Annotated in this window: 84 protein-coding genes, 2 pseudogenes and 2 riboswitches (1 of these 88 cut by a window edge); of the genes and pseudogenes, 74 read left to right on the top strand and 12 right to left on the bottom strand. The window is 41.1% G+C overall.

Annotation, left to right across the window (positions count from 1 at the left end):
- The 4 genes and pseudogenes from eno to BMZ99_RS04830 all read left to right on the top strand — a co-directional run.
- Positions 1 to 265, top strand: a pseudogene (gene eno / locus BMZ99_RS04845) (phosphopyruvate hydratase); the annotation flags it as partial.
- 302 nt (positions 266 to 567) lie between these two features.
- Complete coding sequence (gene secG, locus BMZ99_RS04840) at positions 568 to 801, top strand: preprotein translocase subunit SecG (protein WP_090933481.1); 234 nt, start codon at positions 568 to 570, stop codon at positions 799 to 801.
- 143 nt (positions 802 to 944) lie between these two features.
- The gene (locus BMZ99_RS04835; RefSeq protein WP_090933479.1) at positions 945 to 2,945 is read left to right on the top strand and encodes a sodium-translocating pyrophosphatase; all 2,001 of its coding nucleotides are present in this window, start codon (positions 945 to 947) and stop codon (positions 2,943 to 2,945) included.
- Positions 2,946 to 3,451: 506 nt separating this feature from the next.
- A complete protein-coding gene (locus BMZ99_RS04830) occupies positions 3,452 to 4,807 on the top strand; it encodes a TrpB-like pyridoxal phosphate-dependent enzyme (protein WP_090933477.1) in 1,356 nt (451 codons plus the stop codon).
- 107 nt (positions 4,808 to 4,914) lie between these two features.
- On the opposite strand, the gene BMZ99_RS04825 is transcribed toward BMZ99_RS04830, so the two are convergent.
- Entirely contained in the window at positions 4,915 to 5,475 is a 561-nt protein-coding gene (locus tag BMZ99_RS04825) for a beta-class carbonic anhydrase (RefSeq protein WP_090933498.1), read from the bottom strand.
- 341 nt (positions 5,476 to 5,816) lie between these two features.
- Between BMZ99_RS04825 and BMZ99_RS04820 the strand changes: the two genes are divergently transcribed.
- The 12 genes from BMZ99_RS04820 to BMZ99_RS04765 all read left to right on the top strand — a co-directional run bounded on the left by BMZ99_RS04820 (position 5,817) and on the right by BMZ99_RS04765 (position 20,093).
- Positions 5,817 to 6,566, top strand: a complete 750-nt coding sequence (locus BMZ99_RS04820; protein ID WP_139214739.1) for an alpha/beta hydrolase — start codon at positions 5,817 to 5,819, stop codon at positions 6,564 to 6,566.
- A 55-nt stretch (positions 6,567 to 6,621) separates the two neighbouring features.
- Positions 6,622 to 7,023: a PaaI family thioesterase gene (locus tag BMZ99_RS04815; RefSeq protein ID WP_090933475.1), complete on the top strand. Its 402-nt coding sequence runs from the start codon at positions 6,622 to 6,624 to the stop codon at positions 7,021 to 7,023.
- On the top strand, positions 7,020 to 9,344 hold the full coding sequence (rnr, locus tag BMZ99_RS04810) for a ribonuclease R (RefSeq protein ID WP_090933473.1): 2,325 nt from the start codon (positions 7,020 to 7,022) through the stop codon (positions 9,342 to 9,344). The genes BMZ99_RS04815 and rnr overlap by 4 nt, the downstream gene beginning before the upstream one ends.
- A 29-nt stretch (positions 9,345 to 9,373) precedes the next feature.
- Positions 9,374 to 9,847: an SsrA-binding protein SmpB gene (smpB, locus tag BMZ99_RS04805; RefSeq protein ID WP_007941618.1), complete on the top strand. Its 474-nt coding sequence runs from the start codon at positions 9,374 to 9,376 to the stop codon at positions 9,845 to 9,847.
- Between the two features lie 117 nt (positions 9,848 to 9,964).
- Positions 9,965 to 11,920 (top strand): sigma 54-interacting transcriptional regulator, encoded by a 1,956-nt coding sequence (locus BMZ99_RS04800; protein ID WP_090933471.1) that lies wholly within the window; start codon positions 9,965 to 9,967, stop codon positions 11,918 to 11,920.
- A 234-nt stretch (positions 11,921 to 12,154) separates the two neighbouring features.
- Complete coding sequence (locus BMZ99_RS04795) at positions 12,155 to 13,348, top strand: CaiB/BaiF CoA transferase family protein (RefSeq protein WP_090933469.1); 1,194 nt, start codon at positions 12,155 to 12,157, stop codon at positions 13,346 to 13,348.
- 16 nt (positions 13,349 to 13,364) lie between these two features.
- Complete coding sequence (locus BMZ99_RS04790; protein ID WP_090933467.1) at positions 13,365 to 14,273, top strand: hydroxymethylglutaryl-CoA lyase; 909 nt, start codon at positions 13,365 to 13,367, stop codon at positions 14,271 to 14,273.
- A 37-nt stretch (positions 14,274 to 14,310) separates the two neighbouring features.
- On the top strand, positions 14,311 to 15,669 hold the full coding sequence (locus BMZ99_RS04785) for an MFS transporter (RefSeq protein WP_090933465.1): 1,359 nt from the start codon (positions 14,311 to 14,313) through the stop codon (positions 15,667 to 15,669).
- A 72-nt stretch (positions 15,670 to 15,741) separates the two neighbouring features.
- Positions 15,742 to 17,787, top strand: coding sequence for a methyl-accepting chemotaxis protein (locus BMZ99_RS04780; protein WP_090933463.1), 2,046 nt, complete (start codon positions 15,742 to 15,744; stop codon positions 17,785 to 17,787).
- Between the two features lie 245 nt (positions 17,788 to 18,032).
- A complete protein-coding gene (locus BMZ99_RS04775; protein ID WP_090933461.1) occupies positions 18,033 to 18,794 on the top strand; it encodes a sulfite exporter TauE/SafE family protein in 762 nt (253 codons plus the stop codon).
- Positions 18,795 to 19,248: 454 nt separating this feature from the next.
- A complete protein-coding gene (locus tag BMZ99_RS04770) occupies positions 19,249 to 19,626 on the top strand; it encodes a hypothetical protein (protein WP_245754822.1) in 378 nt (125 codons plus the stop codon).
- 146 nt (positions 19,627 to 19,772) lie between these two features.
- Entirely contained in the window at positions 19,773 to 20,093 is a 321-nt protein-coding gene (locus BMZ99_RS04765; protein WP_139214738.1) for a hypothetical protein, read from the top strand.
- A 268-nt stretch (positions 20,094 to 20,361) separates the two neighbouring features.
- Here BMZ99_RS04765 and BMZ99_RS04760 read toward each other — a convergent pair whose 3' ends face one another.
- A complete protein-coding gene (locus BMZ99_RS04760; protein ID WP_090933457.1) occupies positions 20,362 to 21,858 on the bottom strand; it encodes an IMP dehydrogenase in 1,497 nt (498 codons plus the stop codon).
- 154 nt (positions 21,859 to 22,012) lie between these two features.
- On the opposite strand from BMZ99_RS04760, the gene BMZ99_RS04755 reads away from it, so the two are divergent.
- The 13 genes and pseudogenes from BMZ99_RS04755 (at position 22,013) to BMZ99_RS04695 (ending at position 36,116) form a co-directional block, all read left to right on the top strand.
- Positions 22,013 to 23,908, top strand: coding sequence for a sigma-54-dependent Fis family transcriptional regulator (locus BMZ99_RS04755; protein WP_090933456.1), 1,896 nt, complete (start codon positions 22,013 to 22,015; stop codon positions 23,906 to 23,908).
- A gap of 214 nt (positions 23,909 to 24,122) precedes the next feature.
- Positions 24,123 to 25,649, top strand: coding sequence for a tagaturonate reductase (locus BMZ99_RS04750; protein WP_090933454.1), 1,527 nt, complete (start codon positions 24,123 to 24,125; stop codon positions 25,647 to 25,649).
- Between the two features lie 5 nt (positions 25,650 to 25,654).
- Positions 25,655 to 27,136: a UxaA family hydrolase gene (locus tag BMZ99_RS04745; RefSeq protein WP_090933452.1), complete on the top strand. Its 1,482-nt coding sequence runs from the start codon at positions 25,655 to 25,657 to the stop codon at positions 27,134 to 27,136.
- A gap of 35 nt (positions 27,137 to 27,171) precedes the next feature.
- The gene (locus tag BMZ99_RS04740) at positions 27,172 to 28,194 is read left to right on the top strand and encodes a zinc-binding alcohol dehydrogenase family protein (RefSeq protein WP_090933450.1); all 1,023 of its coding nucleotides are present in this window, start codon (positions 27,172 to 27,174) and stop codon (positions 28,192 to 28,194) included.
- A 143-nt stretch (positions 28,195 to 28,337) separates the two neighbouring features.
- The gene (locus BMZ99_RS04735; protein WP_090933448.1) at positions 28,338 to 29,657 is read left to right on the top strand and encodes an MFS transporter; all 1,320 of its coding nucleotides are present in this window, start codon (positions 28,338 to 28,340) and stop codon (positions 29,655 to 29,657) included.
- Positions 29,658 to 29,766: 109 nt separating this feature from the next.
- Positions 29,767 to 31,044 (top strand): nickel pincer cofactor-dependent isomerase, group 22, encoded by a 1,278-nt coding sequence (locus BMZ99_RS04730; protein WP_090933446.1) that lies wholly within the window; start codon positions 29,767 to 29,769, stop codon positions 31,042 to 31,044.
- A 65-nt stretch (positions 31,045 to 31,109) separates the two neighbouring features.
- Positions 31,110 to 32,054, top strand: coding sequence for a sugar kinase (locus BMZ99_RS04725; protein ID WP_090933444.1), 945 nt, complete (start codon positions 31,110 to 31,112; stop codon positions 32,052 to 32,054).
- A 14-nt stretch (positions 32,055 to 32,068) separates the two neighbouring features.
- Positions 32,069 to 32,710, top strand: coding sequence for a bifunctional 2-keto-4-hydroxyglutarate aldolase/2-keto-3-deoxy-6-phosphogluconate aldolase (locus BMZ99_RS04720; RefSeq protein WP_090933496.1), 642 nt, complete (start codon positions 32,069 to 32,071; stop codon positions 32,708 to 32,710).
- Positions 32,711 to 32,923: 213 nt separating this feature from the next.
- On the top strand, positions 32,924 to 33,433 hold the full coding sequence (locus tag BMZ99_RS04715; protein ID WP_090933442.1) for a DUF6803 family protein: 510 nt from the start codon (positions 32,924 to 32,926) through the stop codon (positions 33,431 to 33,433).
- 223 nt (positions 33,434 to 33,656) lie between these two features.
- Positions 33,657 to 34,333 (top strand): annotated as a pseudogene (locus BMZ99_RS04710) (response regulator transcription factor).
- Positions 34,293 to 35,435 carry a sensor histidine kinase gene (locus tag BMZ99_RS04705; RefSeq protein ID WP_245754821.1) on the top strand — a complete coding sequence of 381 codons (1,143 nt, stop codon included), beginning with the start codon at positions 34,293 to 34,295 and terminating at the stop codon, positions 35,433 to 35,435. The pseudogene BMZ99_RS04710 and the gene BMZ99_RS04705 overlap by 41 nt, the downstream one beginning before the upstream one ends.
- A gap of 75 nt (positions 35,436 to 35,510) precedes the next feature.
- Positions 35,511 to 35,753: an SHOCT domain-containing protein gene (locus tag BMZ99_RS04700; protein ID WP_090933438.1), complete on the top strand. Its 243-nt coding sequence runs from the start codon at positions 35,511 to 35,513 to the stop codon at positions 35,751 to 35,753.
- A gap of 84 nt (positions 35,754 to 35,837) precedes the next feature.
- Entirely contained in the window at positions 35,838 to 36,116 is a 279-nt protein-coding gene (locus BMZ99_RS04695) for a DUF2680 domain-containing protein (protein ID WP_090933436.1), read from the top strand.
- A gap of 130 nt (positions 36,117 to 36,246) precedes the next feature.
- Here BMZ99_RS04695 and BMZ99_RS04690 read toward each other — a convergent pair whose 3' ends face one another.
- A complete protein-coding gene (locus BMZ99_RS04690; RefSeq protein WP_090933434.1) occupies positions 36,247 to 36,516 on the bottom strand; it encodes a hypothetical protein in 270 nt (89 codons plus the stop codon).
- Positions 36,517 to 37,498: 982 nt separating this feature from the next.
- Between BMZ99_RS04690 and BMZ99_RS04685 the strand changes: the two genes are divergently transcribed.
- From BMZ99_RS04685 to BMZ99_RS04660, 6 genes are all read left to right on the top strand, one after another.
- The gene (locus tag BMZ99_RS04685) at positions 37,499 to 37,681 is read left to right on the top strand and encodes a hypothetical protein (protein ID WP_245754823.1); all 183 of its coding nucleotides are present in this window, start codon (positions 37,499 to 37,501) and stop codon (positions 37,679 to 37,681) included.
- Positions 37,682 to 37,998: 317 nt separating this feature from the next.
- Complete coding sequence (locus BMZ99_RS04680; RefSeq protein ID WP_090933430.1) at positions 37,999 to 39,297, top strand: TolC family protein; 1,299 nt, start codon at positions 37,999 to 38,001, stop codon at positions 39,295 to 39,297.
- 29 nt (positions 39,298 to 39,326) lie between these two features.
- Positions 39,327 to 40,595, top strand: coding sequence for an efflux RND transporter periplasmic adaptor subunit (locus BMZ99_RS04675; protein ID WP_090933428.1), 1,269 nt, complete (start codon positions 39,327 to 39,329; stop codon positions 40,593 to 40,595).
- A gap of 11 nt (positions 40,596 to 40,606) precedes the next feature.
- A complete protein-coding gene (locus BMZ99_RS04670) occupies positions 40,607 to 43,768 on the top strand; it encodes an efflux RND transporter permease subunit (RefSeq protein ID WP_090933426.1) in 3,162 nt (1,053 codons plus the stop codon).
- A gap of 30 nt (positions 43,769 to 43,798) precedes the next feature.
- Positions 43,799 to 44,260 carry a hypothetical protein gene (locus tag BMZ99_RS04665; RefSeq protein ID WP_090933424.1) on the top strand — a complete coding sequence of 154 codons (462 nt, stop codon included), beginning with the start codon at positions 43,799 to 43,801 and terminating at the stop codon, positions 44,258 to 44,260.
- 27 nt (positions 44,261 to 44,287) lie between these two features.
- Positions 44,288 to 44,851, top strand: coding sequence for a C40 family peptidase (locus BMZ99_RS04660; protein ID WP_090933421.1), 564 nt, complete (start codon positions 44,288 to 44,290; stop codon positions 44,849 to 44,851).
- A gap of 257 nt (positions 44,852 to 45,108) precedes the next feature.
- On the opposite strand, the gene BMZ99_RS04655 is transcribed toward BMZ99_RS04660, so the two are convergent.
- Positions 45,109 to 45,774 carry a hypothetical protein gene (locus BMZ99_RS04655; protein ID WP_245754820.1) on the bottom strand — a complete coding sequence of 222 codons (666 nt, stop codon included), beginning with the start codon at positions 45,772 to 45,774 and terminating at the stop codon, positions 45,109 to 45,111.
- Between the two features lie 431 nt (positions 45,775 to 46,205).
- Here BMZ99_RS04655 and BMZ99_RS04650 point away from each other — a divergent pair, with 431 nt between their 5' ends.
- A complete protein-coding gene (locus tag BMZ99_RS04650) occupies positions 46,206 to 46,484 on the top strand; it encodes a hypothetical protein (protein ID WP_090933417.1) in 279 nt (92 codons plus the stop codon).
- Positions 46,485 to 46,567: 83 nt separating this feature from the next.
- Here the strand turns inward: BMZ99_RS04650 and rnk are convergent, their stop codons facing one another.
- Entirely contained in the window at positions 46,568 to 46,963 is a 396-nt protein-coding gene (gene rnk, locus BMZ99_RS04645; protein WP_456107083.1) for a nucleoside diphosphate kinase regulator, read from the bottom strand.
- Positions 46,964 to 47,298: 335 nt separating this feature from the next.
- On the opposite strand from rnk, the gene BMZ99_RS04640 reads away from it, so the two are divergent.
- The gene (locus tag BMZ99_RS04640; RefSeq protein ID WP_090933413.1) at positions 47,299 to 47,637 is read left to right on the top strand and encodes a DUF5665 domain-containing protein; all 339 of its coding nucleotides are present in this window, start codon (positions 47,299 to 47,301) and stop codon (positions 47,635 to 47,637) included.
- 36 nt (positions 47,638 to 47,673) lie between these two features.
- Here the strand turns inward: BMZ99_RS04640 and BMZ99_RS04635 are convergent, their stop codons facing one another.
- A complete protein-coding gene (locus BMZ99_RS04635) occupies positions 47,674 to 49,701 on the bottom strand; it encodes a sigma-54 interaction domain-containing protein (protein WP_090933411.1) in 2,028 nt (675 codons plus the stop codon).
- Positions 49,702 to 50,296: 595 nt separating this feature from the next.
- Here BMZ99_RS04635 and BMZ99_RS04630 point away from each other — a divergent pair.
- From BMZ99_RS04630 to BMZ99_RS04585, 10 genes are all read left to right on the top strand, one after another.
- On the top strand, positions 50,297 to 52,264 hold the full coding sequence (locus BMZ99_RS04630; protein WP_090933409.1) for an OPT family oligopeptide transporter: 1,968 nt from the start codon (positions 50,297 to 50,299) through the stop codon (positions 52,262 to 52,264).
- Positions 52,265 to 52,455: 191 nt separating this feature from the next.
- Complete coding sequence (locus BMZ99_RS04625) at positions 52,456 to 53,190, top strand: gamma-glutamyl-gamma-aminobutyrate hydrolase family protein (protein WP_245754818.1); 735 nt, start codon at positions 52,456 to 52,458, stop codon at positions 53,188 to 53,190.
- Positions 53,191 to 53,215: 25 nt separating this feature from the next.
- On the top strand, positions 53,216 to 54,268 hold the full coding sequence (locus BMZ99_RS04620) for an asparaginase (RefSeq protein ID WP_322787900.1): 1,053 nt from the start codon (positions 53,216 to 53,218) through the stop codon (positions 54,266 to 54,268).
- A 397-nt stretch (positions 54,269 to 54,665) separates the two neighbouring features.
- A complete protein-coding gene (locus BMZ99_RS04615) occupies positions 54,666 to 55,889 on the top strand; it encodes an EAL and HDOD domain-containing protein (protein WP_090933405.1) in 1,224 nt (407 codons plus the stop codon).
- A 47-nt stretch (positions 55,890 to 55,936) separates the two neighbouring features.
- Complete coding sequence (locus BMZ99_RS04605; RefSeq protein WP_245754817.1) at positions 55,937 to 57,397, top strand: sensor domain-containing diguanylate cyclase; 1,461 nt, start codon at positions 55,937 to 55,939, stop codon at positions 57,395 to 57,397.
- 156 nt (positions 57,398 to 57,553) lie between these two features.
- Positions 57,554 to 58,099, top strand: coding sequence for a V4R domain-containing protein (locus BMZ99_RS04600; protein ID WP_245754816.1), 546 nt, complete (start codon positions 57,554 to 57,556; stop codon positions 58,097 to 58,099).
- Positions 58,100 to 58,145: 46 nt separating this feature from the next.
- On the top strand, positions 58,146 to 59,744 hold the full coding sequence (locus BMZ99_RS04595) for a PAS domain S-box protein (RefSeq protein ID WP_245754815.1): 1,599 nt from the start codon (positions 58,146 to 58,148) through the stop codon (positions 59,742 to 59,744).
- Positions 59,745 to 59,880: 136 nt separating this feature from the next.
- A riboswitch (cyclic di-GMP riboswitch) is annotated at positions 59,881 to 59,966 on the top strand.
- Between the two features lie 117 nt (positions 59,967 to 60,083).
- Positions 60,084 to 60,215: a hypothetical protein gene (locus BMZ99_RS27335; protein WP_281246745.1), complete on the top strand. Its 132-nt coding sequence runs from the start codon at positions 60,084 to 60,086 to the stop codon at positions 60,213 to 60,215.
- Positions 60,216 to 60,499: 284 nt separating this feature from the next.
- A complete protein-coding gene (locus tag BMZ99_RS04590; RefSeq protein WP_090933401.1) occupies positions 60,500 to 60,970 on the top strand; it encodes an Lrp/AsnC family transcriptional regulator in 471 nt (156 codons plus the stop codon).
- An 18-nt stretch (positions 60,971 to 60,988) separates the two neighbouring features.
- On the top strand, positions 60,989 to 61,606 hold the full coding sequence (locus BMZ99_RS04585; protein WP_090933399.1) for a LysE family translocator: 618 nt from the start codon (positions 60,989 to 60,991) through the stop codon (positions 61,604 to 61,606).
- A 56-nt stretch (positions 61,607 to 61,662) separates the two neighbouring features.
- On the opposite strand, the gene BMZ99_RS04580 is transcribed toward BMZ99_RS04585, so the two are convergent.
- A complete protein-coding gene (locus tag BMZ99_RS04580; RefSeq protein WP_090933397.1) occupies positions 61,663 to 62,541 on the bottom strand; it encodes a LysR family transcriptional regulator in 879 nt (292 codons plus the stop codon).
- A 315-nt stretch (positions 62,542 to 62,856) separates the two neighbouring features.
- Between BMZ99_RS04580 and BMZ99_RS04575 the strand changes: the two genes are divergently transcribed.
- The 8 genes from BMZ99_RS04575 to BMZ99_RS04540 all read left to right on the top strand — a co-directional run bounded on the left by BMZ99_RS04575 (position 62,857) and on the right by BMZ99_RS04540 (position 72,640).
- Positions 62,857 to 63,738 carry a fumarylacetoacetate hydrolase family protein gene (locus BMZ99_RS04575; RefSeq protein ID WP_090933395.1) on the top strand — a complete coding sequence of 294 codons (882 nt, stop codon included), beginning with the start codon at positions 62,857 to 62,859 and terminating at the stop codon, positions 63,736 to 63,738.
- A 242-nt stretch (positions 63,739 to 63,980) separates the two neighbouring features.
- Positions 63,981 to 64,895, top strand: coding sequence for a branched-chain amino acid transaminase (locus BMZ99_RS04570; protein ID WP_090933393.1), 915 nt, complete (start codon positions 63,981 to 63,983; stop codon positions 64,893 to 64,895).
- A gap of 192 nt (positions 64,896 to 65,087) precedes the next feature.
- A riboswitch (cyclic di-GMP riboswitch) is annotated at positions 65,088 to 65,170 on the top strand.
- A gap of 170 nt (positions 65,171 to 65,340) precedes the next feature.
- Positions 65,341 to 67,092 carry an EAL domain-containing protein gene (locus BMZ99_RS04565; RefSeq protein ID WP_245754814.1) on the top strand — a complete coding sequence of 584 codons (1,752 nt, stop codon included), beginning with the start codon at positions 65,341 to 65,343 and terminating at the stop codon, positions 67,090 to 67,092.
- A gap of 516 nt (positions 67,093 to 67,608) precedes the next feature.
- Positions 67,609 to 68,073 (top strand): (2Fe-2S)-binding protein, encoded by a 465-nt coding sequence (locus BMZ99_RS04560; RefSeq protein WP_090933388.1) that lies wholly within the window; start codon positions 67,609 to 67,611, stop codon positions 68,071 to 68,073.
- 13 nt (positions 68,074 to 68,086) lie between these two features.
- Entirely contained in the window at positions 68,087 to 70,342 is a 2,256-nt protein-coding gene (locus BMZ99_RS04555) for a xanthine dehydrogenase family protein molybdopterin-binding subunit (RefSeq protein ID WP_090933386.1), read from the top strand.
- A 19-nt stretch (positions 70,343 to 70,361) separates the two neighbouring features.
- A complete protein-coding gene (locus tag BMZ99_RS04550; RefSeq protein WP_090933384.1) occupies positions 70,362 to 71,033 on the top strand; it encodes an HD domain-containing protein in 672 nt (223 codons plus the stop codon).
- Positions 71,030 to 71,890 carry an FAD binding domain-containing protein gene (locus tag BMZ99_RS04545; RefSeq protein WP_090933382.1) on the top strand — a complete coding sequence of 287 codons (861 nt, stop codon included), beginning with the start codon at positions 71,030 to 71,032 and terminating at the stop codon, positions 71,888 to 71,890. Before BMZ99_RS04550 ends, BMZ99_RS04545 begins: the two co-directional genes overlap by 4 nt.
- A 117-nt stretch (positions 71,891 to 72,007) precedes the next feature.
- Complete coding sequence (locus BMZ99_RS04540; RefSeq protein ID WP_090933381.1) at positions 72,008 to 72,640, top strand: nucleotidyltransferase family protein; 633 nt, start codon at positions 72,008 to 72,010, stop codon at positions 72,638 to 72,640.
- Between the two features lie 72 nt (positions 72,641 to 72,712).
- On the opposite strand, the gene BMZ99_RS04535 is transcribed toward BMZ99_RS04540, so the two are convergent.
- Positions 72,713 to 73,609, bottom strand: coding sequence for a LysR family transcriptional regulator (locus BMZ99_RS04535; protein ID WP_090933379.1), 897 nt, complete (start codon positions 73,607 to 73,609; stop codon positions 72,713 to 72,715).
- A gap of 234 nt (positions 73,610 to 73,843) precedes the next feature.
- On the opposite strand from BMZ99_RS04535, the gene BMZ99_RS04530 reads away from it, so the two are divergent.
- From BMZ99_RS04530 to lpdA, 19 genes are all read left to right on the top strand, one after another.
- A complete protein-coding gene (locus BMZ99_RS04530; protein WP_090933377.1) occupies positions 73,844 to 75,001 on the top strand; it encodes an amidohydrolase family protein in 1,158 nt (385 codons plus the stop codon).
- A gap of 21 nt (positions 75,002 to 75,022) precedes the next feature.
- Positions 75,023 to 75,604, top strand: a complete 582-nt coding sequence (locus BMZ99_RS04525; protein ID WP_090933490.1) for an amino acid synthesis family protein — start codon at positions 75,023 to 75,025, stop codon at positions 75,602 to 75,604.
- Positions 75,605 to 75,681: 77 nt separating this feature from the next.
- Positions 75,682 to 77,040, top strand: a complete 1,359-nt coding sequence (locus BMZ99_RS04520) for an MFS transporter (RefSeq protein WP_217645049.1) — start codon at positions 75,682 to 75,684, stop codon at positions 77,038 to 77,040.
- Positions 77,041 to 77,108: 68 nt separating this feature from the next.
- Entirely contained in the window at positions 77,109 to 78,515 is a 1,407-nt protein-coding gene (locus BMZ99_RS04515; protein ID WP_090933375.1) for an SLC13 family permease, read from the top strand.
- A gap of 42 nt (positions 78,516 to 78,557) precedes the next feature.
- On the top strand, positions 78,558 to 79,448 hold the full coding sequence (locus tag BMZ99_RS04510) for an NAD(P)-dependent oxidoreductase (protein ID WP_217645048.1): 891 nt from the start codon (positions 78,558 to 78,560) through the stop codon (positions 79,446 to 79,448).
- Positions 79,448 to 80,218, top strand: coding sequence for an XdhC family protein (locus tag BMZ99_RS04505; protein WP_090933371.1), 771 nt, complete (start codon positions 79,448 to 79,450; stop codon positions 80,216 to 80,218). The genes BMZ99_RS04510 and BMZ99_RS04505 overlap by 1 nt, the downstream gene beginning before the upstream one ends.
- Positions 80,211 to 80,543 carry an XdhC family protein gene (locus BMZ99_RS04500; RefSeq protein ID WP_090933368.1) on the top strand — a complete coding sequence of 111 codons (333 nt, stop codon included), beginning with the start codon at positions 80,211 to 80,213 and terminating at the stop codon, positions 80,541 to 80,543. Before BMZ99_RS04505 ends, BMZ99_RS04500 begins: the two co-directional genes overlap by 8 nt.
- A gap of 139 nt (positions 80,544 to 80,682) precedes the next feature.
- Positions 80,683 to 82,191 (top strand): DUF362 domain-containing protein, encoded by a 1,509-nt coding sequence (locus tag BMZ99_RS04495; RefSeq protein WP_090933366.1) that lies wholly within the window; start codon positions 80,683 to 80,685, stop codon positions 82,189 to 82,191.
- The gene (locus BMZ99_RS04490; protein WP_090933363.1) at positions 82,185 to 83,033 is read left to right on the top strand and encodes an FAD:protein FMN transferase; all 849 of its coding nucleotides are present in this window, start codon (positions 82,185 to 82,187) and stop codon (positions 83,031 to 83,033) included. Before BMZ99_RS04495 ends, BMZ99_RS04490 begins: the two co-directional genes overlap by 7 nt.
- Before the next feature lie 29 nt (positions 83,034 to 83,062).
- Complete coding sequence (locus BMZ99_RS04485) at positions 83,063 to 84,391, top strand: MFS transporter (RefSeq protein ID WP_090933362.1); 1,329 nt, start codon at positions 83,063 to 83,065, stop codon at positions 84,389 to 84,391.
- Positions 84,392 to 84,409: 18 nt separating this feature from the next.
- Entirely contained in the window at positions 84,410 to 85,249 is an 840-nt protein-coding gene (locus BMZ99_RS27330) for a methyl-accepting chemotaxis protein (protein WP_090933359.1), read from the top strand.
- Between the two features lie 816 nt (positions 85,250 to 86,065).
- Positions 86,066 to 88,066 carry a sigma-54-dependent Fis family transcriptional regulator gene (locus BMZ99_RS04475; RefSeq protein ID WP_090933357.1) on the top strand — a complete coding sequence of 667 codons (2,001 nt, stop codon included), beginning with the start codon at positions 86,066 to 86,068 and terminating at the stop codon, positions 88,064 to 88,066.
- Positions 88,067 to 88,422: 356 nt separating this feature from the next.
- Complete coding sequence (locus BMZ99_RS04470) at positions 88,423 to 89,388, top strand: thiamine pyrophosphate-dependent dehydrogenase E1 component subunit alpha (protein ID WP_090933353.1); 966 nt, start codon at positions 88,423 to 88,425, stop codon at positions 89,386 to 89,388.
- Positions 89,389 to 89,500: 112 nt separating this feature from the next.
- On the top strand, positions 89,501 to 90,469 hold the full coding sequence (locus tag BMZ99_RS04465) for an alpha-ketoacid dehydrogenase subunit beta (RefSeq protein ID WP_090933351.1): 969 nt from the start codon (positions 89,501 to 89,503) through the stop codon (positions 90,467 to 90,469).
- A gap of 188 nt (positions 90,470 to 90,657) precedes the next feature.
- The gene (locus BMZ99_RS04460; RefSeq protein ID WP_090933350.1) at positions 90,658 to 91,881 is read left to right on the top strand and encodes a dihydrolipoamide acetyltransferase family protein; all 1,224 of its coding nucleotides are present in this window, start codon (positions 90,658 to 90,660) and stop codon (positions 91,879 to 91,881) included.
- 13 nt (positions 91,882 to 91,894) lie between these two features.
- Complete coding sequence (gene lipB / locus BMZ99_RS04455; RefSeq protein WP_090933349.1) at positions 91,895 to 92,614, top strand: lipoyl(octanoyl) transferase LipB; 720 nt, start codon at positions 91,895 to 91,897, stop codon at positions 92,612 to 92,614.
- Positions 92,577 to 93,455 (top strand): lipoyl synthase, encoded by an 879-nt coding sequence (gene lipA / locus BMZ99_RS04450; RefSeq protein ID WP_090933347.1) that lies wholly within the window; start codon positions 92,577 to 92,579, stop codon positions 93,453 to 93,455. The genes lipB and lipA overlap by 38 nt, the downstream gene beginning before the upstream one ends.
- A gap of 6 nt (positions 93,456 to 93,461) precedes the next feature.
- Positions 93,462 to 93,767 carry a DUF6506 family protein gene (locus BMZ99_RS04445; RefSeq protein ID WP_090933345.1) on the top strand — a complete coding sequence of 102 codons (306 nt, stop codon included), beginning with the start codon at positions 93,462 to 93,464 and terminating at the stop codon, positions 93,765 to 93,767.
- 35 nt (positions 93,768 to 93,802) lie between these two features.
- Positions 93,803 to 95,203 (top strand): dihydrolipoyl dehydrogenase, encoded by a 1,401-nt coding sequence (gene lpdA / locus BMZ99_RS04440; RefSeq protein WP_090933343.1) that lies wholly within the window; start codon positions 93,803 to 93,805, stop codon positions 95,201 to 95,203.
- Between the two features lie 353 nt (positions 95,204 to 95,556).
- Here lpdA and BMZ99_RS04435 read toward each other — a convergent pair whose 3' ends face one another.
- The 4 genes from BMZ99_RS04435 to BMZ99_RS04420 all read right to left on the bottom strand — a co-directional run.
- Positions 95,557 to 97,245, bottom strand: coding sequence for a methyl-accepting chemotaxis protein (locus tag BMZ99_RS04435; protein WP_090933341.1), 1,689 nt, complete (start codon positions 97,243 to 97,245; stop codon positions 95,557 to 95,559).
- Positions 97,246 to 97,530: 285 nt separating this feature from the next.
- The gene (locus BMZ99_RS04430) at positions 97,531 to 98,418 is read right to left on the bottom strand and encodes a LysR family transcriptional regulator (protein ID WP_090933339.1); all 888 of its coding nucleotides are present in this window, start codon (positions 98,416 to 98,418) and stop codon (positions 97,531 to 97,533) included.
- Positions 98,419 to 98,715: 297 nt separating this feature from the next.
- Positions 98,716 to 99,189 (bottom strand): hypothetical protein, encoded by a 474-nt coding sequence (locus BMZ99_RS04425; protein WP_090933337.1) that lies wholly within the window; start codon positions 99,187 to 99,189, stop codon positions 98,716 to 98,718.
- 87 nt (positions 99,190 to 99,276) lie between these two features.
- Positions 99,277 to 100,110: the 3' portion of a sensor histidine kinase gene (locus tag BMZ99_RS04420; RefSeq protein WP_090933335.1), read on the bottom strand. Its footprint extends 696 nt past the window's final position; 834 of the gene's 1,530 nt are visible here — the last part of the coding sequence; its start codon lies off the right edge, out of view; the stop codon is at positions 99,277 to 99,279.

Raw genomic sequence — 100,110 nt, 5'->3', positions numbered from 1 at the left:
AATCGGTTCCCTAACCGAAACATTTGATACGATTGAAATGGCAAAACGCGCAGGCTATACTTGCGTAATTTCTCATCGTTCCGGTGAAACAGAAGATTCCACGATTGCGGATATTGCAGTAGCAGTAAATGCTGGTCAAATTAAAACAGGCGCACCTACCCGTTCAGACCGTGTTGCCAAATACAATCAATTGCTTCGTATTGAAGAAGAATTGAGTACGATTTCCCAGTACAAAGGCCGTAAAGTATTCTATAATTTAAAGTAATCGTTATTAAAAAATAAACACCGAACAGTCAGCAGCCTGCACTGCTGTCTGTTCGGTGCTTTTGTATTTACGATAGAAATCATATGATGGGTAGGAAATTTTTTTGGTAAAAAAAGCAAATACGTTTCAAAATGTTTTGTTATGTGGTATAGGCAAGGCGATTTTTGTCTATAATGGGAGAAGTAGCAGTAAATGTATTCAAAATACTGGAGATTTAAATAATAAGTGGTTAAAACATTGTCAATTTGATTTTGAGTATGTTACAATAAAATTACTAGACGTGTTAGGGGGTTATAATTACATTGGTTACATTTTTAATGATTTTAGAAGCCATTGTGTGTATCGCATTGATTGCTGTTGTTGTGTTGCAGTCAGGTAAAGGGGGAGGACTAGCAGGTTCAATCGGCGGCGGAGCTGATAGTGTGCTCGGAGGCGGCCAGAAAAAAGGATTGGATGCAGCCTTATCCAAAATTACCATGTTCCTTGGAGGGGTATTTGCTGTTATCACTTTAATCTTAGTAAAACTGATGCACTAAACATTTAGACAAGACTAGATATGCGACAATTTATAAAACAAGTAATGCAGTACAATTAGAGTATGTAGAAGCATATGTCCAACCATTTAGCACCGGACCTTAGTGACGAAGAAATTTGTTTAATATAGGGAGGATTTGTTATAATGGACTTATTGTATATTGCTCCACTGGCCGGAATAGTAGCATTACTATTTGCGGCATATTTTATGAATAGCGTGCTTAGTGAAAGTTCTGGTAATGAAAGAATGAAGGAGTTGTCCCAAGCTATTTTCGAAGGGGCAATGGCCTATCTCAATCGACAGTATAAGACGCTAATACCTTTTACTGTCATTATTTTTGCCGTTTTGTTTTTTGTTGATGGTTATAAATTAGCTATATCCTTTTTAGTAGGAGCTGTATTTTCAGCAGTTGCCGGTTATGTAGGAATGACTTCAACAACCAAGGCCAACGCAAGGACCACAGAAGCTGCTCGACATAGTCTCAATAAAGCATTGAGCGTTTCATTTAGAGCAGGAGCAGTAATGGGTCTGTCTGTTGTAGGTCTTGGTTTATTAGGCGTATCAGTACTTTACATAATTTTCGGCGATCCTGTGGTGATCAATAGCTTTGCTTTTGGTGCCAGTGCTATTGCATTCTTTGCTCGTATTGGCGGTGGTATTTTTACCAAAGCAGCAGATGTAGGAGCGGATTTAGTGGGTAAAGTGGAAGCCGGTATTCCAGAAGATGATCCTCGAAATCCTGCTGTTATTGCTGATAATGTAGGCGACAATGTAGGTGATACAGCAGGTATGGGAGCCGATTTATTTGAATCCTATGGTGCTACAGCAATTGCTGCTATGTTAATCGGAAACACCTTATATGGTGTGAATGGAGTATTATTTCCTTTATTAATTGGTGCAGCTGGTATCTTTGGTGCTATTGTTAGTATATTTTTAGTGCGGACAGGCGAGGATGGAGATCCTCAGGCAGCTCTGAATCGCGGGCTATGGAGCACCAATTTCCTGACAGCAATTATGGCTTATGTTCTATCTACTATGATCTTTGGTGACAAAGGTTTTGGTATATTTATCGCTATTGTAGCAGGCTTAGTAGTCAATGTACTGGTGGGGATGATTACCGAATATTATACTTCCAGTGCCAAAGCACCGACGCAGCATATTGCTGATGCTTGCCAGACAGGGGCTGCAACGAATATTATTGCAGGTATTGCCACTGGTCTTAGGAGTACTGGTCTTCCTATGATTGTATTTTCTGCAGCAATTTGGGTAGCTTTTAATCAGGCTGGGATTTATGGCATCGCAATGGCGGCTATGGGAATGTTGTGCACGGCAGGTATGGTTGTTGCTGTAGATTCTTTTGGTCCAGTTGCTGATAATGCAGGCGGTATTGCTGAAATGGCAGAACTGGGACCAGAGGTGCGCAAAACGACTGATAAACTTGATGCTGTAGGTAATACTACCGCTGCTATTGCTAAAGGCTTTGCTATTGGTTCGGCGGCCTTAACGGCACTGGCTCTTTTCACGGCTTTTGGTGAAGAGGTTGCTAAGAATCCTAAATTATCCGGATTATTGGTAAATGGTCATTTGGTTATCAATTTAACAGAACCTACTGTTATCATTGGGCTTTTCCTTGGTGCAACTCTACCTTTCTTAGTGTGTGCAATGACTATGGAAGCAGTAGGGAAGGCAGCATTTGAGATGATCGAAGAGGTTCGTCGTCAGTTTAGAGAAATCCCCGGAATTATGGAGGGCACTGGCCGTCCTGATTATGCGGCTTGTGTGGATATTAGTACAAAAGCTGCTCTTCGTGAGATGCTCCTTCCAGGTGTTTTTGCAGTAGGAATGCCGTTAGTAGTTGGTTTTCTTATGGGAGCTAAAGCGCTTGCTGGTTTTTTAGCTGGAGCAACAGCAACTGGAGTGTTGTTGGCATTGTTTATGTCTAATGCTGGTGGTGCATGGGATAATGCCAAAAAATATATTGAAACAGGGAAATATGGGGGGAAGGGCACGCCGGCCCATGCTGCTGCTGTTATTGGTGACACGGTAGGCGACCCCTTTAAGGATACCTCCGGACCGGCTATGAATCCGCTAATTAAAGTAGCAGGCACGATATCGTTAATTATTGCGCCCTTATTATTATCATAGATTGCAAGGTCATTCATTCTAAAGGATGAATGACCTTTTTCACGTAATGCAAAACATAAAATCTGCTATTACTATGCGAATGCCAAGATATCTGCCTGATTTTTAAAGATTTTGCAGAACTAATGTGCTATTTATCGGAAAGTATATTGACAGGGAAATAATGTCTTTGCTATAATGACGTTGAATTACAAAAAAACATTTTCGATGAGTAGGGATAGTACATATAGCAAGAGGTTTACAGCGAGCCAATGACAGTGGGAGTTTGGCAATGCTCGGCATATGGAATGGGCCTAGGAGATACAGTCCGATCCTTTTTAGGGGTAGACGCTGTCGGAAGTTTCCACCGTTAGCAGGAAATGAGTATACAAGATACATTTTGTATCGGAGTACTATGAAATGTGGCTGTGTATACAGCTAGGGTGGTATAGCGAAATAACCTTTCGTCCTAATATGGGACGAAAGGTTTTTTTAGTTGTAAATTTATTAAAGGAAAAGGGGATACGTAGATGAATGAAACCAGAAAGCATATTTTAGCGGAAAGTGAAATTCCCAGACAGTGGTATAATATTCAGGCGGATATGCCTAATAAATTAGCGCCATCATTACATCCTGGTACAAAGCAGCCTATTACTGCCGAAGATTTGTCATCCATTTTTCCATTAGAATTGATTAAGCAAGAAGTAAGCCAAGAACGGTGGATTGACATTCCGGATGAAGTCATGGAAAAATATCGTATCTGGCGTCCGACTCCTTTAATACGTGCCGTTGCTTTGGAGAGAGCCTTAGATACACCTGCAAAAATCTATTACAAATATGAAGGGACCAGTCCCGCTGGCAGCCACAAAGTAAATACTGCTATACCTCAAGCATATTACAATAAAATAGCTGGAATTAAAAATCTGACAACAGAGACCGGTGCTGGCCAATGGGGAAGCTCATTAAGCTTAGCTTGCAGTTTTTATGACATGGCGTGTACTGTCTACATGGTGAAGGTCAGCTATCAGCAAAAACCGTACAGACGCTCTTTTATGCAAATCTATGGAGCAGACGTAATTCCCAGCCCATCAGAGAAGACAGAAGCTGGGAGAAATTTGTTAGCAATTGATCCAAATTCCAATGGCAGTCTAGGGATTGCCATATCAGAAGCCGTAGAAGTCGCCATGTCTAATCGTGACACCAATTATGCCCTTGGAAGTGTGATGAATCATGTCATATTGCATCAGACCATTATTGGGTTGGAAGTAAAAAAGCAATTAGAGAAAATCGGAGATTATCCTGATGTAGTAGTAGGTGCCTGTGGTGGGGGGAGTAATTTTTCTGGGATTGCGTTTCCTTTTTTACAAGATAAATTTATGGGTACAAAGGTGAGGGCTGTGGCTGTGGAGCCTACAGCTTGCCCTACACTAACTCGCGGCGTTTTTGCTTATGACTATGGTGATTTAGGAAAACTTACTCCTCTCAGCAAAATGTATACCTTGGGAAGTAGTTTTATGCCATCGGGTATTCATGCTGGCGGACTGCGTTATCATGGTGAATCACCATTGGTGAGTCAGCTTTACCATGATGGTTTTATAGAGGCGCAAGCTTTTAATCAGCGAGAAACTTTTGAAGCTGCCATTTTATTTTCCAAGACAGAGGGGATTGTACCTGCACCAGAAGCAGCGCATGCTATTCGAGGTGCTATCGTTGAAGCTCTTAAAGCAAAAGAGTCAGGTGAAAGTAAGACGATATTATTTTGTTTATCTGGACATGGTCATTTTGACATGGGAGCTTATGATCAATACTTGGCTGGCAATCTGGTAGATGTGCGCTGCGACGAGGAAGAAATTCAGCGAAACATCGCTAAGCTGCCACAGATATAAAATCAGAAGGCATAAAAGGTAAGGTCGCAGATTCAGATGGATCTGTGACCTTACCTTTTATGAAGGAAGCTAATCTTGAGCTACCTTGAGCCGATTATAGTTGTTATTTAATAGCCGTTTACAACAACCTCTAATTCTCCAGTATGTGGATTAAACATGAGTCCGTGAATCGGTACGTCTTTGGGAATGAGGGGATTTTTTCGGATTTTGTCAACGACTTCTTTTACATTATTAATCGGATTATGAAAATGGTCCAGCCAATCTTCCAATTCCTTTTCGACCATTTTGATCGCATCAGGCGATATTCCTCGCTTGATCATTTTTTCAGTCAGACTCTGAGATGTTGTGTGAGATACCCCGCAGTCTAGGTGGCCTATGACTAGCACTTCTTTTACATCCAATTCAAAAATACCAACAATTAGACTACGGATTGTGGCTTCGAAAGGACCAGTAACAGAGTTGCCTGCATTCTTTATTACTTTAGCTTCACCACGCTTGATTCCCATTGCTGGTTCTAAAAAGTCTACCAGTCTAGTATCCATACAGGTAAAAATAGCTAATTGGCGTTTAGGCATTTTGCTGGGCTCAGAAAAAAAGTGCACAAACTGATCTGATAAATTCTTAGTAAAAGCTTGATTTGCAACTAATACTTGCTCTAAAACCTGCATCATGATTCCTTCCTTCTCTAAAAATACTTGTCGTATATTTATATGTTAACTCAATTTAAATTATTATTGCAAAAATAAATGGCAATAATAAAAACACCAGCTATATGTATCTGCATTTTATATAAGATATTATGAAGAATATAACGATTTTTCACTTCGACGAGGAGGTATTTTTATCCTGCTGTAATGGGAATACGCCGAATAATCCGACTATAAGGAAACGAAAAATATTTAATCTTATAATCTGGAATATAACTAAGTTTTCTTTCTGGCAGGTAGAATTTTAATTCTATAAAATGGTATAATTGTAATAATAGCAATAACTTTGGGGAGGTTTGCTTTTGACAATAATGGAGGGAGCAGAACCATTTTTTTTACTCGGCGGTGAAAAAGGCGTTTTATTGTTACATGGTTTTACCGGTTCACCTGCTGAGATGCGCTTGCTTGGTGAAAAATTGCATCAGGAAGGCTATACTGTTTTTGCACCGAGACTTAGTGGACATGGAACAACAGTGGAAGAATTAGCAAAAACAAAATGGCCTCAATGGTATAGCGGAGTTGAAGATGGGTATCATATAGTAAGATCAGTATGTAAGGAAATCTCTGTCGTAGGACTATCCATGGGAGGATTATTGGCCTTAAAACTGGCAGCGGAATATCCTGTCAATAAGGCTGTATCGCTTAGTACTCCTATTTACATTGCTGATAAACGCTTGGACATGCTGCCTCTGTACCGTGTATTATATCAATTTGTTCCGAAGAAACGAAAATCTTTTGCGGGTATTGGCTCACAGTATTGTGTAGGTTATAATGCTACCCCTCTTAGCAGCCTAAGCAGTTTGCTGAATTTAATTGAAGATGTGGATGCGCGTTTGCCTAAAATAAATACGCCTTTATTAGTAGTACAAGCTCGATTTGAACATACGGTACAGCCAAGAAGCGCGACTTATATTTTTGAACATGTGGGCAGTGCAGAAAAAAGACTAGTTTGGCTGGAGAAATCTGGTCATATTGTCACTCTTGATATAGAACGTGAACAGGTATTTGAGGAGATAATTGATTTTCTACAGAATGAAAAAATAATGACATAATGCATCTCTAGGTTTACTCTGTAATGGTTTTGAATAAAGAATTGAGGTGACGCGAATGGAATTAAGGGATCAGTGGTGCTTTGCTTGCGGTAAGGATAATCCGATTGGACTAAAACTTGAGTTTGTAGAAGAAGAGGACACCTATCGTACGACATTTACAGCAAAGCCGGAACACCAAGGATATGATGGTATTATGCATGGCGGTCTTGTCAGTACTGTTTTAGATGAAGTAATGGCTCGTTACATTAATATGAAAGGTTTTAATGCAGTAACAGCGCGTTTGGAAGTACGGTTTCGTCAGCCGACTCCCCTTGGACAGCAATTGACAGCAAGAGCTAAGATCGTATCACAACGCGGTAAACTGTATGAAATAAAGAGTGAATTATCACTGCCGGATGGGACTGTTACCGCAGAAGGTAAAGCCACTATTGCAGTGGTGGAGGATACAGCATCATGATGGTATTAAAAGAAAAAATTTTAGAATTCATGAGAACAGAAGCATATAAACCTTTGACCTCGGAAGAATTAGCCGAGCATATGGAGCTGAAAGGGACAGAATTAAGCGAATTATGGAAGGTTATTGAAGAACTAGAAAGTAATGCAGATATTATTAAAACTCGCTATGATAAATACGGAGTGCCTGAACGTATGAATCTGGTAGTAGGGAAGTTAAGTGCCAGCAATAAGGGATATGGTTTCGTGATTCCTGAAAAAGTAAGAACACCAAATGAAACGGACATTTTTATTCCTCCAGATGGGATGATGAGTGCCATGCATCACGATAGGGTAGTTGTTCGTGTACACACCCAGAGCGGGCAAGGGAAATCTAGAGATGGAGAAATTATCCGTATTGTAAAACGGGCAAATACGCGTATCGTGGGAACCTATGAAGCCAGCCGCAATTTTGGTTTTGTAACTCCTGATGATCTTCGTTTGGGCCAGGATATTTTTATTCCGAAGGACGGAAAAAATATCGTTCCGAGTGGTGCAAAGGTAGTAGTAGAAGTTACTAAGTGGCCAGAGAAAAAACGGAGTGCTGAGGGGAAAATCATAGAAGTCCTGGGGAATACGGGCGACAGTGGGATTGAAATTCTCTCTATTATCAAAAGGCACAATTTGCCCATCGATTTTCCTGCCGAAGTTGCGCAGGCTGCCGAAAATGCTCCAGATGCCATTAGTGAAGAAGAAATCTCCGGTCGACGTGATCTGCGGCATTTGCCAATAGTAACCATTGATGGAGAAGATGCTAAGGATTTGGATGATGGGGTATACGTCGAACGTTTAAAAAACGGCAACTATCTTCTGGGAGTCTACATTGCAGATGTCAGTTATTATGTCCGTGAAAATACAGTACTGGATAAAGAAGCCAGTGAACGGGGAACCAGTGTGTATTTGGTAGACCGTGTATTGCCCATGCTGCCCCGCCGCTTATCGAACGGTATCTGCAGCCTCAATGCTGGCGAAGATCGTTTGGCTATGTCGGCTCATATGGAAATTGACCATAAAGGACAAGTGGTTAAATATGAATTATTCCCAAGTGTCATAAGAGTACAGAAACGTTTTTCCTACACGGTAGTACGTAAAATTTTGGTGGAACATGATGAAGAATTAATTCATGGACATCAAGAATTGCTTGGGCAATTGGAAAATATGGAACGACTGTGCCGAATCCTGCGAGAAAGAAGGATGCGCCGCGGTGCCATCGATTTTGACTTTCCTGAACTAAAAGTGAAATTAGATGAAACGGGAAAACCAATTGAGATTATAAAACGAGTTCGCAGTCTAGCTGAATCCATCATTGAAGAATTTATGCTGGTGGCAAATGAAACTGTGGCTGAACATATGCATAAGTTAAAGGTTCCTTTTGTTTTCCGTGTGCATGAAGAGCCTGATTCGGAAAAAATGGTAAAATTAAATAATCTATTGCATAATTTTGGGCAGAGCTTATCCAAGGTGGATGAAGTACAGCCTGCTGCCTTACAGAAAATATTAAATTATATCTCAGGGCGTCCAGAAGAACGGATTATCAGTACCGTTATGCTGCGTTCATTGAAACAAGCGCGTTATGAAGCGCAAAACCTAGGACACTTTGGATTAGCTGCGACCTACTACACTCATTTTACATCCCCCATACGACGTTATCCTGATTTAATTGTACATCGCATTTTGCGAGAAACCTTTAATTCAGGAGATATATCAACAAAACGTAAAGCAAAACTAGCAGCTATGCTGCCGGAGATTGCCCTGCATTCTTCTGAAAGAGAACGGGCGGCTGCTGAAGCAGAGCGGGAAACTGTTTCTCTAAAAACTGTAGAATATATGGCGCAGTTTGTAGGAGAGCATTTTGACGGGATCATTAACGGGGTTACGGCCTTTGGGATTTTTGTGGAGCTGGATAATGGAGTAGAAGGTCTAGTACGTGTATCTAGTATGGAAGATGACTATTATCAATATGTGGAAGAGCAATATTCCTTAATTGGTGAGCGCAGTCATAAGATATATCGTCTGGGTGATGCAGTAAAAGTCATCCTCACCAGAGTCAGTCCGGAAGAACGCAACATCGACTTCGTCTTAGAGTCCAACAGCGCCTGGATTGAACGATCGATAAATCGAAGACCTAGTGGAGGAAGACCTCAAAGAAATGGTGTGAAAAGCGAAGGAGCTGGCAATGGTCGAAGAACTGTCTCGGCTGCGAAGAATAAGAACAGTAAGGCGAAGAAGGCTGTGGTAAGCCGTGCAAAATTAAAGACAAAAAGAAATAAACAAAAAAAGAAATAAAGAGATAATGTAGTATCGAGGTGAGTTTTTTGAAAGATGCAACAGCCAGTATTAAAATCATTACAGAAAACAGGAAAGCCAGACATGACTTTCATATACATGAAAGTTATGAGACGGGCATCGTGCTGACAGGGACAGAAGTGAAATCTCTGCGGGCAGGCAAAGCCAACTTAAAGGATGCTTATGCCAGGATTGAAAAATCTGAGCTCATGCTGCATAATGCACATATTAGTCCCTATGATGCAGGAAATCGCTTTAACCACGAACCACTGCGCGTACGGAAGCTATTAATGCATCGAAGCGAAATTGATAAATTGCTTGGAAAAACCAAAGAAAAAGGATACACTTTGGTGCCACTGAAAATGTATTTTGCTCACGGTCTAGCAAAATTGCAATTAGGATTGGCTACAGGAAAGAAAAACTTTGATAAACGTCAAGACATGGCAGAGCGAGATGCCAAACGAGAAATGGATCGCGCATTTCGTGAAAGGCAAAAAGAATAAATAAAAAGTAGGCTCTCCTGTAGAGCCTGCTTTTTATTATTTAAAGAATGTGATAGGAAGGTTTTTTGTAGCATCGACGAAGGATATAATAGGGAAAACCCAGGGAGGCAAAAGACGGTGAAAGATGTTCAAGATAACAGTAAAGTAAGGCTGGCTTTAATTTCAACCTATCCAGGGATGGCTACGATATTTAAACACGTGGCAGAGAATACAGGATTCGATCCTTATATTACAGTGGCTACTCTTCGCGAGGCAGCAGCTATTGCAAAGAATATTGAGCCTCGGATCGATGTGATTCTGAGTCGAGGTGGGACTGCTGAATATATTAAAGAAGCAGTTGAAATCCCCGTAGTAGCAATTCCTGTTACACCATTTGATGTGATGCGTTCCATATATGAGAATCAAAGTTGTATGAAAAAATGTTATAAAAAGATTGCATTATTTTCTTATAAGGAAAAAATGCCCGGTATTCGGGATATTGAAAAAATGCTTGGATTAGAGATTGATGAATATACGTTCCATTTGCAAGAAGATATAGAAGCTGGTATTCAAGATGCAAAGAAAAGAGGAATCGCGCTAGTTATGGGAGGGATCTTAGCGATACAACTAGCCCAAACCTATAATCTAGAAAGTATTTTGATTGAATGCGGTGAGGAAGCAGTCTATCGTTCCATGTATGAGGCTATAAATTTAGCTAAGTTGAGGCGTGTAGAACGCAGCAGAGCCGCTCGGATTAAAGTGGTATTGGATTCTGTCGTTCAGGGGGTTATTGCCACGGATGAGTTGGGATATGTAACCATATATAACCCTGCGGCTCAAAGGATATTTAACATCCCAAGTGAACAAGTACTTGGAAGAAAGGTACAGGATGTGATTCCCAATACGCAAATGCATAAGGTGTTAGAGAGCGGTGAGGTGCAAATGGCCGAATTGCAGGATGTAAATGGCGGGATTATTGCAACGAGTCGAATTCCGATTATGGTTGGCAGCAAACGGTCCGGTGTTGTTAGTACCTTTGAAGATGTGACTAAAATTCAATATTTGGAGCAGCAAATTCGGAAACAAATGCATGCCAAAGGCTTTATCGCCAAATATACCTTCAAGGATATTTTGACGGTAAGTCCTGTCTTGATTGAGCTAAAGGAGATGGCTGCCTTGTATGCCACCACGGATTCCTCTGTATTGATCCAAGGGGAGTCTGGCACAGGAAAAGAGCTATTTTCACAAAGCATCCATTGTCACAGCAGACGCAGCAGTGGACCCTTCATAGCTGTTAACTGCGCTGCTATACCAGAGCATTTACTGGAAAGTGAATTGTTTGGCTATGAAGGCGGAGCTTTTACGGGGGCTAAAAAAGAAGGTAAACAAGGATTATTTGAACTGGCTCATAAAGGAACGATCTTCTTAGATGAGATTGGGGAAATTCCTAAAGCTTTGCAGGCAAGGCTGCTTCGGGTGCTGCAGGAAAAAGAAATTATGCGAGTTGGCGGGGATAAAATTATACCCATTGATATTCGAATCATTAGTGCCACGAATAAAAATCTTGAGAAAAAAATGGAACAAGGCGAATTCCGTGAAGATTTGTATTATCGTTTGAATGTATTTAATTTACAAATACCTCCTCTTAGGGAACGAAAAGAGGATATTATTGTGCTTGCCATGGCATTTTTGGAACGGTTATCTGCAGATTTAGATTCCCCTGCCATAGCACGGGAACTAAAATCTGCATTGATTGTATATGATTGGCCGGGTAACATTCGAGAATTATATAATATTATGGAACGGTTATCCTTGATGATCAGTATTTCAGAAAAAAAATGGAGTCTGGAAAAAATACTGCAAAAAGTAATGTATGATTCTGTCTCTAATCCCAATCATGATTCCATTGCGATCAAAGTGGATTTAGACCAGGGATTAAAGTCGGCGATTGAACAAGTGGAAAAAATAATCATTGATACCATGCTGGCAAGATGTGATCAAAAACAAGAATTGGCGGCAAAAAAGTTAGGAATTGGTCGTACTACTTTGTGGCGAAAGGGTAAAATTAGCGATAGCTTAAAAATGTTTCAATAGTGGAATTTAATGTTTCTAAAATGATACGAAATAATATTAAAAGAATTAAAGAAGATTAGGATTGAAAAATGAAAGCTGCGTTTCAATAATGAAATATAATTTTTGTAAGCATGCCAATACTAAAGGGTTTTAGTATTGGCATGCTTTTTGCTACATATAGTGATAGACGGCCTGAAAAAGTAAAAGCATTGGGAAGGCCTTTTTAAAAAACAAAACAGGTAGGAGGAGTTACAGATGCAGTATAATGGCGCATTAGCAGGAGTAAAAGTTCTAGATTTGACGAGGGTGCTTGCCGGACCTTTTGCCACGATGATGTTGGCGGATATGGGAGCAGAGGTAATAAAAATTGAGGTTCCCAAAAGCGGAGATGATAGCAGACAATTCGGACCATTTGTTAATGGAGAAAGTTCTTATTACATGAATTTGAATCGTAATAAAAAAGGTGTTACTTTGAATTTAAAGGGACGGGGCAAAGAAATTTTCTTAGAGATGGTAAAAAAGGCTGATATTGTAGTAGAAAATTATCGCCCTGGAACCATGGAAAAACTTGGGCTCGGCTATGAAGAACTGAAAAAAATTAATCCAAAGATTGTTTATGGGGCGGTGTCTGGGTTTGGTCATTATGGACCGTATAAGGATCGGGCGGGATATGACATCATTGGTCAGGCGATGAGCGGGCTTATGAGTACGACAGGCTGGCCTGGTGGTGAACCAACAAGGACGGGGACTGCTATGTCGGATATTTTGGCCGGACTTTCCGTTGCCATCGGTCTTTTAGCCGCCTTGCGCCATCGAGACGTTACAGGACATGGACAGAAAGTAGATGTTTCCTTAGTGGATGCAACAGTGGCAAGCATGGAAATTATTAATCAAATTTACTTAGTAGAAGGGCGTCTGCCTCAGCGGATTGGCAATCGATATGAGTCCACTTATCCTTATGATTCTTTTAAAGCCAATGATGGGAGTTTGGTGATTGGCGCTGCCAATGATAAGTTATGGCAAAAGCTATGTATCATCATGGGACAGCCGGAATTAGGGGAAAAAGCTGAATTTGATACCAACTGGAAACGAGTACAGCGGCATGAGGAGGTAAAAGTCCTTGTAGAAGCTTGGACAGTTACAAAACCTGTGAAAGAAATTGTTGATGCATTGCTCGCAGCTGGCATTCCCGCAGCTCCGATTAATAATATTGAGCAAGTTGTCAATGATCCGCATATTGCTGGTGCTCGGGAAATGTTTGTAGAAGTAGATCATCCCAAAGCAGGCAAGATGAAAATTACGGGCAGTCATATAAAACTTTCGGATACGAAACCTTGTATTAAAGCGCCGGCTCCCCTGCTTGGTCAGCATAATGAAGAAGTATATAAGGCGTTTCTGGGTCTGAGTGCAGATGAAATCGCGGCTATGAAAAAGGATGGTCTATTATAAGAGGGGAGGTAAGGATATGTTAGCGTTTCCTAAACAAGTTCAGATCGTTGAGGTTGGTCCTCGGGATGGTTTTCAAAATATTAAAACTTTTATTGAAACTAAAGTGAAGCAACAGGTAATAGACGGCATGATTGCTGCGGGAGTGCAGGTTATGGAAGTAACGTCTTTTGTTCATCCTAAGGCGATACCTCAGATGGTCGATGCAGCCCAGATTGCAAAAACAACTGCTCAGGCAGCGGGAGATACCTTTAAGGGACTTGCTCTTGTCCCCAATTTAACAGGGGCAAAAAAAGCCTATGAGTGCGGCATTAAAGAAGTAACCTATGTGATATCAGCAAGTGAACAACACAATCTTGCAAATATAAATCGAACAAGAGAACAGTCGTTGGAAGATCTTCGAAAGATTGTCACCCAAGTACCAGAGTTGGCAGTGAGATTGGATGTTGCTACAGCCTTCGGCTGCCCCCTGGGGGGCAAAGTAAATGATGAAATGGTAATTAGCCTGATTGAGTCAGCACTGCAAATTGGCGTGCAATCAGTAGTTTTATGCGATACCATTGGAGTTGCCCATCCTAAGCAGGTGTATGAGCGAGCGAGAACCGTAAAAAATAGATTCTCTGATGTATCCTTTGGTCTACACCTTCATGATACTCGTGGTATGGGTCTTGCCAATACGCTGGCAGGTCTGGATGCTGGTATTACCATATTTGAGTCTTCTATCGGCGGTTTAGGCGGATGCCCCTTTGCTCCGGGAGCTGCTGGAAATACAGCTACAGAAGATTTGGTAAATATGTTTCATGGTATGGGGATCTCTACTGGTATCCATCTGGAGCGATATTTAACCGTGGTTCAAATGGTGCGAGAACGAATTCAAACCGTCTTGACGGGACACATGGCATATGCCCGTCAATATGACGATATATAAAAATGCATTTGGTGCAATTATAAGAGGAGGATTCATAATGACCTTAGCTGAAAAAAACACTACCGCAGCAAAAGTGACTATGGGGAAAATGACAAATTATCGCTGGTGGGTGATGTTGTTTATCTTTATAATTTACACAGTTGCTAATGCTGACAGGGCAAATATCGGTTTTGCTCTGCCCTATATCCGCGAAGAGTTTGCCATGAGCAATACGGAGGCGGGAGCTCTTATTAGCTTATTCTTTATCGGATATTCTCTTGGGCAAATCCCTTCAGGATTTTTGACGAGTCGATTTGGTATTCGCAAAATGTTTACTGCGGGCATGTTTTTAACTTCTGCCTTTACGGGAATGATGGGAGTCGTAGACTCTGCCTTTCATCTCAAAATTCTTCGTACAATGGTGGGGTTGGCAGAGTCTCCCGTTGTGATTGGCTGCACAGCAACCATTAACAATTGGTTTCCTGCAAAAGAAAAGGGAACGGCTACGGGCATATTTTTGGCGGGATCTAAAGTCGGTCCTTTGGTTGTTCCTCCATTATGTGCTTGGATTATTATGACCTTTGGCTGGCGAGAAATTTTTCTATTCTTCATGATACCAGGAGTGTTGTTGTCGATATTCTGGTATCTCATGGTTAGAAGTCAGCCAGGAGAAAGCAAATTTGTTTCAGCGTCAGAACTTCAATATATTCAAACAGAAGAAACGGCTGTAGCGAAGGTGGAGCGAAAGAAAGAGTATAATCTCTGGTGGTTGGATAAAATAGTTCGTGCAAAAAAAGTTGTACCCCTCAATACTTCTAAGCAGGTGTTTCGTTCCTGGGATATTTATGGTGCAGCATTAGGGTATTTCTTTATTATTGGTATTTCCAGTATTATGATGTCTTGGCTGCCGACATACTTGGTTACTATAAAAAAATTCGCGATTATGAAAACTGCTTTTGTTGCGGCATCACCTTTTGCCGGGACAGTAGTAGGTAACTTTCTTGGTGGTTGGTTATCGGATAAATATTTAAATAAGCGTCGTAAGCCGCTGATGATGGTTACCGCCTTTTCTGCAAGTTTGATGATGTATTCATTGGTACATGCCCCTAATGATCCTATTTTGCTGGCGATGCTGCTCTTTATCACAGGTGTGTTCTTTAGCTTAGGATATTCCGCTTTTGCCTGCTATCCTATGGGACGGGTTGATAAAGAACAATATCCAATTGCGTGGGGAATTGTTAACACAGGCGGTCAGCTTGGCGGAGCTTGTTTTCCTCTTATTGTCGGAATTATTTTGGATAAATTCAGCTGGAATGCGGTATTTGCCTCAATGGCTGTTGGTTCAATGATTTGCCTGTTAATTGTTTCAACGATTATTGAGCCGGTTGAAGATCCATTGGAGCGGCCTCGCATATGATGACAAAATAAATAATAATTTTGTTAATTTGATAAGTGGGAATATATTCTTGAAATATGGAAAGGGAATTATATGAAAGCTAAATTCAAAATATCAAGTGTGAGGATACGTTTATTGATTATTTTCACATCTTTACTGGTTTTATCTTTAGGGCTTATGTCTGGAGTTAGTTATTATTTTTCAAAACAGTTCCTTGTAAAAAGTGTTAATCAAACGGCGATGTCAGTGGGTACTGATTATGCTAATCGGGTTCAGAGTAGTATAAATGAGTTAACTCTTCGTGTAGAGGATTTAGCTGCGATTCCAAATGTTAGAAATGGTAGCGATTCGAAACAAATCATGGAGATTATGATAGCGGAAAAACAGCGAATTGGAAAATTTGATGTAATAGCATTCATCTATCCTGACGGTAACGCAGTAAAGTCAGATGGGACGACTGGATATCTGGGAGATCGTGAATATTTCAAAAAGATTGTAAATACCAAAGTACCATATGTATCAGATCCTGTCATTGCGAGAGCCACTGGAAAATTGTCTATACAAGTTGCAGTTCCTGTCTTGTATAATGGAAATTTGACAGGTGTAATTACTGCTGCATATTCTTTAGACAGTTTAAGCTCTTTGATAGAAGAAATAAAGTTTCAGGAATCTGGATATGGATTTTTGGCTGATGCTACAGGTAAGATCATTGCATACCCTAACGAGCCGGAATTAATTGGTAAATTGAATATAGCGCAAAAGACTGTTAATCCAGAGGTTACCTTACAAGCGGGTGAATTGGATAATCGATTAATTAATTTGTTTAAGAATTCTTTAGCAAGTAATCAACAAGCATCTGGGGAATACATTTTATTTAATGATGTTACTAATGTTGCTGTCGCTACAGCTATCAACCTAGCTGGTGGACAGCGATGGGTTCTGATGGTCACGGCACCTGAAACGGAAGTCACAAAAGATGTATCGTCTTTGACTCAAATCGTTGTTTTTGTATTATTAGGGTGTACGCTGATCGCTTCATTATTTATTTTATACGTCAGTAAGCAATTTGCGCAGCCAATTACTGTAATGCGAGATGAAGCGCTATTGGTGTCTGCGGGTGATTTACGTTTACGACAGACTGCTATTCAATCAGAGGATGAAATTGGACAATTGGCTGGCGCCTTTCAAAAAATGACAGATCATTTACGTCATGTCATTATTACGACTCAATCTCAAGCTGAACTTGTTGCGGCATCTAGTGAAGAATTAACCGCCAGTGCTCAGCAGTCGGCTGACACGGCAAATCAGGTAGCAGCATCAATTACGCAAATTGCTCAAGGTTCAGGGCAACAAGCCGCAGAGATAAATAGCATGTCAACGGTTATAGCGGAAATATCAGCAAAGATTAAACAAACATCAGAAACTGCTAAGATGGTGGCTGGTATTGCGACGGAAACATCTAATGCAACTGATAATGGGCGGCAAGCAATTGAGAAAGCTACTGAACAAATGAAACAGATTGGAAAAAGTTCAGAAGTTTTACATGATGTTATTAAAGAACTGGCAAAGGGATCATGTAAAATTGGTGAAATCATCAGCTTGATTTCTTCAATAGCAGGACAGACGAATCTCTTGGCTCTTAATGCTGCTATTGAGGCTGCAAGGGCAGGTGAACATGGGAGAGGTTTTGCTGTAGTAGCAGAAGAAGTGCGAAAGTTAGCGGAAGGATCGAATCAGGCGGCTCAGCAGATTGCAAATCTGATTAAGAAAAATGAACAGGATATGAATGAAGCCATTATAGCAGCGCAAGCTAGTGGGGAAGGTGTACAAGTGGGCATTGACATAGTCTCTATTGCGGACGAGACCTTTCAGAGTATTTCTGCCTCGGTAGTTCAATTATCTACGCAAATACAAGAAATGCAACAAGAAATGGATCAGATTGCATTAGGTAGCCAAGAGGTTGTTGAATATGTTCATAGAATTGATAAAGTCAGCAAAGAGAATGCAACAGAATCTCAAACTGTTTCTGCTGCTACTGAAGAGCAATCTGCTTCCGTGCAAGAAATTGCTTCTTCAAGCCAAGGGTTAGCTAATGCGGCGGGGGATATGCAAACAGCAGTGGAAAAATTTATAACATAACAAGGTGGAGTCTACTAGGCGAATTCAAAAAGAATACATCTTAATAAAAAAATTACAAGTTCAATTTAGATCGATTTTGCAGGAGATTTATATTTTAATAACAAATAAATAATAAATATTTGTTACTGCGAAGAGATATAAAATGGATTCATGTTGATAGTAATTCACGACACGCTAGAGTTGGTTTTAATACTTCTTTTCAGCGGTTTCGAGCTATCGATTTATGAAGAAAAGGAGTTTAAATTATGCTGATTGTTCTTGTAATGTTTGCATTAGGGTTATTGCTTGGTTTTATTGGTGCCGGTGGTGCTGGTGTGGTGATTGCGGTTTTAACCGTAGTATTCGGTATTCCCATACATACTGCTTTGGGAACGTCGCTTAGCGCTATGATTTTTACGATGATATCTGGTGCATACAGCCATTTTCGAGAAGGAAATGTGGTGGTGAAAAATGGTATAGCAATTGGTATTTTCGGTGCTATAGGCGCTTTTATTGGAGCGCAGATTGCAGCTGGATTACCGGCAAAAGAGCTTAAATGGATGACTGCTTGCATGCTGCTGCTATCAGCTCTTTTGCTTTTTCTAAGAATCTTTTTTGCTAATAAGGGAATCTTTTCTCGAAGTGAAAGTGAAGAGGGTCCCGTCGGAATATCTTTCTGGTTAACGGCATCCGGTCTTGGTCTTGTTACAGGAGTTTTATCGGGAACCTTTGGGATTGGTGCGACTCCGTTTATTCAAATTGGCTTATTAATCTTTTTTCATATGTCAATTCATCAGTCGGCGGGTACAACCATGCTTGTCATTCTGCCGATTGCATTGTTGGGCGGATTGGGTTATTTAACGGCTGGTCATTTGGATGTACTGCTGCTCTTTAAAGTAACCACAGGACTGATCGTAGGAGCCTATATTGGAGCAAAATTTACCAGGCGATTAGATCCATTTATTTTAAAGATATCCATGGTAGCTGTCCCCATATTTGGCGGACTGCTGCTGCTATTTGGTCGCTAAAGAAGACTATTTGCGATGGAGTTATAAATTCCACCTGAATCTTAGTCGCATTTATCTTGTAGAAGAAGGGGAGTTGCAGAACACTTGAGAGACAAGAAGGTCTTATTGTGAGTGATCTGATTTGGAAAGAGTAAGTATGTAGTGATAAGATAATGCTTTATAAATTGCATTTTGCATTTATAAAGCATTATCTATTTTTGCGTAAGCAGAATACCACATGCTATGCATGCAATGTCGTCAACTTAAGAAAAAGAAATAAAATTCAGCGACTTATCTGCCATTAGTAGAAACTCGGGGACAGGGATGTTGTTTTCAAGAATGAAACATAATCCCTGTCTCGTATTTTTCCTCTCGATTAATGGATAGCTCATTATTCGATTTATTATGCGTAGCACTTTACGGTGCTTTGGCGAATATTATACTTAAGAGAGGAGATTTAAATAGGAGGTAAAATATGGAATTTCCAAAAGGGAAAGGATTCGATATTACATGTGGCGTCGTTATAACAGTAGTTCTTGATACGGTAGTTCATGATAATCTGGTAAGGTTGACTGGAACATTTCTAGGGGGAAAAGAAGAAAGACGTCATCATCGTCACAGGAGACGTCGTTGCTTTCATGAATCTATCTTTATTCAATTAACATGTCCATTTTGTGAACGCCACGGGGCTGAAATTCCGGAAGGCACAATCGTTGCAATAAATGTATCCGAAATTCTATTTATTGTTCCCGGCAGGAAGTGTCATGATAAGGATGATGGCAAGTGCCATGAAAAAGATCATGTAATTAACATAAGCTGTCGCAATGATGATGAGTATAATGGTAAAAAGTAGGATACATTCTCCCTTGTCTTCTGGGTTTTTATACTGCATCTGAAGGTCTGAGTCTCAATTTTATTAGTTCCGTGTTCTGTAGCACGGTGGGATTATGTTGCATAGAATATAACAAAACTGAAAAGGAGATGTTTCTATGGAAGAAGATGGTAGAGGTTGTTGCGATAAAAAACAGAATTGCGTCATCAATATTTTCTGCAATGGAAAGAAGCATGATGATATGGGGGACGATAAAAAGGAAGGTCACTGCGTCATCAATATTTTCTGCAACGGAAAGAAGCACGATGATATGGAGGACGATAAAAAGGAGGGCCACTGTGCCATCAACATTTTCTGCAACGACAAGAAACATGATTGCATGGACTACGATAAGAGGCATGATGATCACTGTGCTATCAATATTTTTTGCAATGATAAAAGACAGAGACCCGACGACTTGTGCGACAACTATAGAAATGGTTAAATAGTATCGATACTGAGCCTGGGCTTTCTGGGATTCGTCATTTTGCAGAGTGTCCGCCGATAGGCCGAATCTGATTGTAAATCAATGTGAATTAATCAATATATACGACAACTTGTAATTGCGAACTTAGCAATAGTGACAGGTGGATTCAGAAAAAAAGCATTTTAAATCGCGAAGACGCGAAGAATAAGAAGGTTACGAAGTAAACATGACATCCCTTCGTGATCTTCGAATTCATCGCGTCTTCGCGGTTCAAAAGTTTTTAATTTTATTTAATAGTTGTTTTCTTTTAGTATTACATCATGGGCTCCGCCTTCTACAATGCTGGTAGAGGATACAAGAGTTATTCTTGCAACTTTCTGCAATTCCTTAATGGATATGGCACCGCAGCTGCACAAAGTTGACTTAATTTTGCTTAAGGTGACATCAATGTTATCTTTTAGTTTTCCTGCATAGGGGACATAGCTGTCAACGCCCTCTTCAAATTTGAGGTTACTGCCTTCCCCGAGATCGTAGCGTTCCCAGTTGCGGGCGCGCTTTGAGCCTTCACCCCAATATTCTTTCACGTAATTATTGCCAAGCTTTGTTTTAGGAGCAGGGCTTTCATCGAATCTTGCAAAATATCTTCCCATCATAATAAAGTCAGCTCCCATGGCTAAAGCTAATACCATGTGATAGTCATGTACGACTCCGCCATCGGAGCAGATTGGAATATAGATGCCAGTTTCTTTAAAATAATCATCTCTTGCCTGTGCAACTTCGATCACAGCAGACGCTTGTCCTCTGCCAATCCCTTTCGTTTCTCTGGTAATACAGATGGACCCTCCGCCGATTCCAACCTTTACGAAATCCGCACCAGCCTCAACGAAGAACATAAACCCTTCTTTGTCAACTACGTTTCCGCCACCAATTTTCACCGAATCTTTATACTCTTCTTTTATATATTTTATGGTTTCTGCCTGCCATTCACTAAAGCCGTCGGAAGAATCCACACATAACACGTCCACTCCCGCCTTAACTAATGCAGGAACCCGCTCTTTGTAGTCTCTTGTATTAATACCTGCACCAACCATATATCGTTTTTCGGAGTCTAAAAGCTGCAGGGGATTTTCTTTGTGATCCTCATAATCTTTTCTGAAGACGAAATATGCCAGATGCTGCTGATCGTTGATGATGGGCAGACAATTCAGCTTATGCTCCCAGATAATATCATTGGCCTCCTTGAGGCTGGTATTTGTTGTGCTGACGATGAGTTTTGAAAACGGTGTCATGAATTCTTTGATTTTTCGGTCTAAAGGATCCCGGCTCATTCGATAATCTCTGCTAGTAACAATGCCCACTAATTTAGAGTTAAGCGTTCCATCCTCTGTAATGGCAATGGTGGCATGGCCTAATTTTGATTTTAATTCTACAACATCTTTTAAGGTTTGTTCGGGTGAAAGATTGGCATTACTAACCACGAAGCCAGCTTTGAAATTCTTTACTCTGCTCACCATTTCTGCCTGTTCTTCAATCGGTTGAGAACCAAAAATAAAGGATAAGCCTCCACATTTAGAAAGAGCAATAGCTAAATTATCATCGGATACAGACTGCATGATTGCGGAAACAAAAGGGATATTGATTTCAATTGGGGGCTCCTCATCTTTTTTAAATTTTACAATTGGGGTTTTTAAACTTACTTTGCTGGGGATACAATCTTTTCTTGTAAGATTAGGTACAAGGAGATATTCGCTAAAGGTTCGAGAAACTTCCTTATAATAGAATGCCATTGTCGCATTGCCGCCTTCCTATACAAATTTTGACTATTGTATCAAAGTTAATAGGTGGTGTCAACTTACAAAAAAATATTTACAGGAGTTCTGGCTTTTACAGAGAAATTACAATAAAGATTTCTATGAGAAGAATCCCGATTGGAGGGGAAATATGGATTATAAAATTTGTCTAATTGCTCCATTTGCCAGCATGAAAAAGCTAGCTGATGAAGTTATTTTAGAACGTGACCCTGAATGGCAGGGAAATGTTGAAGTTGCCCTTGGTGATTCCCAGGTTGGGTTGGAACAAGCGCGGTTAGCGGTGGAGCGAGGGGCGGAAGTTCTAATTAGCCGCGGTGGTACTGCCTTACTGATTGCTGAACAAGTTTCCGTGCCGGTGGTGCAGATACAGGTCACCGCTCTTGATATTTTGCGTACGATCAAACAGGTAGGAGTAAGCTTAGGTGTAATTGGTGTAGCTGGGTTTAGGAATGTTATTTATGAGTGTGAGACCTTGGCTGAATTGTTGGGAATTTCGGTACGGGTAATTGCTCTGGAAAACAAGGCGGAAACGGCAGAGAGAATTGCTTTTGCTGCCAGTGAAGGCATTAAAGTAGTCATTGGTGATGCGAATTCAGTTGAACTTGCTCGCCAAATAGGGCTTGGCGGCTATGTAATCGGCACTGGTAAAGATGCAATCTATAAAGCCATTAAAGAGGCTGAACTGGTGGCAGAAGTTCGCCGCCGGGAACAAGAACGGGCTGAGCTTTTGCAAGCTATTGTGAATTCATCTACGGATGGGATCGTTGCTGTGGATAAAGCGGCTCGCATTACCTTTTTTAATCCTGCTGCCTGCGATATTTTCCAAGTATCGCAGGCAATGGCTGTTGGACGCTCTGTTAGTGAGGTGATACCAAATACTCGTTTGCCTGCTGTTCTTGAGAATGGAGTAGCAGAAATGGGTGAAGTTCAGCATCTGGGGAATAAAGAATTAGCTACGAAGCGAATACCGATTAAGATTAAAGATGAAGTAGTGGGGGCAATTGCTAGTTTCCAGGATGTGACCCAACTGCAGCGCTTTGAGCAGGCGATACGACAAAAGCTGCACTCAAAGGGCTTGGTCGCCAAAGTAAGTCTAAATCAAATTATCGGTTCCTCGGCGGCACTGGAGGCAGCTAAAAGGCAAGCGCGCCGCTATGCCATGTCTAGTTCTACCGTGCTGATCACTGGTGAGTCTGGTACTGGTAAGGAAATGTTTGCCCAAAGTATTCATAACCTTAGTTCTCGTGATAAGAGTCCTTTTGTTGCTGTTAATTGTGCTGCTCTGCCTGAAAATTTACTGGAAAGTGAGTTATTGGGTTATGAAGAAGGTGCATTTACGGGGGCGAAGAAAGGTGGTAAGCAGGGGCTATTTGAATTGGCTCATGGCGGTACGATGTTTCTGGATGAAATCGGAGAGATGCCCTTAGCCCTGCAAGCTCGTCTACTGCGGGTGCTGCAGGAAAAAGAAGTGATGCGCTTAGGTGGGGATCGAGTCATTCCTGTAGATGTAAGGGTAATTGCAGCTACCAATCAAGATATGGCTAATTTGGTTGCCAAAAAGAAGTTTAGGGAAGATTTATACTATCGTCTTGATATTTTACGTCTTTACCTGCCGCCCCTTAGAGATCGAAAAGGAGATATTCCTATATTGGTGGAATATTTTTATCGCAAGTTGAATCTTCTAAATCCGGAAGTGAAAGGGATTGCTCCAGAAGCACTAATAATTTTAGAAAAACTTCCTTGGCCTGGGAATGTACGAGAATTGGTCAACCTTATGGAAAGAGTCTTATTGCTATCGGATAATAAAGTGGTTACCGCTGAAGATATTAGGAGCATTTTGCCCGCACCGTCAGCCTCTCTCCAAACAGATTCCTTGCATGGTCAATATGGTAATTTGGAAGAGATAGAGAAGGAAGCAATTGAACAAATTTTACGGGAAGAAAAATTTAACTACACTCGAGCGGCCAGTCGCTTAGGTATAAACCGTACCACTTTATGGCGAAAAATCCAAAAACAGAATCGATAAGATACAAGCGATAGATGCATAAAGCAACAGTTCGAGTTGCTTTATGCATCTATCGCTTGTTGTTTAATAATCAGAATCTTAGGTATTCAAAGGGTGACAGTATTGGCATGATATTTGCATAATAAGATAGTCGTAGAAGTAGAGTAGATTGATAAAAAGCAAAATGTTTGGCTAATTTTAGCAATCTATCTTAGATAAGAAGAGAGGAGAATCTATGAAAAATTTAAATGGGGCGCTTTTGCGCAGTGATTTATTCTTACCAGAAGATGTTGCTGCACAAATCAACTCAAGTAATTTACCCGAGAGGGTAATCCAATTTGGTGAAGGCAATTTTTTAAGAGCGTTTGTTGATTGGATGATTCATCAACTTAATAAGCAGGGGAAGTTTAATGGACGAGTTGTGGTTGTTCAGCCGATTGCCCAAGGACTGGCAGGGAAATTAAATGAGCAGGATGGTCTATATACCCTGTTGCTGAGAGGCTTGCAAGATGGAAATCCCGTGGAACAGAAAGAAATTATCAGTTCAATCAGCAGAGGAATTAATCCCTATACAAATTGGGACGCGTATCTTAAGTGTGCGGAAAATCCTGATATTGAATTTGTGATCTCTAATACTACCGAAGCTGGTATCGCTTATGATGAAAATGATCGTTTGGATCATGAACCGCCAAGTTCTTTTCCTGGTAAGTTGGCGGCGTACTTGTATCATCGTTTTCAGTACTTTCATGGTGCCCCAGAAAAAGGCATGGTTATTATTCCTTGCGAGCTGATTGATCGTAATGGCGATAAGCTAAAAGAAGTCGTCCTAAAACTTTGCGATGCTTGGAACTTATCACAAGAATTTAAATCTTGGGTCAGCAATCATAATTATTTCCTTAATTCATTAGTGGATCGAGTAGTAACTGGTTATCCAAAAGATGAAGTAAGAGACCTTGAAACGAAATTAGGATATAATGATCAATTAATTAACACAGGCGAACTCTTCCACCTATGGGTAATCGAAGGACCCCAGGAATTAGCAAAGCGGCTTCCTTTTACAGAAATTGGTCTTAATGTTATCTGGACGGATGATATGACGCCCTATCGTACACGGAAAGTTCGAATTTTAAATGGAGCTCATACTGCTTCTATTCCCGCAGCATTTTTATATGGATTAGAAGAAGTCGGAGAAATGATGGATCATGAAGTGTTAGGAAAATATGTGAGACAAATTGTTTCTGATGAGATTATTCCTTCCATTGATTTGGATAAAAAAATGCTGACTGAATTTGCAGATTCTGTAATCGAACGTTTTCAAAATCCATATATCAGACATTATCTAATCAGCATTTTACTCAATTCCTCATCGAAATTTAAAGCCAGAGTTTTGCCTTCGATTTTAGAATATCAGCAACTTCATGGTAGATTGCCTGAAAAATTGACCTTTTCATTAGCGGCACTGATCGCTGTGTACAAGGATGGCAACGTGGCAGAGAATGGTATGCAGGCAAAACGAGAAAAAGGCGAATTTGTGATGAAAGACGATGTGCCGGTATTGGAATTCTTTGCAGATACCTGGAAGACATTTGATGGAAGCAAGGAAAGTATCATTGCTGTAATAAAAACTGTTTTAGAAAATGCTGCTATTTGGGGGCAGGATTTGAATCAAGTTAATAGTTTGACGGAAAAAACTGCTGACTATCTATATCAAATTGTTAACGATGGTATGCAAGTTACTGTTGCGCGGCTGATTAGGGGGTAACGGATATGTCATTGTTAAAGATCCATGAAGCAGATAATGTAGCTGTTACCCTTGATGATATAAAAAAAGGAGAGCAGCTTACGGTAGGACCTGTTAAGATTATGGCTCTCGAAGATATTGCTAAAGGGCATAAAATTGCCCTGCAGGACTTAAAAGAAAACGAGCACATCATAAAATATGGCTTTCCTATTGGACACGTAGTGAGAGATGTTGAAGCTGGCAGCTGGGTACATGCTCATAATATTAAAACCAATCTTGGTGATATGCTGGAATATAGTTATGAGCCAGATCTGCCTCAAGAACAGTCTGTTACTTGTAATCAAACCTTTAAGGGATACAGGCGAGAAGACGGACGGGTTGGAGTTCGCAATGAGATCTGGATTATCCCTACGGTAAGCTGCGTGAATCGAGCAGCTCAATTGTTGGCTAAGCAAGGCAATGAAATTGCGGGTGCAAACATTGATGGTGTCTTTGAATTTACTCATCCTTATGGCTGTTCTCAGCTTGGCGAGGATCATCTGACAACCCAGCGTATTTTGGCAGCTTTGGTCAATCACCCTAATGCTGGCGGTGTGCTGGTACTTGGATTGGGCTGTGAGAATAATAATATTCCAGAGTTTAAGAAGATACTGGGAGAGTATGATCCTGGTCGCGTTAAGTTTTTAGCAGCCCAAGAGGTAGAAGACGAACTTTCAGCTGGCAGAGAACTCATAGAAGAGCTAATTGCATATGCCGGTCAATTCAAAAGAGAAGAATGCCCTGTTTCCGAGCTGGTTGTAGGTCTAAAATGCGGTGGTTCTGATGGTTTTTCAGGTATTACCGGTAACCCGCTGGTAGGAGCATTTTCCGATAAGCTGATTGCCTGCGGCGGCAGCACCGTTCTGACGGAAGTGCCAGAGATGTTTGGTGCTGAAACGATTTTGATGAAACGTGCGAAAGATCAAGCTGTGTTTGATAAAACGGTGAAGCTGGTCAATGATTTTAAAGATTATTTTATGTCATATAATCAACCGATTTATGAAAATCCATCCCCCGGTAATAAAAAAGGCGGCATTTCCACTTTGGAAGAAAAGTCACTAGGCTGCACACAAAAAGGGGGGCGCAGTATTGTTGTTGATGTACTGGGCTACGGTGAGTCTGTGAAGCATAAGGGACTGAATCTTTTAAATGGACCAGGCAATGATGCTGTAGCGGCAACAGCGCTAGCTGCTGCAGGCTGTCATATCGTCTTATTTACTACTGGACGTGGCACCCCCCTCGGCACGGCAGTACCAACCATAAAAGTAGCTACAAATAGTGATCTATTTAGGCGTAAAAGCAATTGGATGGATTTTAATGCTGGACAACTGCTGGAAGGACAGTCGATGCAAGCTGTGACAGATGAGTTTTTCTCCTATATCCTAGAAATTTCTTCTGGGCGACTGTCTAAATCAGAGAATATGGGTTTTAGAGAAATTGCTATCTTTAAAAATGGCGTAACCTTATAACAAAAACCCAAATAAAATCAATGGAAAGAGAGTGCATGAGAAGGATGAAGGCTATTTATTTACAATCACCTGGGGATATTAAAGTGGAAGAAGTCGCTTATCCGCAGCGTGGGGAAAATGAAGTTTTAATTAAGACACGGAGTTTGGGAATATGCGGTTCCGATATTGGTGCCTATATGGGGACGAATCCTCTTGTATCCTATCCCCGGATCATCGGACATGAAGCAGCTGGTGAAGTGGTAGCAGTACCAGAAGGCGAGACGGAGCTAGCGATTGGCGATCATGTGGTGATTGAACCTTATGTATATTGTGGAGAATGTTACCCATGTCAAAATGACCGTACGAATTGCTGCGAAAATTTGACCGTTAGAGGGGTACACATTGACGGAGCCATGTCCGAGTATTTTGTTCATCCCAGGAACTTAGTGCATAAAGTACCAAAAGAAATACCTTGGAATTTGCTGGCTATGGTTGAACCGTTAACCATTTCCATGCATGCTGTGAAGCGTTCCCGTGTAAAAGCAGGAGAATATGTGGCAATTACTGGATCTGGTCCTATTGGCCTGCTGGCAGCGCAGTATGCATTAACCCTGAATGCGATACCGATTGTAGTAGACCCTGTGGAAGAAAGATTGGAATTTGCCAAACAACTAGGAGTAAAGTATACTGTTAATCCAGTGAAAGTTGATGCAATTAATGAAATAAAGACGATTACAAATGGTAGAATGGCAGAGGTCATTATCGAAGCATCTGGAAATGCTGCAGCTGTCCGCAGTAGTATTGATTATGTATCCTATGCGGGAAGAATTTCTCTTGTGGGCTGGCCGAAAAGTGAGATTTCTTTGCCTACAGCTTTGTTTACCAAGAAAGAACTGGACATTGTTGGTTCCAGAAACAGCTTCCATGCTTTTCCTGAAAGTGTCAAACTGGTAGGTGAGCATAAAGTGGATGTTGCCGCTGTAATCACAAAAACCATTTCTTTTGAAGACGTTCCTGCATTAGTCAGCGATATTGCAGCCCATCCTGGAAACTATCTCAAAGTAGTAGCGTTGCTATAGCTTTGACAAAAATACAGTCTCAACGATTCCTTTCAAGGTTTCGTTGAGATGGAAAATTTCAGAAAACAATGAATTGCGGTAAATTGATAGAGGTTTCTACTGGGTAATTACGAATATAAATAATTTAGGAGTGTGTTATTAGTATGGCAGGAATCACTAGAACCGAACTTACCAATCAAGCGATGGACAAAGCCAAGAATAAACTTGTACCTTTCATCCTGGTCATGTATATTTTTGCTTTTTTGGATCGCGCGAACATTGGTTTTGCAAAGCAGGCTTTTCAATTGGATACTGGCGTCAGCGATGCAGCCTTTGCTCTTGGCGCGGGTATCTTTTTCATCGGCTACGCGGTATTTGAAGTGCCGAGTAATATTATCATGCATCATGTGGGAGCAAGAGCTTGGTTAGCTCGTATTATGGTTACCTGGGGTCTGGTATCTGCCGGATTTGCTTGGGTATCAACAGAAACTCAATTTTTAGGGTTACGGGTTTTGTTGGGAATTGCAGAAGCGGGCTTTATGCCAGCGATTGTGTATTATTTTACTACCTGGTTTACAGAACGTCGTCGTAGTTCGGTAATGGGACTTTTTTGGCTTGGGCCGCCATTGGCGTTTATTTTCGGTTCGCCTTTATCCGGAATACTATTAGATATGAATGGGGTGCTTGGCTTTAAAGGCTGGCAGTGGATGTTCCTTGTAGAAGGTATATTGGCCGCTGCTATGGGTGTATGGGCTTATTGGTACCTAGTTGACAAACCTCAAGATGCAAAATGGCTTTCTGATGATGAGAAAAAAGCGTTGCTGACTGAATTAGAAGAGGAAAATGCGGCCAAACCGCAAGTGAAAGTTGGTCCGCTGAAAGTTTTGGGTAATCCTAAGGTCTTATTCTTAGCTGCTATTTGTTTTATGATTCAAGTGAGTAATTATGGTTTGAATTTCTATTTACCTACTCACGTTGCTGGATTGTTAGGGAAAAAAGTAGGTCTGGAAGTTGGGTTAATCAGTGCCATTCCTTGGATTTGTGCATTAGCCGCTACTGTTCTTCTTCCTCGCTATTCTGACAAAACAGGCAGTCGTGGTGTTTTAGCTGCTATCATTATTGGGGCAGCAGGTGCAGGGTTCATTGTTTCTGCTACAGGAAGTCCACTGCTTGGAATTTTGTCTCTATGCGTAGTTGCTTGCGGAAACTTGGCTTGTCAGCCTATTTTCTGGACGTTGCCTAGCAGATTTTTAAGTGGCGTAGCTGCAGCAAGCGGGATTGCCTTTATTAATTCCGTTGGTAACTTAGGCGGATTCCTTGCTCCCAACCTGCGTGTATGGGCTGAGCAGGCTTTTCACAATCCTTATGCGGGACTATATGCAATTGCAGTTTCTGGTTTTATTGGAGCAATTCTGCTCTTAATCTCCGTTCCTCTTGGTATCGGACAGAATCTCAAAGAGACATCAAAATCGGCTAATTCATAATCAAATTTGAGCCGGATTACTTCTCTTTATTGCAGTTTATAAAGCAAGAGTGGCTATTAAAGCCACTCTTGCAATAGTTGTAAATAAATGAATGTGGAGATGAATCACAATGCAATCACTCGATTTAAATAAGTTCCCAGCGATTGAATTGCCGCGGTTTATAAAAATCAAGCAGCATTTTAATCGGCAAAAAGTGGAAGATATTCCTGGTGAGGTTCGTCAGAAAATGGAGCCTTATTTAGGGGATTTAACTGGTAAGCGGATTGCCGTAGGAGTTGGCAGCCGGGGCGTTGCCAATATTGCTTTGGTTACAAAAACGGTAGTCGATACCTTAATAGAAGCGGGAGCCAAGCCCTTTATTATTCCAGTAATGGGAAGTCATGGAGGGGCTACACCAGAAGGCCAGGCTGACTTATTAGATTCTTTTGGGATCAGTGAAAGTACAATGGGAGTTCCAGTTGATGCTTCCATGGATGTGGAAGCGATTGGTGAATTTGAGCCTGGATCACCAATTTATGTGTGTAAAAGTGCCCTTGAGGCGGATGGGATCGTAATTATTCCAAGAATAAAGCCTCATACTTGTTTTCGAGGACCGATTGAAAGCGGCATTTGTAAAATGCTTGTGATTGGACTCGGCAAAAGGCTGGGGGCGGATTCGGTTCATAGCCGGGGGTTCGATCGCTTTGCGGAATTGATACCGAAAATTGGATGTATAATCGCGAAGAAAACCAAAGTGTTGTTTGCCGTTTCTCTGGTGGAAAATGCCTATGAAGACACCTATAAAATTGAAGTCGTTCCTAAGGATGATATTTTATTGTTAGAGAGAGAAGCAGCTCTGTTAGAGGAAGCTCGTAATTTGATGGGGCGTATTATGTTCCCTAAGTTTGACATACTGGTAATTGATGAAATTGGTAAAAATATTAGCGGTGACGGGCAAGATCCTAATGTTACCGGCCTGTATATTACAAAATGTGTAAGCGGTGGTCCTGAGTTTAAAAAGAGCATTATTTTGGATGTTACGGAAGAATCCCATGGAAATGCTAATGGAGTTGGGATGGTGGATGTTACAACTCGCAAGCTGTTTGATAAAATTGATTATATCAGCATGTACACGAATGCATATACCAGCACTGAGGTAGAAGCCGTGAAGATTCCCATGGTTGCAGCTACTTCTGAAGATGCGCTGCGCATGGCAGTAAAAATGTGTAATGGAATTGGCACAGGTCAACACAAAATTGTATGGATACAAAACACCTTAGAATTAACAACGATGCTGATTAGTGAGCCTTTACTTGCAGAAGCCGAGGCGAATTCAAATATTGAAGTAATTTCTGGTCCCAACTCTTTGAGCTTTGTTGAAGGAGAGCCCCAGAAAAACCTGATTTAATGTATAGTTGGTTGGAAATATCATAATAGCAAATCGTATAATCCGATGAATCTGGGAGGTCATTTATGAGTGAAGTGATTACAATTGGCGAGCCCATGGCCCTTTTGGTGGCTGATCACGAAGGTCCGCTTGAAGATATAGAACATTTTACGAAGTATGTTGCAGGTGCTGAAGTCAATTTTTCCATAGGCATGACTCGTTTAGGGCATTCTGTAACTTATATTACAAAGCTTGGTCAAGATCCTTTTGGCAAGTATATTAATAATTTTTTGCAGCAGCAGAATATTAAAACTCCGTATGTAAAATTTGATGATTCCAATCGCACTGGCATGCAGCTCAAAGCAAAAGTTAGTGTTGGAGATCCAGAGGTTTTTAATTTTCGCAAGGGTTCAGCTGCTTCTCATTTGAATCTCCATGATATTGAAGACATTAAGTGGGAAAATGTTAAGCATTTGCATCTGACAGGGATACCACCGGCTCTTTCTGCAACCTGCCGGTCGGTAACTTATAAATTGATCCAGACTGCAAAAGAGAATGGGGTTACCATTTCCTTTGATCCTAATTTAAGACTTCAATTGTGGGAGGATAAGGAGGAAATGGTTCAGATTATTAATGAGTTAGCCTCACAGAGTGATATTGTTTTACCAGGAGTCAACGAAGGTCTTTTGTTAATGGGCAGTGATGATGAGAGTGCCATTGCAGATTTTTATTTGAATAAGGGCGTTTCGACAGTGATTGTGAAGTTAGGAGAAAAGGGTGCTTTTGTAAAAACGAAAGAAGATTCTTTTATTGTGCCAGGCTTTAAAGTTGAAAAAGTTGTAGATACAGTTGGTGCTGGTGATGGATTTGCAGTGGGAGTGATTAGCGGGCTTTTAGAAGGGCTTTCTCTTAAAGATGCTGTACGCAGAGGGAATGCTGTTGGTGCACTTGCCGTTATGTCGCCTGGTGACAATGATGGACTTCCTAATTCGGATCAGTTAAAAACCTACATGATGGGCATAAATCGTTAAGGGGACGGATGAAATTGGAAAAAGAAAAAGTAATTACAAAAATATGTGATGGTGGATTAGTAGCTGTCATAAGAGCGGAAACAAGTGAACAGGCAAAAAAAATTACGGAAGCATGTATTGCTGGCGGCGTCACCGCCATTGAGCTTACCTTTACAGTTCCTGGTGCTCACGAGATCATCAGCGAATTGGCGAAATTATATTCTCCAGAGGAAATACTATTGGGAGCCGGTACCGTACTTGATCCTGAGACTGCTAGAATTGCAATTTTAAGCGGTGCCCAATATGTTGTTTCACCTAGCTTAAATCTTGATACTATCAAATTGTGTAATCGTTATCGTATACCTGTGATGCCTGGTGCCATGACGATTAAAGAAGTTGTGGAAGGCATGGAAGCTGGTGCTGATATTATTAAAGTATTTCCCGGTGAATTATTTGGGCCTACCTTCGTTAAAGCCATCAGAGGACCATTGCCTCAAGCACGGATTATGCCTACAGGCGGCGTAAGTGTTGAAAACGTAGGAGAGTGGATCAAGGCTGGATGCGTTGCTGTTGGTGTCGGCGGCAACATTACCGCAGGTGCTAAGACTGGCGATTATCAGTCGATTACAGACAAGGCGAAAGAATTCGTAGAAGCGATACGCTTAGCTCGATTATAAAAAAGAAGAGTTTAAAAAATGATCATTCCTAGTGTATCACAGGATAGTTGATGGAATGCGGCAGAGTTCAATTGAACTCTGCTTTTTTATGATAGAATCAGATTCATAAGTATTGTAAGAAAATAGGCACACAAATTCTTTATAGTATCTTCACAAGATCTTCACATTTTCTTTGTATACTATCAATATAAGTTTATATGAGGAGTGATGATTATGGTTATGACACACTATATGGAATTGCTGGCTGTTAACCAGCCATGGAATTTAATTTTGTATATGGTTATTCCTGTAGCCTTGGCAGAAGCACTTGTTGCAACCGAATTTTTTACGGTTTTCCTGCGTGGGTCCAATGCTGGCGGATGGAAGACAGCTAATAAAGCAATTGGTATTTTTCTGGGGTTTTACTTTCTGGGAGTCTTCCTCAATTTAATAACCACTGTTATTCCTACGATTCAATGGCGCGGCATTGCTGATATACTTGCAGTAGGTTCTTATCTCAGTGGTGTAATTCCGCTGTTCAGCATTGCTTTATTGGAACTCGGTGTAATCGCCAAGGGGAAATCGGATGATGAAAAGATGAAACTTCATTTCATTCTATTGACCGTATTTCTCGTTGTTGCTCACGTAGCTATGATTTTCGGGATGGTGGATCCGACGATTATGGGATGGGATCCTAATGCTGTTGGTGGGAATACGCCACCTATGCAACATAAGCATCCATAAAAATTTCGAGTATGATAGCAAAGCAGCTTTTCCTGCAGGAAAGGCTGCTTTGCTGTTTTACTCAGTCATATCCGCCAGTAACTGCCGATATTGCAGAAAGACAAGCAAATGCGGTACAATAGCATCGATATGAGCGAATAGTATTTTCACAATAAGTGTGTGTTGTATCTTATAGAATGTGGTTGCTTTTATACTGGTTGTCATGGGTACGGAGGTGTGATAAATGAAGGTGTTAGTAGTGGATGATGATGAGAAAATTGTAAAAGTGCTGGTAACCTATCTGAGAAAAGAGGGCTATATGATAGAAACAGCTATGGATGGCAGGAATGCAGTGAAGAAGGTACGGCAATGGGAGCCTGATGTGGTATTGCTGGATGTGATGCTGCCAGAACTAGATGGCTGGGAAGTATGCAAGGAAATTCGGCGAGATAGCGATGTGCCGATTATTATGCTCACTGCGCGGGATGCTGAGACTGATCGGGTCATTGGGCTGGAAATCGGGGCTGATGACTATGTAGCAAAGCCTTTTAGTCCTCGGGAGCTATCCTTAGGCGGGTTAAGCCTGAGGGGCGGCGAGACAAAGCTTTAAATGTACTGTCTGTTGGAGAAATAGCATTACATCCGCATAACCGCACCTTAATAGTGCAAGGTAACCCTGTCGAGTTGACACCTACCGAGTATAAACTGCTGGAACTGTTTTTGACCCATCCTGGTCAAGTCTTGTCTCGGCTGCAGTTAATTGAGAAAGTACAAGGCTATGCTTTTGAAGGCTATGAACGTACGGTTGATTCTCATATTAAAAACCTTCGCAAAAAGCTTGGCGATTCCTATGGTGAACCTCGTTATATCAAAACTGTTTATGGTGTTGGTTATAAGCTGGCGGGTGATTCCTGTGGGTAGTCTTCTGATTCGGGTAATGGTCACTTTCTTTGTAACAACGGTTGCTGTTATTGTGGGACTTATCCTGGTCGTCAACTATCAGGTATCCGAAAATTTTAATTCGTATTTATATATGAGCGGCATGCATGGCATGATGATGAATCATGGCAATATGGCTTCTATGATGGGATCACCAGAAAAGCAGTTTATGATATCGTTAAAGCAGTCTTTACTATTGGCTGCAGGGGGGATGCTGCTAATTGGAGCTGGCGTTAGCTATTATTTGGCCCGCAATATTGCGACTCCGGTGATTGACTTGAACCGAGCAGTCAATGCAGTGGCAGCAGGAAACTTGGATGCTGCCGTTAGTGTGGAAAGGCAAGACGAAGTGGGGCAATTAGCCATGGCGTTTAACGCCATGACTGTCAAATTAAAATCCAATACTGTCTTGCGCCAACGCTTTTTGGCTGGGATAGCTCACGAACTTAGAACACCGCTGACAATACTGAAGGCTAATCTGGAAGGCATCGCAGATGGTGTCATTACTCCGAACGTAGAGCAAATGAGTTCGCTGACTGAAGAAGTTGATCGGCTAACCAAGCTGGTCGGAGAACTTAGAGATCTTTCTTTATTAGAGGCAGGGCAACTACAGGCAGAATTCACTCTATTAGACGTAGCCCAACTACTGCGTGAGATTGTAGGGAAAAGTAAGCCTCTTGCTGGTGAAAAATGCATCAGCCTGCGTATAGAAACAGAGGATCGGCTGCCATTGATTTGGGCGGATGGGGATATGGTTAACCAAATGGTGTACAATCTTGTCTTAAATGCCATCAAATATACTTCTGACGGTGGACAGATTAGCGTAAGGGCAGCTGCTGAAAATGACATGATTAAAATTGCGGTTACTGATACCGGAATTGGAATTGCAGTGGAAGATCTTGAACATGTTTTTGATTATTTTTACCGTGTTGACCCGGCTAGGACCAAAGCAAGCGGCGGTACTGGCTTAGGTCTAGCCCTTGTCAAGCAAATGGCTTTGGTCCATGGCGGTAAGATCAAGGCTGAAAGTACGTTAGGCCAGGGCAGTACCTTCAGCGTCCTGCTGCCGATTGATCTACATTAAAAACCCACAGTTTCTCCATAAAATCTCCACAATGTTAGGCTATACTAGGCTTAACACAAAGGAGGTATATGAACTATGATGATGGGGTATGGCTTCGGCGGACCCTTCGGTTGGCTGGGCATGATCCTGGGGATACTTGTTCATTTGGCGTTTACCGCTCTTGTTATTATGGCGGCAGCCTGGCTATTTAAGGCGTTATTCCGTGGTGGCAGCCAAAATGAGCTTCGGATTGACGCTTTGGAGATATTAAAACAGCGGTATGCCAAAGGGGAAATTACTACTGATGAGTATCAGCGTATGAAAAAAGAGATGGAATAAACACAAATTTTCCACAAAGGCTCCATCATTTCTCCACAATGATGGGATACAATAAAAATAAATAAAAAGCAGGAGGGAAACCCTATGAAAAAGAAAATTATTATGTTTACGATGTTAGCAGCTCTGATGGCTGTGCCCGTATTTGCCGCAACTACTGATCAGACTCAGGCACAAAATGATTGGTTCAATCAAATGTCTCAAAATCATCAGCAAATGATGCAGCAGGCAGTGGACAATGGCACTATCACTACCGAGCAAGCGGCTCAGATGAATGAGCATATGCAGCAAATGGCTCCTGTCATGCAAAAAATGATGCAAAATGGCGGTACGATGGGAATTTGCAATAACAATAACACCAAGTAATGTGGAAAAAAGGACCTGTCTCAAAATACAAAAGTATGAGAGACAGGTTTTTATAATGTGCGTAGTTTCTTCCCATGTATATTAAATTGTTCTTTAACATCAAATGTTCGAACACTTTACACCATTTGTTTTACCGTCTCTTGGGTTTGATTCCTTGTTCTAACAATTCATTGTCTAATCTCGCATAAGTAATGTTTCTATATTCTTCGAATGAAATTTCGTGAACGATTTCAGTGACTTTTCCAACCAGCGAAAGATGATAGATCGCATCTTCTTTTTGCTTCTTGACTATCACATATTCTTTCCCATCCAAATCTGTAATCAATTTAAGTGTAACGTCGGCGTTCTCTGTTTCCTCACCCATAATCGTGTCTTTCGTTGTCCTATAGGTTCTGTACATTTACACTATCCTCGTTTTCCCAGGAATCGAGTCTTGTGCTTCGTAAATGTGGCGAGGAGGAGTCCCCGCCACGTGCTGGTGCGGTGCTTTTGCCCCAACTGCATACTTTTTTCTTACCTTGGATTGCTACCAATTTATATCCCCCCATCTTCATCCTGCAGGAGGTTTCTTCTATCCACAGCTCAGGATAGAAGAAACCAGCATACAGTTTGTTTCAGGGGAAATTAAAAAAACGCATATGCGAGGTCTTTTCAACCTACACATGCGCTTTGCTTCGTCTTGACTGCGCGCAGACGCTAAGCCTCTGCCAAAACCCACAATTTTACTATTCCGAATCTTGCATCCCTTGTTTTCAAGGAAAGATCACGGTATAATAAATTGTCGTCGTAGACAGCTAGCTGTTACGTGTAGGTGCTACCACACCTGCTCGTGCCTGGGAGTGCTCTAACACTCTCAGGACACGGCGACTTTTTTAATTTCCACCTATTTCTAATTATAGTATATTTTATAGAGATTGCAAGCTAAAATAGAGTGGAAGAAGTCCCTAAAATTCTAATTATGTTATGCTGCAATAAAAAACCTTCAGGTTTATCGTAAAACTCGGAAATAGAGGAAGAAGCTTCCTCTATTTTTGTATACCCGTTTTTAAAGCCAATTTTAGATCATGCAATTATTTGTTTTTCCACTAGTTGGTGAGAGATGACGTTTTTAGCATACGTAGACGATGAAAAGAAAACTTCATACGTTATTCAAACTTTCTTCATAAGTTCTTCACATCTGTTTAGTAGAATAAAAGTAGAATCAGGGTAATAAAGATGACTTGATCAGGTGGTGTTTAGCTCGATCTAAATCTTAGCGGCACTTATCAGAGCTCCGACTTGTAGAAGAGGGAGTTTTAGAGCGATTGGTCATGAGATAAGGGCATAGCGGTATAGGAGTACATAAAGAATGACAAGAACAAGGAATGAGGAGAGTATTGAGTATGAATAAAAAAGTAACGCGAATGATCTTTGCTGCTTTGGCAGCGGTGTTTATATCGGGTACAGCTTTGCTGCCAAACGCCACCAAGGCGTTTGCTGCTGAACCAACAAATCAAGAGCAGCCAGCACCGCCGGAGGATGCCCCGAAAGATAGCGGTAATGAGCATTCAGGTCATCATATGTAATAGCAATGCAGCCTTTCCATTAGGAAGGGCTGTTTTTATAACAATGAATGAGGAGAGAGTACCAAGTAGTTATGAAATAAAAATAACATAAGTTCTTCAAACTTTCTTCACAAAATCTTCATATTAGTTGGATATGATAGACATCAATATAAAGATCAATCGAGGTGAAACACAATGTGGGGCTTACTTATAATCCAATTGGCAGTGATGGGGTATTTATGGTGCTATCTTACAAATCGAACGGAGGGGCTAATCGCTAAAGAAGAATGAGGATAAACCAACATAATTGTCTTCAATAAGGGGACGAAGGGGGATATATGAACGTAGGAAGATGGTTTCGATGCAAAGTATTATCATTGACTGCTATGCTCGTATTGGGATTTATAATACCAGTTATGGCGGAACAAGCCCAGGAGACTCTATCTTTAAAAGAGATAGTGGATACTGCCGTCAAGAATAATCCAGCCGTCATTGAGAGTCAAAAACGCTGGGAAGAAAAAGAGGCTCGCATTCCCCTGGCAAAAGCCTGGGCAAATCCTCAATTTGGGATTATGAAAGATGATATACCTAAGAGCAGCTTAAATCCTTTTGATGCAATGATGACGGAATACACGTTTACCCAGGACATTATGAATCCGTCTAAATTGAAAGCCATGGGTAAAATGGCTGGCAGTGATGCTGCAATGACGAAAGCGAATTATCAAGATAAGCAGATGGAAGCCTATGCTGCGGCGAAAACTGCCTATTATGATTTGCTCTATGCTGATAAAGCCCTGGAAATCGGCAAGGAAAATCAGCAGCTCATGGGCCAGCTGGTGCAGATTGCTCAGGTTAACTATTCCACTGGAATGGTACCTCTGCAAGATGCCTTGCGAGCGCAAACTGAGTTTTCAAAAATGACTACTGATCTCTTAAGCATGGCTTCGATGGCGGCAGTAGCCCAGGCCAAAGTTAATACTGTCCTTGGCCGTACTGCCGATACACCCCTGGCGGTGAAAGAAGAGTTCAGCGCGCCGCCTCCTGATTTTGATTTAACAAAATTGCAAACAGAAGCGCAAGCTGGTAAACCAGCTGTTGTAGGTATGGAACGGCAAGTGGAGATGGCGAAGAACGGTGTGGAATTGGCGAAGAAACAGCAGTTACCAGATTATCAATTCAGCATTGGCTACAAGGATAGAAAACAAACGATGATGGATACGACACCTGATACCTGGAAAATGGAAGTTATGGTTATGCTGCCTATTTGGCAGGGGAAAAATAAAGCAGAAATTAAATCTGCTGAGGCTAGCTTGGGTGCAGCTCAGGCTTCATTGAGCAATATGCAAAATATGACTGATCTGGACTTGCAGATGGCATTGACCGAAGCGCAGTCAGCTTGGCGTCAGATCGACCTGTATAAGAATACCGTAATTCCCCAAGCGGAACAAACCTACCAGGCCGGAGTCGTGAGCTATACCAACGGCAAAGTGGATTTCATGGCTGTCCTGGATAGTCTAAATGCTCTCCGTAATGTGAGATTGGATTACTATAAAGCCCGCGTTAATTATGAAAAAGCGGTAGCTAATTTAGAAAAAGCGGTAGGGAAGCCCCTATTTACGAGTGGGACTCAGCCATAATGAGCAAGCCAGATAAAGGAGAGGACAGGATGATCGAAAAACTGCGGGACAAAAAGAAAATTATCATAGGGGTGACTGCTGGTGTGCTAGTATTCGGTGGTGCTGGCTACTACTATACTACGCAGCACAGTAAGCCGTCGGCTATTGATCATACCGGACATCAAATGTCTGGGCCGGTTATGGCTATGGGAGATACTGTCACCCTGGATGCCAAGGCCAGACAATTAGCCGGAGTGCAAACGGCGCAAGCAATCGTCAAGGCGCTTGCTAAGGAAGTCAAAACCACTGGCAAGATTGCCATGAATGAAAGCGGACGGACTTATATTACTTCCCGGGTCGAAGGGCGGGTAGATGAACTGTATATAACCGCTGATGGTGAGTATATTGCTCCTGGGCAAGCCATCGCCGCCGTATACAGCCCAACTTATATTGCAGCCCAGGAAGAATATTTATTAACACTGGACAATGTGCAAAAACTGCAAAACGCTGGCAAAGATGTGGTCCAGATCAACAATCGACTGCGGGAAGCAGCGAAGCGAAAACTACAACTGTTAAACGTGCCTGATCGTGATATCGCTCATCTGGAGCATACCAAAAAGCCTAATGAGCATATGACTATTTATGCCCAGTTCGGCGGCACCGTCCTGGAAAAACAATTGCTGCCGGGAGCATACATTATGCCTGGCGATAAACTGTACAGTCTGTCAGACTTATCCACCGTTTGGCTGTATACTGATATTTATGAAAAAGACATAGCCAGTATTAAAACAGGCCAGCCGGTCGTGGTAACCAGCGGCGCGTATCCGGGAGAAACCTTTACCGGACAAGTGACCTTTATTAACCCGGTGCTTGATGATGCCACCCGGACAGTCAAAGTACGGGTGGCAATGGCCAATCCTAGCGGCAAATTAAAACCCAATATGTTTGTTAACGCCAATGTTCAATTACCGCTGGGGGAGAGCCTGGTTATACCGGAATCTAGTTTGCTGGATACTGGCAGCCGTAAAATCGTATTTGTCGCGCAAAGTGAAGATACCTTTGTCAAACGAGATGTAGTCATAGGACAATACGCCGAAGGCTATGTTCAGATACTGTCCGGACTACAGCCTGGTGACACCGTGGTAACAGCGGCTACCTTCCTCATTGATTCCCAAACGAAATTAGGCAGCTTTGGCTCTCATGCCGGTCACGGTGGCGGGGCCGCTAAAGAGACGAGTACACCATCACCCGTGAATGGTACAAATAGCGGTGCGGTTGCTCCTTCTGGGAGTGAACACAGCGGCCATGGTGGTCAGTAAGGAGGGGCAACATGCTGAATCAATTAATCGAATTTTCCTTGAAAAACCGCGTGATTATTCTGGTATTATCTGCACTCGTCATTGTCTGGGGAATCTTCGTTGTACGGGATACCCCAATCGATGCTTTTCCTGATCTAAGTGAAAACCAGGTGCTTGTCTCGGCGGACTGGATGGGGCGTGGACCTCAGGAAATCCAGGATCAGGTCACGTATCCATTGGAGACTGCCTTGCGTGGGCTGCCTAAGGTGAAAGAAGTACGCTCAGCTTCCTCATTTGGGATGTCGCTCATAACCGTCATCTTTGAAGACGGTGTAGAGCCTTACTTTGCCCGTCAAGTGGTAAACGAAAAAGTGCAGCAGGCCATTCCTCAATTGCCCCGGGGCGTGCAGCCTGCCTTGGGACCAGTCAGTACACCCATGGGTCAAGTCTTTATGTATACCATAGAAAGCGATCGTCATAATCTGGCTGATCTGCGTACGGTTGAGGATTTTACCATCAAGCAGCAGCTCAGTGCGGTGCCTGGAGTTGCAGAAGTCGCCAGCATTGGCGGCTATGTGATGCAATATCAGATCAATCTTGATCCTCATCTTTTGCAAAACTATCGAATTACTTTCAACCAGGTATTTGGGGCACTTGGTGCCAACAATGCGAATATTGGTGCGAAAGTTGTTGAGCAAAATGGTCAGGAATTTATTATCCGCGGATTAGGATTAATCCAGTCTCCTGATGATATTAAAAACATTGTGATCTCGCAAAATAACAATGTACCTATTTACATCAAGGATGTAGCCAACGTAACTACTGGACCGGATTTTCGCCGGGGTGTGCTAACCAAATCTGGTTATGAAGCGGCTGGGGGGATTGTCATTCAGCGTATGGGCGAAAACACCCTCGACGTGATTGACCAAGTGAAAGCCAAGATTGCTGAAATCCAGCCGTCATTACCGGAAGGCATGCGGATTGTACCTTTTTATGACCAGACGGATCTGGTAAAAAAAGCAGTCAATACGCTGACCCGGGCATTAATTGAAGAATTTATTTTAGTCTCAATCATTGTCATTCTCTTTTTAGGGAATGTCCGCTCCAGCCTGATTGTGACCAGTGCCATTCCCATTGGTATTTTGATTGCGCTGTTTGCCATGAAAGAAATTCATCTGTCGGCTAACCTAATGTCCCTTGGCGGCATTGCCATCGGAATTGGTGTCATGACGGATGCAGCGATTGTTATGGTGGAAAATATTTATCGCCATTTGGCGGAGGATGGCGGTCGACGCAGTATTATTGATGTGACGCTGGAAGCGGCCAAAGAAGTAGCAGCACCCATCTTTTTTTCCATTACGATTATTATTGTCACCTTTCTGCCTGTATTTACGATGACAGGGACGGAAGGCAAGATGTATACTCCGATGGCCTGGGCAAAATCCTTTGCTATGAGCGGATCACTGCTGCTGGCTTTCACCTTGGTACCGGTGTTGTGCACCTTGCTGCTCAAAGGTAAAATTCAGGAAAAAGACACCTGGATTGTTGCTAAGCTGCATCAATGGTATGTGCCCACTTTGAAATCAGTATTAAAGCACAGCAAAATCACCATTAGTATCGCAGTCGTCGTAATGATTGCCGGATTTTCCCTGCTGCCTTTCATTGGCACTACCTTTATGCCGGAATTGGATGAAGGAACGTTTCTGGTCATGCCGACCATGCTGCCTAGTGTGTCGTTAACCGAGGCATTGGAAGCGGCTAAAACTATGGATAAAGTCATCATGGATATTCCGGAAGTCGACATGTCGGTGGGGAAGGTAGGCCGAGCTGAGTCTGCTATGGATCCTGCACCGATTAGTATGATTGAAACCATTGTCACGCTGAAACCGAAAGAACAATGGCGCGACGGCATGACAAAACAAAAAATTGAACAAGAAATGATGGTTAAACTTGCCAATATGCCTGGGCTTAATTTTGCCTTTACCCAGCCTATTGCGGGACGGTTGTCCATGCTGACAACGGGAGTTCGTACGGAACTAGGTATTAAACTTTATGGAGAAGACTTACAGGTGCTGCAGCAAAAAGCCTTCGACATTGAAAAGGCACTGGCAACCGTGCCAGGAGTTAGCGATCTCTTGGCTGAGCGGGTCTTTGGCGCATCCTATCTAGAGATTCAGGTCAACCGGGAAAAAGCAGCTCGGTATGGTCTTAATATTGCCGATGTAGAAGATGCCGTAGAATTAGCGGTAGGCGGTAAAAATGCCACTACTACCATTGAAGGACGCAAGCGCTTTAACGTTTTGGTGCGTTACAATCGGGAAAATCGGGAATCCATTGATGCTATGGAAAACATTCTCATTCCGGTAACAGGTGGCGGCGCGGCGAAAAGTAGCGGTGACGGAATGAGTGCAGGCATGGGTGGCGGTACAGCTGCTGCAGTGACCGCCCCGGCTACTGGTGCTTATGTGCCGCTGGGCGAAGTGGCTCAGTTTCAGGTAGTAGATGGTCCGTCAATGATTAGCAGTGAAAATGGGATTTATCGGATGATCGTCCAGATGAATACGAGGGGACGGGACGTGGTCAGTTTTGTAAATGAAGCTAACAAAGTCATAAAAGAAAAAGTTGATTTACCTGCTGGATACTCCTTAAAATGGACGGGGCAGTATGAAAATCAGCAGCGTGCAAAAGATCGACTGTCTTTAGTAGTACCAGCAGTCATTGTGCTCACATTCTTCTTACTCTATATGACATTTAAGTCTGCCAGTGATGCTTTCCTTATTTTGATGAACATTCCTTTTTCCTTGGTGGGTGGCATTGTAGCTATGTATGTTACTGGCACCTACATGACTGTAGCAGCTGCTGTTGGCTTCATCGCTCTCTTTGGAATAGCGGTGCAAAATGGGGTCATTATGGTTACCTATATTAAACATCTGCGGGATCACCGAACCTTGGAAGAAGCTATCACCGAAGGTGCATTTACCCGTTTGCGACCGGTTATGATTACCGCATTGGTTGCTAGTTTAGGATTGTTCCCATTAATCTTTGCAACGGGTACTGGTGCCGAGGTGCAGCGCCCGATGGCCACGGTTGTCGTGGGTGGTCTAGTTACTTCCACGATTTTGACCCTGATTGTGCTGCCTTGCATCTATCTAGTCTGGAATCAGTGGCGGGAGCGTAGGAACAGGAGAAGTTAAATCAATTAAATTATTGGAGGTAATTAGGTTATGAAAAAAAGTAAAGTACTCTTTGGTATATTGGCCATTGTTGCAGTTATTTCTCTGGTGGCAGGGTGCGGATCGAGTGACAAAACAAAGGATCAGCCGCCAGCGGCCAATCAAGAACAAGCTGCCGGTCATCAAGGGCATAGTGCATCGATGCCGAAGGAAGATCCTATGCCGATGATGAAGGACTTGGATAAATCCTTGCAGGATGTGGTCAAACAAACCAAGGCTGGACAGACAATGGATGCGCAAAAGAGCGCGGCACAACTCGTGAGTACTGTGGAAAAAATTGTGCCCCATATGATGGATGCCAATTTAAAAGACAATTTGCGCAAAGCGGCAGGTGACATCAAAAATACTGTTAACTCCGGAAAAATGGACCTGATTACCATCGAAGGTAAAGTAAAGACCATGCAGGAGATTATGAAATCAACGACATCTCACTTACAGACCATGCAACACTAAAAGTTGTCTGGGGAGGAGAAGTGGAGCATGAAAAAATGGATAGCTTTACTATGTATCGGAACTCTTTTTAACGGCACAGGAGTGGTTCAGGCTTCTCCAACCTCTGGTTATAGTCAGTTTATGCAGTCATTGGATTCTATAGTAACAGGCGCGACCATGCCGGTAGCGGATGAACAGCAGATAGCAGCTCGATCTGCTGCTCTGCCTATCGGGCAGTCTGGACAGTCAGCACAAATATTGACCATTGCCAGCAGTCTGCTCGGTCAGCCAGTAGTGTGGGGAGGGGCCTCGCCCGTCCAGGGATTTGACTGTTCCGGATTCGTGCAATATGTGTACAGGCAAGCGGGTATCAATTTGCCTCGCACCGCTGATTTACAGTTTTTAGTTGGAAGAACCGTATCGCCAGCTTCCCTGCAGCCAGGAGATTTAGTGTATTTTACTACCTATGAACCAGGTGCATCTCATGTGGGGATTTACATTGGAAGGGATAAATTTATTCATACCTCTTTTTCAAAAGGTGTAGTCGCCATTGGGGATATGAATGATCCATATTTTATGCAACGCTATTATGGTGCAAAACGTGTATTATGATAAAAAAGATCAGGCACTCCAAAGGCTGCCTGATCTTTTTTATAGTTGGTATTAGCAAAATAAAATATATTGGGAAATTCTTGAACTGCTACATAGCGATCCCGATAGGGTGAATCGTGCTAGGATGGATGATAAAATCCAGCCAGTGATTATACAGATCATTTGATAAATAACCAATTAATCATATGTATGAATATAAAAACTAACCACTCTATCAATAGTTCATGATAGAGTGGTTAGAGTTTATGTATGGAAGTTTAATGCTTAGAGAGAACACCGTTAATTCTAGTGTTAACTACACCATTTTCCATCCAGCCTTCCACTGTATGACCACCGATGAGCTTTTTACTGTAGTGGGTAGGGTTGTGGTCAATCACGGTATATTGCCGGCTGCTTTTGCTACCACTTACGATCGTTTTAAGGTCTTTATTGATGCGATAAGATTTAGTAGTAATTCCGTCCGTTCTGGTGTTGACTACACCATCTTTAGTCCAGGATTCGATGATATGATTACCGACAGCTTTTTTACTGTAGTGGGTAGGATTGTGATCAATCACGGTATATTGTCGGCTGTTTTCGCTACCACTTACGATCGTTTCAAGATCTTTATTGATGGGATAGGATTTAGTGACAACTCCGTTAATTCTGGTACTAACTACATCGTTTTTAACCCAGCTTTCCATTGTACGACCACCGACGATTTGTTTATTGTAAAGGGTAGGATTGTGGTCAATCATGGTGTATTGCCGACTGTTTTCACTACCGCTAACGATCGTTTCAATGCCTGGTTTAATTGGGTTTATTTCCGGAAGAATTTCATTAGCGGAAACCATACTAGCTCCTATTACATTCATTACCAATAAGGATGCAGTTATAAAAGTTTTTTTCATTTTTAAATTTTCCCCCTTAAGTCTTATTACCAATATAATACATAAATAAAATGAATATCTAGTGAAGGACTTATGAAGAACTTGTGTTGTTTTTTAGTACTATCGAATGCCGAGGCTTTTTTGGCGCTGTTAACGGCAATGCTTGCTAGCAGCTTATGGCTGTGGTATCGGAAAGGAGAGACTGAATAACATGCCAGAAGAACGGGAATCACTGGAATGATTTGGTGAAGGCTATGCCGCCTATGCGGCAGTGACTCCAAGGTTTTTCCAAGAGTGGGTCGGCTGCTCTTAGCCGGGGATAAGCAAAATAAGTAATAGGATCTTCATAAGAAATCCACAATCTTTGTTTATAATAAGGATGTAAGATATAAATAAAAGTAGTCTCTCGAAAAGTTTCATTTAGGATGACGGTAAAGAAAATACTTGTTCTTTTGAGAGTACACTTAATTAACGGGAGGTAGACAATGAAAAAGAAAATGTTAATCATAACAGCCCTAGCTGCATTGATTGCGGTGCCAGTTTTCGCGGCTGCCAAGGACCAGGTTAAGGAGCAGTGTGGGCCGGCAAATGGCAACCATCAGCAGATGATACAACAAGCTGTGAAGGATGGTACTATTTCTAGCAATGAGGCTGCTACCTTAAATGAAAGCATGGAAAAGGTGGCTCCTATTATGGAGAAAATCAGGAAAAATCATGGTATGATGCAAAGTGCTGACAATGACGCAGCAGAAAGCTGCAAATAGACGAATAGAAAAATCCCTGCCACATCCTAAGATGAATTTGGCAGGGATTTTTCTATTTCTAAACAAATAAGTTCATATAGTTGTTATAGCTCAAAGTTACCGTTAGATTCAGGTTGAAAAAGGATTTTATCCACCTTCAGCCTTAAGGTGCCATTAGGGATTTTCCAATCAAGTATGTCTCCTACTCGGTAGCCTAAGATCGCTGTCCCAATAGGTGCCAGTACTGAAATTTTATCTTCGGCTATATTGGCTTCATCCGGATACACCAAAGTATAAATTAACTCTTCATCATGATCCAAATCTTTTAATACCACTTGAGAGTGCATTGTGATAACATCAGCCGGAATCTCCTCCGGCTGTGTGATAACAGCTCGTTCCAGCTCATAAGTCAGATCGTCCAGATAAGCTTTGTTACCTGGTTGAAATTCCTCTTCCAATACAATCAGCCTTTGTAATTTTTTCTTGTCCAAATTAGTAATAAAAATTTCTTTTGAAATGATCAGCAGCTCCTTTATAATTAAACTTACAGAATAAATTGATAATTTTCAATGAAAATTCAGATGAAGTATTGTTCTACTGCCGTCTTAGTGCCTGGATAAATATACAGCGACTATCGTTGGTGTGATAGCCGCTAATCAGATGAACTTATATATTGGTTAAAAACCTATACCTTATTGTTACATATTTTGTGCAATAAGTAAAGTACTGGTGAATCGAAGGAGAAACAAAGAAGAATGAATGTGAAAATTATAGGAGTGATTTTATAATAAATGTAATATAAATAGATACAATGGATGGTAAGAGGGGGAAAGATATGGAACTGAAGAAAGAGAATGTGCCTTTAGCAGGCGCAGATATTAAAAAGATAGACCTTGTGAATCGAGCAGAAGCTTGTTCTATTACATTAGAGAAACTAGTATATCATTTGGAAGCCATGCGTATTGCTGAGTATTTAGAAATGTTAGAGAATCCTAAGAAAATCATTATAAATAACTTTCTCGCAGGAATAGCACGAGGGTTAGGTATGGCTGTAGGAGCCAGTGTGATTTTTGCTATCGCAATTGAAATGCTGCGAAGGTTTGTAATATTTAATATGTTTGGGTTGGGAAGCTTTATGGCAGAATTCATGAAAATAATTGATACACAAAAATAAATGCATTACAATCATTTAGTTTTGATAGATGAACGGTTACGCTAATAAAGATTTTCCTTTTAGCCAAGTAACAAATTGCTGACCTTTTGCAGTCAGGCAGCTGCCCCGTCTGCCGACTTGTGAATCAACTAGATCCATCTCACTAAAGATTGATAAGAAGCGTCTAATTTCACTTTCTGTAATATTCATGGCACATTCAGTACATTTTGCTTCAATCCATTTCCTCCCTGCCCCTGAAGGGCAGTTCTCAAGGACAGAAAGTACTAGATAGGCTTTTTCTTTATCACAATGAGCGAAAATATAACTAAATTCCGAATCAAAGTTCGTAAGGCTGCTTAAAATATAGACAGGAAGATTATTGACATCAACCGTTTGTACTGCCATACAGGAAAGATAGGCTGCTGTATTAATTAATTCTCTGACATTGCCGAACCAATTATATTTTAATAGTCTCCATTCTGCCTCTTGTGTAAGAGTGATTTTCTGGTTGTGATGTTTACTCATAAAAAAATGCAATAATGGTATAATATCTTCTGGTCGCTCTCGCAATGGGGGGATCATGATAGGAAGAACGTTTAGACGGTAAAATAAATCTTGGCGAAAGAGCCCTTTTCGTATTTCTGTCTGCAAATCTTTATTGGTTGCTGCAATCACTCGCAGATCTACATCGACGACCTTCGGAGAGCCAACGCGCATAATTTGCCGCTCCTGAAGTACTCTGAGTAAGCGTACCTGAACGGACAAGGGCATGTCTCCAACCTCATCTAAGAAAATTGTGCCGTTATTGGCTTGCTCAAACAAACCAGGTTTTCCTTCTTTGATGGCACCTGTGAAGGAGCCAGCTTCGTATCCGAAAAGCTCACTTTCCAATAAATTTTCAGGAAAAGAAGCGCAATTAATAGCAATGAAAGGATACATGGAACGGGGAGAGGCGGCATGAATGGAATGGGCGATCAATTCTTTTCCAGTTCCGCTTTCTCCTGTAATCAGTACAGTATGATTTTTCGGTGAAAGCAGCTTGGCAAAATTGATGCAGTCTTTCATCTTAGGTGATTTTGTTTGGATATTTTCAAAGGTATAGCGAGTTACTAAGCCACTTTCGCGTAACTTTTTTGAAAGACTCTTTTCTAAATTGCGTATATAGGTTACTTCTTGAAAATTGTAATAGATTCCGGCGGGTTCACCGAAATATTCAATTTTGCTGCTGCTGGCTAATAAGGAGCGGTCTTTGAATTGAATTAGTTCATCCATTGTGCCCAGGTCTGAACGCTGAAGGCATTCATTAGGGATGACATCAAAAATAGATTTCCCAATGATATTTTCTGTAATATCAAATAGTTGGCTGAACTTTTTATTGTGCAGCAAAATAATATGATCTTTATCGGTAAGTAAGATTGCGTCATGAGAAAGATTCACAACCTTATCAAGCTGCATATTTTTCATAAAAAGTTCTTTATAGCGGTTCTTAATCCCTGTATCCAGCGTGACGATAGTATCCGAGTATTTGATAAGGTGCTTGCTTGTTTCTGGTGTATCCAAATTGAAAAAATTCAATAGCGATAAAAAAGTAGAAATATCGATGTAGCGGTGGCCTACATCGATTATCTTTTTTATATAGGGTGGAACTGCATTTGCTTCTCCTAAAGTGATTGCAATGTTGATCCCGTAATACTCTTGCTTGGGATCCCAGGCAATTAAGTTTAGATGTGTAATGCCGAGTTGGTATAAAAAAGTAATTGCCTCCGTAGTAGTTTCTGGCAAATCATTTACTACTAATACATTTGTGCCCTTTGGAATTGCAGTTATTTTATAGATTTCCCGATTGGGAAGAGTGCGGCGGAGCAGAATGATACGGCTGTTGTCAGAAATGTAATGCTGAGCCTCGATGGCATGACTCTGTGCAGTGACAACCACTACATCATCGGTGATGATGTCATGGCGTTTTAGATCAGATAAATAATAGCTATGGATGGTTATGTGGTCTGAAAAGACTTTTTCTAGGTTATTTTGAATAAACTCACTAAGATTAGATGGAGACAAAGTAAGAATGCCAATGGTTTTCATTTCATTAATCCTCTTTCCGCTATCAACTACTTTGGTGTAAGTTTTCCTATACACAGAAAAGCTTTAGGGCAAATAAGAATAAACTTGATTCTATCAATTTTAATTTTACCATGATTGTAAGTTTTTGTAATTAAAATTACCTAAAGGATAAAAATACCAGTACCCCAACTAATTTCTTAAAAGGTTGTATGAAGCTGAGTAAGAATAAAAATAGGAATTTTTTTCGATAAGGGCAGGGTAATGTAACTCGTATAGATTAAAATCGCTTTGAGTTTATACGGAATACATATTGTCTATCTTTTTATGCATCTCCAATACTAGAAGTTTAGAATTTAGGTCCATTTAGGGCATTAAATAGGATGAATATATTCCTATTTAACCTATTTATAGTAATACAGTACTATTAAAAATAATTGTATGAACGAGCGGTGACTAATGAAAGTCTGCTTTAGAGCATGGATGCACAAGGCTTCTGCGTGATAAGTATAAGTTTCTTTTCTGGTTTTTCCGTTTTTTAATACTTTGGAATCTTTTGGCATAATCTTTGCAATACATTAGTAAGTGCACTTTAATACATAGTTATAGGAGGAATAGTATGTCCGAGAATCAAAGTAAGATTACCCCGTTTGATCCCCCGATGTCCCCTAACAAAGAATACCAGGAAATAAACTCATATGTGGTATTCTGGGGATTGTTCTATGCTGCTGTTTTTGCTTTGGCAGTTGGTTATTTGTGTTTGAAAATAGGGCAAACTGTAGATGCATTTGCTCCTGTTTCCGTCATGGCCATGGGGATGGCAATTATGCTAAAACGGAAAAATTCATTTCCGGAAAATGTTCATATTCAGGCTATTGCCAGCGCCGGTACCAATGGGATAGGCGGCGCTATGTTTATCCTACCAGCCTTTTATATTCTGGGAAATAATAGTCTCAGCTATTTTCAGATGGCAGTGCCAATTATCCTGGGCAGCTTGCTTGGTGTTCTAATTGCCGCTATATTCCGGCGTTATTTTTGTGAAGAAATGCATCACGTATACCCCTTTCCGCAAGGCAGGGCGGCTGCAGGCGTCTTAACTTCCGGTGAAGGAAGCAAAGCTAAACTTATGATATTTAGCGGTGCAATTGCTCTCATTTATGATTTTATCCTTAGCAGTCTGGGCTGGTGGCAGGAAGTAATCTCCAGTACTACTTTCAGCTGGGGACAGCAGTTGGCAGATAAAGCTAAGCTAACTTTTAGCTTAGACAATGAATCAGCTCTTCTGGGAATTGGATTTTTCACTGGGCTGCGCTATGCCGCCATTATTACTGCTGGTTCTTTCTTTTCGTGGTTCGTTTGTATTCCTGTCATTTATTACCTGGCAGGCGATCATCATATGATTGTCAAAGGGAAAGATATCTTATTGGCGAATGCTCCCATCGGTGTGGTATTTCGTGAATACGTACGCCACATTGGCATTGGTATGCTGGCTATGGCAGGAGTTATCGGTCTTTTATCCATGTCTAACGTTGTGATTAGCGTAGCAAAAAACGTGATGACTGGCTTGCTTAAAAGAAGCAGCGATACTCAGCAAAGCTTGCAGCGCACACAGAAAGATATTCCCATGCCTCTCATTGTAAGTGGCATGGTTGCCATTATTTTACTGTTTGCAACGTTCTTCCATACCTTTTTCTCTCAAAGTATCCTGCAAACTGTGCTGGCAATGGTAATTGTTGTAGTATTTTCTATCATGTTCTCAGTGGTCGGCATCAGCTCGATTGCATTTACCGGTACTGAACCCGTTTCTGGTATGACTATTTTTATGATCATTGTTTCCGCGCTCATCCTGGGAAGTGTCGGAATGCATGGCGATATGGGAATTACTGCTATCTTAATGATGTCAGCTTTTTTATGCACTACTTTGGGGGTAGCTGGTAATTTTATGTCAGAATTGAAAGTGGCTCATTTGCTGGGGGCAACTCCGCGCAAAATGCAACAATGGCAATTGGTTTCTTCTATGCTGGCTGCTACTTTGGCTATAGGCGTTCTCATACTGCTTAACCAGGCGTATGGTTTCGTGGGGCAGGGAGCTTTGCCAGCGCCGCAAGCCAATGCTATGGCGGTTATTGTTAAGCCTCTAATGGAAGGTGGTTCAGCGCAATGGCCTCTTTATATGACCGGTGCTTTCTTTGCCGTTATTCTATGGATGGTCAAAGTTCCTCCTCTGGCTTTTGCTCTTGGTGCCTATCTGCCTATGGAAATTAACTTACCGCTTTTAGTTGGAGGTCTCATTTCCCACTTTGTTTCTAACAGCAGCAAAGATGAGCATTTAAATGCTTTACGTCTTAGTAAAGGGGAAACCATCGCCTCAGGACTAATCGCAGGAGGAGCAATCGGCAGCTTGATCAGTGCCGTATTGCGAATCATGGGGTTCAATTATTTTTTGGAAGAGTGGGTGGAGACACCTGCCGCTACGTACCTCGGAGTTTTTGTCTACCTGCTGCTTTGTACCTTGCTTTATAAAATAGCTATGAGTGCTAAAGCAGCTACAAATGATAGTGGTTTAAACAAGACTGTCGGCAGCTAATTCAGGTAGCACCAATTTAATGCTCCTTTAGCGCAGGACGGCGCAATGCTGCGGTTCCTGTATTAATCGCTTATTCTGTGATAAGACGGTTGAGTCCCGGAGTAGAGGACGCAGGTGAAAGTGGTGTTATAGCCCTTTTGCATTACTGTTTTGATGAAGACTATATGATATGTATCTAAGGAGGAGCTGTTTTGACGATTCCAATAGTTGGCATTTCGGCCAGTATGCTGATTACCGAGGATGGATCATGTTTAGGCAATGAGCAGGCCTATGTCAATAAATATTACGTAAAGGCGTTAGCTGCTGTTGGAGCGGCACCCTTGCTGCTTCCTATCGTGGAGAAAAATGATTTGCTGATCCGGGCGCAGCTTCGGCAGGTTGATTGTTTACTGCTCTCCGGTGGATATGATATAAATCCGCTTTTATATGGCGAAGAACCGTTGCCCGAGCTGGAGTATATTATGCCAGAACGTGACGAATATGAAGTAAAGCTGATTCAGATGGCTCTTGAAATGAATAAGCCGATTCTTGGCATTTGCCGAGGAATGCAAATCCTTAATGTTGCTTGCGGTGGTACCCTGTATCAGGATCTTAATCAATTTTCATTAAAGCATTTCAAACATCAGCAGAAAAGTAAAACGGATACTGCAAGCCATACGGTAGAATTTATTCCCAATACTAAATTGCATCGTATTATGGGGGTAGATACTACCAAAATTAATACATTTTATCACCAGGCAATTAAAGATACCGCGCCTAACTTTATTATCAATGGTAAGGCAAAAGATGGCATCATAGAAGGGATTGAAAAAACAGGTGAAAATTTCGTTATGGGTGTACAATGGCACCCAGAAATGATGATGGAAAAAGACGTGTCTATGTTAAAAATTTTTCAAAGTTTTATCGGTTTTGTAAAGCAGCTATAAGAATGAGATCTAACATTTACATCTCCTGAATAAACTAGGAATCACGCACTTTAACTGTAAATTTATCTGCAAGGGGGAGAGTATCATAAAAAAAAATATAGTAATCATCGGTACGGGGGGAACTATTGCTGGCAAAGCTTCTTCTGCAACAGAGACGCTGCATTATACTTCTGCAATCTTATCGGTGGATAATCTGATTCAAGAAATTCCAGAAGTTCATGAGATTGCCCATATTAGTGGAGAACAGCTAGCACAAATAGACAGCTGTGATATGACATGTGAAATATGGCTGCAATTAGCAGCACGTGTGAATGAACTTTTAATGTCTAATAAAGTGGACGGAATCGTTATTACTCATGGAACTGATACATTAGAGGAAACAGCATATTTTTTGAACTTGGTAACCAAAAGCCAAAAACCAGTAGTGCTGGTTGGTGCTATGCGGCCTGTTACTGCGATGAGTGCTGACGGTCCAATGAATCTTTACAATGCAGTAACTCTTGCTGCCAATGACAAAGCTATTGGGAAAGGCGTGTTAGTTGCTCTAAATGATACGGTCAACTGCAGTCGTGAAGTTACCAAAACCAATACAATGCTGCAGGATAGTTTTCAAGCGCCTGATTTAGGATATTTAGGTTATATCCAGGGGGGAATTCCATATTTTTACCGGCTTCCAGCCCGAAGGCATACAATTTGCTCGGAATTTATTACAAAAGGAGTCACTGAGCTGCCTAAGGTTGAAATTATTTACGGTTACGTCGATAGTAGTTCAATCATGGCAGAAGTCGCTGTAAAAACTGGCGCAAGAGGAATTGTTTATGCCGGATTAGGTAACGGAAATATGTCGCAAAGTATAAAAGAAGGGCTCATCAACCTTGAGAAACAAGGTATCGTTATTGTTAGGAGTAGTCGTGTAAGCAGTGGCATTGTTACACGTAATGGCGCGGTAAATGATGATAAGCATCATTTCGTAGTATCGGATACCCTAAGTCCGCAAAAATCCAGGATACTTCTGATGCTTGCCTTGCTTACCACCAATGATCCCGTGGAAATACAAAGGATATTTTGGGAGTATTAAGAAGCATGTTTAGTGAGAATTAAAATCTCGAATATGTAGAACCACAGAAAACAAAGTGCACCGTGAGAGTCTTGTTATTACAAGCCACTATTTCTCAGTGCACTTTGTACATCTGTGGTTTATTTTCTTGCATTAAAAATAGATCATGAGCATTGTAAAAAAGAGGTTTTGTGTCGAGGAATGTCTAAGGGGGATAGATAAAACATATTTAGTTAGATAATTATTATCCATGTGGACACTGGATAATAATTACATAGTGTTATATTGTTATAGGGAGAATACTATATTTAAGTATAAACATTTAGAGAAGAAGAAATACTATTCTTTCGATTCGGAGTAAGTAATGCGAAAGGTGATTGCTCTCCTTTTTCTTTGAACAAAAAAGTGTGGTGAAAAGATGAAAATTTTTGTGGCAAGACAACCGATTTTCAATCGAAAAGAGCATGTTGTTGCCTATGAATTGCTCTTTCGTTCTGGTGATGTTGCAACTTATGATGCCGAGGATGATGATGAAGCTACTGTGAGTGTTATTTCAGGAGCTTTTTTATTGTTAGGTATGGATAAGACAACCGACAGAAAAAGGGCTTTTATTAACTTTACCCGCAACTTGTTAAAAAGAGATATTGTGATGCAGCTGCCGTCTCAATCCGTGGTGATTGAGATACTTGAAAATATTGAACCGGATGAAGAAATATTAGAGATATGTACGAATTTGAAAAAGCTAGGGTATGTAATCGCACTTGATGATTTTATTTTTTCAAAAAAATTTTTACAGTTGATACAACTGGTGGATATTATTAAAGTGGATTTTATGGCGACGCTAGGGGAGGAGCGTAAAAACATTATTACGGCAGTAAATAATCCCCGTATTAAGTTTTTAGCAGAAAAGGTGGAGACTCGAGAGGAATTTGAGCAAGCGGTTTCCTTAGGATATAGTTATTTTCAGGGATATTTTTTTAGTAAACCTGAAATTTTATCAGAAGAAGATGTTCCTAGCTATAAAGTCCAATATATACGTATTTTGCAGGAAATACATCGTACGGACTTAGATTATAGTCGCATGGAAGAAATTATTAAGCATGATGTTGCATTTTCTTATAAATTATTAAAATATGTTAATTCTGCTCATTTCGGTTTTCGCCAGAAGGTACATTCCATTAGGCAAGCTCTCGTTTTGCTTGGAAAACGTCAAGTGGAGCAATGGATATCTCTTCTTATTCTGAGGGAGCTAGGGCGGGATCGCCCTGAAGAGATTGTGGTATTGTCAGTAATAAGAGCTAAATTTGGTGAAAGTCTCGCACAAAAAATGAATGTGCCGATGTTAGCTCCCGATGCGTTTATTATGGGAATGTTCTCTATGTTGGATTGTTTATTAAACAGACCCATAAAAGAAATTTTAAAAGATTTGCCTGTTTCCATTGGGGTTAAAGATGCTTTGTTAGGTGCTAATAATCAGTTAGGAAATATCTATGGCTTACTGCTGTCTTACGAAAAAGGAGAATGGAGCGATGTTTCTTTTTATGCAGACAGATGTAATATTCAGGAAGAGGAAGTTCCTGAATTGTATCTAAAATCCCACCAATGGATAAGTATTTTTCTAAAGGAAAGCAGCAGTCAATAAATAAGTAGATTGACTTAGTAAGGTATCAAGCAACTGATCGATTATAAATGAATATTTGCAAAGTAGGTGAAGGAGAAGGAATGAAAAAGAATTATTATGACACAACTCCTTTACGCAGAAATTATATATTCTCTAATCCCATGGTCATAGCGATCGTTGTCTTCCTCTTGTCTACCGCATTTGCGACATGGATCATATGGCAAATGGAGCTGGACCGTATTAAAATTGCCAGAGTGCATGCCTTTGAGATAGCAAGTGGTTATGCAGATGCAATTATACATGCAAATGAAAGTAATTTTGCTACTGCCTATGTATTAGCGGCGTTGGTTAAGCAAGGAAACGGTGTGGTCCCTCATTTTCATGATGTGGCAAGCCAAATGCTGCTGTTGTATCCTGGGATAGACTCACTGCAGTTGGCTCCTGGGGGAGTTGTGCAGTTCATTGAACCTCTTGCTGGTAATGAAAAAGCCATTGGACATGATCTGATGAAGGATGAAATGAGGTCTGCCGAAGCAAATTTGGCTCGTGATACAGGTCAGTTAACCTTTGCAGGGCCTTTCAAAATGATTCAAGGCTCCTTTGGCGGAGTAGGGCGTCTGCCAGTATTTCTTAATGATGAAATGGGCGATTCTTATTTTTGGGGCTTTGTTAATGTGGTACTTCGCTTCCCAGAGATTCTTGAATCTGCTAACCTTTCTCAATTGGAAATGCAAGGTTTCGCTTATGAATTATGGCGCATCCATCCAGATACAAAACAAAAAGAAATTATTATTGCATCTAAAGCCATTCTAACAGGGGAACCTGTGGAAAGGATGGTGAATCTGTCTAACGCCACGTGGATACTTAGCATAGCCCCCATCAATGGCTGGAGTGTTCCTTATGGACTGTTTTTAAAGATGATGCAGGGGATGATCTTTAGTTTATTAGTAGCATGGCTAGCTAAGCTGATTATTGATTTGAAACGGCATAAGGCGGAGTTGGAATGCCTTGCTTTTTTTGATACGTTAACAGGCCTCCCCAATAGACGTTTGTTATATGACCGTCTTAATCAGGCTATGGCATGGAGCAAGCGTGATGAGAAAATTTTGGCTATCTGCTACTTAGACCTAGATAATTTTAAATTGGTTAATGATACATTAGGCCATGAGAGTGGTGATTGTTTACTAATCGAAGTGACAAAGCGTTTTAGATCCTGCCTGCGTGAACAGGATACATTGGCACGGATAGGAGGCGATGAGTTTGTACTCCTTTTGCAAAATCTCGAAGAGACCAATCAGTATAAAGTGGTTTTGGAACGTATCTTAAAAGCTGCCGCGGATCCTATTGCTTTAAGTGATAAAAATGTGATGGCATCCATTAGCATTGGAGTTACCTTATATCCACAGGATGATAATGATCCTGCAACCCTACTGCAGCATGCTGATGAGGCAATGTACCAAGCAAAAAGGGATGGTAAAGGAAAAATCTGCTTATTTGAGAAGGCAAGCGCAGCGTTTAAAAAATGTTAACTGAAAATATCAGTATATATTGAAAAATTGTTACGCATCGAAAGACGATGATGTAGCGATTTTTTATGCTATTTAAGAAGGTAAATACTTTAAAATGACGAAACTTTATCAATAAAAGTAAGATAGTGTAGAATTCTTGAAATAATTACCATTTTTATGATGAATAGGAAGGACTGTTTAACGATGACACGTAAATATGAATTTAAATGGGATCTTTTGGGCGATATTGTTGAGGGACGCCCTAATCTTGGTCCTATGGTGCACATAGAAGCATATCGATTGATGCAATATTGCTTCCGTGATATTTTAGAGAAAAACTTTGGTACAGAAAAAACTGATCAGTTGTTTTTTGAGTCAGGCCAATTGGCAGGAGTAGAATTTTATAAGAATTTAATAAAAGAAGCCTCTAGTTTTAATGATTTTATAAAGACATTGCAAGCAACTTTGGTTGAGAAGGGAATTGGAATACTAAGAATGGAGGAAGTCGACTTAGAAAACGGTAAATTCGTCATTAGCGTATTTGAAGATTTGGATTGTTCAGGACTACCAGAGCTGGACTATGAATTTTGCAGATATGATGAAGGATTTATTGCAGGTCTATTAGAAGCTTTTACAGGACATCGGTTTCATGTGAAAGAAATTGATTGCTGGTGCACAGGAGATCGTACCTGTCGTTTTGTTGCAGAAATTATTAACGATTAATATTGTTTTGTGCAGTTACTAGTTAACGGCGTCAGGGGGATTGAAGGTGAATTATACAGAAACCATTGAATTGCTGTTACATGATCTATTAAGAAAACGTGGTACTCCTGCATGTGTTAATGATGAGCTTAATGATCATCCGGCTATTTTGCAATTAATTGAAGATCTTATGGCCATTCGAGAATTTACTTATGGAATATCTAATGGTGATTTGTCCCAAAACTTAAGTATGAAAGGGTATTGGGCTGGAGCATTAAAAGCATTGCAATCTAATTTACGGCATTTAACCTGGCAGACCAGTATGATTGCTTCCGGCGATTTTAGTCAGCGTATTGATTTTATGGGGGATTTTTCAGCATCTTTTAACATCATGATACAACGGTTGAAACAAGCAGAAGAAAATGAAAAGAAATATATGACTGAGTTAGAGAAGCGCGAGGCGCAGCTTAAGGAAAGTGAGCAAAAGTATCGACTCATTGCTGAGAATATGGACGATATGATCGTACTTATGGATGATGACAAGAAGGTTATCTATTGCAGTCCGTCCATTAAAAGGCTGCTGGGTTATACGGCTGCAGATTTTATTGAATTATCGTTAACGCAGCATTTACTGCCTTTTATCACTATTCAATTAGGAAAAATAGCTGAGCAAGATTTGGCGGCTCCTCCTGTGCTTATGGAAGTAGAGCAGCAGCGTAAAGATGGAGAAATCATTTGGTTGGAATCATTAATGAGTATCGCTAAGGATGAAGAGGGGCAGAATATGGGATTTCTTTGTGTAATTAGAAATATTACACAAAGGAAACTAGCAGAAAATGATTTGCAGCAATCCTATGAACGAAGGCTAAAAAATGATTTCTTTATGAAACTTCTAAATGGTGATTTTGAAACTGAGGCAGATGGTTATAATCATGCTTATCGATTAGGAATTCAGCTTCCTAATCATTTTTCGTTATATTTTTTAAGTATTGATGATAGCGGTAGTTTTATTAGTGAAGTCGAAGTCAATGTACTAGAACAAAGACAAAAAAACATGGATGCGCTGATTGATCAGCTCACCAATCAAGAGGCTACAATTGCCTGGGAAGTGCCAGAAGGTATTGGCATATTGAGTGCTATATGTGATTCGAATCATAAAAGCAAAGAAATACAATTGGCAGAATCTTATATTGATCTTGTATCATTATCTTTTCCTGGCTTACAGGCTCACATTGGTGTAGCCGACTATTTTGATTCCTTAACGCATATTGCTCTTCGATTTAAGCATGCCCAATCAGCAGTACGCATTGGCAAGAGAATTTGGAGTCAGCAAATGGTGTATCACTTCGACGATTGTGGTGTTTATCAAGTTTTAATTCCTTTTGCGGATTCAGATGAATCGGATATGTTTGTCAAAAAGACGTTAGGTCCTTTACTCGAATATGATCAAAAAAATCAAACGGAGTTAGTTGATACATTGGAGAAAATTTTATCGGGCCTCAGTTTAAAGGAAGTTGGCAAGCAAACCTTCTTTCACTATAAAACGATTCAAAATAGAAAGCAGAGAATTGAGAATATATTAAATGTATCGTTAGACTCAGCAGAAGTGCGTACGATGCTTGGGACAGCGATACATCTTCTGAGAATGATTTCAGGTAAAGGCTGATCTATGAAAGAAACGGAAATAATAAATTGAAATTATTTATCTTTTGAAGATAATAAACAGAGAATTTTGATAAGATGTATTATATGCAAAGGATAATGGAATTTCTTGAATGAGTATAGTATACTTGAATAAAATTGAATCTTATTGGCAAACTTATTGAAAAATAAGGACGCAAAACTATGGGTCTAATGATGTCGCATCAATGACTGCCAGGTTGCATCAGTAAACAATTACTTGATGAACCTGGCAGTTTTTTGTAGATTTGGCAGTTTATCCTGATATAAAAAATAGGTGCTACTTATTGGTATGAAAGTTTACTATTGTGGAGGAGGCGAGTTTGTGGGAGATGAGAGTGAATTTGAAATGACTCAAGAAGAATTAGATGACTTAGTTAAAAAGCTTCCTATGATTCTAGAAGAACTAGAGAAATGGAATCCGGCTCCAGCTGTTAAATTTTCATTTTGCGAATAAAAGAGGAGGTGATTATCATGAAACATAAAATTTGCATAAAAACGCGCTATCGAACGCATCAAGGCGTGAATAAATCTGCTGCAGAGATAATGCCTTTGCTGAACAGGACTTAGCATTAGATCGCAAGAGCTATATCAAGAATAAACATATAGAATGAAAAAGAAGCTGGTCTCGTGACAGCTTCTTTTTTTGTTGGCTTTAATGTAATTTAGTTATAAAAAATGGTTGCTATAATTACGAATCGTAATTATAATCGTATTAAAACTTATTAATAGGAGGAATATATGGTAGATAAATTAGATTTAAAAGTAGTAGAACAATTAATGGAAAGGGCGCGTACTACTTGGGCAGAACTAGGTCTTATCTTAGGATTATCAGCTCCAGCGGCTGCTGAACGAGTTCATAAGTTAGAGGAGCGCGGTATTATTAGAGGATATTGTGCAATAGTAGATCCTGAAGCAATTGGCTATGGTTTAGCTGCCTATATTGCTGTATATCTTGAAAAGCCTGAACATCGACAAGGATTTCTGGAATTTGTTCAAAATACGAGAGAAGTACAAGAATGTCACCATATTGCTGGGGATGAGGACTATATGCTGAAAGTAAGGTGTAAAGGGACGCGTGATTTAGAACGGATCGTGAGTGAAAAAATTAAATCTATTCCAGGTGTTGCAAAAACTCGTACCACGGTCATTTTATCTACAGAAAAAGAAACTCCTATATTGCCGATAGAGAGGGTTGAAGAGATAAAATAGAGAGGAAGTTGTTTGCAGATGTTGGATTTGATATGGCTGGTTAAAGGGCTGATACTAGGATTTTCTATCGCCGCCCCAGTAGGACCTATAGGAATTTTGTGTATTCGCCGGACATTAACCCAAGGGATGCGTACAGGACTGGCTGCAGGCTTAGGAGCAGCAACAGCAGATTTATTCTATGGAAGTATAGCAGCCTTTGGGCTTACCATAATTACGAATGTATTTGTAGATAATAGCCTGTACTTTCGTATTGTAGGCAGTGGTTTTTTATTTTATCTTGGGTATGGGACTTTTATTGATAAACCTGCTTCAATAAAGGAGGAAATTTATCAAGACGGATGGATAAGAGCCTATCTTACCACCTTTTTCTTGACCATTACAAATCCGATGACCATACTATCTTTTAGTGCCGTTTTTGCAGGCTTTGGGATGATTGATGCAAAGGATGATTTCCTTTCCTCTTGTTTATTGGTAACAGGAGTATTCTTAGGATCTTGCTTATGGTGGTTTATATTAAGTGGGATGGTTCATTTACTGCGGCATAGATTCAATTATCAGAGGTTGATATGGGTTAATCGCATGTCAGGCATTCTTATCATTGGATTTGCGATTGTTTCCTTTTTAGGATTGCTATAACCACAAAGTACAATGTCGCTGATGAAGCGCCCAATGGATACTCCTACGTTATTAGGCTATTTTTCATATTCAAATTCATTTACAAAATCAATAAAGGCTTTGCAAGCCAGAGGTAAAATTTTATTTGGTTTCCAAATGAGACCCATTTCGAGGAATAGATGAGGGTGAAGAGGGATTTTTGTGACATGGTTTACAACTTTTATTGAATTCTTTGGTAAAAAGGAGATACCGACTCCTTTTGCCACTAATGCTTTAATGGTCTGAAATTGGTTTGTTGAAAGTGCTACCCTAGGAACTAAGCCGTATTTTGCATATTCATCTAAAATGATTCTTCGCAGGACAAAACCTTCATTGTAAAGTATGATGGGTTCATCTTTTAGTTGTTCAAAGGTCAAAAAGGGCTGGCTGCTTAATGGATGATCAGTAGGAAGGCAAACGACAATTTCCTGTGATGTAATTAAGTGGGAATGAAGGTCGGTTAATTTGGGCGGTAAGATGACGAGACCTACATGCACATCTTCTTGCTGTACCAAATCAACAGCTGTTGAAGAGCCGTCTTCGATAACTGACATCTCAAGAGATGGGTAGTTTTTCTTGAAATCTGCAAATAGCTGAGGGAACACATACGCTCCCAATAATGGCGGTACCGCAATTCGAAAAGTACCTCGCGTCAAATTCTTATATTCAATCATAGTGTTCTGGGCAGCAGCCATTCTTGTCAGAATATCTTCTGCTAAACTAAGAAATACGACTCCTTCTTCTGTTAGGAGTACTTTTTTTTGGGTTCGGTCAAGCAGCTGGAATCCCAGCTCTTCCTCTAACTTATGAATGGCTTTGGAAATAGCTGGCTGAGATATGTGCAATTTATGAGCAGCAGCCGTGAAATTCTTTAGTTCCGAAACCGTAACAAAGTATTCTAATTCTCTTATATCCATTTTTTATTCCACCCCGTCAATAACTTACAGTTATCATACCATGATTAATCGATATTTTCATTATATTTAGGATCGTACTATACTAAAAGTGCAAAGACTAGTACCTTGTCAGTCTTAAAACAGTAGGAGAATGGCGAGGCTATTTTTCGCAGAGCAAGGCGGAGGAAGGAGGCATACCGTTAGTATGCTGACTGACGACAACGAAGTGGTGCAGAAAATAGACCGCTAGTATTCACTGGATTAAGGCTGATAAGGTACTAGTACTCTATATGAGTCATAAAAGATGTTCTTGCACAGAGTGAGGAGAGATTTATAATGGAAAAAGAATATCATGAAGGAATATTAGCAGGAGAGCATTTATCTGCCTGCGTTGGTACAGCAGAAGAAACGATTGCTGAAGATACTATAGCAACAGAGCCAAAGAGGATTGTTCGCTATCAAGATAGAGATGGAAATATACACTATGGTGCGATTGAGGGAAAAACGATCTTTCAATTAACCGATGAATTTGCAGAAATCGCTGCTGGCACATGCTCTTATGAGGGAACGGAAGTTGCACTTAGCGATGTAAAGATTCTAATTCCTGTAGAGCCATCAAAGGTAGTCAATTTTGGCTGGACATTTGCCGGACATGCCAAAGAAACAGGTGGTACGGCGAATTTAAAAGAACCTTTTCTTTTCTTAAAACCCCAATCGGCATTAATTGCAGACAAAGAAACCATATGTTTACCGCCAATTGATTTAACGAACAAGGTTGAACTTGAAGGTGAAGTTGCCTTAATAATTGGTAAGAGCGGTAGAAACATTCCCGAAGAAGAGGCGTTAAGCCATGTTTTTGGTTATACTGTGTTTAATGATGTAACCGCAAGAGATTTGACTAAGACAGATCCGCAGTTTACACGGGGAAAGGGATTTGATACTTTTGGACCTATTGGGCCATGGGTGGTTACTGGTATAGATCCGACTCATTTAAGAATTGTTACAACCTTAAATGGAAAAGTAGTACAGGATGGAAACACAAGTGAAATGTCCTTGAGCATTCCATTTTTGATCAGCTGGGTATCAAAAATTATGACTCTAGAACCTGGCGATGTTTTGGCTTTGGGATCTCCCTCCGGTACTTGCCCGATGAAGTCGGGTGACGTGGTAACGGTAGAAGTGGAAAACATCGGCAAACTAACGAATTATGTAAAATGATTCAATCGTAAGCAAGAAAATATATCGTTGACAAAACAGAAGTGAACCGCGAAGGAAATGCAAAGAACACGAAGGATTGGTTATTCATATCCTTCGTGTTCTTCATACTTTCGCGGTCAAAATATTTTATTTTTTCGATACGATGATAAATTTTTACTTGTCATCATCACAAAACTCCTTGATAAAAGAGTAATGTTCTGAGATGATGAATACACCATTATAAATGAGGAGGAGCTATACAAATGGAAAATATGTATGTTTTTTATGAGGGAAAGATTATTTTGGAGAGCGAAGTACATATCAGTGTACGCTGTAAAGGATTTAACTATGGACTCGGTTGTTTTGAAGGAATACGGGCTTATTGGGATGAGACTGAAAAACAGCTGTATGTATTTCGACTGAGAGAACATTATGAGCGACTTCTACAATCCTGCAAAGTGTTGTATATTAATATTCCTTATACTGTAGAGGAGTTATGCCAAGCTACAATTGAATTGCTTAAGAAAAATAACCTCCAGACAACAACCTATATTAGGCCAGTTGCATTTAAAGGCTCCAATCATGTTGCTCCTACCTTATTAGATGATGATAATCGAATTGTAATTTATTGTCAGCCAATGGGCAACTTTACTGGTAAAGATGAACTTCGGGCAGCATTTACTTCTTGGGAACGTTTAGGGGATAACATGCTGCCGCCTCGCACTAAGCCTACAGCAGCTTATCTTAATTCAGCTCTGGCTTCTTTAGAAGTAGTGAGCAAAGGGTATGACGAAGCTTTGTTTTTAACACGTAATGGTCATGTTTGCGAAGGTCCGGGGGAAAATGTATTTATGGTTCGCAATGGGAAAATTATTACTCCACCTCCATCTGATAATATTCTTGAAGGTATTACCAGAGATACAGTGATGCGTTTGGCACGTCAAGAACTTGGTATTGAAGTGATTGAGCGAAGTATTACCAGAACGGAATTATATGCAGCAGATGAAGTTTTCTTTAGTGGTACAGCGATGGAAGTGGTAGCTGTTGTTGAAGTGGATGACCGAAAAATTGGCAATGGTCATCAAGGTCCTGTGTGTCGTAAGTTAAAAGAATTATTCTTTCAGGTTGCTACGTCTAAAATAAAGGCATATTCGGATTTTTGCACACCTGTCTATTAAATAGTAAAATTTTATATTATAAATCACAAGGCACAATTCCGTCTGCGGCATTATGCCTTGTGATTTATTTTAAAGATTTCTAAGGGGCATTTAAAAAGATCCTTGCTCGGAGGACTTTAGTCCTTAAGTTTTACTTGACTTACTATTAAGAAGGCAATACAATTATATGTATAATTTGACAAAAATTTCAAAGTTAATATTGGGCAAACTTATCGAAAGGTAAGGACGCAAAGCCGTGGGTCTAAGGAATTGTCTATGACTGCCAGGTTGCGAATGTAATTACATTGTAATTATTAAATTAGCACCCGCTTTCTATAGCTGGTGCTTTATTTCGTGTTCTTTATTTTCTGTGCCTTTGCGGTTCAGTTAGATTTCAAAGCGCACAAGTACACTAATTATTGGGGAATAGGAGATGGTATAGTTGACCCTGCGTTCCAAAATAACAATGCTAGTGATCATAACCTTTGGTCTATTTATTGTTTGTGTATATGCATCTTTATATTATTCATTGGATCAGCAATTTGAGCAGAAGCAAATTTTTAGTAATGATGCAATTGTAAGCAGGTCGAACAAATTGGTTCTTTCTATGCCGCTCTTAGAAGAGCAGCATTTGCATTTAGTGGGGCGAAAAAGTATTTATTATGGAGCTATTTTGATATTATGTAGTGGGCTGGTCTTCAGTTTTCTTTTACCGATGATATTAGAGAAAGTCTTATTTCGTCGCTTATATTCATTAATTAGGAGTATCGTTTATATAACGAAGACCCAGGATCTATCATCGACTTTATGTGTATCAGGAACAGATGAAATAGCTATTTTGGCAGGCGAAATGAATGAAATGTTACTCGCTTTGTCCAATGAAAAAGTGCTGAGACAGCAAGCCTTGCAAGAAGTGCAAGAGCTTAATAAAAATTTGGAAGAGCGGGTACAAGAAAAGGCACTACAGCTGCAAAAACAAATGTATACCGATCAACTTACGACAACTCCCAATCGTCTGCAGTTAAATGAAGATATGAAAGTTGCTGAGAAACCTCATTTAGCTATTATTAATGTAGAACAATTTCGTACGATTAATGAGTTTTACGGCTATCAGGCTGGGGATGATTTATTGTTGGAATTAGCAGAACGTCTAATAAAACTGATAGAGCCATATCACTATAATTTATATCGTCTAGCAGGTGATGAATATGCAATCCTTGCTAGTGAGGGTAATGAAAAAAATTTTACGGAGTGGATGCTGAATATTCATAATGTAATTGAAAAAGTACCTTTCAAAATTCATGGTCATAGCTCTTATCTTTTTGTTACGATAGGTATTGCAATTACGAAGGATAAGCCTTTAGAAAAGGCACAAATGGCTTTGGAGTATGCTAGGCAATACTGCCTGCCACTAAAAGTATATCATGATGATTTACCTATGAGAGAAACACACCGTAATAATCTTCATTGGATACATGAAGTGCAAGATGCAATACAGGAAGATCGGGTCTTGGTATATTATCAGCCGATTATGAATACCTTTACCTTTGAAATTAGCAAATATGAAGTATTGGTTCGCTTGCTTGGCCGAGATGGGCAGGTGATTTCACCGGGAACCTTCTTACCGATTATTAAGAAAACCAAGCTATATCCTCGTTTAACAGAAGTTATTCTTGAAAAATCATTTACACACTTTGCAGATAAAGATGTTGATTTTTCTATTAACTTAAGTGCTGCAGATATTTTAGATCATGGGGTACAAGAGTTAATTGGAGAGTTGTTGGAAGACTCTTGTATTGCCAAGAGGGTGACTTTTGAATTTGTTGAATCAGAAGAATTCAAGAATCCTGAGGATTTATCTTTTTTTATCAAAAGAATAAAAGCTTTTGGTGCCAAAATAGCAATTGATGATTTTGGCAGCGGGTACTCAAACTTTGCCTATATCTTGAATATGGGAGCCCATTATATTAAAATTGATGGTTCATTGATTAGTGAAATTGGGACAAATCCAGCGATGGTAGCCATTGTTGAAAGCATCGTATATTTTGCCAAGCAGCTAGGGATTCGAACCATCGCTGAATATGTTAGCTCAGAGTCTATTTTTCTAGAAGCCAAAAGAATTGGTTTAGACTATGTACAAGGATATCATATCGGAAAGCCAAGCCCTATGTTAGTGGAGGAAAACAAGTTCTGCTGTGTTCATTTAGGAGTTAGTTAAGTTTTTCGTTAAAAAGGATAAAATATAATGGATTTCTCATATAATCACGTTCTCTAATCCGCAGAGGTGATTATATAAGAAATCCATTTTTTATTACATAAAGCGTTACCTTATTCCTTTAAAGAGAGCATTATAAAGATATATTTAGTTTTTTGAGACCAAGCCATATTGCTTGTTTCAGTGATTGCCAAAAAGTTTAGAGGTCATACTGTTTACCCATTATATAAAAATTATATAAAATGATTCAAATTTAATATTTTTATTATAATGTCAGTGCTGTTATAATATAGTCAAGTAAAAAACAGCTTAAAATCGTTTTATCAATTTAGTAATACACAATGCCGTGTGAAGTCAAGGACTTCATGCGGTTTTTTGTTATTTTGATACATTTCGCTGTACCAGTACTACTTTATAATTTTAAGAGGAGTTTGGCTATGAACAAAAAGCTGATTTAAAGTATCGGAATCATTGTGAGCGGTAATGTCGAAAATGTATATTGCGTTGGAGGAAAATAGTATGTCAACAGTAAAGGTTAACTTTATTTTAAATAATAAACCAGTTTCTTTGGAAGTAACACCTGATTGCCGAGTGATTGATATGCTGCGGGAAAATCTTGATCTTACAGGTACTAAAATGGGCTGTGGTGAAGGAGACTGTGGTGCTTGTACCATCATTATTGATGGAAAAACTGCAAATTCCTGTTTGGTATTAGCGGCACAGCTTGATGGCAAAATGGTTGTAACGATTGAGGGGCTAGGCAGCTATGATAAGCTGGATGCGTTGCAACAGGCTTTTATTGATGAAGGCGCTGTACAATGCGGATTTTGTACACCTGGGATGTTATTATCGGCAAAAGTTTTACTTGATCATAACCCTACACCCAGCCGTCAGGAAATTATGCAGTCAATATCAGGAAATTTATGCCGATGCACAGGATATGCAAAAATTGCGAATGCTATTGAAAAGGCTTGCGGTAAATAAGGAGGAAAGAAACATGGCAGAGTTATCCGTAGTAGGAAAATCAGTTATTCGTAATGATGCATTAGATAAAGTATTGGGAAAAACACGTTATAGTGCAGATATAAAAATGCCTAACATGCTTCATGCCAAAGTGCTGAGAAGTACAGTCGCTCATGCATTTGTTAAAAAATTAGATGTTAGTCAAGCGGCTGCTTTGCCAGGTGTTCATGCCGTGCTTACCGCTAAAGACGTACCCGGACTTAATGGTCATGGAATCATTTTTAAGGATGAACCTGTACTTATAAGTGATAAAATTCGTAAAATAGGTGATGGCTTAGCGCTGGTCGCTGCTGAAACTGAAGACATAGCCCAGCAAGCACTCAAACTTATTGAAGTTGAACTAGAAGAAATTCCTGGGGTATTTGATGCTATACAGGCTATGGACCAAGATGCACCCAAAGTTCATGGAGACAGTAATATTTTGGCGCTACGCAAAATACTTCGGGGAAATGTTGACGAAGTATTCGAAACTGCCGATATTGTTGTTGAAAACGAGTATGTTACACAAATGCAGGAACATGCTTACATCGAGCCTGAAGCGGGAATTGCTTATATGGAAGATGATATTGTTGTTGTCAAAGCATCAACACAAAATACACATTTTGATTGTCGTGAAATTGCGCGCAATCTGGCGCTGCCGCAAAGTCGCATCAGAATGATTCAGGCACCTACAGGAGGTGGATTTGGTGGCAAACTTGATATTTCGGTACAAATTTATTTAGCACTTTTGGCATTAAATACTCGGCGTCCTGTAAAGCTTGTTTATTCGCGCGAAGAATCCATCATTACTTCTTCCAAACGGCATCCTTGTGTTATTAAGTATAAAACAGCGGCTGATAAGACTGGAAAGCTGTTGGCTGTTGATGTACATGCAGTTGCTGATACCGGCGCATATTCATCTTATGGTCCGGCTCCTGTAACCCGTTTGGCAGTACATGCCGCCGGTCCTTATGAAGTGCCTAATGTTAGAATTTATGCTTATACCGTTTATACGAACAATCCGACTGCAGGCGCTATGCGAGGTTTTGGAGTGCCGCAAATAGCTTTTGCTTATGAGCAGCAAATGGATATGCTTGCTGAAAAAGCAGGAATATCACCGCTGGAAATACGCCTTCGCAACACATTGAAAAATGGCAGTTTAACATCAACAGGTCAGGTAATGGATGTTAAAGGCAATATTGGTGATACTTTAGTGCCAGCTTATGAGAAAGTGATGGCAAATAAAAGTCAGTTGTTGGCGCCCTATAAAAAGCGAGGTATCGGTATGGGGTGCCTGTACTATGGCATCGGAAATACTGGGCAGCCTAACCCGGCAGGTGCTTTTTTAGATGTTATGGAAGACGGAAGTGCGCATTTAATGGTAGGCGCAGCTGATATCGGGCAGGGTTCCAATACTATTTTGGCGCAAATTGCGGCTGAAGAGCTGGGACTTGATTTTAACGACATAAAAGTTACTTCGGCGGATACCGGTGTTACACCTGATGGCGGTGCCTCGTCCGCAAGTCGGCAAACTTACATTTCAGGCAATGCAACTTTAAAGGCTGCTAAAATAGTAAAAGAAATACTTGTAAATGAAATTGCAGCATGGCAGAGAGTTTTGCCTGAAGCTATTGCTTTAAAAAACAAATATGTGTTTATTCATAGCAAGCAGACCGATATTGCTGTAGCGCAATTGATCGCGCGCTGCCGTGGCAAAGGTATTATGACGATCGGGCATGGGTGGTATAACCCAACAACAGAGCCGCTTGATGATGAGACAGGGCAAGGCAAACCCTATGAAGTATATTCCTTTGCCAGCCATGTTGCTGAGGTAGAAGTTGACACACAAACAGGACAGGTAGAGGTAGTGCGCATTGCGGCAGCTCATGATGTTGGCAAAGCTGTAAATCCGCTGCATGTTGAAGGTCAGATTGAAGGCGGTACAATAATGGGTGTTGGTTACGGATTGTATGAAGAAATAAAAATAGCCAACGGTAACATAAGAACTCCATCATTTGCAACCTATATCATACCTACATCGATGGATATTCCGATTGTTGATACTATTATTGTCGAAGAAAATGCCAATACTGGACCTTTTGGTGCAAAAGGGCTTGGCGAACCACCTTTGGTTGCTCCAGCTGCAGCGATTGCTAATGCTGTGTCCCAGGCAATCGGTGTTAGAATTAACTCTTTGCCGCTTACACCTGAAAAGGTTTTAAAAGCTTTGCAGGAAGCAGGTAGAATCTAAAAAATAGGAGAGACTAAAAATGCCGCAGCAAGTGAAAGTTTTAAAAGCAACACAAGAATTGGACATATTTAGTGAACAGGCTGTAATAACAAAATTGACACCGATACTGTTGCAGGCTGCGGAAAAGAAGGCATTGCCGACATTAACTGAAATTCTAGTCATTTTTGCTAAAAAGCAACTTCCGAAAGCTGTTATTTCTCATAGTATGGCAGTGGCGTATGTTGCAGTTCGTATAGCCGAATGGCTTACTGAAAGCTCTAGTATGAAACTCGATATTCCAGCTTTGGCAGCTGGAGGTCTGCTGCATGATGTGGAAAAAATTAACTCTGATCATGCAGCGAGAGGTGCAGATTTTGTTGTGCAATTGGGATATTTTTCTTTGGCGCCGATGATCGCGACACATATGGAACTTGTTTTCCTTCAGGGACAGCCATTAGGAGAAGCCGCTATCTTATATCTGGCAGATAAAATATGTAAAGGTTCTACTCTTATAAGTTTGGAGCAACGTTTGGCGAAAAGTATTCAAGCCTATGGGGAGTTATTTAGCATTCGAGAAAAATTTAATACTGCATTTGTTATACGTGATAGTGTTGTACAGGCAATTGATGATCGGCAGATTCCTTTAGCGGAAAAAGGAATCTGGGAAATTCTTATTAATAAGAATGGTATATTGGGGAGTGAGAATGGATGAGTTATCGATACATAAAACCACAAACAACTGAGCAGGTCATTGGTGTTATGCAGCAATACAGTGAACATCATTTGCTGGCTGGCGGTACAGATTTATTAGTACGAATGAAATTAGGCCGTATTGTATCAGGTACTTTTATTGATATAAGTGATTTAAAAGAATTGCAGGAATTTACAGTAGATAACGGCATAATAACTATTGGTGCGGCAGTCACTCATGCACAAATTTCCAGTTCATCTTATATGAAGGAATTTGCTCCCGCACTTGCGGCAGCTTCGGCCTCTGTAGGATCGCCGCAAATTCGTAATCGTGGCACTATCGGTGGTAATTCTGGAAATGCTTCGCCGGCAGGTGATACAATACCGGCTCTCATGACATATGCAGCTGTTGTTACTATTGCCGGACCACAAGGTGCTAGAACCATTCCAATCAATGAATTTTTTACAGGGCCAGGACGAACTGTACTTAAATCAGACGAATTTATACTAAGCTTTTCGTTTAGCGCCCAGAAGGCAGGTCAAGGCAGTGCCTTTGAAAAACTTGGCAAGCGAAAAGCATTGGCAATTTCAATTGTAAATGCAGCTTCGTTTATTGCTGTAGACCTTGATCAAACAGTAACTCAGGCTAGAATTGCATTGGGATCTGTAGCTGCCACTCCTCTTAGGATTACTGCAGCGGAAAATATAATAATAGGAAGAAAGCTGACTGACAGTGTAATTGCCAAGGCAGCGAAAACTGCTGCGGATAGTGTAAATCCTATTGATGATGTACGTTCGGAAGCTGACTACCGTAAAAAAATAGTAGCAGCATTAACCCAAAGAACTTTAAAAAATAGTTGCAGTTTTTTGGGGTTCTAGAAAGTTTATTACGTATTTAAGGATAGGTGGATTTCTTCAAAATTTGCTGCAAGTATGCTGCATATCAGGGGATGAATATAGTCTTGTTGTCTGTTGGCAAGTAGATAAGAGGTGATAATGACGATAATAGATTATGCGGATAATATGATAGCAGGTGTTGTATTGGCGGCAGGCTTGTCTCGGCGTATGGGGCAATTTAAGCCGCTATTGCCTTATGCGCAAAGCAGTATTATTGAGACTACTGTTGCTAATCTTAAGCAGGCCGGGGTAGGCAAAATTATTGTTGTTACAGGTTATCGTTCAACTGAAATTGCGCAACAATTTTTGAACTGGGATAATGTATTGTTGGTCAAAAATTACAATTATCAGCATGGAGAAATGTTGGAGTCTGTGCAACTGGGATTAAGAGAAGTTGCAGACTGTGTTGCCACGTATGTCGTACCTGGGGATATGCCGGCCATTGCTGTTGAAACCTTTATTAAACTGCGGCAATGTATGGCACAAACAGATGCAAAGGTAGTATTTCCGACTCTTAATGGAAAAAGAAAACATCCGCCCTTGATAAAAAGTTCCTGCTTTCCGGCAATATGGAATTTTGGCGGCGAGGGAGGGCTAAGGGTTGCTTTAGAACAGTTTTTAGTGCAGACTGTTTGTGTGCCTGTTAAAGATGTTGGTTGTACAATCGATGCTGATACATGGAAAGACTATATGCGACTACAGGCATATCAAAGTTCTATGGAGAGAACGTAAAAAGAAATGGCTGCAGCAGGGCTGCCAGCCATTTCTTTTTACACTTTTCTGCTTTTCCAAGTTTGCGATGCATCACTCACGGGTAACCTGTTCGATAAACTTCTTTGGCAGCAAGGGAAGCGTAGTATTTTTTTTCGTAATCAAGTAGATTTGTGAATCAATCGTTGGATGCTCAATCTTTTTGATGAGTAGGGATTTTTTATTCTCAAAAAGCATTGCTGATGTGTACGGCATTACTGCGACGCCAATATCGGCATCGGCTAAATAAAATGAGGAACCAATATAATCGTTTTCGCAGACGATTTGCAGTGAGATATTTTTTTCCTCGCATAAGCTGTCTAGTATTTTTTTGTAACGGCGGTGGACAATAAGCGGTTTTCCTATGAGTTTTCGCAGGTCTATCGTATCCTCTTTCGTATCTGCAAGGAATGTCTTTGAACCGATGGCAACGAAGAAATCTTTTTGGTTTTCTTTAAGAAACGGATTTTTTACCATCATGATTTGGTAGCGCTTTTGATTGAAGGGAGCACGGACAAAGGCAAAATCGACGAGGCCATTGTCAAGTAGTTCCATGGCTTTGAAACTGTTGCATTCATGGATCTTATAGTTGACATCTGGATATTTTAGCTGAAATTCGTGAATATTTTTCGGGAGGATAGACCCGCAGACAGAAGGAATGGTGGCAATGTTGATTGTACCGAACATTTCCTTGCCAATATTCTGCATGAGTGAGACGGACTGATTGGTAAGTGACAAGATTTGCATAGCCTTATCCTGGAATATCCGGCCTTCACTGGTGATATGCAATGCATGACCTTCACGGTTGAACAGCTTTACCTGCAGTTCGTCTTCCAAAAGCTTGAGATGATAACTGAGAGGAGGTTGGGAAATATTTAGTTTTGCTGCTGCCAGAGTCATATTGTTTGTTTCGGCGATTGCAAGAAAGTACTCCAGTTGTTTATAGGTCATAATTTCCTCCGTGATATAATTATTATATAAGACGATTTAAATTTAATATTTTTAATATAATACTTATACTGCTATAATAAGAAGCAGTTAAAGAACAGCTTGAAACAGTTCCATAGGTTTAGTAATACACACAATGCCGTGTGAAGTCAAGGACTTCATGGGGCTTTTTGTTTTATTTTAGCGAATTTTCGCTGTATCAGTATTGAACGCTAATTTTGGAAAGGGGCTTTTGTTATGGGTAAAATGCTTATTAAAAATATAGGAACAATTGTGAGTGGTGATGTGAATAAACCAATTCTGGATGGCGATTCCATTCTTATAGAAGATAACATAATTGTTTCCATAGGTAAAAGGATAATGGCGGAAGATGTTGCACAAGTTATCGATGCGAATGGGTCTACGGTGTTACCGGGACTTTTTGATTCCCATGTGCATACAACACTTGGAGACTATGCGCCGCGGCAAAATGCTCTAGATTATATTGCCAGTGCGCTAAATGGCGGTGTGACAACTATGATTTCCGCTGGCGAATGCCATACGCCCGGCCGGCCGAATGATCCGGCTGGCACTAAGGCTCTGGCAATTGTCGCGAGCAAATCCTTTTATAAAGCACCTCCTGCGGGTGTTAAGGTACATGGCGGGGCGCTGATTTTGGAAAAAGGATTAACAGAAAAAGATTTTGCGGAACTTAAGGAAGCCGGTGTGTGGCTGGTTGGTGAAATCGGCCTTGGCAGTGTAAAAACCCCAGAAGATGCGGCAGTCATGGTAGAGTGGGCGCATAAGTATGGTTTTAAAGTGCAAATGCATACAGGCGGCACGTCAATTCCAGGCAGCTCCACAGTAAGTGCAGCCGATGTGATGGCGACAAAGCCTGATGTGGTATCACATATTAACGGCGGACCCACATCCATTTCCCTGGACGAAATTGATAAGATTATCGAAGAGACGGATTTGGCTGTAGAAATCGTACAATGCGGCAATCCCAAAGCCGCTCATCATGTATTTGAAAAAGTAAAAGAGTTAAAAGCTTTCCATCGCGTTATCTTTGGAAATGATGCTCCCTCAGGCACGGGACTGATTCCTTTGGGCATATTGAGAAATATTTGTTTTGCCGCCTCTGTCTCTGCTATAGCACCGGAACAGGCCATCTGTATGGCGACTGGCAATACAGCTAAAGTATATGGTCTTAATACAGGGGAGATTGCACCAGGCAAAGAAGCAGATATCGTCATAATGGATGCTCCTATAGGGTCGGTAGCCGATGATGCGCTTGGCGCATTTGCCGCAGGCGATATTCCGGGGATCAGCATTGTTATGATAAACGGCAAGATTTTGGTGACAAAGAGTAAAAATACGCCACCTGCTAAAAAAATAGCTGTGCTAATCAAATAATAGAGGGAGAGGATGATAGATATGAAAGAACCGATCATTAGAAAAATTGTTACGAATGTCGAAGAAATATGTTTTGAAGGCTTTAAAAAATTGGAAAGACCACTGCATAAATGCATAGTTGCAGCGGTTATTAAAAATCCATATGCCGGTGCTTATGGGGAAGATCTCAGTCAATTAATAGAGATCGGAGAATACCTTGGAGAATATCTTACTAAAATTGCTGTAAAGAATCTGGGGACAGCCGTAATTGAGAGTTATGGCAAAGGTGCGATTATTGGTGCTAATGGGGAACTCGAACATGGTGCAGCCATTCTTCATCCCAAACTCGGTAAACCAATGCGTGACGTTATCGGCGGTGGCAAGGCCATCATTCCTTCGGCGAAAAAGTGTGGTGGTCCGGGCACAAGCCTTGATGTACCGCTTCATTATAAGGATGCGGCTTTTGTCAGAACCCATTATGATGCAATGGAAATCCGCATTGCAGATGCACCCAAAAGTGATGAGATTGTCGTTGCAGTAGCTTTTACCGATGGCGGTCGTCCCCATGCTAGAATTGGCGGTTTACAAATTAGTGAAGTTAAGGGAGAAGACGGCTTACGATAATAATTCATACTTCTGTGGAGCACTGCTATCACAGATGGCGTCTATTTTTATAAGTTTGATAAAGGAGAGTGCTGGTTGTGGCAACAGGAATTGATACGGTATATGAGTCAAAAAAAATAATTGCTAGGCTTGATAATTTGCCATTATCACGTTTTCACTATAAGATGCTGTTTGTCAATGGACTGGCATGGGCATTTGATGCCTTTGACGTTGGAATCGTTACCTTTATTGTGACAGCACTCACTAAGGATTGGGGACTTACGGCGGGACAGATTGGGGTACTGCTAAGTTCCGGGATGGTCGGCATGATTGTTGGCGCATTCTTTTCTGGCCCGCTGGCCGATAAGTATGGACGCAAGGCGGTATTTAAATGGACATTGCTGATGTTTTCGCTTTTTTCACTGCTGTGTGCATTTGCCTGGGACTTTACTTCACTGATTATTTTTCGTTTTTTAGTTGGCGTGGGACTTGGTGGAGAAACACCTGTTGTTACTTCGCTGCTGGGAGAATTTATACCAGCGCAGAATAGGGGGAAGGTGCAAGGTCTTTTGAACTGTTTTTGGGCTGTTGGCTGGATTGCTGCTACGGCTGTCAGTTATTATGTTATTCCAGCTGTTGGCTGGCGCTGGGCTTTTGTTGCCGGGGCGCTTCCGGCCCTCTATATTTGGGTCATCCGCCTGCACTTGCCGGAGTCTCCGCGCTGGCTGGCATCTCAGGGACGCTATGAAGAGGCAAAGAGCATTATGAACGACATTGAGTCTGTGGTAAATAAGACACATAAATTAGTACCGGTTACTGATGAAGATGTGAAAAAAGTAGTGGATATCAACCCAAGACCAATTGGGGATTTATTTAAGAAAAAGTACCTTAAAACTACGGTGATGCTTTGGATTCTTTGGTTTATGGGCATGTTCGGCTATTACGGCTTGTTTGCTTGGATGCCGACCTTACTGGTAAAAGCGGGACATAGCATGGTTAAATCTTTCCAATATGTGCTATTCCTGCAATTAGCATATATACCAAATCAGATTCTTTCCGCTTATTTGATGGACAAAGTCGGCAGAAAAAAACTTTTGGTAGGAAATCTCTTCTTTTCGGCTGTTGCCACGGTTGTCTTTGGTATTGCCTTAGGCAATCAGTTGAGTACATCAGAAGTTCTGATACTGGGCCTGCTGACCTCGTTTTTTGTATCAGGAATTTGGGGTATCACCTACACCTATACGCCAGAACTGTATCCGACGGGTATTAGGGCCACTGGCACCAGCTGGGCTTCAACCTGCTCGCGTTTTGGTTCCATGTCAGCACCGCTGGTTATTGGTTACAGCCTAAATTTAATCGGCGTTGTCGGTGTATACGGAATTGTGGCTGTGGCCTTCGGCCTTGCCTGCGTAGCTGTATTGACAATGGGAATAGAAACAAAGGGGAAAACGTTATAAGTCTGCAGGCATAAAAGTGAGCAGAAATGATTCACTGTTTATGTCAGCATAACAGGATGATATAATTTATGAAAAAAAAAATAATCGGAATTTTTTTAGCGATTTTTGTTGCTGTCAGTATTTTAGCCGTACCGGAAATTCATCATTTATCGTATATCGGACAAAGATGTCTGGCGGTATTTTCGGCGGTATTTATTTTATATTTGTTTGAATCGATTCATGTTGCTGTTATAAGTCTTTTAATCGTACCAATATTAGTGCTGTTTCAGATTACCGATATTAATGCAGCCCTTAAAGGATTTGCATCAACTTCGACCTATCTTATTATTGGTTCTTTTATTATGGCTGCGGCCATGCTCAAATCAAACTTAGGCGATCGAATTACCTATTGGGTGCTGGTGCGCGTGGGTACCAGTACCAAGCGGATATCCTTTGGCATCATGTGTGTGAATATTGTCATGGCGTTTTTGATTCCGTCTTCGACGGCGCGCACAGCCATGCTGCTGCCGATTTGCATGAAAATTATACATTTATTTCATAAAAAGGAAAAAAATGGCGGACGCTTTGGAGCCAATCTTTTAATGACGCTCTGTTGTACGAATTCAACGATCAGTGCCGGAATCCTAACCTCGACGGTGACCAACCCTATGGCGGTGCAATATATAACAGCGACTACAGGTCAAACAGTATCCTTCGTGAAATGGCTGGAATGGGGGTTTCCTCCGGCATTTCTCATGACAATCGTTTCCTGGCTTTTGATTCAATTGATTTTTTCAGCAAAGATCAATGCGGATGGACACGGCAGAGAATATTTCCGGCAGAAATTAAGTCAAATGGGTTCAATAAGCAAAAGTGAAAAGAATGTTTTTGTTGTATTCTTAGGAACCATCCTACTCTGGATATTTGGCGAAAAATTTGGACTCGACAGTACGACAGTATGTCTTTTGAGTGCTTGTGTGTTATGTCTTCCGATTTTTGGCTGTCTCGACTGGAAGGAATGCCAGGAAAGTATCTCACTCAATGTAGTGTTTGTATGCAGCGGCGGAATTAGTCTCGGGGCTGCCATGAGCGATACCGGAGCTGCGAATTGGCTGGCAGAGAGCATTTTTTCATTGATGCATCTGAGTCAGTATTCTTCCGCAGCAACCATCAGCATCTTAATCGTAATTGTTCAATTTATGCATGTTGTATTTGTTGGCACGGCTACAATGGCGAATGTATTTTTTCCGATTCTTGTAGGCATCGCAGAGGTATCCAATATTAATCCGATGCTTACGGTATTACCGGCAGCTTTTATGATTGGCGGGTATCCGATCTTGATGTTTTTCAACACTACGCCGAATATTCTGTGCTGTGATACCGGGGAGCTAAAGAGTCGGGATTTTCCGTTGTTTGGCTTTTGTGTATCCGTAGTAGCTTGTATTGTTTATATTGCCTGTGTGTATTGGTATTGGCCGCTGATTCATGCCATGTAAGTCTTGAAATAGATTGGAAAGTAATTTGAAAATGGAGATAGAATGATGAAAATTGGATTTATCGGTCTTGGAAATATGGGAAAGCCTATGGCGATGAACCTTCTGAAAGCACAATGCGACTTAACGATTAATGATGTTAATCAAAGTATTATGGAAGAGCTAAGTGCTATGGGGGCAAAAACAGCTGCAACGCCGGCAGAGCTTGCCCGGAAAGTTGATATTGTAATTACAATGCTGCCAAACGGCAATATTGTTGAACAGGTAGTAAATGGCCCTCAGGGTATTCTGGCAGCAGCTCAGCCGGGGCTTTGTATCTTAGATATGTCAAGTGTAGCACCTGGCTTTACGCGTAAAATGGCAGACTTGGCCGCAAAAAAGCAAGTGGACTATATGGATGCTCCGGTCAGCGGTGGTGTGAAAGGTGCTGACGCCGGGACACTCACGATTATGGCCGGGGGAGCTTCTGAAGTTGTAGCCAAATGTCGCCCCATCTTAGAAATCTTAGGGGGGAAAATCTATGAAGTCGGAGCAGTGGGAGCTGGTGATGCTGTAAAAATGATCAATAACCTTCTCTTGGCCGTGAATATGGCAGCAACTGCAGAAGCCTTCACACTTGGTGCCAAGATTGGGTTAGATCCTAAGGTTATGTTTGATGTTATTAGTACCAGCTCTGGCAACAGTTATGCTCTAGAGGCTAAAATGCAAAACTTTGTTTTCAAGGGCGCGTTTGAACCAGGCTTTATGATTGATCTGCAATATAAGGATCTTGAACTGGCTGTCCAGACAGGTAAGGAATCAAAGGTACCGCTTATGATTGCAAATGTTGTACAGCAGCTTTATGGACAGGCCCAAGCAGCGGGACTTGGTAAAGAAGACATTTCTGCTATCATAAAGCCGCTGGAAAACCTTACGGGCATTCAGGTACGCATGTAATGTTTAAAAAATTACTGCTGATGCAAAATAGCGGAGCGTCAGCTGATATTTTTACGCTGCTGGACAGTAAATCGAAAAAAGAAAAATCCGTCGGAACAATGCTGATTATGGATGATTTTGGGCTGGTAGAAGGTGAGTGCAGCGAGTTTGTTTTACAGCAAATATCGGAGAAGAGATGCCAAACAACATGGGAAAAACCTATTATCTTCTGGATTGAGGATGAAGGTGGTAAGCAGTATCGATTTTTTTGGGATAAGATTGTGCAGCCATTTCGTGTTGTTGTGATGGGGGGCGGGCACATAAGTCAGCCTTTGGTACAAATTTTAGGAATGTTGAATTTTGCTGTAACCGTTATTGACGATCGTCCCCAATTTGCCAATGCGACCAGATTTCCTACAGCCCAAAGGGTCATTTGTCAGACTTTTACTAACGCTTTGGAGAAGTTAAAACTGGATAGCAATACTGCACTTATCATCGTGACACGGGGGCATCGCTACGACGTAGATTGCTTGCGTGCTACGATAAATAAGAAATTTCGCTATTTGGGAATGATAGGGAGTAAAAGGCGGGTTAAAGAGATCATTAAGCTGCTCCAGGATGAGGGTGTTTCTGCAGAGTGTCTTAATCGTCTGAACGCACCAATTGGCCTGGATATTGGGGCTGAAACACCTGCAGAGATTGCAGTGAGTATCGCTGCCGAAGTGGTAGCTGTTTTTCGGGGCGGGTCAGGTATACCGCTTAGCAAAGCGGGGAGAGGATTGAATGGATAGCACAATACTAAACATAATTTGTGAAAAAAAAGCAGAAGAAATGAATGCTGCACTGGTTACTATTGTTGATACGCGAGGTTCTACGCCACGCAAGGCAGGCTGTCAAATGCTAATCTATCAGGATGGCCGATCTTATGGAACGATAGGAGGCGGCTGCGGAGAAGCAGAAGTAAAGCGGCAGGCTTTACTTGCTTTGGATGAAAAACAGTCTCAGTTATATACCGTATCTATGTTAAACGAAGCTGCTGCAGATGAAGGAATGGTTTGCGGCGGAGTCATGGAAGTCTTTATTCAGATGATTTCCAAGTTTGATGATGAAAAATAATCAATGATAGATTTAAAAAAAATGTGTGCAGTTTAGATATTGAAATAATTCTATAAAAATGGCAATGAAGCCAATGGATGCAAACTATTTGCAGCAGCCATTGGTCTTTTCTTTTTTATAGAGCTTAGGAGGCAGTTGTATGATTCAAGTTGATAAAATGTCCTGCAAAGGCTGTGGGATCTGCAAAAAAAATTGTCCCAAAGCAGCAATTGCGATAAAAGAAAAGCTAGTGGAAATTAGTGATCTGTGCGTAGATTGCGGTGTTTGTACAAGGGTTTGCCCGTTTGGAGCGTTAAAAATGGCGGAACGTTCTTCTGCTGCTGTCCGCTGCCAGTGTTGTCCCGTTGAGTGCCAGATTGAGCCTGGCTTTGAAGGGGCTTGCAAGAGATATACCAATATAAACGGACAGCTTGTGCGAAATCGTGATTTAGTATTAGAGGCACTGCCTACAGTAAGTAAAAAAGCGCTTTTGCCGGAGAAACCGTTGATAACAGCAGTAGGTGCCGGCACTTCCTATCCTTGCTGCCGCCCGGCTCCTTATATTGTAGAGAAGACAGTAAATGATATCGATGTTGTTACCGTAGTGACCGAGGCGCCCCTAAGTTATAGCGGAATAAAAGTTAAAATTGACGCCAACACGCATATTGGGGATCAAGGTGCTCAGATACTGTGCGAAGGCGCAGTTGTCGGTATGGTTGATACCGAAGAGTATGGAGCTAAGATGCTCTCCCTTGGCGGAGCCAGTATTCTAAGTGGCAAAAATGGTTTTATTGCCGCTAAAACCGTAGTAGCACTGGCCAATGGCGAGGAAGTAGAACTGCAGGTAGTGAAGGGCAGTTCTCTTAAGCTGCAGGTCGGTAAAGCGCCTGTAATTGACGGTAAACTGGAAAAAAAGATGCGGGTAGGCTGCGGCAGCGCCACAATCGGAATGTTTGCTAAGACAATCAGCCAAGTCGTTGATGAAGCGATCATTCTTGATTTTCATGTAATTGGACTATTAAGTGAGCATAGAGCCGGAGAAGAAGTTGGTTTAAGCTATTGCGGTGTAGTGCCAAATGGCCGGAAAAGTACCAGGGGACGCTATTTTGGCGAACCGGGGCATGGCTGGGGCGGAACCTGTATTCTGTCGGCGAAAGAGGCTGTAAAAGCAGTAGACATGAACATTGCCCATGCGGGTATGCGTATTTTGGTTACTGAAACAACAGGACAAGAGGCTGGTTTATTAGAGGTGCAAGCTGATGGAGCGGTCAGGGAAATTCCGATGACCGCCCAAGTACAGAGCGTTGTTGATTTTATCGCTGAGAACTGTGAAGATGCCCGTGTTTCAGCAATATATGTAGGAGGAACTGGTGGCAGTGCTAGGGCTGGTGTTACCAGGCATCCGATTAAACTATCCCAAGCTGTGCACGCAGGCGATGTCAAAGTAACGATTGGCGGCGGAGATACATACATTCTTCCTGGCGGCGGCATTAATTTTATGGTTGATGTAGAAAAGGTTGTACCCCATGCTTTTACCTGGGTTGCTACGCCGGCTACGGTGGTTCCGGTAGAATATACCATGGCAAAAGAAACTTTTGCTGAGCTAGGCGGGCATATGGAAGCGATTCGTCCAGTAAGTGAATTGAAAAAGGATAAAATGTCATGTTAGGAACAAGCCAAAGTAATATTTTTGTTGACTATGGGCCGATGCAAATGACAATACAGGCCGTATTCGCCGGTAACCAAAGCAATAAGCAGGTACAAGACGCCGGCAGGTACGCAAAAGAACTTTTAACTGAGGTTGCAAGGCAAAAAGAAATAGCCAAGAGGACGCAGCAAGACTTGCCCTCCAGTGTCTTTGGCTCTGAAGTTTTACAGCGTATGATAAGCGCTGTGCGGCAGTCGACAGATAAAACGCTGACGCCTATGGCCGCAGTTGCTGGAACAATTGCAGATATGACCGCTGATTATGTAGCAGACCTCGGAGCCATTAAGGTTATCGTCAATAATGGCGGTGATATTGCCATCAGGCTGCAGGAAGGACAAACTGCCAAAGTCGGCATTGCCGTCAGCCGTAACGAGACAGTTATGCCAACGATACTGATCACGAAAGAAAGCGGCATTGAGGGGATTGCAACAAGCGGCCTTGGTGGACGCAGCTTTACCAAGGGCATTGCATCAGCAGCCGTTGTCGCCGCAAAATCGGCGGCGCTTGCCGATGCGTGTGCGACAAGTATCGGGAATGCTGTTTTTACCGAGCATCCCCACATTCGTCTGGCGCTAGCTGAAGAGTTAGATCCCAATACTGATATTCGGGGACATTATGTGGTAAAAGAAGTGGGGCTTTTACCTCCCGACATAATTCAAAAGGCGCTTAATAACGGGCGAACTCATGGGATAAAGCTTTTAGCCGATCAGGTGATTTTTAGAGCAGCCTTATTTATTGAAGATTGGAGCACGCTTATTCCAGATAATTGGCTGATGTCGGATGAGCAGCTTTTATATAAATAATCTATATAATTTATAATGGAGGAGATACTATGGGAATTACAAAACGTTTAGGGGAAATGCCGCTTAGTGCTTGGCATTGGCGGTTGCTGGCAATTATTGCGGTAGGTTGGGCATTCGATGCCATGGATACAGGGATCGTTTCCTTTGTACTGCCCAAATTGATGGGCCTTTGGAATTTGAGTGGTGCGCAAATGGGTTTTATTGGTAGTATTGGGCTGGTTGGTATGGCAATTGGGGCGGCCCTGGCAGGCTCTTTGGCAGACTCTATGGGACGAAAAAAACTTTTGGCAGCTACTATGCTAATTTATGGACTCGGTACAGGCGGCTGCGGTTTGGCATGGAATTATGAATCGTTATTGTTCTTTCGTTTTATTGTAGGTTTTGGTCTCGGCGGGCAAGTGCCTGTTGCTGTTACCCTCATGAGTGAATATTCGCCTGATAAATATCGGGGCCGCATGATTGTACTCTTAGAAAGTTCCTGGGCAATTGGCTGGCTGGCGGCAGCAGTAATTTCGTATTTGGTTATTCCGCAATATGGCTGGCAAATTGCCTTCTTTATCGGCGCTTTTCCGGCATTATGGGTGATCTATGTTTGGAAAGCCATTCCTGAATCGGCGCTTTATCTAGTGAAAAAAGGAAAACTTCAGGAAGCTCATGATATTGTATGTGAAATTGAACGCTCAGCAGGTATTCCATGTGGAGCTATGCCTACAGCAGGTGAAACCAATGTTGGTAAAAAAACATCCTTTGCTTTTTCTCAGCTCTTTACCGGCGTTTATTTAAAGAAGACAATTTGTTTATGGATACTCTGGTTTGGTTTGGTATTTTCCTATTACGGCATATTTATGTGGCTTCCGACTATGCTGGTTAAAGCAGGCCATAGCATGGTGCAATCGTTCTCCTTCGTTATGTGGATGACAGGCGCGCAGATTCCCGGTTATTTTACCGCTGCTCTTTTAGTTGATAAGATTGGGCGTAAACCGACTTTAGCCTCTTTTCTAATATTGTGTGCGGGTTCGGCATATTTTTTTGGCCATGCTACCACCTGGAATGAAATTTTATTGTGGGGCTGCTTGATGTCTTTCTTCAATCTTGGTGCATGGGGGCTGATGTACACGTATACGCCGGAAATGTACCCGACCGAAGCGAGGGCTTCCGGTACCGGTTGGGCTGGTGCTTGCGGGCGGATTGGCGGTATTCTGGCACCGATAGTGGTAGGTATGATGTTTACTGGTCCTGATAAATTCTCATTGGTATTTGCTATGTTCACCGGTGTATTGGTCATTATTGGCTTAAATGTGTTGGTACTAGGTGAGGAAACGATGAATAAGTCTTTGGAAGAAACCGGAGGAGAATAAAAATCGGAGGATATTAAAATGGAAGAGGCAAAGAGTATCTATCAGGCTTATCAGACTGTACTACCGGCAATTCATATTTTAAATAATGGCCGCATTGGACTTACTCTCACCGACTTAGAGAAAATTAGCCTCTATCTTCCGGCCAAAACACTTGATTTAAAGTGTAAGGCTGGAGATTTATTAGCGGCTGGTACAGGTATTTATCGGGCTGTTCATGAGAAACAGAGAATTACGGCTCATGTAGATAAGGCTTTGTATGGCGTTCCGTATATTTCCATGGCCATGCCGATTAAAACATCCGTGGGAGAGGTGATTGGCTCTATTGCGATCACACAGTCTGTTGAGCTTGAAGATCTGCTTAGGCAAATGGCGGAATCATTAACAAGAAGTATGGAAGGTTTGGCAGGCACTACTGAGGAAATATCGGCCCAGACAGAAGAAGTGGCAGCGGTCGGCTTTGGTTTGGCGGCAGTTGCGAAAAATACGGAAAATCGTATCGGAGAGACCGATCAGGTAGTAGGTTTTATTCGCAGCATTGCCAGCCAGACGAATCTACTCGGCCTTAATGCTGCGATTGAGGCGGCACGAGTAGGAGAACAGGGCAGAGGGTTCAGTGTAGTAGCCGAGGAAATAAGGAAACTGGCCTCAGACAGCGGCAATTCCATCAAAAGTATCGAGTTGTCCTTATCAAAGCTCAAAGAGGAAAGCGGAAAAATGTCTGCCCAATCAATAGAACTGCAAGAGATGATTACAGGAATCAGCGAGGCGGCAGCAAATGTTGCAGACGTTGCTCAGCAGGTGAGCAGTGCAGTACAGCAAATGAATGCCGCAGCAGACAACTTATTTAAGGATATATAAACAAGAAGCACAGGGGGTGTACTCAAAACCCTATTATGGATTTCTTATGTAATCACGTCTTCTAATTGGTAGAGGTGATTATATAAGAAATCCTTTTTTTAAGCCTGTAAATTAGTACCTTATCAGCCCTAAATCAGTGAATACTGATAGTCTATTCTCCGCACCCCTTCGTTGTCGTCGTCGGCATACTCCCGGTATACTTCCCTCCTCCGCCTTGTGTTGCGAAAAATAGCCTCGCCATTATCCTACTGTTTTAAAGCTGACAAGGTACTAGTTATTTTTATTGAATTGTAATATTTATCCTACGTGGCGGCAATAATAAAGACAGAACGCTAGGGATAGATAAGGATGTGATGATAAAAATGAATGAGACAGAAGAAAGTTGGAAGGAAAGTCCAATCGTGATTTTTGCAGGTGTATTAGTAGTGTATACTGTCAGTCACTCCATCATGGTATTATTTAGTTAATAGTGTGAGTCGTAATAGAAAACTTCAAGATGCTTGTTCAGAAAGAAATCTTGAAGAAGTGGTTCCATAAGGTATATAAATAAAAGTTGAGAATCGGCAAGAGATGAAGGTTCTTAACTTTTTTTATTTCTATGTATGTGGGTTCTTTGGCTTTTTGAACTGTAGTAAAGAATTTTTGAAAATTGCAGGAATATAGGTGAGAAGTAATGAAGTAATGCAGTATTTCATAGAATTTTTAATAATGTTGTTTAGCTATTTCATCACCTTAGAATATTGTGATCTTTTAAGACTGAAAATTCGAAACAAGGGATTAGTAAGGGGATTTGCGTAGTGATTGGAGGAAGAGTTCATGGATATGAATGTTCTCAGTGAGCCCGTTGGTCATAATATAGGGGCAGCTTGGAATCAATTTATTCGTTCAGGAAAAATCGCAGCAGGAATTGTTTCGCCTTTGGTTGCTAAGTCATGGGAAAAATGTGCAAATCGGAACATGGATCCTACAGAAGGGCGAGGGCAAATTGAATTAGGACGTAATGAGCTTAAAGAGCTGCTCGATAAGAACGAAAGAACGATTCGTATTGCCAATCCTTTTATGAAAAATCTTTATAAAATGTTTTCCAATACGGGATTCATTATCGTATTGGCGGATATTAAAGGATATATATTAGAATCTTTTGGTGATAAAGAACGTTTAAAGAATGCACAATATCTTAACTTTGTTCTTGGAGCCAATTGGTCAGAAGCAAGCGTAGGGACAAATGCAATTGGACTTGCGCTAGCTACGGGAAAGCCGGCTCAAGTCTCAGGCTGGGAGCATTTTTCACAACCGCATCACTGCTGGACTTGTTCGGCAGCACCGATTTTTAATAAACAAGGAGAAATGGTTGCCGTACTAGATATTTCTGGGCCTGTACATGAGAAAAATTCTCATACCCTGGGCATGGTGGCCGCGGCTTCAGAGGCAATTTCCATGCAGCTGAAGATGCAGCAAAAACAAAATGAAATGATTCTAGTGAATAAACATATGGAAAGTATTTTTAATGCCATGTCAGACGGTGTGATCCTCATTGATAAATGTGGCATTATTAAAGATGTAAATACGATTACGAAACAAATACTCAATCGCAATGAACAAAGTATGATCGGCTGCTCGATTGATACTATTTTTAAAGAAATATCACCTGTTACAAAAGAGATGCTGCATTATAAAAAATCGTATTCTGGTATTAAGCTATCTCTGCCTGGCTCTAAGGGAACAAATCATTGTTTGGCGTCAGGTGAAATTGTAGCTGATGATCAGGGAGGAGTTAGCGGTGGGGTATTGATCCTGCGCCCAATTCAACAAGGTAAGAGTTCAATAAATTGCTATAGTGCCCATAATGCGGATTTCTCATTTCATGATATTATTGGTAATAGTTCTTCTATGCGCGAAGTGATTGGGGTGGCAATATTAGCAGCCGAAAGTAGTTCCAATATACTCTTGCAAGGGGAGAGCGGAACTGGAAAGGAATTATTTGCTCAGGCAATTCATAACAAAAGTGCTAGATGTAAGGGACCCTTTATTGCTGTGAATTGTGGTGCAATCCCCCGAGAATTGATTGGCAGTGAACTTTTCGGTTATGAAGAAGGGGCTTTCACAGGAGCCAAGCGAGGGGGACGTCCAGGAAAGTTTGAGTTAGCGACAGGTGGGACGCTTTTCTTGGATGAAATTGGTGATATGCCTTTAGAGCAGCAAGTATCCTTACTGCGGGTACTGCAAGATAAAAAGATAAATCGTATTGGCAGCGATAGAATCATTACTACAGATGTACGAATCATTTGCGCTACAAATAAAAATCTGCTGAAAGAGGTGAGAATGGGGAGCTTTAGGCAAGATCTTTATTATCGTCTCAATGTAATCTCTGTTACTATACCTCCTTTACGTGAACGGGGGGAAGATATCATTTTACTGCTGACTTCCTTTTTGCAGCATTTGAGCAAAGGCCATAAATGCGAATTTGATCTAGAGCCGGAAGTACTGCATTGTTTAAAAAAATATAGCTGGCCAGGGAATGTGCGCGAACTTCATAATGTAGCAGAACGAATTATCCATCTGGTTAAGGGAAAGATCGTATCCTTAGTACATTTGCCTGCCGATGTATATCATTGCTGCGAAGCGTTGACAGAACTGCCAGCCCAAAGAAGCTCTTTTAAGGAACAGCGCAGGCGAGAGAATGAAAAGACAGAACGGGAAGAAATTGTTACACTGCTTCATGAGTGCAACGGCAATATTAGTCATATTGCCAAACGAATGGGTGTAGCGCGTACCACGGTTTATCGAAAAATGCAATTGTATGCAATACAATATTAAAAGAAATAAGTGTAGCGAGGTGTAGCACCGTAATACACCGTTACAACATTCACGCTACAGTTCATTTATTTAAAAACCCACCTAAACCAGGTGGGTTTTTTCTATATGTCTTAGGTCGTCAGTATCTTTTGCTCCTTTGCGCCTTTGTGGTTCAATCACTTTTTATATGTATTTAAAGGATGTACAGCATTTTATTGTCTGTAAAGAGTTGGTATGAAAATTGCAACATAGTAGTATGTGAAGAATGAAAAGCAACTTACGAGCGAATTACTTACAAGGAAGGAGAGGATTGATCTTTATTCATAAAAAATATCTGAGTAATAAGAAAAATCAAAATAGTTTAGGAGGGTTATGATATGAGCGATGTTACGAAAGAACAATTATTGGATTTTTATAAAACAATGCTGACGATCCGTAAATTTGAAGATAAGGCAGCCGAATTATTTGCAGCAGGCAGGCTTCCTGGCTTTGTTCATCTGTACAGCGGGGAAGAGGCTGTGGCTACAGGGGTATGTGCCAGCCTGACAAACAAAGATTATATCACCAGTACTCATCGAGGTCATGGTCATTTAATTGCCAAAGGCGGGCAAGTGGATAAGATGATGGCAGAACTATTTGCTAAAGTAACAGGTTATTGTAAAGGCAGAGGAGGGTCCATGCATATTGCGGATGTGGACCTGGGTATTTTGGGGGCCAATGGTATTGTTGGCGCAGGACAGCCCATTGCTGTTGGTGCGGCGTTTGCGAATCAGTATCTAAAGAATGATGCAGTTTCCGTATGTTTTTTTGGTGATGCTGCTTCTAATCGAGGCACCTTTCATGAAGCATTAAATCTGGCATCAGTTTGGAAACTGCCAGTGATTTTTGTCTGTGAAAATAATCGTTTTGGTATTTCTATGAATCAGAAAGATCATATGAATATTGTGGATGTTTCTCAGCGGGCCATATCGTATGGCATTCCCGGAGTCACAATTGATGGTAATGATGTTGCTGCTGTTTATGAAACGGCAAAAGATGCAATTAGTCGTGCAAGAAAGGGTGAAGGCCCAAGCTTGATTGAATGCAAAACATGGAGACATTATGGGCATTTCCAAGGAGATGCCGGTTTATATAAAGATGTTCAAGAACAAGAAGAGTGGTTGAAAAAAGACCCCATACTAAAATTAGAAGAAAAATTAAAGGTCCTGAACTTTGCCAAGGATACGGAACTTAAGGAAATACGACAACAGATACAAGGGCAAATTGATGCGGCGGTTGCATTTGCCGAAAATAGTCCCGAGCCAAGTACAGAAGATGTTCTGGCCGATGTGTATGCTCCCTGATTGCCGCTGCATTGTTGGTCTGCGAGGAAAGGAATATAGGCTATGACTTCCCTAAGATTGTTGTTTAGAATCGGTAGTTTGATTGATACAGAACAAAGGAAGGATGAAGAAAATGAAAAAAATGACATATGCCGAAGCCATACGGGATGGTATGAGAGTAGAAATGCAAAGGGACGCCAACGTATATATTGCAGGTGAAGATGTTGGAAAATTTGGGGGCTGCTTTGGAGTTACGGCAGGATTATTTGATGAATTTCCTGGTCGGGTACTTGATACACCGATTAGCGAAACAGCGATTGTCGGTCATGCTGTTGGTGCGGCTGCAGCTGGACTGCGTCCAGTTGTTGAAATTATGTTCATTGACTTTATGGGTGTATGCATGGATGAATTGTTCAATCAGGCTGCGAAGATGCGGTATATGTTTGGCGGCAAAGCAAAAGTCCCTATGGTGGTACGGACTCCTTGCGGCGGCGGCATGACGGCATCAGCTCAGCATTCCCAATGTATAGAAGCATGGTTCACTCATATACCTGGGATAAAAACAATTATGCCTTCAACCCCAGCCGATGCAAAAGGTTTAATGGCGGCAGCCATTCGCGATGATAATCCTGTCATGTATATTGAGCATAAGCAGCTGCTAGCCATGAGCGGTGAGGTGCCGGAAGGTGAATATGTCATTCCTCTGGGCAAAGCAGATATAAAAAGAGCAGGATCGGATGTAACCATTGTTGCCTGGTCATGGATGGTTCACAAGGCACTAGCAGCGGCTGAACAATTGGCAAAGGAAGGAATTAATGCAGAAGTCGTTGATTTGCGTACGCTGGTTCCTTTAGATAAGGAATGTATTTTGCAGTCTGTTGCGAAAACAAACAGACTCGTGGTGGTAAACGAAGCGGTTCGTACCAGCGGATTTGCTGGTGAGATAGCAGCCATTGTTGTGGAAGAAGGTTTTGATTTGCTCGATGCTCCCATCGTGCGTGTCACTGCTCTTGACATCCCCGTTCCCTTTAATGCGAAACTAGAAGCCGTTTATTTACCTAACGAAACCAAAATCATAGCAGCAGTAAAGAGCTTATTTTAATAGATGCTTTTAAAGAGAACGTTGGAACACAGAGGGCACAGAGTACGCAGAGGACACTGAGGGTGTGCTTCTATCTTATCTATCCTTCTCTGTGTTCTCTGCGCCTCTGTGGTTCAATCCATTTTATATGTTTTAAAGAACATGTAGCGTTTTTTATGAAACTTCAAATGATAAAGGAGTGCGAACATATGGCAGTAGAAATTACTATGCCCAAAATGGGTCTGTCCATGGTAACAGGGACCATTGCGAAATGGCTGAAGAATGAAGGGGATGCAGTCACTAAGGGCGATATTATCTTGGAGGTAATGACGGATAAACTGACCAATACCATTGATGCTCCAGCAGATGGCGTGCTGCTCAGGATCGTTGCCCAAGAGGAAGAAGAACTTCCCATTGGTGCTTTACTGGGGATCATTGGTATGGAAGGTGAAGCCGTTCAAGGTGCAAAAGCTGCGAGCAAAGCAGTACCTGCTGCAGAGCCAGTGATCTCCAAAACGAAGCAGGCAGATAGTGGCAGTCATGAAGTTACGGGAAAGAGAGTGAAGGCTTCTCCTTTAGCCCGCAAGTTGGCCAAGGAAAACAATGTGGATTTTACGCATATTACTGGTACGGGTCCATCGGGGCGCATTATTCGAAATGACGTTCTTGCATATATTGCCCAAGGTAGCAGTTCCCAGCAGGCAAGCACACCAAAGAGCAGTGGCAGTCCTGCTCCCATCGAAGAGCAAGAGAACTTTACTCTGACCCCTTATGCCGGCATGCGAAAAGCCGTCGGTGATAATATGTCTCATAGCTGGTCCGTTGCACCAAAAGTCAATTACCATGTCAGTACGGATCTTTCTGCATTGCTAGCCTTACGAAAAACGATTAATGAAGAAGCGGAAGTTAAAATCACCATTACAGATATGCTGGTGAAAATTGTTGCTGTGGCACTTAGAATGTCGCCACATATTAATATCGCATTAGTTGACAAAAATATTAGAAACTATAAAGAAGTCCATGTAGGGGTAGCTGTTGCCATTAGTCAAGGGTTAGTTGTACCAGTAGTGAAACATGCAGATATCAAAACCATCTCTCAAATTAGCCGGGAAATTAAAGACCTATCCTTACGGGCAAGAGACAACCAGTTAGGTTCGCATGAAATGCGGGGAGGAACCTTTACGGTTACGAATATCGGCGCATATCAATCCGTTGATTGGTTTACCCCTATTATTAATCAGCCGGAAGCAGCGATCTTAGGAGTAGGCAGAACGGTAGACACACCGGTAGTAGAAAATGGAGAAATTGTAATTAAACCAATGATCGGACTTTCTTTATCCTTTGACCATCGCGTTATTGATGGGGCACCTGCCGCTGAATTCTTAGGATTGCTCTTAAAATTAATAAAAAAACCATATCAAGCCTTGATTTAATAGGAGGATGCAAATGAGACGCAAGGGATACTGTATAGAACTTGAAGCTTGCAGTTATGATGAAATTCTTCATTTGCAGGAGGCTCTGAATCGGGCCAGGCAGCTGGGCGTTATTCCGGATACACTGCTTCTCCTCGAGCATCAGCCTTGCTTTACTATAGGAAGAAAAAAAGGCAGTTCCAATCATCTGTTAGTCAGTCAACGGGTATTAGATGAACAGCAGATCAAAGTATTTGAATCAAACCGGGGCGGGGACATTACCTACCATGGTCCGGGACAGTTGATCTGTTATCCTATCATTGGTTTAACAGGAGTACACAAGGATGTCCATGCTTACGCCAATAAAATGGAGGGAGTATTGATTCGAACACTGGCATGCTTTGGGATTGCAGCGACGCGTAAAAAAGAATATCCGGGAGTATGGGTAGAGGATCAAAAAATTGGGGCAATCGGCATTGCGATCCGTAAATGGGTCACGATGCATGGCGTTTCTCTAAATGTCTGCCCCAATCTAACACATTTTTCTTTTATTGTACCTTGCGGCATTACATCCTTGGGAGTCACCTCTATGTCGCGAATATTGGAGACGATAGATTCTAGAGCGGTACGGAGGCAATTGAGAAAACAATTTGAAGAATTATTTGAAATACAAACAGAACTAGTGAGTGTAGAGCGGATAAAGGAGATGGTCCACTATGCTGAGACCGGCATGGTTAGTTGTTCCGGCACCTAATCAGGATGATCTTGCCCAGATGCAGTCTATGCTGAATGCAGGCAATTTACATACAGTATGTGAAAGTGCAAATTGCCCCAATATCGGAGAATGTTTTTCCCAGAAGACTTGTACATTTATGATTTTGGGAAACATATGCACTCGCAATTGCCGATTTTGTGCCGTAGAGCATGGGCAGTTACCCTTGCCTGTGGACAGGGAAGAACCTAAGGCTGTGGCATTGTCTGCCAAGCAGCTGAACCTTGCCTATGTGGTGGTAACTTCTGTCACAAGAGATGATTTGCCTGATGGTGGTGCAGCACATTTTGCTAAAACCATTCAGGCAATTCGTCAGGCATTGCCGGCAGCGAAAGTCGAAGTTTTGATTCCGGATCTTTTGGGACAGTTTGCATCACTAAGGCAGATTATTGATGCGGGACCGGAGGTAATTAGTCATAATATCGAAACCGTGCCACGCTTATATAAAGCTGTGCGTCCACAGGCGATTTATGAACGGTCTCTTCAACTGCTCAAACGGGTTAATACCAGTGGTAAAAATATTGCCAAAGCGGGTATTATGCTTGGGTTGGGAGAAGGACATGACGAGGTGCTACAAACCATGGTTGATATAAAAGCAGTGGGCTGCCGAATCCTGACTATTGGACAGTATCTCCGCCCGTCACCTCAGCATCATCCTATTATGGAATATATCCACCCCACTACTTTTAAAATGTGGGAAGAGAAGGCATATGAGATTGGCTTTAACCAAGTTGTTTCCGGTCCAATGGTGCGGAGTTCCTATCATGCCGGACAATGTTATGCGAAAACTTTTCGTAGTGAATCAAAAAAGAGTAGGAGGTAGAATCGTATGGCTCTGCAAGCTGCCTTTATATTTATAGCCCCAGAGGCTGATCCTATCCACCATCGAACGATTGTGAAAACACCCGAGGTTCACTTAACGGTAGTGGGGGTCAAGGACTATAAAGAAGCTGAAAAAATTGCTAAAGAGCTAGTAGATCAGGGAATTACATCTCTTGAATTATGCGGCGGTTTTGGCAGTATTGGAACGGCTGCGGTCACCAAGGCTGTCCAGAACAAAGCAAATGTGGGCGCGGTTCGTTTTGATATCCATCCCGGTCTTGCCTTTAAAAGCGGTGATGAATTTTTCAGTTAATCCTAAGTGAAAGAAAAAACAAATGGAGAGAAAATATGAAGAAAAAAGTAATTATTGTTGGAGGCGGTCCCGGAGGATATGTGGCGGCCATTCGTGCGGCACAACTTGGGGCTGAGGTTCATATCATTGAAAAAGAAAAAATGGGGGGGACATGTTTAAATGTGGGCTGCATTCCCACCAAAGCCCTTCTTCATACTGCCAAGCTGTACCATGCTGTGCAGGAAGAAGCAAATAATGGACTGCGCGTCCAGGGGATCTCCTTGGACTGGTCAGCCCTTATGGCTCGTAAGGATACGATTGTAAATCGCCTGGTTCAAGGGGTAAAGGGGCTCTTAAAAGCTCATGGAGTGAAGACTCACAGCGGGCGGGCAGTGTTGCAGGATGCCCACAAAGTTCAGGTCGTAGGGGAGAGGACTGTAACTCTTGATGCGGATATTATTGTACTGGCTTCTGGTTCTGTTCCCAGTAAAATCCCTGTACCAGGTGCAAATAGTGCTGGAGTTATTGACAGTACAGCAGCGTTAAGTTTACCTAAAGTGCCAAAGTCCTTGATTATTGTTGGCGGTGGTGTCATTGGTACAGAGTTTGCATCGTTATATAGTTCTTTTGGCACAAAGGTCACCATTGTCGAGATGCTGCCGGAAATATTACCGATGGTAGATCGACAAATTGCCAAGAGAGTAAAGGAAAAGTTAACAGAGTGCAGCATCAATTTTATGCTGGAAGCAGGATTAAAAGAAATACTGCCAACCTCTAATCAATTAAGTGCCGTAGTACAAACTGCTGGAAAAAACTATGAAGTGGCAGGAGAATATATCTTGATGGCCACAGGGCGTAAGGCCAATGTTCATAATATGGGGCTTGAAGAAGTGGGAATCCAGACGGAACGGGGGAGAATTGTTGTAAATGAGTATTTTGCAACGAATATACCTCATATTTATGCAATCGGTGATTGCAATGGGCAGATGATGCTGGCACATGCGGCATCTGCCCAAGGCGTTGCAGCTGTTGAATATGCGTTAGGTCATCGTCCTTTGTACAATCCTAACGTCATTCCTTCTTGCATTTATACCATTCCAGAAGCTGCAGGTGTGGGACTTACGGAAGATGAAGCAGCGGCTCAGGGGATATCTTATAAAGTTGGTTTATTTCCTTTAATGGCAAATGGAAAGTCCCTTATTGAAGGATGTGAGTCTGGTCTGATTAAATTAATTGTCGCTGAGAAAAGCGGAGAAATTCTAGGCGGACATATTTTTGGACCAAGAGCCACTGATTTGATTGGAGAAATCGCTTTGGCAATGAATCTGGAAGCAACGGTGGATGAAGTCATTGCCACAATTCATGCCCATCCTACCATGAGTGAAGGAATCGCCGAAGCAGCACTCAGTGTGAGCGGCAATGCAATCCATTGGCCTCCGGGAGCAAAGATTCTATAATCAGAAGTGTAGTGTTTTCTTATAGCATCAGAATTAATAACATAACAACGATCCGTCATTGCGAGCTAGCGAAGCAATCCCCTACTTGTTAAGAGATTGCTTCGCTATGCTCGCAATGACAAAAAGAACGTGAAGTGCTTTTCTTAATAGTCTAAAATTATAAGTTTTTTGGGATAATGTTAAAACACAAAGGTCACAAAGATGCAAAGAACACAGAGGTGTACTTATTTTGTCCCTTTGTGTTCTTTGTGTCCGCGTAAGCGGCGTTGTGTCTTTGTGTTTCAAATTCTTCATAGTCTTCGTATCTTCGCGGTTCAAAACGTTTTTATTTTTGATTTTGTGAAGTGATTTTCTTAGAGTTTGAACGTAGCGATTGTTACTTGCAGTTCTTCAGCTAGATGGGCCAGTGCTTCGCTGGAGGAGGCGATCTCTTCCATGGAAGCTGATTGTTCTTGAGTAGCTGCGGATACGGTTTGTGTTTGCCCGCTTGTTTCTTTGCTGATGGTTTCAATCTCACGGATTGAGACAACCATTTCTTCACTGCCTGCCGCTACTCGATCAATGGCAGAAGCAATATCTTTCACTTGGCCTGAGACTTGACTGGCTAAACTGACGATTTCCGTAAAAGCTCCTCCGGCAGTATTGACGACATCAGTACCCAGTTTTACCTCACGGGTTCCGTCATTCATGGCAGTGACTGCATTGTCCGTTTCATTTTGTATTTCTTGAATGAGTGATGCAATTTGTTTCGTTGCCTCTTGGGATTGTTCTGCTAGTTTGCGGACTTCCTCCGCTACAACAGCGAAACCTCTGCCTTGTTCTCCTGCTCGTGCTGCTTCAATGGCTGCATTTAAAGCCAGCAGATTGGTTTGGTTAGCAATATTGGAAATGGTGTCAACAATTTGACCTATTTCCCGAGAACGTTCACCCAGTTTTGTGACAGCTAAAGCAGATTCAGTAACAGTATGATTAATCGTATTCATTTGGTGAATGGCCGCTTCGATAGAGCTTCCGCCATTTTGAGCAGCTGCAGCAGCTTGGTCGCTAATTTCAGTGGCAATACTGGCATTGCTGGCAATTTCTTGAATTGCTGTTGTGATATTTCCAACTGTTGCTGCTGCAGAATTAATGTTTCTTCCTTGTGCTTCCGTGCCTGTGGCCACTTCCATAATGGAGACAGCTACTTGCGTAGATGCCTGAGCTGATTGTTCTGCACTTGCAGTTAGTTCTTCTGATGAAGCAGCAAGTTGTTCTGCTGAGATGGATACTTGGGATATAACAGTTCGCAAACTTATACGCATTTGATTAAAAGCATCGGCAAGCTGTCCAATTTCGTCTTCCGATTGGTAGGTTATTTTGTCGGCAGCTAAGTTGCCAGCAGCAATTTGGCTGGCAGCTTCTGCAACAGTATGTACAGGGCGGGAAATATTTCGAGAAATAAAAAATGCAATAATACTCGATGCAATAATAACTATGATATTGATAACAATCAAAAATATCTGAGAAGATCTCGCATCTTTCGCGTATTGTTCTTGCTCCTGGATCACATAGGTTCTCGTATCGAGAGTCAATTTTTCTGCAGCAGTCATAGTAGCCTTATAGGGGGCTCCTGCATCAGCCATGTAGCGAGCAACCTCATCAATTTTACCGGCTTGCTTGGCAGCCATAGACATTTCAGCAATTTTCTCATATTCTTCTTTTGCCTTTTTTATTGAAGTAATATATTCCAGCCCTGTACCTGCTTGAAGATTTTTTTCTAACCATTTCAAGCGATCATTTGATTTTGTTTTATAATCATTATAAATAGGAATATCATTGGGATCGCCAACAAAGTTAAAACGCCGCATGGTTACACCCTCATTTGCAATATCAGCAGCTGTTCCTTGAACCATTTCCATTTTTTCTATATTTAATTTACTAAATGTATGATAGTTTGCAGTTATTTCACCTATTTTCCAAATTGTAAACCCGCTCATCAGAATCACAAGGGCAAGAACGAGTGAAAATCCTCCGCCTATTTTTTTGCCTACTGTCCATTTCATAAAAGATCCTCCTCCACTTTAGTGCTAAATAATTACTGCGTTTAACAAAGAATAGTTTGATTTTCTTCAAATTAATAAAACAAAAAACTGCTAGGTATCATCATGTCATTTGCAGATGGAACCTAGCAGTCTTTTTAGACTTAGCTAACAGATACTTACTGTAAAACGATTCTTACATGACTATATTGTATATTTTATATGGATAAAATATACTTGTCAATAATTATTAGCAATTAATAAAAATTAAATAATATAAATAAGGAGTGAGGCAAATTGCTTACTTAATTAAAAATCTAAAAAGTTATGCTCTTGCAGCCAGGAACGGGTACAAGCAATAAATTTCTTTCCGGCAGGAGATAGGTTTTTCATAGAAAGAGAGGCTAATCCTAAAATACGGTAATCTGCCTTTTCTAATTCAACGATATGAATGTCTTCAGGTACATTAATTAGTATTAATTCAGGAAGAATACTGATTCCTAGTCCCCTTTGCACCATTGCAAAAATAGTACGTTCTTCCATTAACTCATATTTGACATGTAAATTTACTTTGTTTTCATGTAAAAGTCGTTTGATATTATCATCACTACCCCATTGAGGCATAATAAAATGCTCACCTTTAAGTTGGCTGAACGAGATGAATTTTTCATGCTGAAGAGGGTGGTTTGGTGGCAGGAGAACGACTAGCTTATCCTTTTTTAAAGGCATTACTTCAAATGCCTTAGAAGTGGGTAATGAAACAAACCCGAAATCTATAGTGCTATTAGAAATCCAATCGCTCATTTCATCATAGCAGCCTAAATAGGTTTTAACTTCGATTTGCGGATAGGTTTCATGAAATTGCGATAAAATACCAGGAAGCCATTGTGTGGAAACGCTGGATAATGTGCCTAAACGAACAGTACCTGTATTTAAACTTTTAATTGAAATTACTTCTTGCTGTAAAAGTTCCTCTTGCTGCAAAATTTTCTGTATAAAGATAAGAATCCGCTCTCCATTGCTGGTCAGACTTACACCGGAACGATTTCTTTTAAGTAAAGTAAAACCCAGCTCAGATTCAAGAGTAGAGATGGCATAGCTTACCCCTGATTGCGTCAGATGGAGTTTTTCAGCAGTTTTTGTCAAGCTGCCAAGTTCCACAATTGTGTTGAAAATTTCATATTTAGAAATAGTCAATTGAACCACTTCCTATAATTATTCCATAAATAACATTGTAATTTAAATGGTTGATGTCCATTTAAATATACTATAGGTGATAGATATCTGCCAGAGGAAATTTTTTTTCAGCAAGAATCTTGTAATAGAACGTAGGGCAGGCTATAGAAAAAAATGCGGATACCATGGAATAAAAGAATAGCCTGTGCTCTTAGAAAAAGATATTTACTTCCCTGTAATAAACAGTTTTTCATCTACTGTCTGCTACAAAGGGAGCATATCAAAATAAGAGTACAGGCTATTCAAATCTTTTTCGAGTTAGGGAGTAGGCATTTTAGAGCAGCGTGGACCTTCAGGATCTGGTCTATGAGGAGGGCGCAGTGCGTCATCTACAGCTTTGGCCTGTTCATCAGATAAGTTTGCTGCATCTTTTAGATCCTTAATGATATCTGGGGGCTGACTAAATTTTTCCTTAAGGAATGAATCTCTTTCCTCGGAGGTCATTGACTTCATTTTTTCCATGTCTAATTTGCGCTGAGCATCTTTTTCTTTAAAAAAGTCCATTAACTTGCTAGCTTGCTCTTGGCTGATGGTACCATCAGCCACCAATTTGTCTATGGAATTTTTCATATGTTCTTGTCTATCTTCAGGACGAGGCATTTGATGATTCATGCCCGGTCCAGGCATGAATTCTGGTTGGCCACCATGAGCAAAGGCAACTGCTCCAACAGACAGTGCAAGACATCCCACGACCAGTCCGCTAACTAACTTTTTTGTAAAATATTGCTTCATTTCAATATCTCCTTTATTTAAGTTACTTCCTTGCTATTAGTATGAAGGGAAATTGTTACAATTTAGTTACGGACTAGTATATATTTCCTATATTTTTTTTGCCTTGCTGAGGTCAAACCAAAATACAACACCATCATCGATATTATCCACACCATACTCGCTGCCGTGTAATTCTTGGATTGCTCGGACAATGGATAGACCTAACCCATATCCGCCGTATTCTCTAGTGCGAGCTTCGTCTACTTTATAAAAGCTTGTCCATATTTTTTCGAAACTTTCCTCTGGTATGGGGCGTCCTGAATTATAAACAAAAACTCTAAGTTGTGTGTCTGTTTCTTCTATCCAGATTTTAATGATCTTCTTAAATTCAGCATGGTCAATGGCATTGGTAAAGAGGTTAAGCAATACTTGTTCAATGCGAAGTTCATCTCCATAAACTACATAGTGACCAGTCGTGTCTATGTCCAAGAGAATTTTTCTTTCCGCCAAAATAGTAGAGTATTTCAGGAGAATATCATGCAGGAGTAGAGCAAAATCGAAGGTGGTTCTGTTTAATTGAAAGAACCCGGATTCAATTTGGGATAAATTTAGCAGATCCCTTACTAATTTATCCATTTTTTCTGCTTCATCAATGATGACAGAGCAATAATAGTTTTTACTATCTTCATCCTGAGCTACGTTTTCTCTTAGACCTTCTGCGTAACCTAAAATGAGAGAAAGAGGGGTTTTTAGTTCATGGGAGACGCTAGAAACAAAGTTTTTACGCATTGTATCTAGCTTTCTTTCCTTTTCTACATCTGCCATAAGTTGTTGATTTTTTTTATTTAGTTCTGAAATCGCTGTATCTAATTGATAAGATAAGTGATTAATGCTTTTACCGAGTTCCCCTATTTCATCGCTGCGATTAATAATGCATTTTTG

It is taken from the genome of Pelosinus propionicus DSM 13327 (assembly GCF_900114615.1).
Taxonomy (GTDB): Bacteria; Bacillota; Negativicutes; order DSM-13327; family DSM-13327; genus Pelosinus; species Pelosinus propionicus.
The sequence above is the reverse complement of the archived record's forward strand: the minus strand, read 5'-3'. Positions and strand labels throughout refer to the sequence as shown.

Coding starts and splice junctions, on each gene's coding strand:
- rnr (WP_090933473.1), top strand. CDS start 7,020: ATGATGGTATTAAAAGAAAAAATTTTAGAATTCATGAGAACAGAAGCA.
- lpdA (WP_090933343.1), top strand. CDS start 93,803: ATGAAGAAAAAAGTAATTATTGTTGGAGGCGGTCCCGGAGGATATGTG.
- BMZ99_RS04795 (WP_090933469.1), top strand. CDS start 12,155: ATGCAGTATAATGGCGCATTAGCAGGAGTAAAAGTTCTAGATTTGACG.
- BMZ99_RS04755 (WP_090933456.1), top strand. CDS start 22,013: ATGGATTATAAAATTTGTCTAATTGCTCCATTTGCCAGCATGAAAAAG.
- BMZ99_RS04530 (WP_090933377.1), top strand. CDS start 73,844: ATGGGTAAAATGCTTATTAAAAATATAGGAACAATTGTGAGTGGTGAT.
- BMZ99_RS04425 (WP_090933337.1), bottom strand. CDS start 99,189: ATGAAGCAATATTTTACAAAAAAGTTAGTTAGCGGACTGGTCGTGGGA.
- BMZ99_RS04830 (WP_090933477.1), top strand. CDS start 3,452: ATGAATGAAACCAGAAAGCATATTTTAGCGGAAAGTGAAATTCCCAGA.
- BMZ99_RS04600 (WP_245754816.1), top strand. CDS start 57,554: ATGATGAATAGGAAGGACTGTTTAACGATGACACGTAAATATGAATTT.
- BMZ99_RS04740 (WP_090933450.1), top strand. CDS start 27,172: ATGAGAAGGATGAAGGCTATTTATTTACAATCACCTGGGGATATTAAA.
- BMZ99_RS04540 (WP_090933381.1), top strand. CDS start 72,008: ATGACGATAATAGATTATGCGGATAATATGATAGCAGGTGTTGTATTG.
- BMZ99_RS04510 (WP_217645048.1), top strand. CDS start 78,558: ATGATGAAAATTGGATTTATCGGTCTTGGAAATATGGGAAAGCCTATG.
- BMZ99_RS04670 (WP_090933426.1), top strand. CDS start 40,607: ATGCTGAATCAATTAATCGAATTTTCCTTGAAAAACCGCGTGATTATT.
- BMZ99_RS04445 (WP_090933345.1), top strand. CDS start 93,462: ATGGCTCTGCAAGCTGCCTTTATATTTATAGCCCCAGAGGCTGATCCT.
- BMZ99_RS04745 (WP_090933452.1), top strand. CDS start 25,655: ATGTCATTGTTAAAGATCCATGAAGCAGATAATGTAGCTGTTACCCTT.
- BMZ99_RS04730 (WP_090933446.1), top strand. CDS start 29,767: ATGCAATCACTCGATTTAAATAAGTTCCCAGCGATTGAATTGCCGCGG.
- BMZ99_RS04835 (WP_090933479.1), top strand. CDS start 945: ATGGACTTATTGTATATTGCTCCACTGGCCGGAATAGTAGCATTACTA.
- BMZ99_RS04570 (WP_090933393.1), top strand. CDS start 63,981: ATGGAAAATATGTATGTTTTTTATGAGGGAAAGATTATTTTGGAGAGC.
- BMZ99_RS04665 (WP_090933424.1), top strand. CDS start 43,799: ATGAAAAAAAGTAAAGTACTCTTTGGTATATTGGCCATTGTTGCAGTT.
- BMZ99_RS04545 (WP_090933382.1), top strand. CDS start 71,030: ATGAGTTATCGATACATAAAACCACAAACAACTGAGCAGGTCATTGGT.
- BMZ99_RS04615 (WP_090933405.1), top strand. CDS start 54,666: ATGAAAATTTTTGTGGCAAGACAACCGATTTTCAATCGAAAAGAGCAT.
- BMZ99_RS04575 (WP_090933395.1), top strand. CDS start 62,857: ATGGAAAAAGAATATCATGAAGGAATATTAGCAGGAGAGCATTTATCT.
- BMZ99_RS04690 (WP_090933434.1), bottom strand. CDS start 36,516: ATGTACAGAACCTATAGGACAACGAAAGACACGATTATGGGTGAGGAA.
- BMZ99_RS04735 (WP_090933448.1), top strand. CDS start 28,338: ATGGCAGGAATCACTAGAACCGAACTTACCAATCAAGCGATGGACAAA.
- BMZ99_RS04550 (WP_090933384.1), top strand. CDS start 70,362: ATGCCGCAGCAAGTGAAAGTTTTAAAAGCAACACAAGAATTGGACATA.
- BMZ99_RS04695 (WP_090933436.1), top strand. CDS start 35,838: ATGAAAAAGAAAATTATTATGTTTACGATGTTAGCAGCTCTGATGGCT.
- BMZ99_RS04590 (WP_090933401.1), top strand. CDS start 60,500: ATGGTAGATAAATTAGATTTAAAAGTAGTAGAACAATTAATGGAAAGG.
- BMZ99_RS04675 (WP_090933428.1), top strand. CDS start 39,327: ATGATCGAAAAACTGCGGGACAAAAAGAAAATTATCATAGGGGTGACT.
- BMZ99_RS04505 (WP_090933371.1), top strand. CDS start 79,448: ATGTTTAAAAAATTACTGCTGATGCAAAATAGCGGAGCGTCAGCTGAT.
- BMZ99_RS04490 (WP_090933363.1), top strand. CDS start 82,185: ATGTTAGGAACAAGCCAAAGTAATATTTTTGTTGACTATGGGCCGATG.
- BMZ99_RS04705 (WP_245754821.1), top strand. CDS start 34,293: ATGGTGTTGGTTATAAGCTGGCGGGTGATTCCTGTGGGTAGTCTTCTG.
- BMZ99_RS04725 (WP_090933444.1), top strand. CDS start 31,110: ATGAGTGAAGTGATTACAATTGGCGAGCCCATGGCCCTTTTGGTGGCT.
- BMZ99_RS04650 (WP_090933417.1), top strand. CDS start 46,206: ATGAAAAAGAAAATGTTAATCATAACAGCCCTAGCTGCATTGATTGCG.
- BMZ99_RS04715 (WP_090933442.1), top strand. CDS start 32,924: ATGGTTATGACACACTATATGGAATTGCTGGCTGTTAACCAGCCATGG.
- BMZ99_RS04815 (WP_090933475.1), top strand. CDS start 6,622: ATGGAATTAAGGGATCAGTGGTGCTTTGCTTGCGGTAAGGATAATCCG.
- BMZ99_RS04460 (WP_090933350.1), top strand. CDS start 90,658: ATGGCAGTAGAAATTACTATGCCCAAAATGGGTCTGTCCATGGTAACA.
- lipA (WP_090933347.1), top strand. CDS start 92,577: ATGCTGAGACCGGCATGGTTAGTTGTTCCGGCACCTAATCAGGATGAT.
- BMZ99_RS04605 (WP_245754817.1), top strand. CDS start 55,937: ATGAATATTTGCAAAGTAGGTGAAGGAGAAGGAATGAAAAAGAATTAT.
- BMZ99_RS04700 (WP_090933438.1), top strand. CDS start 35,511: ATGATGATGGGGTATGGCTTCGGCGGACCCTTCGGTTGGCTGGGCATG.
- BMZ99_RS04765 (WP_139214738.1), top strand. CDS start 19,773: ATGGTAGAGGTTGTTGCGATAAAAAACAGAATTGCGTCATCAATATTT.
- BMZ99_RS04680 (WP_090933430.1), top strand. CDS start 37,999: ATGAACGTAGGAAGATGGTTTCGATGCAAAGTATTATCATTGACTGCT.
- BMZ99_RS04825 (WP_090933498.1), bottom strand. CDS start 5,475: ATGCAGGTTTTAGAGCAAGTATTAGTTGCAAATCAAGCTTTTACTAAG.
- BMZ99_RS04535 (WP_090933379.1), bottom strand. CDS start 73,609: ATGACCTATAAACAACTGGAGTACTTTCTTGCAATCGCCGAAACAAAC.
- BMZ99_RS04465 (WP_090933351.1), top strand. CDS start 89,501: ATGAAAAAAATGACATATGCCGAAGCCATACGGGATGGTATGAGAGTA.
- BMZ99_RS04435 (WP_090933341.1), bottom strand. CDS start 97,245: ATGAAATGGACAGTAGGCAAAAAAATAGGCGGAGGATTTTCACTCGTT.
- BMZ99_RS04630 (WP_090933409.1), top strand. CDS start 50,297: ATGTCCGAGAATCAAAGTAAGATTACCCCGTTTGATCCCCCGATGTCC.
- BMZ99_RS04470 (WP_090933353.1), top strand. CDS start 88,423: ATGAGCGATGTTACGAAAGAACAATTATTGGATTTTTATAAAACAATG.
- BMZ99_RS04780 (WP_090933463.1), top strand. CDS start 15,742: ATGAAAGCTAAATTCAAAATATCAAGTGTGAGGATACGTTTATTGATT.
- BMZ99_RS04560 (WP_090933388.1), top strand. CDS start 67,609: ATGTCAACAGTAAAGGTTAACTTTATTTTAAATAATAAACCAGTTTCT.
- BMZ99_RS04555 (WP_090933386.1), top strand. CDS start 68,087: ATGGCAGAGTTATCCGTAGTAGGAAAATCAGTTATTCGTAATGATGCA.
- BMZ99_RS04785 (WP_090933465.1), top strand. CDS start 14,311: ATGACCTTAGCTGAAAAAAACACTACCGCAGCAAAAGTGACTATGGGG.
- BMZ99_RS04495 (WP_090933366.1), top strand. CDS start 80,683: ATGATTCAAGTTGATAAAATGTCCTGCAAAGGCTGTGGGATCTGCAAA.
- BMZ99_RS04750 (WP_090933454.1), top strand. CDS start 24,123: ATGAAAAATTTAAATGGGGCGCTTTTGCGCAGTGATTTATTCTTACCA.
- BMZ99_RS04685 (WP_245754823.1), top strand. CDS start 37,499: ATGAATAAAAAAGTAACGCGAATGATCTTTGCTGCTTTGGCAGCGGTG.
- BMZ99_RS04640 (WP_090933413.1), top strand. CDS start 47,299: ATGGAACTGAAGAAAGAGAATGTGCCTTTAGCAGGCGCAGATATTAAA.
- BMZ99_RS04515 (WP_090933375.1), top strand. CDS start 77,109: ATGAAAAAAAAAATAATCGGAATTTTTTTAGCGATTTTTGTTGCTGTC.
- BMZ99_RS04790 (WP_090933467.1), top strand. CDS start 13,365: ATGTTAGCGTTTCCTAAACAAGTTCAGATCGTTGAGGTTGGTCCTCGG.
- BMZ99_RS04485 (WP_090933362.1), top strand. CDS start 83,063: ATGGGAATTACAAAACGTTTAGGGGAAATGCCGCTTAGTGCTTGGCAT.
- BMZ99_RS04775 (WP_090933461.1), top strand. CDS start 18,033: ATGCTGATTGTTCTTGTAATGTTTGCATTAGGGTTATTGCTTGGTTTT.
- BMZ99_RS04565 (WP_245754814.1), top strand. CDS start 65,341: ATGCTAGTGATCATAACCTTTGGTCTATTTATTGTTTGTGTATATGCA.
- BMZ99_RS04500 (WP_090933368.1), top strand. CDS start 80,211: ATGGATAGCACAATACTAAACATAATTTGTGAAAAAAAAGCAGAAGAA.
- lipB (WP_090933349.1), top strand. CDS start 91,895: ATGAGACGCAAGGGATACTGTATAGAACTTGAAGCTTGCAGTTATGAT.
- BMZ99_RS04585 (WP_090933399.1), top strand. CDS start 60,989: ATGTTGGATTTGATATGGCTGGTTAAAGGGCTGATACTAGGATTTTCT.
- BMZ99_RS04475 (WP_090933357.1), top strand. CDS start 86,066: ATGGATATGAATGTTCTCAGTGAGCCCGTTGGTCATAATATAGGGGCA.
- BMZ99_RS04760 (WP_090933457.1), bottom strand. CDS start 21,858: ATGGCATTCTATTATAAGGAAGTTTCTCGAACCTTTAGCGAATATCTC.
- BMZ99_RS27330 (WP_090933359.1), top strand. CDS start 84,410: ATGGAAGAGGCAAAGAGTATCTATCAGGCTTATCAGACTGTACTACCG.
- BMZ99_RS04660 (WP_090933421.1), top strand. CDS start 44,288: ATGAAAAAATGGATAGCTTTACTATGTATCGGAACTCTTTTTAACGGC.
- BMZ99_RS04580 (WP_090933397.1), bottom strand. CDS start 62,541: ATGGATATAAGAGAATTAGAATACTTTGTTACGGTTTCGGAACTAAAG.
- BMZ99_RS04525 (WP_090933490.1), top strand. CDS start 75,023: ATGAAAGAACCGATCATTAGAAAAATTGTTACGAATGTCGAAGAAATA.
- BMZ99_RS04770 (WP_245754822.1), top strand. CDS start 19,249: ATGGAATTTCCAAAAGGGAAAGGATTCGATATTACATGTGGCGTCGTT.
- BMZ99_RS04635 (WP_090933411.1), bottom strand. CDS start 49,701: ATGAAAACCATTGGCATTCTTACTTTGTCTCCATCTAATCTTAGTGAG.